The 115,343-nt window shown below is 39.8% G+C and carries 83 protein-coding genes, 1 tRNA gene and 3 pseudogenes (1 of these 87 cut by a window edge); 58 read left to right on the top strand and 29 right to left on the bottom strand.

Annotated features, from left to right (window positions below; genetic code table 11):
* Positions 1 to 9: 9 nt before the first annotated feature.
* From FSB73_RS07555 to FSB73_RS07505, 13 genes are all read left to right on the top strand, one after another.
* Positions 10 to 3,153 carry a SusC/RagA family TonB-linked outer membrane protein gene (locus tag FSB73_RS07555; RefSeq protein WP_225974585.1) on the top strand — a complete coding sequence of 1,048 codons (3,144 nt, stop codon included), beginning with the start codon at positions 10 to 12 and terminating at the stop codon, positions 3,151 to 3,153.
* Between the two features lie 68 nt (positions 3,154 to 3,221).
* Positions 3,222 to 5,138 carry a RagB/SusD family nutrient uptake outer membrane protein gene (locus FSB73_RS07550; protein WP_146780925.1) on the top strand — a complete coding sequence of 639 codons (1,917 nt, stop codon included), beginning with the start codon at positions 3,222 to 3,224 and terminating at the stop codon, positions 5,136 to 5,138.
* Positions 5,139 to 5,201: 63 nt separating this feature from the next.
* Positions 5,202 to 6,374, top strand: a complete 1,173-nt coding sequence (locus tag FSB73_RS07545; protein WP_146780924.1) for a DUF5000 domain-containing lipoprotein — start codon at positions 5,202 to 5,204, stop codon at positions 6,372 to 6,374.
* Between the two features lie 48 nt (positions 6,375 to 6,422).
* Positions 6,423 to 6,617 (top strand): DUF4998 domain-containing protein, encoded by a 195-nt coding sequence (locus FSB73_RS26475; RefSeq protein ID WP_146780923.1) that lies wholly within the window; start codon positions 6,423 to 6,425, stop codon positions 6,615 to 6,617.
* Positions 6,617 to 7,615, top strand: coding sequence for a DUF5000 domain-containing lipoprotein (locus FSB73_RS26470; RefSeq protein WP_146780922.1), 999 nt, complete (start codon positions 6,617 to 6,619; stop codon positions 7,613 to 7,615). Before FSB73_RS26475 ends, FSB73_RS26470 begins: the two co-directional genes overlap by 1 nt.
* A 108-nt stretch (positions 7,616 to 7,723) precedes the next feature.
* Positions 7,724 to 8,827 carry a DNA polymerase IV gene (gene dinB, locus FSB73_RS07530; RefSeq protein WP_225974584.1) on the top strand — a complete coding sequence of 368 codons (1,104 nt, stop codon included), beginning with the start codon at positions 7,724 to 7,726 and terminating at the stop codon, positions 8,825 to 8,827.
* Positions 8,828 to 9,007: 180 nt separating this feature from the next.
* Entirely contained in the window at positions 9,008 to 10,630 is a 1,623-nt protein-coding gene (locus FSB73_RS07525) for a DUF6377 domain-containing protein (RefSeq protein WP_146780920.1), read from the top strand.
* Between the two features lie 246 nt (positions 10,631 to 10,876).
* Complete coding sequence (locus FSB73_RS24425; protein WP_225974583.1) at positions 10,877 to 11,119, top strand: hypothetical protein; 243 nt, start codon at positions 10,877 to 10,879, stop codon at positions 11,117 to 11,119.
* Positions 11,116 to 12,183 carry a TonB-dependent receptor plug domain-containing protein gene (locus FSB73_RS24420; RefSeq protein ID WP_262712539.1) on the top strand — a complete coding sequence of 356 codons (1,068 nt, stop codon included), beginning with the start codon at positions 11,116 to 11,118 and terminating at the stop codon, positions 12,181 to 12,183. Before FSB73_RS24425 ends, FSB73_RS24420 begins: the two co-directional genes overlap by 4 nt.
* Positions 12,180 to 14,093 carry a SusC/RagA family TonB-linked outer membrane protein gene (locus FSB73_RS24415; protein ID WP_262712538.1) on the top strand — a complete coding sequence of 638 codons (1,914 nt, stop codon included), beginning with the start codon at positions 12,180 to 12,182 and terminating at the stop codon, positions 14,091 to 14,093. The genes FSB73_RS24420 and FSB73_RS24415 overlap by 4 nt, the downstream gene beginning before the upstream one ends.
* Positions 14,094 to 14,179: 86 nt before the next feature.
* Positions 14,180 to 15,961, top strand: coding sequence for a RagB/SusD family nutrient uptake outer membrane protein (locus FSB73_RS07515; RefSeq protein ID WP_146780919.1), 1,782 nt, complete (start codon positions 14,180 to 14,182; stop codon positions 15,959 to 15,961).
* 265 nt (positions 15,962 to 16,226) lie between these two features.
* Positions 16,227 to 18,344, top strand: a complete 2,118-nt coding sequence (locus FSB73_RS07510; protein WP_146780918.1) for a glycoside hydrolase family 97 protein — start codon at positions 16,227 to 16,229, stop codon at positions 18,342 to 18,344.
* Positions 18,345 to 18,416: 72 nt separating this feature from the next.
* Complete coding sequence (locus FSB73_RS07505; protein ID WP_158639456.1) at positions 18,417 to 20,141, top strand: right-handed parallel beta-helix repeat-containing protein; 1,725 nt, start codon at positions 18,417 to 18,419, stop codon at positions 20,139 to 20,141.
* A gap of 81 nt (positions 20,142 to 20,222) precedes the next feature.
* On the opposite strand, the gene FSB73_RS07500 is transcribed toward FSB73_RS07505, so the two are convergent.
* Both FSB73_RS07500 and FSB73_RS07495 read right to left on the bottom strand, forming a co-directional pair.
* The gene (locus FSB73_RS07500) at positions 20,223 to 22,064 is read right to left on the bottom strand and encodes an acyl-CoA thioesterase (RefSeq protein WP_146780916.1); all 1,842 of its coding nucleotides are present in this window, start codon (positions 22,062 to 22,064) and stop codon (positions 20,223 to 20,225) included.
* Between the two features lie 195 nt (positions 22,065 to 22,259).
* On the bottom strand, positions 22,260 to 22,763 hold the full coding sequence (locus FSB73_RS07495) for a rhodanese-like domain-containing protein (RefSeq protein WP_146780915.1): 504 nt from the start codon (positions 22,761 to 22,763) through the stop codon (positions 22,260 to 22,262).
* Positions 22,764 to 23,099: 336 nt separating this feature from the next.
* Between FSB73_RS07495 and FSB73_RS07490 the strand changes: the two genes are divergently transcribed.
* The 6 genes from FSB73_RS07490 (at position 23,100) to FSB73_RS07465 (ending at position 32,454) form a co-directional block, all read left to right on the top strand.
* Positions 23,100 to 24,170: a BT4734/BF3469 family protein gene (locus FSB73_RS07490; protein WP_146780914.1), complete on the top strand. Its 1,071-nt coding sequence runs from the start codon at positions 23,100 to 23,102 to the stop codon at positions 24,168 to 24,170.
* Positions 24,154 to 24,972, top strand: coding sequence for a PI-PLC domain-containing protein (locus tag FSB73_RS07485; RefSeq protein WP_158639455.1), 819 nt, complete (start codon positions 24,154 to 24,156; stop codon positions 24,970 to 24,972). Before FSB73_RS07490 ends, FSB73_RS07485 begins: the two co-directional genes overlap by 17 nt.
* A gap of 247 nt (positions 24,973 to 25,219) precedes the next feature.
* On the top strand, positions 25,220 to 25,768 hold the full coding sequence (locus tag FSB73_RS07480) for an RNA polymerase sigma-70 factor (RefSeq protein WP_146780912.1): 549 nt from the start codon (positions 25,220 to 25,222) through the stop codon (positions 25,766 to 25,768).
* 198 nt (positions 25,769 to 25,966) lie between these two features.
* On the top strand, positions 25,967 to 27,169 hold the full coding sequence (locus FSB73_RS07475) for a FecR family protein (RefSeq protein WP_146780911.1): 1,203 nt from the start codon (positions 25,967 to 25,969) through the stop codon (positions 27,167 to 27,169).
* Positions 27,170 to 27,418: 249 nt separating this feature from the next.
* Complete coding sequence (locus FSB73_RS07470) at positions 27,419 to 30,790, top strand: SusC/RagA family TonB-linked outer membrane protein (protein ID WP_225974582.1); 3,372 nt, start codon at positions 27,419 to 27,421, stop codon at positions 30,788 to 30,790.
* 32 nt (positions 30,791 to 30,822) lie between these two features.
* A complete protein-coding gene (locus FSB73_RS07465) occupies positions 30,823 to 32,454 on the top strand; it encodes a SusD/RagB family nutrient-binding outer membrane lipoprotein (protein ID WP_146780910.1) in 1,632 nt (543 codons plus the stop codon).
* A 155-nt stretch (positions 32,455 to 32,609) separates the two neighbouring features.
* On the opposite strand, the gene FSB73_RS07460 is transcribed toward FSB73_RS07465, so the two are convergent.
* Complete coding sequence (locus FSB73_RS07460) at positions 32,610 to 33,026, bottom strand: helix-turn-helix domain-containing protein (RefSeq protein WP_146780909.1); 417 nt, start codon at positions 33,024 to 33,026, stop codon at positions 32,610 to 32,612.
* 505 nt (positions 33,027 to 33,531) lie between these two features.
* On the opposite strand from FSB73_RS07460, the gene FSB73_RS07455 reads away from it, so the two are divergent.
* Genes FSB73_RS07455 through FSB73_RS07440 form a run of 4 tightly spaced genes read left to right on the top strand, consistent with a single transcriptional unit; the run spans position 33,532 to position 39,399 of the window.
* Entirely contained in the window at positions 33,532 to 34,785 is a 1,254-nt protein-coding gene (locus FSB73_RS07455) for a TlpA family protein disulfide reductase (RefSeq protein WP_146780908.1), read from the top strand.
* Positions 34,786 to 34,831: 46 nt separating this feature from the next.
* Positions 34,832 to 37,363 carry a SusC/RagA family TonB-linked outer membrane protein gene (locus FSB73_RS07450; RefSeq protein ID WP_146780907.1) on the top strand — a complete coding sequence of 844 codons (2,532 nt, stop codon included), beginning with the start codon at positions 34,832 to 34,834 and terminating at the stop codon, positions 37,361 to 37,363.
* Between the two features lie 59 nt (positions 37,364 to 37,422).
* A complete protein-coding gene (locus FSB73_RS07445) occupies positions 37,423 to 38,025 on the top strand; it encodes a hypothetical protein (RefSeq protein WP_146780906.1) in 603 nt (200 codons plus the stop codon).
* A gap of 48 nt (positions 38,026 to 38,073) precedes the next feature.
* Positions 38,074 to 39,399, top strand: a complete 1,326-nt coding sequence (locus FSB73_RS07440) for a RagB/SusD family nutrient uptake outer membrane protein (protein ID WP_158639454.1) — start codon at positions 38,074 to 38,076, stop codon at positions 39,397 to 39,399.
* A 49-nt stretch (positions 39,400 to 39,448) separates the two neighbouring features.
* Here FSB73_RS07440 and FSB73_RS07435 read toward each other — a convergent pair.
* From FSB73_RS07435 to FSB73_RS07425, 3 genes and pseudogenes are all read right to left on the bottom strand, one after another.
* Positions 39,449 to 39,763, bottom strand: a pseudogene (locus tag FSB73_RS07435) (hypothetical protein); the annotation flags it as partial.
* A gap of 576 nt (positions 39,764 to 40,339) precedes the next feature.
* Positions 40,340 to 40,639 (bottom strand): helix-turn-helix domain-containing protein, encoded by a 300-nt coding sequence (locus FSB73_RS07430; protein WP_146780903.1) that lies wholly within the window; start codon positions 40,637 to 40,639, stop codon positions 40,340 to 40,342.
* Positions 40,640 to 40,656: 17 nt separating this feature from the next.
* Complete coding sequence (locus FSB73_RS07425) at positions 40,657 to 41,376, bottom strand: hypothetical protein (RefSeq protein WP_146780902.1); 720 nt, start codon at positions 41,374 to 41,376, stop codon at positions 40,657 to 40,659.
* Positions 41,377 to 42,009: 633 nt separating this feature from the next.
* On the opposite strand from FSB73_RS07425, the gene FSB73_RS07420 reads away from it, so the two are divergent.
* Positions 42,010 to 42,954: a sugar phosphate isomerase/epimerase family protein gene (locus tag FSB73_RS07420; protein WP_146780901.1), complete on the top strand. Its 945-nt coding sequence runs from the start codon at positions 42,010 to 42,012 to the stop codon at positions 42,952 to 42,954.
* A 527-nt stretch (positions 42,955 to 43,481) separates the two neighbouring features.
* Positions 43,482 to 44,918 carry an AAA family ATPase gene (locus tag FSB73_RS07415; RefSeq protein ID WP_146780900.1) on the top strand — a complete coding sequence of 479 codons (1,437 nt, stop codon included), beginning with the start codon at positions 43,482 to 43,484 and terminating at the stop codon, positions 44,916 to 44,918.
* Between the two features lie 209 nt (positions 44,919 to 45,127).
* Here the strand turns inward: FSB73_RS07415 and FSB73_RS07410 are convergent.
* From FSB73_RS07410 to FSB73_RS07400, 3 genes are all read right to left on the bottom strand, one after another.
* Positions 45,128 to 45,214 (bottom strand) — tRNA-Ser (locus tag FSB73_RS07410).
* Between the two features lie 408 nt (positions 45,215 to 45,622).
* Complete coding sequence (locus tag FSB73_RS07405; protein ID WP_158639453.1) at positions 45,623 to 46,159, bottom strand: DUF4168 domain-containing protein; 537 nt, start codon at positions 46,157 to 46,159, stop codon at positions 45,623 to 45,625.
* Positions 46,160 to 46,599: 440 nt separating this feature from the next.
* Entirely contained in the window at positions 46,600 to 47,370 is a 771-nt protein-coding gene (locus FSB73_RS07400) for a TatD family hydrolase (protein WP_146780898.1), read from the bottom strand.
* Between the two features lie 62 nt (positions 47,371 to 47,432).
* On the opposite strand from FSB73_RS07400, the gene FSB73_RS24410 reads away from it, so the two are divergent.
* The 3 genes from FSB73_RS24410 to FSB73_RS07390 are packed head-to-tail and all read left to right on the top strand — an operon-like array spanning position 47,433 to position 48,617.
* The gene (locus tag FSB73_RS24410; protein ID WP_225974914.1) at positions 47,433 to 47,588 is read left to right on the top strand and encodes a hypothetical protein; all 156 of its coding nucleotides are present in this window, start codon (positions 47,433 to 47,435) and stop codon (positions 47,586 to 47,588) included.
* An 11-nt stretch (positions 47,589 to 47,599) separates the two neighbouring features.
* Positions 47,600 to 48,166, top strand: coding sequence for a tRNA (guanosine(46)-N7)-methyltransferase TrmB (trmB, locus tag FSB73_RS07395; protein ID WP_262712537.1), 567 nt, complete (start codon positions 47,600 to 47,602; stop codon positions 48,164 to 48,166).
* A gap of 55 nt (positions 48,167 to 48,221) precedes the next feature.
* A complete protein-coding gene (locus FSB73_RS07390) occupies positions 48,222 to 48,617 on the top strand; it encodes an MGMT family protein (RefSeq protein WP_146780897.1) in 396 nt (131 codons plus the stop codon).
* Between the two features lie 180 nt (positions 48,618 to 48,797).
* On the opposite strand, the gene FSB73_RS07385 is transcribed toward FSB73_RS07390, so the two are convergent.
* Positions 48,798 to 49,688: a cupin-like domain-containing protein gene (locus tag FSB73_RS07385; protein WP_146780896.1), complete on the bottom strand. Its 891-nt coding sequence runs from the start codon at positions 49,686 to 49,688 to the stop codon at positions 48,798 to 48,800.
* Between the two features lie 81 nt (positions 49,689 to 49,769).
* Between FSB73_RS07385 and FSB73_RS07380 the strand changes: the two genes are divergently transcribed.
* Together FSB73_RS07380 and FSB73_RS07375 are read left to right on the top strand one after the other, a co-directional pair.
* Positions 49,770 to 50,378, top strand: coding sequence for an L-threonylcarbamoyladenylate synthase (locus FSB73_RS07380; RefSeq protein WP_146780895.1), 609 nt, complete (start codon positions 49,770 to 49,772; stop codon positions 50,376 to 50,378).
* Positions 50,379 to 50,556: 178 nt separating this feature from the next.
* Positions 50,557 to 52,143, top strand: coding sequence for an FMN-binding glutamate synthase family protein (locus tag FSB73_RS07375; protein ID WP_146780894.1), 1,587 nt, complete (start codon positions 50,557 to 50,559; stop codon positions 52,141 to 52,143).
* A 715-nt stretch (positions 52,144 to 52,858) separates the two neighbouring features.
* On the opposite strand, the gene FSB73_RS07370 is transcribed toward FSB73_RS07375, so the two are convergent.
* From FSB73_RS07370 to FSB73_RS07350, 5 genes are all read right to left on the bottom strand, one after another.
* Positions 52,859 to 53,386 (bottom strand): hypothetical protein, encoded by a 528-nt coding sequence (locus FSB73_RS07370; protein ID WP_146780893.1) that lies wholly within the window; start codon positions 53,384 to 53,386, stop codon positions 52,859 to 52,861.
* A 278-nt stretch (positions 53,387 to 53,664) separates the two neighbouring features.
* Positions 53,665 to 54,078, bottom strand: a complete 414-nt coding sequence (locus FSB73_RS07365; RefSeq protein WP_146780892.1) for a hypothetical protein — start codon at positions 54,076 to 54,078, stop codon at positions 53,665 to 53,667.
* A gap of 162 nt (positions 54,079 to 54,240) precedes the next feature.
* Positions 54,241 to 54,660, bottom strand: a complete 420-nt coding sequence (locus FSB73_RS07360; RefSeq protein WP_146780891.1) for a hypothetical protein — start codon at positions 54,658 to 54,660, stop codon at positions 54,241 to 54,243.
* A 15-nt stretch (positions 54,661 to 54,675) separates the two neighbouring features.
* Positions 54,676 to 56,307, bottom strand: coding sequence for a hypothetical protein (locus FSB73_RS07355; RefSeq protein WP_146780890.1), 1,632 nt, complete (start codon positions 56,305 to 56,307; stop codon positions 54,676 to 54,678).
* Between the two features lie 516 nt (positions 56,308 to 56,823).
* Positions 56,824 to 57,312: a DUF983 domain-containing protein gene (locus FSB73_RS07350; protein ID WP_146780889.1), complete on the bottom strand. Its 489-nt coding sequence runs from the start codon at positions 57,310 to 57,312 to the stop codon at positions 56,824 to 56,826.
* 166 nt (positions 57,313 to 57,478) lie between these two features.
* Between FSB73_RS07350 and FSB73_RS07345 the strand changes: the two are divergent.
* The 6 genes and pseudogenes from FSB73_RS07345 (at position 57,479) to FSB73_RS07325 (ending at position 62,469) form a co-directional block, all read left to right on the top strand.
* Positions 57,479 to 58,107, top strand: a pseudogene (locus FSB73_RS07345) (deoxynucleoside kinase).
* Between the two features lie 22 nt (positions 58,108 to 58,129).
* Positions 58,130 to 58,573, top strand: coding sequence for an MFS transporter (locus tag FSB73_RS24405; RefSeq protein ID WP_225974913.1), 444 nt, complete (start codon positions 58,130 to 58,132; stop codon positions 58,571 to 58,573).
* On the top strand, positions 58,480 to 59,175 hold the full coding sequence (locus FSB73_RS07340) for an MFS transporter (RefSeq protein WP_225974793.1): 696 nt from the start codon (positions 58,480 to 58,482) through the stop codon (positions 59,173 to 59,175). Before FSB73_RS24405 ends, FSB73_RS07340 begins: the two co-directional genes overlap by 94 nt.
* Positions 59,100 to 59,453, top strand: coding sequence for an MFS transporter (locus FSB73_RS07335; RefSeq protein ID WP_146780887.1), 354 nt, complete (start codon positions 59,100 to 59,102; stop codon positions 59,451 to 59,453). The genes FSB73_RS07340 and FSB73_RS07335 overlap by 76 nt, the downstream gene beginning before the upstream one ends.
* A gap of 488 nt (positions 59,454 to 59,941) precedes the next feature.
* Entirely contained in the window at positions 59,942 to 61,741 is a 1,800-nt protein-coding gene (locus FSB73_RS07330) for a TonB-dependent receptor plug domain-containing protein (RefSeq protein WP_146780886.1), read from the top strand.
* Positions 61,708 to 62,469, top strand: coding sequence for a hypothetical protein (locus FSB73_RS07325; RefSeq protein WP_146780885.1), 762 nt, complete (start codon positions 61,708 to 61,710; stop codon positions 62,467 to 62,469). Before FSB73_RS07330 ends, FSB73_RS07325 begins: the two co-directional genes overlap by 34 nt.
* A gap of 23 nt (positions 62,470 to 62,492) precedes the next feature.
* On the opposite strand, the gene FSB73_RS07320 is transcribed toward FSB73_RS07325, so the two are convergent.
* Positions 62,493 to 63,176: a polysaccharide deacetylase family protein gene (locus FSB73_RS07320; protein WP_225974580.1), complete on the bottom strand. Its 684-nt coding sequence runs from the start codon at positions 63,174 to 63,176 to the stop codon at positions 62,493 to 62,495.
* A gap of 230 nt (positions 63,177 to 63,406) precedes the next feature.
* Positions 63,407 to 64,615, bottom strand: coding sequence for an alpha-L-fucosidase (locus FSB73_RS07315; RefSeq protein WP_225974579.1), 1,209 nt, complete (start codon positions 64,613 to 64,615; stop codon positions 63,407 to 63,409).
* A 538-nt stretch (positions 64,616 to 65,153) separates the two neighbouring features.
* Here FSB73_RS07315 and FSB73_RS07310 point away from each other — a divergent pair.
* The 4 genes from FSB73_RS07310 (at position 65,154) to FSB73_RS24390 (ending at position 69,880) form a co-directional block, all read left to right on the top strand.
* Complete coding sequence (locus tag FSB73_RS07310; protein WP_146780884.1) at positions 65,154 to 66,479, top strand: sugar porter family MFS transporter; 1,326 nt, start codon at positions 65,154 to 65,156, stop codon at positions 66,477 to 66,479.
* A 40-nt stretch (positions 66,480 to 66,519) separates the two neighbouring features.
* Entirely contained in the window at positions 66,520 to 66,837 is a 318-nt protein-coding gene (locus tag FSB73_RS24400; RefSeq protein WP_225974578.1) for a hypothetical protein, read from the top strand.
* Complete coding sequence (locus tag FSB73_RS24395) at positions 66,768 to 67,844, top strand: DUF5107 domain-containing protein (protein ID WP_262712534.1); 1,077 nt, start codon at positions 66,768 to 66,770, stop codon at positions 67,842 to 67,844. Before FSB73_RS24400 ends, FSB73_RS24395 begins: the two co-directional genes overlap by 70 nt.
* Before the next feature lie 425 nt (positions 67,845 to 68,269).
* Entirely contained in the window at positions 68,270 to 69,880 is a 1,611-nt protein-coding gene (locus FSB73_RS24390) for a tetratricopeptide repeat protein (protein WP_225974577.1), read from the top strand.
* 175 nt (positions 69,881 to 70,055) lie between these two features.
* On the opposite strand, the gene FSB73_RS07300 is transcribed toward FSB73_RS24390, so the two are convergent.
* The 8 genes from FSB73_RS07300 to FSB73_RS07265 all read right to left on the bottom strand — a co-directional run bounded on the left by FSB73_RS07300 (position 70,056) and on the right by FSB73_RS07265 (position 84,757).
* Complete coding sequence (locus FSB73_RS07300; RefSeq protein WP_146780883.1) at positions 70,056 to 72,035, bottom strand: sialate O-acetylesterase; 1,980 nt, start codon at positions 72,033 to 72,035, stop codon at positions 70,056 to 70,058.
* A gap of 141 nt (positions 72,036 to 72,176) precedes the next feature.
* The gene (locus FSB73_RS07295; protein ID WP_225974576.1) at positions 72,177 to 74,456 is read right to left on the bottom strand and encodes a GH92 family glycosyl hydrolase; all 2,280 of its coding nucleotides are present in this window, start codon (positions 74,454 to 74,456) and stop codon (positions 72,177 to 72,179) included.
* 211 nt (positions 74,457 to 74,667) lie between these two features.
* A complete protein-coding gene (locus FSB73_RS07290) occupies positions 74,668 to 76,968 on the bottom strand; it encodes a glycoside hydrolase family 95 protein (protein ID WP_394344843.1) in 2,301 nt (766 codons plus the stop codon).
* Positions 76,969 to 77,067: 99 nt separating this feature from the next.
* The gene (locus tag FSB73_RS07285) at positions 77,068 to 78,288 is read right to left on the bottom strand and encodes a DUF4998 domain-containing protein (RefSeq protein WP_146780881.1); all 1,221 of its coding nucleotides are present in this window, start codon (positions 78,286 to 78,288) and stop codon (positions 77,068 to 77,070) included.
* Between the two features lie 44 nt (positions 78,289 to 78,332).
* Positions 78,333 to 78,536, bottom strand: a complete 204-nt coding sequence (locus FSB73_RS27510; protein WP_394344842.1) for a DUF5000 domain-containing lipoprotein — start codon at positions 78,534 to 78,536, stop codon at positions 78,333 to 78,335.
* A complete protein-coding gene (locus tag FSB73_RS07275) occupies positions 78,497 to 79,660 on the bottom strand; it encodes a DUF4959 domain-containing protein (RefSeq protein ID WP_146780880.1) in 1,164 nt (387 codons plus the stop codon). The genes FSB73_RS27510 and FSB73_RS07275 overlap by 40 nt, the downstream gene beginning before the upstream one ends.
* Positions 79,633 to 81,576: a RagB/SusD family nutrient uptake outer membrane protein gene (locus tag FSB73_RS07270; protein WP_146780879.1), complete on the bottom strand. Its 1,944-nt coding sequence runs from the start codon at positions 81,574 to 81,576 to the stop codon at positions 79,633 to 79,635. The genes FSB73_RS07275 and FSB73_RS07270 overlap by 28 nt, the downstream gene beginning before the upstream one ends.
* A gap of 19 nt (positions 81,577 to 81,595) precedes the next feature.
* A complete protein-coding gene (locus tag FSB73_RS07265) occupies positions 81,596 to 84,757 on the bottom strand; it encodes a SusC/RagA family TonB-linked outer membrane protein (protein WP_146780878.1) in 3,162 nt (1,053 codons plus the stop codon).
* Between the two features lie 990 nt (positions 84,758 to 85,747).
* Between FSB73_RS07265 and FSB73_RS07260 the strand changes: the two genes are divergently transcribed.
* The 3 genes from FSB73_RS07260 to FSB73_RS07250 all read left to right on the top strand — a co-directional run bounded on the left by FSB73_RS07260 (position 85,748) and on the right by FSB73_RS07250 (position 89,740).
* Positions 85,748 to 87,349, top strand: coding sequence for a solute:sodium symporter family transporter (locus tag FSB73_RS07260; RefSeq protein ID WP_146780877.1), 1,602 nt, complete (start codon positions 85,748 to 85,750; stop codon positions 87,347 to 87,349).
* A 191-nt stretch (positions 87,350 to 87,540) separates the two neighbouring features.
* Entirely contained in the window at positions 87,541 to 88,557 is a 1,017-nt protein-coding gene (locus FSB73_RS07255; RefSeq protein WP_146780876.1) for a GntR family transcriptional regulator, read from the top strand.
* A gap of 232 nt (positions 88,558 to 88,789) precedes the next feature.
* A complete protein-coding gene (locus FSB73_RS07250; protein ID WP_158639451.1) occupies positions 88,790 to 89,740 on the top strand; it encodes an AraC family transcriptional regulator in 951 nt (316 codons plus the stop codon).
* Between the two features lie 32 nt (positions 89,741 to 89,772).
* On the opposite strand, the gene FSB73_RS07245 is transcribed toward FSB73_RS07250, so the two are convergent.
* Positions 89,773 to 90,678, bottom strand: a complete 906-nt coding sequence (locus FSB73_RS07245; protein ID WP_146780874.1) for an AraC family transcriptional regulator — start codon at positions 90,676 to 90,678, stop codon at positions 89,773 to 89,775.
* 531 nt (positions 90,679 to 91,209) lie between these two features.
* On the opposite strand from FSB73_RS07245, the gene FSB73_RS07240 reads away from it, so the two are divergent.
* The 10 genes and pseudogenes from FSB73_RS07240 to FSB73_RS07195 all read left to right on the top strand — a co-directional run bounded on the left by FSB73_RS07240 (position 91,210) and on the right by FSB73_RS07195 (position 104,638).
* Positions 91,210 to 91,833 carry a carboxypeptidase-like regulatory domain-containing protein gene (locus FSB73_RS07240; protein WP_146780873.1) on the top strand — a complete coding sequence of 208 codons (624 nt, stop codon included), beginning with the start codon at positions 91,210 to 91,212 and terminating at the stop codon, positions 91,831 to 91,833.
* 11 nt (positions 91,834 to 91,844) lie between these two features.
* Entirely contained in the window at positions 91,845 to 91,925 is an 81-nt protein-coding gene (locus FSB73_RS27505; protein ID WP_146788155.1) for a hypothetical protein, read from the top strand.
* A pseudogene (locus FSB73_RS07230) lies at positions 91,913 to 94,291 on the top strand (SusC/RagA family TonB-linked outer membrane protein); the annotation flags it as partial. The gene FSB73_RS27505 and the pseudogene FSB73_RS07230, both read left to right, overlap by 13 nt.
* Positions 94,292 to 94,316: 25 nt before the next feature.
* Entirely contained in the window at positions 94,317 to 95,873 is a 1,557-nt protein-coding gene (locus FSB73_RS07225; protein ID WP_146780871.1) for a RagB/SusD family nutrient uptake outer membrane protein, read from the top strand.
* A 5-nt stretch (positions 95,874 to 95,878) separates the two neighbouring features.
* Complete coding sequence (locus tag FSB73_RS07220) at positions 95,879 to 97,036, top strand: aldose epimerase family protein (RefSeq protein ID WP_146780870.1); 1,158 nt, start codon at positions 95,879 to 95,881, stop codon at positions 97,034 to 97,036.
* A 32-nt stretch (positions 97,037 to 97,068) separates the two neighbouring features.
* Positions 97,069 to 99,174 (top strand): glycoside hydrolase family 97 protein, encoded by a 2,106-nt coding sequence (locus FSB73_RS07215; protein WP_146780869.1) that lies wholly within the window; start codon positions 97,069 to 97,071, stop codon positions 99,172 to 99,174.
* Between the two features lie 65 nt (positions 99,175 to 99,239).
* On the top strand, positions 99,240 to 101,483 hold the full coding sequence (locus FSB73_RS07210; RefSeq protein ID WP_225974574.1) for an alpha-galactosidase: 2,244 nt from the start codon (positions 99,240 to 99,242) through the stop codon (positions 101,481 to 101,483).
* Between the two features lie 60 nt (positions 101,484 to 101,543).
* Positions 101,544 to 102,440, top strand: coding sequence for an AraC family transcriptional regulator (locus FSB73_RS07205; RefSeq protein ID WP_146780868.1), 897 nt, complete (start codon positions 101,544 to 101,546; stop codon positions 102,438 to 102,440).
* Between the two features lie 186 nt (positions 102,441 to 102,626).
* The gene (locus FSB73_RS07200) at positions 102,627 to 103,613 is read left to right on the top strand and encodes a hypothetical protein (RefSeq protein WP_146780867.1); all 987 of its coding nucleotides are present in this window, start codon (positions 102,627 to 102,629) and stop codon (positions 103,611 to 103,613) included.
* Positions 103,577 to 104,638 carry an alpha-amylase family protein gene (locus FSB73_RS07195; RefSeq protein ID WP_146780866.1) on the top strand — a complete coding sequence of 354 codons (1,062 nt, stop codon included), beginning with the start codon at positions 103,577 to 103,579 and terminating at the stop codon, positions 104,636 to 104,638. The genes FSB73_RS07200 and FSB73_RS07195 overlap by 37 nt, the downstream gene beginning before the upstream one ends.
* 81 nt (positions 104,639 to 104,719) lie before the next feature.
* On the opposite strand, the gene FSB73_RS07190 is transcribed toward FSB73_RS07195, so the two are convergent.
* The 3 genes from FSB73_RS07190 to FSB73_RS07180 all read right to left on the bottom strand — a co-directional run bounded on the left by FSB73_RS07190 (position 104,720) and on the right by FSB73_RS07180 (position 109,209).
* A complete protein-coding gene (locus FSB73_RS07190; RefSeq protein ID WP_158639449.1) occupies positions 104,720 to 105,319 on the bottom strand; it encodes a response regulator transcription factor in 600 nt (199 codons plus the stop codon).
* On the bottom strand, positions 105,309 to 108,368 hold the full coding sequence (locus tag FSB73_RS07185) for a ligand-binding sensor domain-containing protein (RefSeq protein ID WP_158639448.1): 3,060 nt from the start codon (positions 108,366 to 108,368) through the stop codon (positions 105,309 to 105,311). The genes FSB73_RS07190 and FSB73_RS07185 overlap by 11 nt, the downstream gene beginning before the upstream one ends.
* 334 nt (positions 108,369 to 108,702) lie before the next feature.
* Positions 108,703 to 109,209: a DUF4399 domain-containing protein gene (locus FSB73_RS07180; protein ID WP_146780863.1), complete on the bottom strand. Its 507-nt coding sequence runs from the start codon at positions 109,207 to 109,209 to the stop codon at positions 108,703 to 108,705.
* A gap of 124 nt (positions 109,210 to 109,333) precedes the next feature.
* Between FSB73_RS07180 and FSB73_RS07175 the strand changes: the two genes are divergently transcribed.
* The 5 genes from FSB73_RS07175 to FSB73_RS07155 form a co-directional block, all read left to right on the top strand.
* Complete coding sequence (locus FSB73_RS07175; RefSeq protein ID WP_146780862.1) at positions 109,334 to 110,719, top strand: methyltransferase RsmF C-terminal domain-like protein; 1,386 nt, start codon at positions 109,334 to 109,336, stop codon at positions 110,717 to 110,719.
* Positions 110,720 to 110,920: 201 nt separating this feature from the next.
* The gene (locus FSB73_RS07170; protein ID WP_146780861.1) at positions 110,921 to 111,904 is read left to right on the top strand and encodes a LysM peptidoglycan-binding domain-containing protein; all 984 of its coding nucleotides are present in this window, start codon (positions 110,921 to 110,923) and stop codon (positions 111,902 to 111,904) included.
* Positions 111,905 to 112,048: 144 nt separating this feature from the next.
* A complete protein-coding gene (locus FSB73_RS07165) occupies positions 112,049 to 112,462 on the top strand; it encodes a hypothetical protein (protein WP_146780860.1) in 414 nt (137 codons plus the stop codon).
* 207 nt (positions 112,463 to 112,669) lie between these two features.
* Positions 112,670 to 114,586, top strand: a complete 1,917-nt coding sequence (gene acs, locus FSB73_RS07160; protein WP_146780859.1) for an acetate--CoA ligase — start codon at positions 112,670 to 112,672, stop codon at positions 114,584 to 114,586.
* Between the two features lie 169 nt (positions 114,587 to 114,755).
* A protein-coding gene (locus FSB73_RS07155) for a PIG-L family deacetylase (RefSeq protein WP_146780858.1) crosses the window boundary here: on the top strand, positions 114,756 to 115,343 show its 5' end (the start). 798 nt of this gene lie beyond the right edge of the window; only the first 588 of its 1,386 coding nucleotides appear in the window; it begins with the start codon at positions 114,756 to 114,758; its stop codon lies beyond the right edge, outside the window.

Raw genomic sequence — 115,343 nt, 5'->3', positions numbered from 1 at the left:
AAAGGATTTATGATTAAACCAATCGCTGCAGTACTGGCACTGATGGTGGTATTTTTGTGTTGTGCACAGCAGACGAGTGCTCAGACCAAGGATATCATTGTCAAAGGGAAAGTAATGAGTGCTGATTCCACTCCGATTGCCGGTGCAACTATTTCTTTGAAAGGTGTCACTAAAATTGGGAAAGGACATGCGCTGGCCGATGAGGCTGGCCGCTTTGAATTGATTGCGCCTCCAGATGGTATCCTCACCATCAGTTTTGTGGGTTATAAGGAACAAACAGTCCCCATTAGTAACCGTACAAATCTTGACATATATATGGTTTTGGACAGTGCTGGCCTGGATGAGGTAGCCGTAGTCGCTTATGGCACCCAGAAAAAGTCCAGTATGGTCAGTTCCATTACAACAGTCAATCCAAAGGAGATCAAGGGCCCCACCAGTAATCTAACGACCATGTTGGCCGGGCGCGTAGCAGGTATGATTGCTTTTCAGCGAAGCGGAGAGCCGGGTCAAGATAATGCGCAGTTTTTCATCAGGGGCATTACCACTTTTGGGAGCGGGAAAGTAAACCCACTTATACTAATTGATGGAATGGAATCCACCGCAACGGATCTTGCTCGGTTGCAACCCGATGATATTGCCGGATTTTCAGTTTTAAAAGATGCTTCTGCTGCCTCTCTTTATGGCGCCAGGGGCGCCAATGGGGTCGTTTTGGTGACGACTAAAAACGGCGTAGGTGGTAAAACAAAATTCAATGTAAGAATGGAGAATTCTATTTCCTCTAATACACAGAATTTTAAAATGGCCGATAATATAACCTATATGCAGCTGGCCAATGAGGCAGTACTTACCAGAAATCCGATTGGCGTATTACCCTATTCCCAAACCAAGATAGATCATACCATTGCAGGGGATAATCCATTGCTTTATCCGAATAATGACTGGATGAAGCTATTGATTCGGGACTATACCGTCAATCAGCGATTTAATGGTAATGCCTCTGGTGGTGGACAGGCGGCGCAATATTATATCTCTGCCACTTATAACCAGGATAATGGCGTACTAAAAACAGATGACAGAAATAATTTCAATAATAACATCAAACTCAGAACCATTGGCGTCAGAACCAATGTTACCGTACGATTGACGCCCACAACCAAAGCCATTGTTAGAACTTCCGGGTTGTTTGATGATTATAATGGCCCAATTGGCGGAGGAGCCAAAATATTTAATGAAGCATTAACCTCAAACCCCGTATTGTTTCCGGCGATATTTCCATCTTCAGATCTGCCCTTGGTCAAACATCCTTTATTTGGGAATGCTGTACTGAGCGGTAAAGATGTGTTTTATAACAATCCATATGCCGCAATGGTGTCAGGGTTCCAGCAATACAATACTTCCACCCTCAATGTACAATTGGAAGTGAATCAAGATCTTAATTTTTTGATCAAGGGTTTGACTGCCCGGGCAATGGCCTATACTCAGCGGTATTCTTACTTTACCTTAAACAGACATTACAACCCTTTTTATTACCAGGCTTTCCCAACTAATACCGATCCGAAAGGATATACCCTGAGCCTGCTTAATGAAGGGTCGGCAACAGAATATTTAAATTACAATGAAGGCGGTAAGACAGTTAATACAACAACCTATGCAGAGGCTGCTTTGAACTATAACCAGACTTTTAATAAAAAGCATGAGGTAAGCGGCATGCTCATTACTATTTTGCGCAATTATCTCAATGGTAATGCAGGTGATTTACAGACATCACTTCCTTTCAGAAATCTGGGGGTTTCCGGTAGATTCACCTATGGATATGATAAACGATATTTGGTGGAGGCCAATTTTGGCTACAACGGATCGGAAAGATTTGCGGCCAAACAACGTTACGGCTTTTTTCCTTCCATAGGTGTTGCCTGGAATGTAAGCAATGAAAATTTCTTTAGCCCCTTACTGGATGTGATCTCTAAACTTAAGTTTAGGGCGACATTTGGACTAGTGGGTAATGATCAGATCGGAGATGATAATGACCGCTTTTTCTATTTGTCTAATGTAAATCTAAACGACGGCGGCAGGGGTGCTTATTTCGGGGATAATTACGGTTATAACCGTCCCGGTGTATCTATTTCCAGGTACGCAAATACAGACATCACCTGGGAAAAAGCTAAAACGACCAACATTGGGATGGATCTGACTCTTTTTAAGAATTTAAATATCGTCGTAGATGCTTATAAGCAACACAGAAGCAATATCCTGATGACAAGGGCTTATATACCAACGACCATGGGGCTGACGGCAAACGTAGATGCTAATGTGGGTGTTGCAGAGGGCAAAGGGATAGATATTTCTATGGATTATAATAAGACCTTTCACCATTCCTGGTTACAGTTGCGTTCCACATTCACTTATGCAGCCAGTAAACTCCTGGTCAATGAAGAACCGGAATATCCGGCCAATATGTGGTATTTATCCAGAGTGGGCCATCCTCTGTCAGAAATTTACGGCCTTATTGCTGAAAGACTCTTTGTGGATGATGAAGAGGTCGCCAATTCTCCTAAGCAAAACTATGGGGAGGTCGCAGGCGGTGACATTAAATACAGAGACCTGAATGGTGATGGGGAGATTACCGATAATGACAGAATTAATGGCCTGGGTTATCCGACCACCCCTGAAATCAATTATGGGTTTGGTGGTTCCTTTGGCTATCATGCCTTTGATTTTAGCGTATTCTTTCAAGGCTCAGCCAGATCTTCTTTTATGATTGATGCTAAGGCGATCACGCCTTTTGTGCTGGATGGTAACGATCAGCATGGCCTCTTAAAAGTGATTGCCGATGATCATTGGTCTGAGGATAACCGCAACGTTTATGCCTTTTGGCCCAGACTCAGTCCTGCGGTTAGTAACAACAATACTCGTGCCTCTTCCTGGTGGCTTAGAAACGGTGCATTTCTACGCCTGAAAACTGCAGAGATTGGCTATACGTTACCAGCAAAGACCTTAAAGCGTTGGGGACTCGATGGACTCCGCGTATATGCCAATGGCAGCAATCTGTTTCTTATCAGTGGATTTAAGCTCTGGGATCCGGAACAGGGTGGAAATGGATTGGGCTATCCTATACAGCGTGTCTATAATATCGGTTTTAATATTTCGCTGTAAGTCCTTTAATAATATTCATTCACTATCAACTCGTAAAAATGAAGTCGATTTTAAATATAAAGCATCAGATGCAAAATTGTAAACGCTGGTCTTTGAGCATAGTGGTATGCCTGCTAATCAGCCTATTATTAACCAGGTGTACGAAAGATTATTTGGATGTCGTTCCGGATAACGTGGCCACTATTGATCATGCTTTTGCCAATAGAAATGAGGCGGAGAAATTTTTATTCACTTGTTACTCTTATTTACCCGAAGAGGGTCATCCCGATATGAACCCGGCGATCAGTGGGGGAGACGAAGCATGGACTTACTGGCCAATGACACAGGACTATTTTTCACTAGACCCATATAATATTGCCAGAAATGAGCAAAATAAGAACAGCCCTTATATGAATTACTGGGATGGGTTTGATGGTCGTTCCATGTGGCAGGGTATTCGCACCTGTAATATTTTCCTGGAAAATGTGGATCGTGTACCTGATTTAGAGCCTTATCAGAAAATCAGATGGGTGGACGAGGTAAAATTCTTGAAGGCATATTTCCATTGGTATCTTTTCAGGATGTATGGCCCCATTCCTATTATGGATAAGAACTTGCCCATTACGGCTAGCCCTGCAGAAGTAAAAGTTTATAGACAACCGGTAGATTCTGTTGTCAATTATATCGTTTCCTTAATTGATTCCTCTGTTAAAGAGGAGCAAGGTGGTGGATTACCCCTTAAGATCAATAGTGGTGTAACAGAGCTTGGGCGCATAACCAAAGTAGCTGCCCTGTCGATAAAAGCGCGTGTATTGGTTACTGCGGCTAGTCCCTTATTTAATGGCAATAAAGATTTTGCCTCATTGAAAAACAATGACGGAACGGTGCTATTCAATCAGAATTATGAACAGGCTAAGTGGGTTAGGGCAGAGGCTGCCTGCAAAGAGGCGCTTGACGCGGCTGATGAGGCGGGCGTCGTACTCTATCATTTTGATAATAGCCTGACAAGTGCAGATTCACTGCTGCAAATTGAAATGAGTATTCGCAATTCTATTTGTGAGAAGTGGAATAGTGAACTCATTTGGGGAAGTACCTCTGGTGGCAATCCAACTAAATGGATGCAACTTTATGCCTGTCCGCAGTTTGATCCCAATAATATTACACTGGATTTAAAAGGTAAATTAGCACCGCCTTTAAAGATGGCCGAGCTTTTCTATACTAAAAATGGCGTGCCGATTGATGAGGATAAAGACTGGGATTATGCGGGTCGTTATAAACTTAAATCGACCAGTGCCGGTAGTGATTATCTGCAACCCAATTACGAGACTGTATCCTTGCATTTTGATAGAGAGCCTCGCTTCTATGCAGATATAGCTTTTGATGGCTCACGCTGGTATATGAAAAACGGCATGTTTAACATACAAAGTAAGATTGGCCAATACTCCGGGAAAAAACAAAGTCGGTTGTATTCTATTACCGGTTATTATAATAAAAAAGTGGTTAATTGGAATATGGTGGTCAGTGCGACTTCAGGCGCTTCCTATGAGTCCTACCCTTGGCCAATCATGCGTTTGTCGGACTTGTATTTACTCTATGCAGAATCGCTATGTGAGAATAATAAGTTGACAGAGGCGCTGCCCTACTTAAACGCGATTCGCGCTAGAGCCGGACTGCCTACTGTTGAAGATTCCTGGACGAACCACTCCAAATTCCCGGATAAGTATAAAAATCAAACAGGGTTAAGAGATATAATTCATCATGAAAGAGGAATTGAGATGGCCTTTGAAGGAAGCCGTTTCTGGGATCTGCGACGTTGGAAAACGGCTTCCAAAGAACTCAACAGTGCCATTTATGGTTGGGACATTGTCCAGGAAAGTTATGAGGACTATAATAACCGGGTGTTGTTATTTAATCAAAAGTTTATCGCACCCAGGGATTATTTCTGGCCTATCAAGGAATATGATATCCAGATAAATCCGAACCTGGTTCAAAATCTTGGCTGGTAGCCGGACTGGCGATGAATGAATTTTTAAATAATGAATATTAATTACTTGTAAAATATTTTAGGTATGAAAAAATTGATTTTCCTTTTCACCGTCATATTGCTGGTGCAAATAGGATGTAAAAAGGATACCATAGACAGATCCATGCAAAAAGACGGTCAGCCACCTGCCGCTGTGCAGGTAGAAAAGGTTGTTCCTCTAAGTGGTGCGGTTGAAATTCATTTTAAAGAGCCCACTGACGATGATTTGCTGTGTGTGAAGGCTTCATACACAACCAAAGATGGCAAACTGCGCGAAACAAAGGTCAGTCGGTTTATTAACACAATAAAGGTGGAAGGTTTTGGAGATACCAGTACTTATAAAGTACAGTTACAGGCTGAGGATAAGGGTGGCAATCTTTCTGATCCCACAGAAATAACAGTCAGGCCCGGTCAGCCGGCCATTACCACTGTTATGAAAGATTTAGTGATCCAACCAGATTTTGGTGGTGTAAATATACAATTCAATAATACGGATAAAGATAATCTGGCCATTGTACTACTCGCACATGATACATTAGGTGACTTTGTGCCGATCAATACTTATTATACTGACCTGAAAATGGGCGATTTTAGTACGCATGGCATGAAAGCGGAAAAAACCCAGATTGGCGTATATGTTCGCGACCGGTGGGGGAATATTTCTGATACATTGATTACAGATGTCTTACCTCTTTATGAAGTGCAGCTGGACAGAACCAAGATGAAAGGAGTGGTATTGCCAAATGATGCGCCTTTGGGTTATGGCGGAGATATTAAGTATTTGTTTGATGGCAGCGCGGCCAATAACGGGAAAAGTTATTACCATTCAGGGGACGCGGCAACCATGCCCCAATGGTTTACTTTTGATATGGGCGTAACCGCCAAACTCAGCAGGTTGGTTTGGTTTATGCGGCAGGACTTTTTCTACACACTGCATAATCCAAGGAATGTAGAGATTTGGGGTAGCAACAACCCTTCATCAGATGGCAGTTTTGATAGCTGGATTCTTTTAGCCAAACATGAGCAGATAAAACCGTCTGGATTACCTGCCGGTGAACTTTCGCAGGCGGATATGGATGCTGCGGCAGCAGGGGAAACGATTAATTTTCCACTCGATGCGCCCAAAGTTCGTTATATCCGTTTTAAGACTACCAGAAACTGGTCGGATGGAACCTATGTTAATTTCAATGAAATTCAACTTTTTGGGGATCCAAATTAATGGTGTACGCTGCTAAAACCAATCTATTAAATAGTCAAAATTAGAAAAATGAAAAGCTTTGCTGTTTTATTAACGATATGTACTTTGGGGCTTATCTGCCTTTATAGCTCTTGTCAAAAGGATGATTACCGTGATTTTACGAAAGGAGGGGAAATTACCTACTCCTCCAGATTGGATACGGTGATGGTGGCTCCGGGCAAAGAGCGCTTGCAATTAACCCTGGTCAAAAAGACGATCCTTTAATGGATTTTGTCCGGATCTATTGGCATAGTGGCAATGATTCTATGGATGTCAGTGTCGATCAATTTAAAGGGGATACCCTGGTTGTGCATATCAGTCCTTTGGAGGATGGTAATTATAATTTTAAAGTATACACCTACGATACAAAAGGACATGGCTCTGTTGCCTTTGATGCTTATGGCGAGGTGTATGGAGAAGGGTATGCCAATTCACTCACGGCCAGAACAATAAAATCTTCTGAAGTTCAGGATGATCCTAAGGGCCTTAAAATTTACTTTGGTCACGCATCCGTTGGGGAAATTTCCACGCAATTCAAGTTCTTAAATAAGTTGGGGGATTCTGTAATGGTAAATGTCAGTCCGGACTCTAATAATGTTTTACTGACTGATTATAAACCCAACACCAGTTATGTATATCAATCTTTATTTAAACCTGAAAGTAATTTTATCGATACTTTTTATACCGCAGTCGTAAAGGTAGATTTTCCATTGGCAGAAGTTCAGGTGGATGATTCAAGATTGAGTATTTTGGAGTTACCTACGGATAAAAAAGATGCACATAATTGGAAAATGGCTTATTTGTGGGACGGAAATTATGGAACACCAGGCATGGCAACCGCAGATGGTACCGACCAGTGGTTTACCATTGATCTTGGCGCCCAGACCGACCTTACCCGTATGAAAATGTGGCAAGCATCTGATAGGCTGTACAATAAGGAAAATGTTAAAAGCTTTGAGGTCTATGGTAGTAATGATCCTAATCCAGACGGCTCCTGGGATAGTTGGCACCTGATATTGGAAGCAGAAAGCTATAAACCTTCCGGCCTGCCGGTAGGGCAGAACACGGATGAGGATGTTACCTATGCCAAAAGTGGTGAAAATTTCAACTTCCCTAAAGGAACAGCGCCTTATCGGTATTTGAGGATCAAAATGCTGGAAAGCTGGGGACATTCTACTTTTATGACCATCGGAGAACTGGCATTTTGGGAAAAGGCGCAGTAATAAAGCATGGATAAATTGAGGTAAGTTTTTACATATTCTGGATAATCCCGTACTTTGAAGCAGCAATTTGTCTGTGATTAGCATACAAGCAACAATTTAATGGCTTCAATGGTACCCATACAGCGCAAAATTATCCATATAGACATGGATGCCTTTTATGCATCGGTGGAACAACGGGATTTTCCAGAACTCAGGGGAAAGCCACTGGTGGTGGGCGGATCCCCTGAAGGTAGAGGCGGTGTGGTAGCCACCGCCTCTTATGAGGCCAGAAAATTTGGGATTCATTCGGCTATGCCTTCAAAAACTGCCTTAAAATTGTGCCCGGATGTAATCTTTGTCTACCCTCGATTTGACGTATATAAGGCCGTTTCCAGAAAACTGCATGAGATCTTCCATCGTTACACGGATATTATTGAACCGTTGTCCCTGGATGAAGCCTATTTGGATGTTACAAAAGATAAGCGTGGGATTGGATTTGCGATAGATATTGCCCGGGAAATCAAAAAGGCCGTCCGGGAGGAATTACAATTGACGGCCTCTGCTGGAGTTTCTATCAGCAAGTTTGTCGCCAAAATTGCCTCAGATCTGGAAAAACCAGATGGACTGACTTTTATTGGCCCCTCCAGAATTGAAGCCTTTATGGAAGGGCTTAAAGTTGAGAAATTTTATGGCGTGGGCAAGGTGACAGCGGCCAAAATGAAGTCCATGGGGATATTTACCGGTGCTGATCTGAAAAAATATGAAGAGGCTGAACTCGTCAGGCTTTTTGGCAAAGTCGGCCGGTTCTATTATCATATTGTCAGGGGTATTGATAACCGCCCGGTGCAACCTTACAGAGAAACCAAGTCTATAAGTGTGGAGGATACCTATCAACAGGATCTTACCACAAAAGAGGCCATGCTGGAGGAGCTGATGATATTGGCAGCAAGATTGATCAGTCGCCTTGAAAATCATGGGTTAAAAGGCCGGACCCTTACTTTAAAATTTAAATTTCATGATTTTACCCTTATTACCCGCAGTAGATCAGTAGCTGGCTTGATAGAGAATGAACAGGCTTTGATACAACTGGCAAGACAAATTCTAGACAATACAGAGCTGACAGATAAAAAAGTCCGCCTTTTAGGGATCGGGGTCTCAAATTTTAATGTGCCGCAATCTCCTGAAGATGGGCCGGGGGAAAATACAGGTCCAAGGCAACTGAGGTTGTTTTAGAGGGCTACAACCTATTTTGATTAATTGAAACGGAAATTTTCAGTTTGGGAATAGGTTGCTTTTTCTTGATATGGGTTTGTTACTCAATGTATTTACTTTTCCAGTGTACTTGGGATTTAAAAGTGTAGCGAAATAGAAATTCTGCTTACATTTGTTAAATTGTTTTAATAAAGTTCCATAATGCGCTTTTACCGAAATTTTATTTGCTGTTCCATTGCCCTTTGCTTTATTGCGCTGTTGTGTGTTCCAAAAAGTGCGCGGGCCCAAAGTCATCTCAGGCCACTTTTTGACAGCCTGAATCAAACAATAGCAGCCGCTGCCAATTATGACTCTATCAAAGTCAGAGAAATTGATTCTATAAGAATAAGTACGGGCAGTCAAAGCGCGCTTTTTGATAAATACCTTAAATTGTACAGTGCTTTTAGGACTTACAATTATGATTCTGCATATAGCTATGCACAATTGCTGCTGAAGGAAGCCCGGGCGGAAAATAATGACTCTCTTTATGTTTTGGCACAATTAAAACAAGGGTTTATTTTGGTTTCTTCCGGGATGTTTAAAGAGGCCTTTGATTCCTTAAGTGTGTTGCAAGGCGCCAATTTATTGCCTGCTTTCAGGGCAGAGTATTATACGTTGCTTGCCAGGTGTTATTATGATATTGCAGATTTTGACAATGATAAGTATCATTCTCCTGCCTATAATGCCCTTGGCGGTAGGTACCTGGATTCAGCCATGGTTTATTATGACAAGGCCCGTTTTGAATATAAATATTACGGCGGACTGAAGGCCATCAGAAGGGGCCAAAAACAAAAGGCACTTAAATTTTTTAATGGGCTGATGGCTCAAAAAGACTTAACACCCCACCAGTTAGCACTTACGGCCTCTACCCTCTGTGATCTTTATATCCATGGAAAAGATAAGGAAGAGGCAATTTATCTGCTATTGCGCGCAGCCATTGCTGATATTGTGTCCTCTACCAAGGAAACGACTGCCCTTTTTAACCTTTCTACCTTATTATATAAAAGAAATGATATTGCTCATGCGTCCCTTTATATTAAAAAAGCGATGAATGATGCGGTGTTCTATGGTGCCAAACAACGGAAGGTTCAACTCAGTTCTATTCTCTCTCTGATTGAAAGTCAACGCGTGGCCAATGTGGAAAATCAAAAAAGGAATGCGATCTTATATGGGGTAATAGCCACCTTACTCTTGCTTTTGTTTGCCGGATTGATCCTTATAATACTCAGGCAAATGCGCAAATTGAAAAAAGCTGAAAAGACCATCAGTAAAGCGCATTTACATTTACAGGACAGCAATGCCAGGCTGGAGGAAGCCAATAAGATCAAAGAGGGATACTTAGGTTATTTCTTTAATGGGAATTCTGAGGTTTACGCCAAGGTGGAAAAATTTAAAAAGAGTATAGAAAGACGGGTACGTGATGGCAAATTCTCAGAAATTGCCATTTTGATCAATCAATTTAATCTAAAGGAAGATAAACACGAACTGCTGGATAATTTTGACCGGATTTTCTTAAAACTGTTCCCACATTTTCTGGAGCAGTACAACGCTTTATTTACACCAGACTGTCAGATAAACCTGGGGGAGAAGGCATCACTTCCTACCGAAGTTCGGATTTTTGCGCTGATCCGATTAGGGATCCATGACAACGAAAAGATTGCTTCCATTCTGGGATATTCCGTCCATACCATTAACACTTACAAGACAAAAGTAAAAAACAAATCTGTGGTCTCCAACGAACAATTTGAGCAAAAAATCATGGCAATAAAATCTGTTCAGCGTTAAAACAGTTAAATATTTTTAGATTTCTTTATCAAATTGTATTATATATAGATAAATAATATACGTTTTTAAATATTTATATATCAGGTGGTTATATTTTTTAAAACAACCGTATGTTAATATAATTGTTATAGTTCGATTATAATATTTGCCGACGCTCAGTTAGTATTGTTTCTTTGGTTCATCAAAATTCACTAGGAATTCGAGGTAGTATTATCTATTATTTACCCTTTTAAATTGATGAAACAAATGAGAGAGATTTTAACAAATTCGTCTTTTGCGGCGCTTGCTCCCGAATTAAAAAAAGAAGAATTTCTCCAACGAACCCGCTTTTGGAAAATAAGCGGGTCGGTGTGGATCATGGCCCTATTGATGTTATTTTCGACGGGCAGTTATGGTCAAAACGGCTCCATTAAAGGTAAAGTCACCGACGGTGAGGGCCTCCCCTTGGTGGCGCTTCCATTGCCTGGCAAAATGCAGCCAGTGGCGTGAGTACGGATAAAGACGGAACTTTTACACTTCAAAGAGTGTCAGGGAGCGATACCTTAGTCGTGTCTTATATCGGATATGCCTCCCAGTTAGTAGCCACCAATGGACAGGGCTTTATTATTATTCGCCTAAAACCAGTAGAGGATGTGCAGAGCGATATCGTAGTCGTGGGTTATGGTACCCAAAGAAGAAAGGACCTTACAGGGTCTGTTTCTTCTGTCAACGGCAAGGATTTGAAAGACCTGCCTACTACTAGTATTACTTCCGCCATCCAGGGGCGCGCTCCTGGTGTTGAAGTAATCAACAGCTCTGGAGAGCCCGGTGCTACGCCAACGATTATTATCAGGGGGTTGTCTTCTTTGCATCAGCCAAACCCGCTTTATATTGTAGACGGGGTCAGGCAATCACCGGAGAACATCAATGTACAGGACATTGCTACCATTGATGTATTGAAAGATGCCAGTGCGGCAGCCATTTATGGCGCCGCCGCCGCAGGCGGGGTAATCGTCATTACGACCAAAAAAGGGAGTGGATTAAATAAAAAGCCGGATATTAATTTCAGTACACGCTATGGGGTGACCAGACCTAAAGCTATTCATCTGCTGGATAGGGAAGGCTATATTAAAATGCAAAATATCATCAATCCCAATATTTTTGCCGGAGCCGACCAAACAGATACCTTACCTAATACCGACTGGACAGATGTGATTTATAGAAATGGTATTGAGCAAAATTATAATTTATCTATTTCTGGTGCATCCCCCGTGGTTAATTATTTATTTTCCGGTTTCTACAATAATCAAAAAGGCATTTTTATCCGCAATTATTCAAATATTGGCGGCGCCAGGGTAAATACGGACTATAAATTGGGACGGTTTATTAAAATTGGGGAACAAATGGCTGTTTCTCAAAGAAAAGGTATGCCAGTCAATCCACTGATGCCGCAGCTTTTTAATGCACCTTTCAGAACGTTGCCCATTATTGCAAAATATAATGCAGACGGCCAATATGGATCCGTACCCCAGGATATGGTATCAGTTTTGGAGGGCCGAACCCCTATGGAATGATCCAGTCCTCCAATATCCAGAATACACAAAATAATTTTCAGGGGAATGTCTATGCAGAGGTTAAATTGCCACTGAACCTTAGTTTTAGGACGACCTGGGGCTATACCTACTACAGTGAAACCCAAAATTATTTTCAGGATAACCAGTATTTTGGTCCCAGCTCTCCTGCCACTAACTCCTTGAATAAATATAATATTCAATCCACGCAGACCCTTGACAACTTTGTGTTGACTTATGATAAGACACTCGGAAAGCACCACATTAATGCAATGGCAGGTTTTGAACAGATAAACTCGTCGTTTAATAATATCAATGCTGGCGAAAGCTCCATTGGACTTCCTGGTTTTTCTTTTGTCAAAACTTCCGCTTCTGTGGAGTCCGTCTCCGGATCTTACGATCCACAGGGGTTAATCAAGTCATATTTTGGCCGCATCAATTATAATTTTGATGACCGGTATTATCTATCTGGTTCGATTCGTCAGGATGCTAACTTTACTGTATTTGGCCCGGAAAAACAAAAGGGCGTATTTGGTTCGGTTTCCGCTGGTTGGAATATCAGCGATGAAGCCTTTTTCAAGCCTTTATTACCCGTGATTAATCAACTGAAATTAAGGGGTAGTTATGGCTCTCTGGGCAATAGTAATATCCCTCCCTATCTGTTTTTGGCTACTTATAGTCAGTTTCAGGGGACAAGTGGTGCAGCCAATGGTGGGCAGAACTTTACGCCAGATGGACCGCTTTTTGTGGCCAACTCCATTAATATGTTACCCAATCCCAGCCTGCACTGGGAAAGCATCTATGAAACCAATATCGGCTTAGACGCCAGCGCATTAAATGACCATCTTTATTTTACGGCAGAATGGTATAACCGTAAAACCAAAGATATGCTGTATGCATTGCCGCTGCCATTTAGTTCAGGATTTGTTACTTACTTCACCAATATCGGTGAAGTGCAGAGTAAAGGTTTTGATCTCCTTTTGGGCTATAAGGATCAGGCAGGTAAATTGGGTTATGATATCAGCTTAAACGCAGGTTTCAATAACAATAAGGTCTTGAATTTGGGGGGCATCACCAATGATGCGATTTATGATGGGCGCAATTACTACAATAACCTGGATCCAAGTGGCTTTAACATGATGGGGACCAATAATATTACCATTACCAAAAAAGGCTTACCCTTTGGTTCCTTCTATGGATTTAAATCCGAGGGGCTCTTTAAGACAGATCAGGACGCTGCCGGTCAAAAGGTAAACGGTGTTCAATCGCACGCAGGCGATCTGATATTCCAGGATCTGGATGGCGATGGCAATATTACAGCAGCTGATAGACAGGTCATCGGCAATCCTAATCCAAAACTCGTCTATGGTATCAATATTCGCCTGAATTATCAGGGTTTTGATGTGGCCATGCTTTTTAATGGTGTTCAGGGCGTAGATCTGTTTAATGGGGTGAAAGCCTATGAACAGTTCCCGTTTGCCGACGGAAATACCACCAGTCAGATATTTGGCAGTTCCTTTTTTGGGGATAATGGCCTGACCAGCCAGCCAAGGGTTTTGGACCCAGATGGCACGCTCAATGCCAGCAACCCCAATTACAATACGGTCAACAGTTATTTTGTGGAAAACGGCAGTTATCTCAAACTAAAAAACCTGCAAATTGGCTACACTTTTTCCAATAGACTGCTGCAGCAAATCTCCATTAAGAGCGCCAGGTTATTTGTGATGGGCAATAACCTGTTTACCATTACGAACTATTCAGGGCTGGATCCTGAACTGGGTAGTTCTTATTCTACCAATACGGCTTCTGGCATTGTCGGAACCAATGTAGGGGTGACCACGCGTGGCGTGGACGCGGTCGAACAGTACCCGCAAACCCGGATTTATACGGTTGGCCTGGATATCAATTTCTAATCATTAAACTTACTCAATATGAACAAAATATTTTTTCAATCCTTTTGGCAGCATGTCTGATAAGCGGGTGTAAAAAGGATCCTGCCATGGTTGGGCCAACAGATAAGTATTCTACAGCCAGCTATCCAAAAAGCTTTGATGATTTAAATAGTGCGGTCACTGCCTGTTATTCCAATCTCAGGGATCAGTATTTATATGGATTTGATTTTTTGCCTAAAGTCATGGCCAATGCGACGCACGTATCGGATGCCGCCTATACGGATCCCGATTGGGTGGGATTTAGCAATCCCATGGCGATTAATCCTTCCAATGGATTTGTCACTGGCGCCTGGCAGGCACTTTTTGCCGGTGTTAAAAACTGTAATGTCGCCCTTTCTGCTGCAGATTTTTATGAATCCAATTACGCCGCTCCAGCAGAGAAAACGCAAATTGACTATGTCAGAGGACAGGCCTATTTTCTCAGGGCCTATTATTACTTTATGCTGGAAAATCTATTTGGGGAAGATTATGTGCCCAGCCCTACTGCCACCGATACACTTGGCGTGCCTATTTTCTCCGGTATTCCTGCGACTTACCAGGATGCACAGCAACCCCGTAGTTCCATTACGGCCGTCTGGAATCTTATAGAAAGTGACCTGCAAAAGGCCGCAGATTTACTTAAAGGTCAGGTATGGCCTGCCAGTGATCAGGCCCGGGCAACCGAGTGGGCCGCTAAGGCATTATTAGGCAAGGCCTATGTATTTAGAAAAGAATATGCAAAGGCCGCGCCTGTTTTGAAAGATGTGATCGATAACAGTGGTAAATCACTGATGCCTTATAAAAACTATCGGAATTCTTTTATAGGAATTGATATCAATGGCAATTCTGTAGATGAATTTAATTCAGAATCATTATTTGAACTCAATGTAGATCAGAATGCCATGGGTGGATACGGCGTATTCAGTGGGGTGGCCAATGCCACCACCATTAATGGCCTGATATGGCCGCCCTATGCACTAGGTGAAGACGGTACAGAAGCGACTTCTCAGCCACTTGGCTATGGCGGCAATGATGGATTCCATGATAAAAATGTATTGCGCTTTGGGTTTAATCTGGGCACATATAATTTGGTTAATAATCTAGATTTTGACGCGTCAAAGCCTGCCAGTTATAGCAATCCCAAAATGGTGATGGATCCTGTCTATAAACAAAAATCGCTGGCAGCACGGACCAATCACACGGTGGATCCAAGGCTATATGTCGTGGCCATGCAACCCTGGTTGGATTCTGTCCGCCTGAAAGATAAAAATGGAGTACTCGCCTGGCATCCCGTGGCAAGACCTGGTTATCTGCAAGGAGATCCTAATTTTGCTGAAGAATATGGCTGGAGCTTCCGCAAATATGCCCCTATCTACAATACAATGGATGCGGTAGGAGATGCAGATGCTTGTAATATTTATCTGCTGCGGCTGGCAGACGTTTATCTGTTATTTGCAGAGGCTAGTATGCATAATGGGGATAATGCAACCGCCTTGAACTACCTGAATAAAATCAGACGCAGAGCCTACGGACTAGATCCGAATATGACCTCGGCACTGGATTACAAGAGTCTGACAGATGCGACGCCTGCAGCGGTTTCAAACGATCCTGTTTTGGGGCACAATCCTTTGTATTATGAGAGATGGGCAGAGTTATTTAATGAAGGACAGTGGTGGTTTGATATGTGCCGCTGGCATCTGGGCGCTTCTGAAGCGGCTTATTATGGCAAAGTCCGCACCGTCAAAGGTGATTTGCAGTGGGACGATAAATCCTATGCATGGCCGATACCGCTGGCAGAGATTAACTCAAATCCAAAAATTACCACAGCCGATCAAAATCCAGGATATTAAGGTGTCTTTTTATAATAGGCCTTTTGTCGGGCCTTTCGTTAGACCTTTATTCGACGCTTTAAACCAATCAACATGAATATAAATAAGCGCTTCTTATAAAAAAGGAGCGCTTATTAAAACCGTTGGTTGGAATATTTGATGTCATAACCGGTGGCCTGGCTGGTGGTGTAACAGGCGTGGCAATCATCACCTTTTAATCTGTCTTTTGTTCTTAATCCGCTATAATGACAGGCACAGGAGTTTTATTAACGTACAAAATGTAATTATGGATTTTACAATACAACGAAGACTTGTTCTTTTGCTTTTTATGATAGGTAGTCTTTCCATTACTCAGGCACAAAAAGTAGATTCAATTGCCATGGGGCATATGGCTTTATTTTTTAGCCTGTCTGATTCAGCCAGACCACAATATCAGGTGTTCTATAAAGGGAAGGAGGCCATACGCAACGCTGGACTTGGATTTCAACTGGAAGACGACCCTGCTTTTTATAAAGACTTTGAGGTAACGGGCATAGAGAAGACGTCTTTTGATAGCATTTGGCATCCAGTCTGGGGGCAGGAAAGCGCCATCAGGGATCATTACAGACAGATGACGGTGCATCTTAGAGAACTTAAGTCTCCCAGCCGGTTGTTGGACGTTATTTTCCGGGTCTTTCCAGACGGCGTCGCCTTCCGGTACTATTTTCCTAAACAGCCCGGGCTACGGTATTTTGTGGTCCGGCGCGAGTTAACGGAGTTTCATATGACGGGCGATGACATGGCTTTTTGGATTCCTGGAGATTATGATACCAATGAATATTTATATACCCAGTCCAGGTTGAGTCAGGTAGATAATAAAAAAATGGTGGACAGCTCCACGGCCATTGCCGTCAGGGTGGCTCCGGACCGATATGCGGTGCAAACGCCCCTTATGTTAAAAACGGATCAGGGCTTATATATTAATATACACGAGGCAAGCCTGGTGAATTATCCGGCCATGCAGCTGCATGTTGATCGCAAAGATTTTGTGTTGTCTTCCAGGCTGGTGCCGGACGCGGTGGGCAATAAGGCCTATTTGCAGGCGCCGGAAAAAACGCCCTGGCGCACCATTATTATCAGTGATCAGGCGACAGATATTCTGGCCTCCAGGATGATTCTGAACCTGAATGAACCAAATGTTATAAAAAACACCTCCTGGATTCATCCAATGAAGTTCGTTGGTGTATGGTGGGCCATGCAGACAGGCAAGAAAACCTGGAGCTTTTCTGATTATCCGGACAGTACCGATGGTAAGGGACAGCTGATTCCCAATTATCGCCACGGTGCCAATACGAAAAACGTTGAAAAATATATTGATTTTGCAGCTAAGTATGGAATAGACGGCGTATTGGTAGAAGGTTGGAACCAGGGCTGGGAGGACTGGTTTGGTCACTGGAAGGAAAATGTCTTTGATTTTGTGACGCCCTATCCCGATTTTGACATTAAGGAAATAACAGATTATGCAAATTCAAAAGGCGTTAAAATGATTATGCATAACGAAACTTCAGGGTCTGCCACCAATTATGAAAGGCAAATGGATACGGCTTTCCAGTTGATGCGCAGATTTGGTTACAAAGCAGTCAAAACAGGATATGTGGGGAAAATTATTCCAAGAGGAGAGCACCATGACGGCCAGTGGATGGTGAATCATTATGCGAGGGTGGCACGTATGGCCGCTAAATATCATATCATGGTAGATGCCCATGAGCCGGTGCGCCCTACCGGGCAACAGCGGACTTATCCAAACTGGCTGGCCAGTGAGGCCGCCAGAGGCAATGAATACAACGCTTTCAGCAAAGGCAATCCGCCTGCCCATGAAACGATTTTACCCTTTACAAGACTTATGGGCGGCCCTATGGATTATACACCCGGTATTTTTAAAATCAAATACTATAGCAGTGACAGTACAAAACAGGTGCATACGACCCTGGCCAAACAATTGGCGCTTTATATAACCATCTATAGCCCCCTGCAAATGGCAGCTGATCTTCCCGAAAACTATGAAGCGCATTTGGATGCTTTTCAATTTATCCGGGATGTACCGGTTGACTGGTCGGCTACCCGGGTTCTGCAGGCAGAACCTGGACAGTATATTACCATTGCCCGCAAGGATAAACACAGCAGTGATTGGTATTTGGGGGCGATTACCAATGAAAATGCCCGGCAAACATCGATCAATTTATCTTTTTTAGATCCGGACAAAACATATCAGGCAGCTATCTATGAGGACGGCAAAGCGGCAGATTGGAAAATGAACCCCGAGTCCTATAGAATCCGCCATATAAACGTGAATCAACACAGCTTACTGCAATTAAAAATGGCAAAAGGTGGGGGCGTGGCCATACGATTTAAACAACTTGATTAATTTAACATGGCACTATTCATTAAAATTCTTTCTTTGAGACACCGTTATTTTTGGGTTGTTTTAATTAGTATAATGAGCTGTCTGCTGCCGTGGGTAAAGGCAATCGGACAAAAAAGCTTAGGGGCAAAGGCACCATGGCCAGTAACTACCTACGAGGCAGAAAATATGACAACCAGTGGCAAATTGTTAGGGCCCGTTTACGGGCCTTATCAGGTTCAGACTGCTTCTTCAGATCAAATGTGCGTGGCCTTAAAAGGGGCAAATGCATTTGTTGCCTTTACTGCGCAGCAAAGAGCGAACGCCATGGTTATTCGCTATAGCCTCACTGACGGGGCAAGTGGTGAAAGCAGGCAAGCGGGCTTACTGATCCTGATTAATGGCAAAGCTGCAGCTCACGCTGCTATCTGTTCAAAATATAGCTGGCTTTACGGGGATTATCCTTTTACCAATCGGCCCCAGGCGGGCAAACCCAGAAATTTTTATGATGCGTGCCGTATCAAAGCTTTAAGCATTGAACCGGGTGATCAAATAACCATAAAACTGGAGGGGACTCCTAAAGACGCTTCTTCTTGCATGATCGATCTGGTGGACCTGGAAAATGTCCCGCCACCGCTGAAGGCGCCTCAAGGCGCCATCTGGCTGACTGATGCTCGTTTGGTCAGTGAACAGACCAGCGCAGGAGATTATACGGTGGCATTAAGAAAAGCAATCAACCTGGCTTTAAAATCATCCAAAAAGGTCTGGATCCCAGCAGGCGTTTATCAGATCTCTGGGGACATTTTATTGCCTTCTGATATCTGTATTCAAGGTGCTGGTATGTGGTATACCAACTTTGTGGGTGATAGTGCCAATTATCCGAACCCCCAAAGGCGGGTTCGGTTTAAAGGAGCGGGTGATCATATTTATTTATCAGATTTTTCAATTACCGGTAAGCTGGATTACAGATCTGACGAAGAGGAAAACGACGGTATTGTAGGATCATTCGGTACTAATTCAACGATTAGTCGGCTTTGGATTGAACACACTAAAGTGGGTATGTGGCTAGACAATAGCAGTCATCTAACTATTGAGGGTTGCCGGTTGCGTAATACGATTGCGGACGGCATCAATCTTTGGGTGGGTGTAACTAGTACGGTGATTGAAAACTGTAGTGCCCGTGGCACAGGTGATGATTGTTTTGCCATCTGGCCCATGGCCAGTGCTGCGCAAAAATACCAACCAGGGCATAATTTAATTAAGGACTGTACGGCTCAGTTGCCTTTCCTGGCAAATGGGATAGCGATATATGGCGGAAATTCAAATCAGGTTCGGGATTGTCTTTTGGAAGACATATCAGCGGGGTCTGCTATTTTATTGAGTACGACTTTCCCGACTAAAAAGGGAGCGATGGATAATAATTTCAGTGGCAAAACAAGGATAGAAAATTGCCGCATATCTAAAAGCGGAGGTTTTGATCACAGTTGGGATTGGCGTGGCGCCGTGGAATTCTGTCTGGATAAAAAAAATATAACTGGAATTGTGCTCAAAGAATTAAGTATTGACAGCAGTCTGTCCAGTGGGATCCATATTATTGGGCATACAGACAATGGAACTATAACAACAAATACAGATACCTTATTGAATTTTCAGGGCCGCATGGACAATATACGTATTGGGAAATTTGGCCTTGGCACATCAGTCAACACGACTGACGGCTTATCTGTCACCGGGCCGGTAGGTGGCGTATTGGAGTGCCAAAATACGCAGCTGAATAAAACGGAGCATAAGGCCTCCAGATTATTGATAAAAGGGGATTGAATGGAGCGGCTGCGTTAGTTTAAACCAGTGCTTTAATAACAGTGGCTTTCGCAGGCCGTTATTAAGTACCGTTAAGTAGTCTTAAGTTGTAAAGGGTGTAAAGGCTGCTAGTACTTCGCCTGGAATATCGATTTGCTCATAAGTATCTGTCTTTACAAATAGTAGCGACTGTGTGCCTTTGCCCAACAATCTTTCTTTGTGATCTACAATGAGGTGTTCCAGAGTGGCAAATTTGCGGTTAAAGTTTTTTACCCTGATCTTTACTTTAATAATATCAAATTCCCTGGCCTCCAAGGCAAATTTGTGTTCAAAAGACCTGGTCAGGATTAAAAAAGCTGTTTTCTTTAAATCAAAATCAGGGAGGCAGTAATTAAAGAACAGCTCTCTGGTTTTACCCACCCACATGGCATACATACCAAAATAGACATTCCCGACTGAGTTTGTATCGCCATAGGTGGCCCTGAATGCATGTACATACCATTTATCCTGCACATACTCACTGGCAATATTATCCGCACCAGGGACGGAGGAGGTGGCAGCTGTGATAGAGGGCATTTCCAGCGTGTCGATTGCGGCCGAAGGGTGGCTTGACGCATCAGCAGGCTGCTCCTTGTTTACCTGTGCAGGGATTACTGTTTTTCTTGTTGCCAGCCAACCGCTGGTCAATACAGGGATCAGGGTGCCAGCGATTAAAAGGGCTGGTTCCATATGAATGTAACCAAGTCCTGCAAGGACAAGTGAGAGGCAACTGATGGCAAATATTTTTGTTTTGGGTAGCTGCGTAGTAAGAGTTCTTTCTCCTAAGGTGCTGATTATAAGCATTATGGCATAGGTTACAAAATAGGTTGCATAGAAAACCATAAAGTATTCCAGTTCCAGATTGACTTCAATGGCGATAAGGGCCGTTACAGCGCAAGCCACAAATAATGGTATCGGAGAAGTCAACAGGCTTTTAGGTAAAATGGAATACAACATATTTTTACCTTCCTTTACATGTTGTTGTAAATGCCATTTGACCGCAATATATCCACTGTCAAGGGTGGTGATGATACAAATAACCAGAAACGCAAAATACGCCAGCGGCAGCCAGCCTGTGGCATGGGTGCCATTTTGTGAAAATAACCTGGTGATCATGTCCTGCGCATAATAGATGCCGTCTATCCCTTTTCTGGCATAACTGCCCGCCCCATGCTCCATGGCCCAAAGTGTCAGATTGCCATGGAATAACAGGATCGCGAAGAATAAAATTGCCCCGACTAAGTAGCTGCCAGTAATGGAGGTCTTTTCCTTATGCATCTCAATGGCTCTTTGCCACTGCTGCAAATCCAACCAGGGCCCGGTAAAGAATCCCACACAAACAGGGATTAAATATCCCCAGAAATTGAGGTCGTTTTTAGGGGCGGCTGTATTTAAATCCAGCGGGGATATGCTGTTTTTTGTCGTCCAGATATAAATTCCCAGTATAATTAGAATAAGATAGAAAAATGCGTGACTGTATTTGATTTTTTTGATACCAAACTGTTCTCCCAGTAAAAAAGCTATGGCCAAAAGAGCAATAACGACAAATAATAATAATAAGATCGGATTAGACAAATCCAACGCCTGGAAAAGATAACGAGTGAGCGCAAATATGGTCAGTGATAAGGCAATAAACTGGTAGAACAGAAAAACGGAGGAGATGCTGGAAGACCATTTTTGAAAAATACTTTCTAAGGATTGCCCGGGTTTTGCCTTTTTGGCAATATAAGCGGTTCCCGCGCCAAAAAGAAATAGCCCGATGGCATTGGGGATGGCAAAGGAAAGCAGACCAGTTAAGCCAAACTGGAAGGTAAATTGAACAGCGAAGAAGAGCCCGAGTCCCCAGGTCCAGGATAATGCTACAGAGGTTCCCCAAAATAGAGATTTAGAAGCAGATGATTTCATAGTGAACTAGGACATTACATATGCCCTTATGATAATTTTAATTGATATGTTGATGATCTGGACTGATAAGTATTTTGTATCACATTGTTATCAGGGGACGCCCGTCCTTTTTGATCGGTAATTTGGCCGATCTAAGTGGGCACCAGTGCAAAAGTACGCAATTTTAATGGGAGGTTGTGTGCATGATTTCCCGAATTACTGGTTGGTTGGATAGCCTTTGTCCATCCAGTCTGTACGAATATTGTGCGACAGATTTAATAGTTTGGCTTTGGTAAAATGCATTTCTTTTAGCAATTTAAAGGCTGGCCGGACATTTGGACAATGTGCAAAGGGGCAACAGCCACAATAAATGACGATCTGTTTGTCTCTGGGCAGATTTTGTAATTGTTGTTTTAACTTTTCCAGATGTTCTTTTTCAGAGGCCGGCCCAATATCGACTGATCCTTTGATCAGGGCAGCCGGGCCGATACTCAAAATAAGCGGCAGCTCATTTTGGGCACCGGTTTCTAAAGTACGCGCCAAATCAGCCGGGGCCAGCAAATCAGCTGTTGTCCAGCTTTCCTGCTGCAGTTGTTCAGCTGCCTGGCGCTCTTGTTGCGCCAAGGCGCCTGCCTGACTACTGAAAGCCGGCAAAAGAAATATTAGCAGAAAACCCCAGGCTGCATTTAAAAGAATTTTTTTAAGTGGAATATAGGTCATGTTGTGTTTGCTTTACCGCTCTTTATCTTATCTGTCTGTTTTTTTAATGTTTTTGTGGAAAACAGGCATAATACCCGCAAACCGTAAAATTACCGATTTGCCGGTAGATCGTGTCCATAAATAGCTAATTTTAACAGCAAAAGTCCGTTTTAAGGTTTAAATGTAAGCAGCGATTTTGGCTGTCCCTTCAAATTGCAATACCTTTCCTCATGTAATCTGGTAACGAATCTGGTATGATTTGACAATAAAAATATATTTAAAGGCTGCCGGCTGTTAAAAGTGGCGGTTCTGAACTTGCAAATCGTAATATTTAATATATAGTTTCATTAATAATATATGGACACGAAACACCTTTTGTCACTGCCCGTAAGTCTACAAAATAAAATCTGGCTCCCCATTGAAACAGAAATCAGCATTAATGAGGCATTAAGTATTATTCAGGAGGGAACATTGGAAACCGAAGTAGCGGATATCCGGCGTTTTCTTATAAATGGAGATATGGAATCCTTTTCTATGTATAAACGCAGTCTGCCGGCTGTTACTTTTTGTGGCTGTTTTGATCATCAGCGTAAAACAGAGACCCTGAAAAACTATAATTATGTTTTAGTGCTGGATATCGACAAGCTGGATGTAGATATGCTGGATACAACGGCTGCAATACTGCAAGAAGATCCCTATGTATTCTCCTATTGGCGCTCACCCTCTGGGAAAGGTTTTAAAGGGTTGGTTGCACTGGAATATAGCTTTTTGGTGAAAAAGAACACCATTGCGGCTACCCATAAAAAGGCTTTTCAGAAAATAGCCCAATATTTTTATGATCAGTATGCACTGGAACTTGATGAAAGTGGATGTGATATTACCCGGCTTTGTTTTCTTTCCAGTGATCCAGATCTGGTCATTAAGCAGAAGATCAGCCCATTTGTAATAGCTGCAATGGATCTTAGTGTCCAATCTAATATAGCAAGCAGACCAGCAGCCAGAAATCATGGGCCGCATGAATCATTTGGACAAGAAATGCGGGAGGATAAAAGGCTGTTACAATTTAAAAACCAGCCGGAAGAGAAAAGAGAACTGGAAGCGGTGATTGATTATTTGAGAAAAAATAAGGGGAGTATCACGGCTACTTATGAACAGTGGTACCGGGTGGCCTATGCATTAGCAGAGGCCTTTACCTATAAAATTGGCCTGGATTATTACCTGGCTCTTTGTGCCATGGACGGCAGTCACTATGATGAACAGGCATCCAGAGCCATGTTTTATTATTGTTATAAGAACGGCGATGGTCGGATCAAATTAAATTCTTTGCTATACTATGCAATTAAACAAGGGTTCGTACCACAGGGACGGTCAAAAGACGCCCAGAGGAGTCAGCCTACAGCCAAAAAGAGCAATGATGAACTTTCTTAAATGGACCAAAAGGCAATTGTTTTTATTTTTTGGAGGACTACTACTGGCGGGATGTGGCAGCAGCCATAACAGCCAAACCCATAAGGTGGATGCCAAGCCGGGATATACTGTCCAAAACGCGCATTCGCATAATGATTACGCACAAAAGCATTTTTTTAGTGAGGCCTATAATGCGGGGTTTGGTTCTATGGAGGCAGATATTTATTTGGTGGATGGGCAGCTACTGGTTGCGCATAACAAAAAAGATATTGACAAGACCAGAACCTTAGCGGCTATGTATTTGGCGCCGCTAGCCCAGAAAGTCAGGCAAAATAAGGGTTATCCCTATAAAAATCATCAAGACCAATTGGAGCTTCTAATTGATTTAAAGGACGCTAAGGATAGCCCGGCCTACAGCAAGGCGGTGCAACTTATTGAATCTTATAAGTCTTTGGCCAGTAGTAGACATCTTCGTTTTACATTTACGGGCAATATCCCAAGCGACCAGAAAGTGGCAGGCGCCACAGGCGCTTTTTATTTTGATGGGGTTCCGGGCAGAAGCTATAGCGCTTCGGCCCTGAAAAGAATTTATATGCTAAGTGATAATTTTGCGCATTATTCAAGCTGGAATGGAACAGGTTCTATGAATACTAAGGATTATCAAAAATTGTTAAAGACGGTAGAGACGGCCCATAAAGCGGGGAAAAAGATCCGGTTTTGGAATGCACCGGATAATCCGGCTGCCTGGAAATTAATGGAAAAGCTGGGTGTAGATTATATTAATACGGACCAAATCCAGCAATTATCCAATTATTTACATTAAAATATAGGTGAATTATAACTTGTTTATAATCAGCTGAATATTTTATATTTTGGAAGGCCAGGTAAAGATTGGATGCTGTCTATTATTTTTTATAAGTAATACTTATTGAAAAGGTGGAATTTTTGATAATGCGGCGTTGTGTATCATTTGGTTCGACAGATTTGGAATTGCATTTTTCCTAAAGAACAATTGTTTGTACTTTGCCCATGATTTTAGGCAATCTTCCTGCAATGATTGAAAAAAGAGGTTGGATCAACATCAAGCGGCATTAGACGGTCCGGATGGTCTGGGAGCCTATGAAGCTATCTTTCATATGGTATTTGGAGATCTGCTGCGCTTTGCTGTGTCTATTGTTCATAGTATTGTTCTGGCTGAAGAGGTCGTGGCAGACGTCTTGATTCAGATCTGGCAAAAAAGGTATGAATTAAGCAGTGTACATGATTTGCGTTTATATCTATTTACCAGTACTCGTAACAGGGCTATTAATTATCTTAAAAGTAAAAAATTAGGGGTCACCCAGCTTTCCGAGTTGGGGGAAGACTTTTGGGATAGTGCCAGTCCCCAGCTAAAATCAGCGGAGCTGGATCCTGAAGCTTTAATTGAATATGCCGAATTAAGTCAAAAGATCACCGCAGCAATTGGGCAACTGCCAGCCAAATGCAAGTTGATTTACCAACTTGTCAAAGAAGATGGATTGAAATATAAGGAAGTGGCTGATTTATTAAGCATTTCTGTTAAAACAGTGGAATCACAGATGGCGATTGCCTTTAAAAAACTCCATCAAGCCTTGGACTAAACCAGGCTTTTTTATTTTATAATTCTCTGGAAATTAAAATCTTATTCTTTTCTAAAGCGAAATCCTTAAAATATTTTTGCATTTTTAGGGGTTTTGTTAATTCTCCTTGTCATTATGTTATAGTGAAGGCCAGCGCTATCAGATACATGCTGGTCCTGCGATGAAGATATAAATAGGATATAACTAGCGACAAAGAAAATGATGGATAACGATAAGACAGTCAGACTTTGGACCTTACTCAGTAAGCAGGAGCATGGGGAACTTTCAAATGAGGAGGCACCCGAGCTGGAAAGCTTACAGGCAGATCCACTCAATCAGGAGGCACTGGCAACATATGCCATGTTAAAAGATTATTGGAAAAAACTTGCCCTGGAAAAAGGACCAGACAGTGCTGCTTATTGGCAAAATCAACTCATCCGACTACAGGCTGTGGGTGAGCAGGCAAAAGAACAATCAATGCCCAACCAGACGACAGAAAGTCTTTATGATCCTGAAATAGCTATCCGTCCCAAATGGTATCTACGTAAGGGCGCCTGGCTAAGTGCAGCAGCGGTCGCGCTGCTGGCCATTTGTCTGAGTCTCTTTTTTAAGCACCAAAATAATCCCGGTAACGACAATGAACAGATTGTGGTGATTGTTCATAATGGAGATCAAAAACAAATTAGTCTGCCGGATGGAAGTAAGGTATGGCTCAATAGCGGTAGCCAACTCACTTATAATAAATATTTTACGAATGCGCCAGTTAAGGAAATAACCTTAAAGGGAGAAGCCTTCTTTGATATCCGACATGATCCGAACCGTACTTTTATTATTCATACCGAATATCTTGATATCAAGGATCTGGGTACTCAGTTTAATGTGAAGGCCTATGAGGATGAAGATAAAATGGAAACCAGTTTGCTCAATGGCTCAGTTGAGGTTTATCTTAAAAACCATCCTGAAAAAATGATCCGGTTAAAACCCAATGAAAAAGTTGTTTTTGATACAAAGATCTTGAAACAGGGGAAGTTTAGCACTAGTGCCGATGCTGGTGACCTGAAGCAAAAAGGACTGCGGTTGGATTCTATTGAGAATCGAATAGGTGGGCCAGGAGCACTTGCTGCTACCGGCTTTTATATTGCGCCATTAAAGCCAAAAATTAAATCAAAAGGGGACTCCATTGTACTGGAAACCGCCTGGATGCAACATCAATTGGCCTTTAGCGCAGAGACTTTTAATGAACTGGCCAAAAATATGGACCGGTGGTATGATGTCCAAATAAATATTACAAACCCAGAAGTAGGCAACTATATATTTTCCGGAATCTTTAAGGAAGAGAATATTCAGGAAGCGCTCAGTGAATTACAAATGATCCAGCCTTTCCAATTTGAGATTCGGGGGCGGCAAGTACGTATTTATTAATGACAAGGAAAACCTAAAAGAAGAACCCTTAAGTATTATTTAATCTGTAAACTGTTTGAAAAAATGAAAAAATTACTGTGGCTACAGGACCCTGTACCTTTCTGAACCAACGAAACTTAAACCGGTAAAAAAAGTACGAGGAATGTTTGGACCCATTCCCCGTACACAGGTAGCTGCAAACTACCTGCTTGTGGACGCCCTTGACAGGCGCACACCATTTTCAATTAACATTAAAAACTTATCGAAAGTATGAAAAAATGTTCGTTTCATAGGGGGTATCCTGCCGGGAAATCCCATCTAAAAGTAATTCTCTACATGAAGCTCAGCGTGTTTTTATTATTGGTGACCTGTTTACAAGTGTCGGCCAAAACATATTCCCAGAAATTGTCGGTGAAATTTAAAAATGCCACCATAAAGGAGGCATTGTCTGATATTGAGCATAAGGCTAATTGTCGTTTCTTTTATAGTGACAATCAATTGCCTGAAAACACCTTGGTCAATTTAAAGGAGAAAAATATCCCATTGGACGATCTTCTAAGTAATTTATTTGCCGGCACAAGGCTTAATTACAAAATGCTGGATAACAGGGTGATTATTATCTCCAGGTCCATGGCAGAGGCACAGATTAAAAAAGTGTCGGGTACGATTAAAAATGAAACCGGACAACCACTTTCTGGTGTCAGTGTTCAGATAAAGGGTTCTAACAAGGGCGCTATCACAAACGATAACGGTCAGTTTTCACTTGAAGTGCCAGATGATGCCATATTAGTTATCAGTTATGTCGGGTATCAGTCTCAGGAGGTGTCCGTGGCCGGTAAAACAACGCTGGATATTGCGATGCAACCGCTGGCCGGATCAGGTCTGCAGGATTTGGTAGTAACGGCCCTCGGTGTAAAGCAAACGCAGAAGTCATTGTCTTACAATGTACAAAGTGTGAGCAGTGAACAGCTCAATACGGTGAAGACAGATAATATGATGAATTCCCTGAACGGCAAAGTGGCTGGCCTTACGATCTCTCCCAGCGCCTCCGGCGTGGGTGGTTCAGCAAAGGTAATCTTAAGGGGTAGTCGTTCGGCTAATGGGAATAACCAACCATTATATGTAATTGATGGTGTGCCTATTACCAACTCGGCAAATGCCAATGGTCAGCAAAATGGTACTTTTGGCGGCGGTCCTGATGGCGGGGATGGTATCTCCAACCTGAATCCAGAAGATATTGAGAGCATTTCTGTATTGGAAGGAGCCTCCGCAGCTGCCCTATATGGTAGCCAGGCGCAAAACGGTGTTATTTTGATTACCACCAAAAAAGGGAAAGCAGGCCATGCTGTCGTACAGATCAATAGTAGTTTTTCTGTCGACCATATTGCTTATCAGCCTAAATTTCAGAATCATTACGGCCCGACAGATGGAGATGGTTTTCAGAGCTGGGGCGCAAAAATTTCAGGGGCTGCTTCAAATAACCTGGATCAGTTTTATCAAAATGGCACAAATGCGACCAATTCAATCAGCTTTTCTGCCGGATCAGATAAGGCGCAAACCTATATTTCTTATGCCAATGTCACTGCCAGAGGCACTGAACCTGGTAATAAACTCTCCCGTAATAACTTTAACCTGAGAGAAACCGGACATTTTCTAAATGACAAATTAACCGTCGATGGTAATATGATGTTTGTCAGTCAGAAAATAAATAATAGCCCGGCGCTGGGTTTATACCTGAATCCACTGACCGGTTTATATCTTTTCCCCAGAGGAGTAGATATTTCTCCATTTAAAAACGGGTATCTGAATCCTGATTCTATTGGCGAAGCCAGGCAAAACTGGCCAGAAATCGCAGATATTGAACAGAATCCCTGGTGGGTCCTGAATAAGGATATCAGTGTAGCTAACAGAAACCGCATTATCCTGAGTGGAAATGTTAAGTACGATTTTACCAAATGGCTCAATATCCAGTTAAGGGGTAATGTAGACCGCACTTCTGACCGTTTTGAAAATGATCGTTATTCAGGTACCAGTAAGGTATTTGATGCCAATGGTAACGGGTATATGAATCTAAGTAATCAGACCTATACCCAGAAGTATGGGGATGTTATTGTAACCATTAATGATCCAAATGATGCTGCCAGATTTAAAGTCGGCGGTATTGTAGGGGCCAGCATCACTGACCAGAAACTAGAGGGTACCGGAGTGGCAGGAGAATTATCCACCCGAGATTTTTTCTCTACCGCTAATATCATTGTGAGTCAACCGGGCACAACGACAAAGTCACTGAGCGATGCCATGCCAGTGACTCCTAATCACAGTCAGTTACAGTCTATTTTTGCCAATGCCAATTTATCCTATGATAACTGGGTATTTTTAACCCTGACTGGCAGAAATGACTGGTCATCCAATCTGTCCTATACACCTAATTTTTCTTATTTCTATCCTTCTGCAGGGTTATCTCTGGTCATTTCTCAGGTATTGAAAATGCCAGCATATGTGGATTATGGAAAGATCAGAGGTACTTATGCACAGGTCGGTAATACCGTACCTCCTTATCTGACCAAAGTCCAGAATACACAAAACAGTTCTGGTCAATTGCAGTTTAATACGGCAGCAGCCTTTACGGATCTGAAACCCGAGAAGACCAATTCCTTTGAGTTTGGTACTGATTGGCGTTTTTTCAAAGACCGCCTAAACCTGAGTGTAACATATTATAAGACCAATACCAAAAATCAATATATCCCCATTCAGCCCGCAATTTCTTCTTTAATCTCAACAGCGTATGTCAATGCCGGCAATATCCAGAATACAGGTATTGAATTTACAATAAGCGGAGATGTTATTAGAAATAAAGACTTTACCTGGAATACTGGTTTTAATGGTGCCAGCAATAAAAATGAGATTATTGATCTGGATGGAAAAGACGGTATTAATCAATTTATCCTGACAGGTAATGGAAATAATTCTTATCAATCTATTTTAGAGACAGGTGGTTCCTATGGAGATATCTCCGGTATTGTCTTTAAAAGGGATGATCAGGGTCGGATTATCTTCAATGGAAGTGGTACCGATGCTGATCCTTACCGTCCGGAAAGCAATGGATTTGGTTTTATAGGGAATCCCAATCCGACCTTCCAGCTTGGTTGGAACAACAGCCTTACTTATAAAGACTTTACACTGAGCTTTTTGGTAGATGGTCGTTTTGGTGGTCAGGTGTTGTCCATGACGCAGATGATTTTGGATCAGTATGGGGTATCCAAAGAAACCGGAGATGCCAGAGACCGGGGATATGTCGCTGTAAATGGTGTGGACGGATCAGGAAACGCGGTTTCCAAAGTCGATCCGCAGACCTGGTATGGTGCCATTGGCGGTCGTTCAGGCATTTCTGAACCTTATATTTATAGCGCTACTGTAGTCCGGTTGCGTGAAGCTTCCTTAGGCTACAGTTTACCTATTAAAAACAGTTTTTTCCATAGCATAAAGGCGTCTTTAATTGGTCGCAACCTGATTTATTTCTACAAAAAAGCGCCATTTGATCCTGAGCTGACGATGTCTACCGGTAATGGATTGTCCGGCGTTGATGTTTTCAATCAACCGGCCACCCGTTATATGGGACTCAGTCTTAATCTAACCTTTTAATGCAAATGCTAAATACGAAAAAATTAAAGATCATGAATACACATACGAGTATATATAAAATGAAACGTCCAGGGAAAGCTTTAGTACTGCTCTCTGGTCTCCTATTGACCTTTGCTTCCTGTACGAAAGATTTTGAAAAATATAATACCAATCCATATGCCCTAAGTGATGAGCAGACCTTATCCATATTGCCTTCTGCATTTGGGCCAATTGAACAGGCAATTTATAGCAACTATCAGACTGCCCAGAATCTGAGTGCAGATGCCTATAGTGGTTATATGATGAGCCCGACACCATTTGCAGCTGATTATAATCTGAACTATGCAATGTCGGATAACTGGAATGTCAATGGTTTTAAAGATCCATTTACCCTTGTAATGGCACCCGTTAAAAAGATTGCCGAAGCAGGTGCCAGGGAAAAATTACCCGAACTATGGGGTGTTGCGCTGCTGATCCAGGTAGAGGCGATGGATCGGGTAACTGACCGGTTCGGCCCTATTCCGTATACGCTGGCGGGAACTTCCTTGAAATCCGTTGCTTATGATGATCAAAAGACTGTATATGAGGCTTTCTTTAAGCAAATTGATACAGCTGTTGCTAACCTGACAGCCTATGTGGCGGCAAACCCAGGTAAGTCTTCCCTGGGAGATGGGGATGTCATTTATGGTGGTGATTTTACTAAATGGATCAAGTTCGCGAATTCCCTAAGATTAAGACTGGCCATGCGCGTATCCAAAGTAGATCCGCAGATGGCCAAGGAGCAGGGAGAAAAAGCGCTGGCTCAATCCGCTGGACTCCTCTCGACTCCTGCTGATGACGCTGCGATCCACCAAAGTGGCGGCAGAAACAATGACCTATGGCAGATTACGGAATCCTGGGGCGACAACCGTCTGGGTGCAGCTATGGGTACTTACCTGACAGGTTACAAGGATCCTCGGGCGGCAGCCTATGCGTTGCCAGCGACCGATCCGAAGGTAGCAGGAACCTATACCGGAATCAGAGTCGGTATTGCCATTAGCGGCAAGGCGGTGTATGAAGACTACGCTTCTTTGAATACCAAGGTTAATTTTACACAAACCGCACCGCAACTGATCATGACGGCCGCTGAATGCTGGTTCCTGAAAGCGGAAGCCGCCCTTAGAGGCTGGGCTGGTGCCGGCGATATTAAGGAGGACTATGAAACTGGGGTCAAAACTTCCATGGATCAATGGGGTGTCACTATTGGTAGCTACCTAAGTGATAATAAATCCACCCAGGCAGCCTATACAGATCCCAAAAATGCTGAAAATAATAGTCCGGCACTCAGTACCATAACCATTAAATGGGATGACGCAGCTTCTAAAGAGGTGCAGTTGGAAAGGATTATTACGCAAAAATGGCTGGCAATGTTCCCTGAAGGTCAGGAAGCATGGGCTGATTATCGCAGAACGGGTTATCCAAAACTGTTCCCTGTCGTCCATAATAATAGTGGTGGTAAGATCAGCACAGAGGAACAAATTCGTCGTATCCCATATCCTTCCATCGAGTACGCTACTGATGATGGAACTGCTGTAAAAGATGCCGTCCAGAATTTGCTGGGTGGAGAAGATAATGGTGGTACCAGACTCTGGTGGGATGTGAAAGGCCCTAATTTTAATAACACCCTGCGCTACATAAAGAGGTAATTGAATAATAACCTACCTCTGCTATTATCGGCGGCGATTGCCGCCGGTAATTTTAAGCCCCTAGGTAAATTATATAAATATAATTCCGGGGGCTTATTTATTATGCAAAAAATAAGCAACAATTGGATGGCAATTAAAATAAGACAACTTTGTACCTAAGATCCTTTATTGCGTTCTTTTTGCTCCTTAAGATACTGTTCTTGCTTTTCTACCGTCATCGACAGGATATCAGTTAATTTCTTCTGATGGGTAATGGTCTCCTGAGCCTCGGTCAGCGCTTTTTGCAACTCAGTTACCTGCTGTTGAAGCCTTTCGTTTTCCTTGCGTACCTCTTCGCAGGCCTGATGGCCATATTTTGCCAAAGGGCTGCCGGGCCTGGTGAAAAACTCAAAAAAGTTGAATTTTAAATAAATACAGAGTCGTTCCAATCTATCCGTTTGCATGAACGTCGCATTTAAAATGTTTGTCACTGTTCGGCTATCAATGTTTAGCTCTTTTGCCAGATCCTTTTGCTTTATTCCAAGGATTTCCAGCCTTTCTCTGATTAAATCTCCTAATTTATTTACTTGCATATAACAAAGTAATGGCTATTTTGTTATTTGAAATAGTACAAGAATCTGCAATAAAAGAAAATAAATCTGAAATAAATGGTTATAAATAGAAATAATATTCCTATCTTTGAGTGAGTGAAAATAGTTCTCGCATTGTTTGGCTTATAAGTTGCTTACAATACATTAAATTATATATTGCTTTTATTGCTAATTGAGTAAATTCATAAAAGATTTCTTAATTAGATTGAATAAGTTATTAAAAAAAGATTTTGCGTATGAAAGAAATCTTCAGGATTTTTTTATTCTAAATACATATAGTAAGTGCATTGAAGCGGCTAGTACTTGCAGGATTGTACGTTATCTATACGAAGACAGGCCAATTATTGCTAGATTACTATATTCTAAAATGCCTTGTGGACCTACTTGATGCTTGATAATAATGCTGTTGATCCATTTGCCGGATCATCCGCATCAACCAAAATGAGTGATTGCTTAATAGTTATTAAACTTTAATTTGAATTATCACATGAAAATGTTTGTCATGGTTATGGCCATCCTATGCCTGGCCCTAACTCAAAATTGCATTGCCCAACAGATTAAACCGCTGAAAGTGGGGGATTTATTTCCTGATATGACTTTTACCAAGGTGATAAATGCACCTTATACTTCCATACCATATAGTAAGGTGAAGGATAAAGTGGTAGTCCTGGACTTTTTTGCCACCTGGTGTAGTTCGTGCATTAATTTATTTCCGCATATGGATTCTTTAAAAAGAAAGTTTGGGGATAAGCTGGAAATTTTTATTGTTTCCAGAGAGCCCAGAGCTAAGGTTGAAAAGATGCTTGCAACCAAACCTATTGCCCAAGGATTTAAATTGCCTTTTATAGTGGAGGATAGTTGTTTATGTAAACTCTTCCCTAATAAATACCTTCCACATGAAGTAATAATAAAGGATTCAAGGGTAATAGCTGTTACCTATCCAGAGTTTATTAGTTATGAGGCTATTGGTAGCATATTAAATGGTGAAAAATTAAATCTGCCAATTAAAAATGATTGGATTAATTATGACTACGATCAATCTTTGATTAAGAATCTTTGCGAAAATTCTGTTAGTATTGGATTAGGTGAGTTCTTTCTTTCTAAATCCATTGATGGTATTCCCGAAATGGCATATACGAGGAAAAATGTCAGCGGTACATTTGAACGTTTTACAAAAGTTAATCATACACTACTTAAATTATTTGAACGCGCCGCTGGATTTTGGAATGCTAATAACAGAATTATAATTATGGTAAAGGATCCAACCAAATTAGTGGCAAATGACCCTACCACTTTTGAATGGAGCAAAGAAAACAGATATTGCGTAGAATACCAGTATCCAAATAAATGGAGCAAAAAGAAGGCTAGTGATTGGCTACTTAGACAATACTCAACTTTTACCGGTTATACTTTATCGGTTGAAAATCGTTTAGTGGATTGTTGGATATTAACAAAGGAAGGGGTAAGCGATCCTGTGTCAATAAGGAATTACAAATTAAAGAATCCTGCAAACTATAAAACGGTTGAGGCTATGGTTCAAAGCATGAATAATCAAATGTTTGGGAGCCCAATTGTGCCCATAGTTATCAATGAAACAAATGATACTTCCATGGTTAATATCAAAATTAATAGAGAGGATATTCATAATCCCAGTGACGTTTCCGGAGTTTTAAAACTATATGGTTACCGATTAACACCTGCTAAGAGGAAATTGAAAATGTTAGTTATAAAGGACAAGTAAGCCTAAGAATAATACCAACAAACTTCTATTGAAAATAAATCATTATATGAAAAAAATTATTTTACTGGTTATGGCGGTAGCCTGTTTATCGGCTAATGCTCAGCAAAAAAAGATTCGGATTAATGGACGTGTGACATCTGAAAAGGACAACCGATTAATTACAGGCGTAAGTATAAGGTCTTCATCTGCAAGATCTTCAGGAATTACTGATAAGGATGGTGCTTATTTATTAATGGTACCTGTTAAAGACACCTTGATTGTGAGTCATGTAGGATTTGGAACTCAGCGCATTCTTGTAGGAACTAGAGATTCCATAATAAATATTGTTTTGGTACCTGAATTAAATACCCTGGATGTGGTAGAGGTGAATACAGGATATCAAACGATACCTAAAGAACGGTCGACGGGTTCATTTGATTTGATTGACAAGAAGCTTTATAATGAACAGGTAAGAGTAAATGTATTAGATGGTCTTCAATATATTGCCAATGGTGTTTCTGTAAATTATAAGTCAAACACACAGGGGCAGATGTCGGTACGCGGATTAAGTACTATAAAGGGAGTAAAAGACCCTTTAATTATCATTGATAACTTTCCATATGATGGTGATATTAGTAATATTAATCCAAATGATGTAGAAAGTATTACAGTTTTGAAAGATGCTGCAGCAGCTTCAATTTGGGGCGCACGGGCAGGGAACGGAGTGATCGTAATAACTACTAAAAGAGGAAGATTTAATACAAGGAACCGAATAAACTTTACCTCGAATGTAATGATGACTGGGCGACCTAATTTAAATTATTTGCCTACTATGTCCTCGAAGGATATGGTCGAGTTTGAGGAGTTTTTGTTCGATCAGGAATATCGTTTTTATGATACAGCGACATATGATCATCCGCCTTTTACGCCTGTTTATGAAGTTTTATTTAAACGTAGGAATGGCTGGATAAGTGACGAACAAGCCAATAAAGTGTTAGAGACCTTTAAGAATCACAATGTTAAGGATGATTATCGAAATCTGGTTTACCAAAATGCTTTGCATCAACAATATAATTTAAATATAAATGGAGGTGGGGAAAAAGTAGCTTATTCGTTTACAGCTGCTTATGATAATGATCTGAGTGATTTGGATGGTAAAAATAATAAGGTTAGGGTGCATTCTTCTAATTCTTTTAAGGTTACAAAGGATTTATCAATGAATGCTGGCCTCACATATACATATAATCACAGTAATGAAGGTAAGACTGGATATGGGATTTTAAGATATAAAAATACGGTAATGCCACCTTATTTTTCTCTTTTAAATCAAGAAGGAGAGCCGAATGCGATGTATTTAGACTATCGTCAAAGTTATGTTGATACAATAGGAGGTGGTCTATTAAATGATTGGCATTTTTATCCTGCAACAGATTATCAATACAATCATATCACTTCAAGTACAAATGACTTACTTGGTAATTTGGGTTTAACCTATCACCTGCCATTTGGGTTTACATTTAACGCTAAATATCAGTTTGAGCGCCAAGAAATCGACAATAGGAATTTGTATGATAAGGAAAGCTATTATGCCAGAGATATGGTTAATCAGTATGCTCAGATTGATTGGGCTGATAATAGTGTTACTTATGTGATACCTCAAGGTGGAATATTAGCAGAGGCAAGTAATGTTATCATTTCTCATCATGGAAGAATGCAATTGAATTATGATTTGAACAAGGAAGAACATCAGTTAAATGTATTGGCTGGTTGGGAAATAAGCAATACCAAGACCTCCTCTTCTATGTATACATTATATGGCTATAATGACGAAATGGCTAGCAGTGTTGATGTAGATTATATTAATTATTATCCTTTATTGTCTTCTGGAATAACTTCATTTATTCCAGGGGCGCCGAATGTAAGTGAAACTTTGCATCGATTTATTTCCGTTTTTGCAAATGGCTCCTATACTTATAAAGGGAAATATACTTTGTCTGCAAGTGGAAGAAGAGATGCTTCTAATGCATTTGGTGTCACCACTAATAATAGATGGACGCCACTTTGGTCTGCTGGTGCAGCATGGAAAATTTCCAATGAAAAGTTTTATAAATCTGATTTATTTCCCTATTTAAATTTCAGGGTAACTTATGGTTTTAGCGGGAATGTTGATTTGAGTTTAGCAGCAGTAACGACGATTCGACTTTATAGTGTCTCTAGATATACAAAAGAATACATGGCCAGATATACAAATTTTAGTAATCCTGATCTGAAATGGGAGGAGGATGGAATGTTTAATCTTGGATTTGATTTTTCCTCAAAAGACAATGTGCTAACGGGGTCTGTTGAATATTATAAGAAAAATGGGAGAAATTTATATGGGCCATATTATGTGGATAGAACAGTTGGCTTAAAAGTGTCCAATATTACTAAAAATGTTGCTTCAATGATTGCCAGTGGCTGGGATATTAAGATTAATACTAAAAATATTGACAGGGTATTTAAATGGCAAACTCAATTCAATTTAAACTTTTACAAAGACAAAATAACCAAATTTTATTTAGATGATGATTTAGCTGATGATTTATTACAGGAGGCATAGGTTATAATGGTCTTGTGGGTTATCCTATTTACTCGGTATTGGGTTATAGATGGGCCGGTTTGGATCCCGAAACGGGTGATCCATTGGGTTATTTAAATGGTGAAATTAGTAGAGATTATAATAGCATTACAAGTACAGGGACGAAAATTAAAGATTTGAAGTATGCCGGTCCTGCTATGCCGCAAATTTTTGGCACTTTAGGAAATTCATTTTATTGGAAAGGCTTCTCTTTGAGTGCTAGAATTAAATATGAATTTGGATTTTATTTTATGAAATCCTCCATTGATTATAGCCAATTAATTTATAATTTATCTGGGCATTCCGATTATGGTGATCGTTGGCAAAATCCTGGTGATGAATTAAAAACTGATGTGCCATCTTTTGTTTATCCAAATGTTGGCGGTAGGGACAGATTTTATAACGCTTCAGAAGCTTTATTTGAAAAGGGAGATAATATTAGATTTCAATATATAAATATTGGCTATGAATTTAAGTTGAATTCCTCGAAGAAAAGGAATGGATTGAGTGCTAAAATCTATTTTGTTGTTAATAATTTGGGGTTAATTTGGCGAGCTAACAAATGGGGAATTGATCCGGATTATAATGATACGCAGATTCCGCCATCACGTAATTATTCTATTGGTTTAAATATTCAATTTTAATTATTTTATTATGAAAATACATATTTTTTGAAATGCTGCTATATTATTGTGTTGTGTAGTATATGGATTACTTTACTGCAAGGTTGTCAAAAGTATTTAGGTGCCAAAAGTAGTAAAAGCTTGACTGTCCCAAGTACCCTCATTGACTTACAAGCGTTACTAGATGAATATCTTCCGGTTAATACAGGGGTTGGGGCTGGAATGTTAGGTGGAGATGAATATTATTTAACAGAAAGCCGGTTTAACAGCCTTTATACTGATATTTGGCGTAATATGTATGTATGGGCGGATACCAATGTATTTGTTGGAAATGCTAATACGTGGAATGGGTCGTATGATAATGTTTATAAAGCAAACACAATTATTGAAGTTTTGCCTAAAATTAAACAGGATGCTTCAAATGAGATTGAATGGGACAATGTAAAGGGGCAGGCCCTTTTTTTAAGGGGCAGGTGTTTTTTTGAAGTTGCAATGGTTTGGGCGGAGGCTTATGATGCTAAAAACGCAAAAGAGAAATTGGGAATACCGTTGCGATTGGGAACTGATTTTAATGTGCCTTCTGTTAGAAGTAATTTGGTGGATACCTATAATCAAATTATTTCTGATTTGCGCGCATCAATTGATTTACTTCCGGTTAAGCCAGTCCATGTTTTTCGTGCGTCCAAGCCAGCCGCTTGTGGTGAGCTAGCCAGAGTGTATTTATCCATGAGAATGTATGATAGTGCTTATTTGTATGCCAATAAGGCATTGGAGTTATTTAACTACTTAATTGATTATAATACATTGGATACCAATGCAACTTATCCATTTACAAGGTTTGGCCCGGAAGTTATTTATGAAACTGACATATATGGGGCTTACGGACCTTATAATATGGTTGATACCTCTATTTATAGGATGTTTGATAATAATGATTTGAGAAAAGCTTTATATTTTGAACCCAATGGTGATGGCTCTCATAAATTTTGTGGGAATTATAATAAGAATTTTGATATGTTTGGTGGAATTGCGACTGATGAACTATATTTAATACGAGCAGAATGCCTGGCTAGAAATGGTGAACCGCAATTGGCATTGAATGATCTAAACTTATTGCTTAAAAATCGTTATTTAGTTGGGACGTATAAAAATAAGCAATCATCAAATGCGGAAACGGTTCTTAAATGGATTCTTGATGAACGTTTAAAAGAATTACTGTTTAGGGGTTTAAGATGGATTGATATTAAAAGATATAATAAGGAAGGGGCCAATATTACGCTTAAAAGAATTATTGGAAGTAAAGAGTATATACTTCCCCCAAATGATTTAAGATATGCTATGGCAATACCACAATACATTATAGAACATTCCAATATAAAACAAAATCCAAGATAAAATAAAGAGGATGGCATTGCCATCCTCTCATTTTTATTCCATTTTGTTTTTAAAGGGTTCTTGTACTGATTTCGTTACCTTCTACATCGTTTGTTGTTTGAATTGAAGAAACGAAGGCTTGAACACTACTTTGAGGTGAAGTTACAACACAAGGTAGATCTCCAGTGGTTCCACAACCAGGTTCATCAGGATCTGTAATTTTTTCCCAATTGCCTTGTATTTTATAATCTGCTAATGCTGCATTGTCACCTGAATAATGGTAATAGTATTCAGTTTGGATCCTATTTTGGCTCATGCGGTTAGTATTGCGCATAGCCCATACACCTGCCACAGTGATTATAACTGCTAATAAAGGCAGGATGAATTTTAATACTTTTTCATGTCATTTTTTTTGACATTTAATGAAATTTGATTCCTCGCTTCTTTTAAGCGCGAGCCGTTCTTAGAAAGACCTAGAATCGTTAATGATCTGCTGTTTGTTGGCCTTTACCCGGAATTTAATAATTGGTGGGTAAAGACCTTTCTACAGATGAATCCCGATTTGCCAGTAAAATCTCTTATATTTGTTCTTGGTTCTGTTTTGCGATTGTCATTTGGTGCAATTCCTGGAACTTGAATGCTATCTCCTATGCTAGATGGCACTTTCCAGAAAGGGAGGGCTATGATGCCAAGAATATTTGTTAATTTCTGGTAAAGCCTATTTTGTAATATGTCAGAAATATGAAATTGCATTTTAGATCCATAATTTTACTGTACACTTTTGTTTTTCTGAGGAGCTTTAAAGATTCTATCATGAATACTTTCTGTAATTCCTCTTGCAATACAAAGGTGGGATCTAAAGAATAAAGCATATGACCAAAAAGGATACTCTATTTAACCAATTAATACCCTTTTTAGTAACCAATTTTCACTTTCTAATTCGTAATTTATTGTAATATAATTATTTAGGAATATTTTTCTTCAATTGGGCTTTATACTCCTTCAAAGAAATTTTAAAATATAGTTTGAAATCACGCACAAAATGAGTCAAATGGCCATATCCAACCAAGTTGGCTACTTCACTTTCTGACTTACCGTGGTCTAATAGTCTTTTTGCTTCCAGCATTTTACAATCTTTGATATACTTGGCAGCGGTCTTTCCAAAGATTAATTGAATACCCCTATTTATGTCGTTTTGTGTAAGCTGGTGGATTTTTGCACTTTCCGATATTAGATCGGTAATCTTAAAATTAGTGTCCATATATTCATTTATATGGTCTAACAGATGTGCAATTGATCCAATTTTTCGTGCGTGAATTTGCTTGCTGCCATAGTAATCCCTGTAGGATTTAATAGGCTTTTAAACCACTGCTCAAATAGTTTTTTCTTTTCTGCTATTATTGGATTTTTTTTGTCCACGGCGTTAATGAACTGATATGCAAGAACGGCTGAATGTAAGGTCATTTGGCCATTATCTTCATGTAAAGTTGCCCTATTGCCACTATTGTTGGCTTCTATAATTTTCCTTAAAACAGGATTGGTTGGGCAAAGTGAATCTAGATAACTTGGGTCAATGTGTGTATCTAGGGTTCGTATTTTTCCAGCAGGTACCGTAGCTCTGTTGGAAATGGCAGGCGCAGCGATTAAATTGAAATAACCACTATGGGCTGCTCTAGTTTTATCGTGTTCCACATGAAAGTAGATGGAGCCATATAGTGTTGTAAATAGTTCCAAAACTTTAGATTGTATATTGCAATATAGTTCCATTGGTTGGTGAAAGATATAGTCACTAATGACGCTGCAGCCGATACCTAGATCAATTATTTGGAAAATAATGACGTTCTTGCTATTTAGCCGAATATAATATGGAATTGTATTGTTGACCCTATTGGATTTATACTGTTCCTGTTTTGGAAATCCCGCTTCGACCTTGAATAGGTTACCTTTTAAGTCCCCAATTTCCAATTGTTGTAATTCTGATAAGAAGTTTTCTTCCATTTTCTTTTGGTTTTAATTGTTATTGAATTGGTTTTCTTTTTCATTTAATTGATCATATAGTGCTATGATTAGTATTTTGTATGATCTAAAACATTGATATTCAGCTGTATTAGATTTTTTAAATTAATAATGTTTTATTTGGTGGATTATATAATGATATAAGTATTTGGATGTCCTTACTTCTTCAATTAAACTGGACATGCACTGAAGAAATTATACTACTTATAAAGTAACAGGAAGTTGAGTGGTATTGAATTTTATCGCATTTTTTTCTAATTGAATGTATATTTTATATGGTTTACAAGGGGAAGGTAGTAATTAGTTAAATTCCAAAAATTTCATGGAGAATTAAATGGAGATTTAATTAATTCTGTTTAAAGTAAAAACCCATTTTTCTGAAATGATTTGAATTTTAAATTTAATATAGGCTTACCGGATTATTAGGTATAAACTACCCGTTTCTTGGTTGTTTTGACTGGTTTTTTTTAAATATTGCCAAATCTTCGCAGGGGTGTATTAAATGATTTTGTCGGACTTATTACCAGGATCTGGGTTGTAAATTTAGAGATGAATTGCATTTTTTGATTATATTTGTTATGCTATTATTATCTCATTGTCAAAATCTTAAAACTGATGTCTATTCAAAATGATGGGCCGGATACATTGCTCCGCCGGGAATTCTTAAAGAAAAGTCTTTTTGCTTCTATGGCAGTTATTGCTGCAGGTAAATATGGTTTTGCCAGATCTCTTACACTACCACATCGCCCTAATTCCAAATTTCATGGAGTTCAAATAGGGGTAATAACGTATTCCTATCGCGATATGCCGGGTGACATAAAGCAAATTCTGCAATACGTAGTTGAAAGTGGTATTAATGCGATTGAATTAATGGGGGACGCTGTAGAAGATTATGCAGGGAAGCCTGCTGATCGTTCCAAGGTGGCAGAGTGGCGTGCTACTGTAAGTATGGATAAGTTTAAGGAGGTTCGTAAAATGTTTAACCGCGCTGGAGTAACAATTTATGCTTTTAAACCAGATGCGCTCAATAAGCATAATACAGATGCGGAGATTGATTATGCTATGAATGCAACTAGAGCGCTTGGGTCGGATGTCGTAACAGTTGAATTACCAGGCGATGCTGCGCAGTCAGCCAGACTGGGTAAATTCGGGGAGAAGCATAAGCTGTATATCGGTTATCATGCACATACGCAGGCAACCGATACTGCTTGGGATACCGCATTAAGCCAATCTCAGTATAATACTATGAATCTTGATTGTGGGCATTATATTGCCTCAGGCAATGGAAATACACCTGAAAGCTTATTAGCATTGATTAAAAATAAGCACGATCGCATTACATCGCTTCATATCAAAGACCGTAAAACTAAGGCAGATGGTGGACAAAATGTGCCTTGGGGGCAAGGTGATACCCCTATTAAAGAAATTCTTAATTTGATTAGGCAAAATAAATATAAATTCCCAGCTACAATTGAATTGGAATATAATATCCCTGCTGGTTCAAGTCCGGTTCAAGAGGTGAAAAAATGCCTAGCGTATGCAGAAAACGCATTGAAGTGATTTTGTTGTCCTAAACGGGCAGATATATCATGAAATTTTTTTGACAATTTAGAGTCGTTTACTGAGGTGTGGAATTCAAAATGCCATTCGTCTGGTAAATGATTGTGGTGGGTTGTAACTTGTTATGGCATCTTTGTAATGGATTAATTTGAGGTTGCGTTTAGGCAGAATCACCATAGAGAAGCTAAAATAATGTTGTTGGCCATGGATCTGATGACCATTGAATCGTTTGAATATTAACAATATATTAGTTTGTTGTAACTTGCTATTAGATTTTTAAGTTATGAACGCTTATCGAGGCATATTTGTCCATAAATGATATTTTTTTGTAGTTATGGACGTTTATAGAGTTGTATATTTGTCCATAAGTGGTAAATATTTGTAGTTATGGACAATTATAAGTAATTATAATTGTCCATAAGTCTGTATTTTTTCTAGTTATGGACGAATATAGGTGTTTATAATTGTCCATAACTTTTTACGAGGTAAATTCGGGGACAGTTTTGGCAATTTAAATGCATCTTTTGATGTCTGAAACTATTATAGGCCGAGAGGCAGAGAAGAAAATCCTTAGAGAGGTGCTAGAATCAAAAGAGGCTGAATTAGTCGCAATTGTTGGGCGTCCCAGAATTGGTAAGACATTTTTGATACGTAATTATTTTGAAAAGGAACTTTTATTTCAATTTGCAGGCGCTTCTGGCAAGAATTTAAAGACTCAGTTGTCAAATTTTAGTGCTGCATTGCAAATGGCGATGAAACTATCGGTACCCATTGCACCACCTAATAGCTGGCATGACGCATTTATAATACTGAGTCGGTTTCTTGAAGAGAATTTAAATGGCGAGCCGAAGGTTATTCTGTTTGATGAATTTCCCTGGATTCATACACCAAAATCTGGGTTTTTGTCGGCTTTTGCGCACTGGTGGAACACGTGGGCTTCTCGTAAATCTACTTTGAAAGTTATAATATGTGGATCAGCTGCATCCTGGATGATTAGAAATGTTCTTTATGATAGAGGTGGCCTGCATAATAGAGTAAGCCAAACGATTAGATTGTATCCTTTTAATTTAAAAGAAACACAGCAATACCTTATAAGTCGAGGAATCATTCTTGACCCAATGCAGTTATTAAAAATATATATGGCTTTAGGTGGAATCCCTCATTATTTAAAAAAAATAGAAATTGGGCAAAGTTCAAATCAGATTATTGATCATTTGTTTTTTGAGAAGGACGGCGCACTTAGAAAGGAATTTGAAGTTTTATATCAGTCTTTGTTTAATAATGCTGGCAAACATGAAGCTATTGTAAAGGAGTTGTCAAAAAAACAAATAGGAATGAGCAGGTCGGAACTTATTTCAAAGTTAAATTTTACAACGGGTGGTACAACAACACAAATATTTGATGAACTTGAAGAGTCTGGATTTATAACTTACTACCTTCCTTTTGGGAAGGCAAATAGAGTTGGTATTTATAAATTAACGGATGAATATAGCATCTTCTATTTGCGATTCGTTCAGGGACGAAGAGCGACAGGTAGGGAAACGTGGCATAAAATTGCTGAAAGTCAATCCTACGTTAGTTGGTGTGGCTTTGTTTTCGAGGCGATTTGTCAAAAGCATGTAGCACAAATTAAACAGGCCTTGGGTATTTCTGGAATTTATACGGAAGAGTCTACTTGGAGATATGTTGCGAAGCAAGGTGAAACAGGTGCGCAGATTGATTTATTACTGGATCGTAAGGATCACAGTATCAATGTTTGTGAAATCAAGTTTTCCAAAAATGAATTTACAATAGATAAGGACTATGCTGGTGAGATAGATAGGGAAATTCAAATATTTAAGGACCAAACTGGAACCAAGAAGACGATTTTCCCTACAATGATTACTACTTTTGGGACTAAGCTGAACATAAATTATACAGGGCGCATTACTTCAGAGGTTGTAATGGAGGATCTTTTTAAATAGTGCCACAAATTTTATATGCTCAGAATAATTGCTTTTTCAAAGCCGGTCAGCATCGATGCTCTATTGTTGGCTTATTCAACAAGTTCAACCATAATTGCATTTAGCCAGCGTGAAAAGCAATTGTACTTTCTTGTGGGAGCTGGGGATTAGACTCGTCTGGTTGCTGGTGGTTGAAAAAAAGCGGGTCTTCTTAATGAAGACCCGCTCAGCGGAGACGGAGAGATTCGAACTCTCGATACAGTTTCCCGTATACACACTTTCCAGGCGTGCTCCTTCAACCACTCGGACACGTCTCCTTTTTCCTTTGGGAGTGCAAATATAAGGGCTTCTGGATAAATTACTAACATTTTTGCTTTAAATATCTTCCCTTACCTATCTGTAGTCATTCTGGCTGACTATGGTGAATACTTTTGTTTTTGCAACTATCTAGGCAGTATTTGCCGATAGTCGGCCTCTTTTCAATTTTTCCCGAGAAGTAAATAAATTCCAATTAAGGGAGTTTATGCATAAGTGATTGTAAATCAATTTTGTAGTTATTATTGGTAGCTTATTGTCATTTTTGGCTTGGCTAAGAAAAATTAAAGACCAGCATTCCGGTTAACTTTATTCACGGAATACTGGTCTTTGTCTTTTTAGATTAGCCGGCTTTTAATAAAACGACTTTTTCAGCTAATACCTATTTTATGGGCTTGTAGATTTATTTATTATTTAGTGGGTGAGGCTGGTTGCTCAGCGGTGGAATCCACATTTTGTTGTTTTGCGCTAATCATTTTATTTAATTTTTCTTGGATTTCAGGGCTTTGTTGATAAGCCATGGCGATTCCCTGAAATGTTTGAAGATCCATTCCTTCCTTTTGGATAATGTTGGCCATCTGAGAATCTACTGCTTCTTTTTCCTTCATTACCTGTTCCGCTGCTTTATTGAAGGCTGTACTGTCTTTTGCCGATAAGGTTTGTTGTTTACCTTCTTGCTGCGCTTGTGCAATTTCCCTAAAGCGGTCAATAGTAATGCCAGAGGATTCGATTGATTTTACAATATGTTGCTGTGCTGTTTGCTGTAGGGGCTGAAGTTTTATGTTTACATCCAGAAAGGCTTTAAGCATACTATCCGAATAGTCTGTTTTGACCGGCTGCTGTTGGGGTTGTTGTGGAACTGTATTTTGAGCCGTTGCAGTGGTTGTACCACCGAACGCGTACAAAAAAAATCCCAGTGCAGAAGCGACCGCACATTTTTTCATCATTAATTTTAAATTCATAGTGTATTTCATAAAGGTTTTTATTTGATTATTCAATTGAGTAATAATCGTTTCTAATATCAAACCTACCAATAAATGCGCCTAACATGGCATTATACTGTTAGAGCTTCTGTAAGAAAGAACAAATTCGTTGTTAATAGCAATTATTAGCTGATTTAATCAGCTAATAATTGCCTGATTAATGCAGTCAGAAGGGTATTGCTATTATCAATTGGTTTAATTTAAATGGAGCGATTGATTATATTTTAATTGGGCGCATTCGATCTATCATCACAGTGAATTTAGTGCTTGCCATCTTAACTGCCTACTTAAAATCAATACTATAGATTAGCACCGGCCATTGCCGCAATTAATGGGGCCGATGCTGTCGAATCTATTTTTTAAGAAAAGGGTTTTTAAGAAATGGCTAATCTGTAAAGCATTTATTACTGGGCTTTAAAGATCTTTTTAGCATTGCCAGTGGTAATGTTGGCCAGTTCTTCCAGCGAAATTTCTTTTGAATTTGCCAGCGCCTCGGCAACATAGAGCAAATAGGCGGATTCATTTCTTTTTCCTCGGTAAGGTACAGGGGCTAAATAAGGCGCATCAGTCTCTAAAACAATATGATTCAGGGAGATATCTTTTAATACTTCTGGCATATTGGCCTTTTTAAAGGTGAAAACCCCACCTATTCCCAGGTAAAAATTCAGATCTATGATCGCCTTTGCTTGCTCAGTAGTACCACCAAAACAGTGAAAAATGCCTTTAAGCCCTCTCTTAGAAAAGGGTTTGACGGTGGCGATACATTCATCCAGGGACTCCCTGGCATGGATGGCAATTGGTAAATCTCTTTCCAGCGCCCACTCCATCTGAATCTTAAAGGCTTCGTATTGCTGCTCGATATGGGTTTTATCCCAATAAAAGTCCAGTCCGATTTCACCAATAGCTACAAATGGTCTTTTGTCCAGCCAGTCTTTGATGATATTGAGTTCTTTTTGAAAGTCCTCTTTCACACTGCAAGGGTGCAGTCCCATCATCGCGTGGCAACTGTCAGGGTAAGCTACTTCCAAGGCTATCATCGCTTCATGAGTGCTGCTATCTATTGCGGGGAGGTAAAATTGTTTAATGCTGGCTTTGTCAGCCCGTTGCATAACTTCTGGAAGGTCGTTTTTAAACTCTTCAGAATAAAGGTGCGTGTGTGTATCTATTAATTGCATAATGCAAAATTAAGCCGAAACAATTTAATGGGATTATTGGCGGCTTTTTTACCTTTGCACCCATGGGAAAACATAAATTAGAGCGTTTTGAGGCTATCAAGGCATTTTCCAATGTATTGCAGTATCCGCCCAATATGCCGGGTAAATGGAATGCATTTTTTGGGAATCAGCACCCTATTACCCTGGAACTAGGCTGCGGAAGGGGGAATATACAGTAGGACTGGCCAGAATGTATCCTGAAGGGAACTTTATTGGTATGGATATTAAGGGTAACCGCATCTGGAAAGGGGCAAAAACAGCCCTGGAAGAAGGGCTCAAAAACGTTGCTTTTATTCGTTCCCAGATTGAGCAAGTGGCCAATTATTTTGCTCCAGATGAAATCAGTGATATCTGGATCACTTTCCCCGATCCACAACTGAGGAGCTCCAAAATGAAAAAAAGGCTGACCCATCCAAGATTTCTAAGATTATATCAGCAATTTTTAGCTCAAAAGGGTCGGGTACACCTTAAAACGGATAGTCCGGATTTGTACAATTTTACAAAAGCGGTGATTGAATTATATGAACTGATGCTTATCACTGATTATGATGATATTTATGGGCTTGGTAAAGCAAATGAGATCCTGTCCATTAAAACCCATTATGAGGGCCTGGATATAGCCGGAGTGCAAAAAGTACATTATCTCTGCTTTCAATTGGATAAACCGCTACCTTTAGATAAGGATAAGGTACTTAGAGCGCTGTTTGATGCAGTAGAAAAGCAGGCGGATGAGAAGGCCGATAAACTCAGGCAGTAAATGGTGAAACGTGATGTAAAATGCTAAAAGGGCAAGAAGGTCAAATTCTCTGGCTATGAAAAAGAAAAACAAGACACAGTTACCTATTTCTGGCGCTACTGCTGGGTCTGAGGGTAAACAACACAATTTTTTTGAAGATGTCTGGGATGTCGCGAGACAAATTCCAAAGGGACGTGTCACCTCTTTTGGGGCAATAGCAGCCTATCTGGGGGCAAAATCCTCAGCCAGGATGGTAGGGTGGGCTATGAGCGGTGCCCATACTCAGTCTGGGCAGCCAGTACCTGCGCACCGGGTAGTGAACCGTAATGGACTCCTTTCGGGCAGGGCACATTTCTCTCCTCCGGAAAGGATGCAATTACTTTTGGAAAAGGAAGGTGTTAAAGTCGAAGATCATCAGGTGTGTAATTTCAAGCAAGTATTCTGGGATCCGGCCATAGAACTTGCGCTTTGATTAATACGTACAAACAAAATCGTGGCATTATTTAAAATAGACCAGGGTAGTCGGGATTTCCTGACTACCCTGGTCTATTTTAAAATTGGGGAATTAGTGTAATCCCGGCTTCGTTTTGTGCTTTTAGGTGCTACCAAGTGCCGGATTTAACGAGGAGGGTATTGGCGCTACTTATCCACATTAACTTACTTTGGTCAGGATTTCCTTTTCTGATTGTTCAAAAATTTGTTTTTGTTTCCAGTCATACCACTGGTGGGGACGAATTTTTTTCATCAGGGTGTCAATATTACGCATACCCACAATATTCCAGACGCCTTTTAGCTTCCCAGAGAAGGCATTGTTTAGGGCTCGAAGGCTCATGGCAAATCCACTATCCAGGTATTCCATATGATGCCAGTAACCTGCGGGCATAAATAAAGTATCGCCATGCTCTAAGGTCAGATCATAGCCCTCCGCATATTGCAAGGCGGGGAATTTCTGAAAATCCAATTTGCTTTTTTCGGGATCGTAATAGTGGGAGTAATCAGCCAGACTTAATACTTCAAAGGGTTTCCGATAAAGCAGGTGCTGCTGCTCATAAGGAAATAAAAGCACTCTTTTTCTGCCGATAAACTGTGTGTGTACAATATGACTTAGGTCAATGTCAAAATGCATATGGGTAACAGCTCCTTGTCCGCCTGTAAATAACATAGGCGCCCTTTTCACAAACCCTTTCATTAGATGGGTAGGCCAGTTAAAATCCCTGGCCAGTTCAGGGGCATGGCTGAAGATATTAAATAAAAAAATACGCCATTCAGCCGGCCCCTTACGGATCATGTCAATATATTCGCCAAATTTGACATAGTCATCCGCCTTATTAATCGGGGTATAGGCGTCACTTTTTATATTATTATATATGCCTACTTCCTTTTGGCCTACTTTTTCTTTAAAATAATCCCAGTTCCACTTCTGATAGGCAGGCCAGGATTTAGCCAGGTCTTTAATGACGAGGGGCGTTCTGGTATTATAGAAATACTTTTTAAAATCTTCCGGGCTGATACTGGCCACGGTGTCTATGCTTTTTAACCGCATTTCGTATCTTTTTAATGGTCAAAAATAATCCTATTCTCAAATATCTGGCCGCTAAAATTAAAAAATGATGTATTTTTAGATATGTTTTTAGAATTACATCCAGATAATCCGAATCCAAGAAATGTTAAAATCGTCACTGAGTGTCTGCGTGATGGGGGCGTTGTCATATACCCGACGGACACAATCTACGGTCTGGGCTGTGATATTTATCAACATAAGGCCGTAGAGCGGATTGCGCGCATCAAACAAACAAAGGTCAATAAAAATCAGATGAGTTTTATCTGCAAAGACCTGAGTGACTTAAGTAAATTCACAAAATCAATATCTACGCCACTTTACAGGATACTCAAAAGTCATCTGCCTGGTCCTTTTACTTTTATATTGCCGGCCAGTAAGGAAGTTCCTAAAATCCTTCAGACCAAAAAAAATACAATTGGTTTACGTGTGCCGGATAATATCGTCTGCCAAACCCTACTGGCTGAACTGGGAGGTCCAATTTTGTCAACCTCCCTACCGGGAGATATGGTGGAAGAATATACCGATCCAGAAGAAATGAATGAAAATTTTAAAGATTTGGTTGATATTATTATAGATGGTGGAATTGGCAGTATGGTTCCATCTACTGTAGTGGATTGTACGGTGGAACCCTATGAAGTCCTGCGCCAGGGTGCGGGTCAGTTGGAGGAATAAAAATCGCTTCAAATGTTTCGAGGCCACGTATTATCAGCCGAACTTTTGTCTGTAGCCCAAAGGGTTTAAAATCAATTTAAGAATACTAAGGCTTGGTTAAAAACTAACGATCTTTTGTTTTTATAGGCCAGATGCTATAAAAAGGTGTAATTTAGCGCTTTAAATTATCAAAATCGACATGCGTAAAATATTTGTGATAGGTTCTGTCATTGCGCTGATCATTGCTTTGGCACTTTCTTTATTTGTGAATCACTGGTGGTGGGTTTTATTTGGAATCTTTGTTTTACTGACGATTCAAGGCTATTATGATATGACGCAAAAGCGTCATTCCATTATGCGAACCTTTCCCTTGGTGGGTCGGTTACGTTATTGGATGGAGGATATCCGTCCAAAAATCTATCAATACTTTGTGGAATCTGATACTGATGGCAAACCCATCAACCGTATTGACCGGTCCAGTATTTATCAAAGGGCTAAACTGGAAACAGATACGATGCCATTTGGTACACAGTTGGATGTCTATGCAGAAGGTTATGAGTGGATCATGCATTCTATCTCCCCCAAAGACTTTAATAAATTGGATACGAGCCCCAGAGTAACCTTCGGCAATAAAGATTGCCTGCAACCTTATAATGGCAGTATCTTTAATGTTTCTGCCATGAGTTATGGCTCACTTAGCTCCAATGCAATTGAGGCGCTCAACGGTGGTGCTAAAATCGGAGGGTTTGCCCATAATACTGGTGAAGGCGGCATCAGTCCTTTCCATCTTAAACATGGCGGAGATCTGATCTGGCAAATCGGAACAGGCTATTTTGGCTGTCGTAATGATGATGGCACTTTTTCCAGAGAATTGTATGCAGAGAAATCTAAATACGAGACGGTTAAAATGATCGAACTTAAGGTATCCCAAGGAGCAAAACCTGGACATGGAGGTATATTACCCGCCTCTAAAAATACGCCGGAGATTGCGAAAATCAGGCATATTACTCCTGGAACGGTCGTTGCTTCCCCACCTTTTCACTCTGCTTTTAATACACCTCGGGAAATGGTTCTTTTCTTAAAGGAACTCAGAGACCTGTCCGGTGGGAAACCTGTAGGCTTTAAGTTATGTATCGGTCGTAAAAGTGAATTTATAGCTGTATGCAAGGCAATGATTGAGCTGGATATATATCCGGACTTTATTACGGTGGATGGAGCCGAAGGCGGAACCGGTGCGGCGCCTCAGGAATTCTCCAATTATGTCGGTGTACCTTTACTAGACGGACTGGCTTTTGTAGATAATATACTGACCGGTCTGGATATCAGGCACCACATTAAGCTGATCGCTTCTGGCAAAGTTCTTTCAGGGTTTCATATTGTTAGGGCAATCGCCCTGGGAGCAGATGCTTGTAATTCTGCCCGTGCAATGATGATGGCCCTTGGTTGTATTCAGGCGCTACTTTGCAATACCAATAAATGCCCGACAGGTGTGGCGACGCAGGATCCGGCACTCGTGGTCGGTCTGGATGTAAATGATAAGAAATACAGGGTCGCCAACTACCACAAAAGCATGTTGAAGACTTTTGTAGAATTAATTGGAGCTTGTGGTATTGATCATTACAAGCAATTAACCCGCTCACATATATACAGACGAGTCTTCTTAAATGAAATGCGCTCTTTTGCAGAAATTTACCCGCTGGTGCCCAAAGGGTCTATGCTGAGAGGAGAAATCCCGGAAAAATATGTGGCTGATTTTAAAAATGCCCATATGGATAGTTGGGCATAGAAGCTGTGTGGCTGAAATTATAGGGAATTAGAATAAACGGGTTTTTATGCATACTGGTATTTAAAAGTGTATCTTACCAAAAGAGCTGAGACATTAAAATTTATGCGCCTAGTATAATTTCCAGAAGGTGGTCGTTTTACCAAACCGCCATATTTCTTTTCCGCTTGGCATTAATCCGAGTGCCACCGCTTTCATTTTCCGCTGGGCGGTGGCTTTTAATTAGGATCAGAGTGACATTGGTCATCAGAGAAAAAGTTTGGCACGGTTTGCCTGCTCTATTTTGGCACTTGTCTTTCCTGGATGCTACCTCAACCGTCCAGCATAAATTATTTTAAAACCCCAGCGTAGCTTCTGTTATGGACATTAAACAGTTCTATGCTGGTTTTTTTCTACTACTACTATAATATGCTATAATAGCGCTGGAATGGTGTCTTCCTTAGCTGTTTTCTTATCCACCCGCTAGTTGAGAACCATGATGATGCAATATTTTGTTGGATAATCTTTACAATAACAATACCAGACCAAATCACGGATCACTTAGGTCGTTAAGTGCCTGGGGCATCCATGAATGAATTCAACTTTTGGGTAATAATTATCATCTACCATAGTAATTGAATTTATTGGGTCGACAAATAATTTGTTTATATTGTTTAATTTAAAAAGGAAAATTTTCCATAAAGATTAAATTGCATTAAGATCCTTTAATCTTGATTGCTTATTTTTCACCCTTAAAGACTCTTATGCCATGTACAATATAGCTGCCGTATTTTCTCGCCATTTCCGGTGTCCATTCTAATCCATTCCAATTAAATTCAAACTCCTCCTCTTTGATTGTGACTCTAATATAGGATGGTGGTTGTTTATGGGTTTTTTCATACTGTTTAAATTTATCAACTTGAATGAAAAAAAATGTAATTGTGCTTCTATTAGAAGCCGAACCCTTTGGCACAAACTTAGCCATCTTTATCTCAGGCTTAATTTCGCTTAGCAAATGCTTGATACTTTTACCAATAAAGTAAGATTTATTGCTGTCCAGTTTATCAATTTCGTCTACAGACTTAACCATTTGTGCCCGTCCTGTACATGAAACTAATAGAGTCAATAAAATGGTTAAAGCTTGAATTGAACTTTTCATTTGATTTATTTTACTGGCATTTGTTTTTAACAAAAGTTGAATTAAGTCCTTCCTTCCTGTCTTTTTTATATTAATTATAATTTTTGAGAAAGTGCCATCGTCGTTCATCGGGTGCAACCATAACTTAATTCGACTTTTGATTTATATTAATCATCTCCCGGTGTAGTTGAATTTGCCATGTCGACAAGTAGATAGTTTATAATGTTTTAGCCAAAACGGGCAATTTCCCATAAAGATTAAATTACATTAAGATCCTATATTCTTGATTGCTTATTTTTCTCCCTTAAAGACTCTTACGCCGTGTACGATATAACTGCCATATTTTTTCGCCATCTCCGGTGTCCATTCTAATCCATTCCAATTAAACTCAAAATCATTCTCTTTGACTATGACTCTAATATAAGATGGTTCTTGTTTATGTTCTTTTGCATACTGTTTATATTTGTTAACTGGTATAAAAAAAGTGTAATTGAACTTGTAGAAATGCCTGGTGTTCCTGGCACAAACTTAGCCATCTTTATCTCAGGGTTAATTTCGCTTAGCAAATACTTAATACTTTTACCAATAAAGTAGGATTTATTGCTGTCCAGTTTATCAATTTCATCTAATGACTTAACCATTTGTGCCCGTCCTGTGCATGAAACTAATAGAATCAATAAAATGGTTAATGTTTGAATTGAACTTTTCATTTGATTTATTTTATTGGCGGCATTTGTTTTTAACAAAAGTTGAATTATGTCCTTCCTTCCTGTCTTTTTTGTATTAATTTTAATTTTTGAGAAAGTGTCATCGTCGTTCATTGGGTGCAACCATAACTTAATTCGACTTTTGACTTATATTCTTCATCTCTCAGTGTAGTTGAATTTGCTATGTCGACAAGTAAATAGTTTATAATGTTTTAGCCAAAACGGAAAATTTCCCATAAAGGTTAATTTGCTTTAAGATCCTATTATCTTGATTGCTTATTTTCTACCCTTAGCGACGAATATGCCTTGTACAATATAGCAGCCGAATTTTTTCTCCATTTCTGGTGTCCATTCCAGCCCTTTCCAATTATACTCAAAATCATTCTCTTTGACCGTGACCCTAAAGTAGGACGGTTCATGTTTATGGTCTTTTGCATACTGTTTATATTTGTTAACTGGAATGAAAAAAAGTGTAATTGAGCTTCTATTAATGCCTGGTGTTCCTGGAACAAACTTTGCCATTTTTATTTCAGGCTTTATTTCGCTTAGCAAATGCTTGATACTTTTGCCAATAAAGTAGGATTTATTGCTGTCCAGTTTATCAATTTCGTCTACAGACTTAACCATTTGTGCCCGTCCTGTACATGAAACTAATAGAATCAATAAAACAGTTAATGCTTGAATTGAGTTTTTCATTTGATTTATTTTATATTATTGACATTTATTTTTAACAAAAGTGGAATTAGGTCCTTCACCACCTGTCTTTTTTGTATTAATTTTTGAGAAAGAGCCATCATCGTTCATCTTTAATAGGGCTATACCTGCATTAAAAGAATCCAGAATATAGGCGAGAGCTCCTTCATTTGCTTCAGTGTTTGTGAAATCTTCTCCTCTAAAAAATTCGCGACTAAATTGATATTCATCAAACAGACGGACCCCGTCAATTTCAACTTCAGTAAATTCAGGGGGTGATCCTGGTAATATGGATTTAGGATATTTGGCTGAAAAGTCTTGAGCTGCTAATTGATTGGTGATTATCAAGGCGTATATTGATCCGTCTTGGGTGACCACAAATTTGGTTGTATAATTTGGAAGCATACTATTGTTTTGAATGAAGGAATATACATCACCTGCAGATGGTGGTGATGTATTCGGATGATTATGAAGGTTAGCGATTGATTTGCTACCCAAATTTGAGTTTACGGAGAAATCTGCCCCTTGGCTAACTGGTGTTACCGTAATCGTTCCATCTGTATTTTGATTAATAGCAATGCTGTGCTCTTTTCCGTCAATTGCTGCTGCTTCTTTAACTGCTTTTAGGCCATCAATAAATGCTTTTAATTTTGTTCGCTTTTCTGCAATTTGTGCTTTTGCGGTTGCACATGGATCAGGTTTGGGAGGTTCCTCTGGTAGAAATAACTCACATGGGGTCGGCGACTCATATGGCGGTGCCGTCGTGCCGTCTGGATTTACTGACGGCGGTGGTGGCGGCGGTGGTGGCGCTTCATCATTGCAATCATCAGGACTTTCATTGTTATCACCATTCGATCCTCCGCTTGTTCCTGAACCACCAGTGCTTGGTCCACCACCACCACCTGTGTTACCTGGCGTTTCACCCACACAGACAATTGTATGTGTTACAAATGGACAAACAGCTACGACGACCGGATCAGCGTATTCACCTTCACCTGCCGAGCCCGGATTTCCGTTTCCAGAACAATCGTAATAGGTCGTTGTTTCTGTAATAGTACAATTGGCTGAATCATATGTGTTACTCCCACTACCTGCTTCAGACTGTATATTCATATTAGCATCAACTGATCCTGCGAATGAATTTGTTCTAGAATTACCTGGTACTTTTGAAGAGAGGAGTCTATGACTCATTTTTCGCTTTATTAATTGATATTCCTCCTTGGAGATATTAATTTGTGTGGCACTAACGATTTTCTGCCTTCTTGCATCCTTATACCATATATTCATTGGCCTGCCATCTAGCATTTCGTAGAATTGGACAACTTTGGTACTGGTTTCGTAAGAAAGGCCGTCATAACTGGTTGTTCTAATGGCAGCACGGTAATCTCCATTCTTATACAAATGAATGACCAAATTAAATGATGCGGTCCCATTCCCATCCGCTCCTGGAACATACCTTTGTCCATTATCTAAGTAATAGGGTACATCTAGAAATGATTTATTATGCCAGGACACATTTTCAGCTTTTGACCAATCCAACTTAACCATAAAAACTCCTTTGGGCCCCCTGAATAAGCATTGCGCCATCCTTGTATTTTCCGCCGTTTTTTTTAAACCACTGTTTTGCTGAAATTCTTTCAGATGGATCATTTTTTAAGTAGCTAACATCCTTATTGAGACATGCATAAAAAACAAAAATAACATCAGCAGCAGTAGTCCGTTTTTTAGTTTCATGGTCTTGGTTGAATGTTGATTAACAAATAAGGGTAATTGTATTACTGTAAATCATTTATTTATAGCTATTACGAAGTTAATAAAAATTTTCTTGTTAACAAGATAGTTAGCGTCGTAAATTTTTACCCATTTAAAAATTTGGGCTTCGATATAGATTACACTTTTGCCAACACCGAATATTCTGCGCAAAAAAAGCAACTAATCAAGTAAAAATATTAATTGTAATAGTAATGTTGATTGGCACGCTCATGGGCGTGTAAAATTATACCACATAAAAAAGCGAATGCGGTACCTCGCATTCGCTTTTTTACAGCAATGAAATATAAAATACATAAACAGAACAATACATATGGGTAAAAATAACAATATTTTCTACCCTAAATCACCTAAGTGGATAACTGGCCACTTATTTTTACAGCCTCAGCCCTGAGCTTACCAGCCATTGGAGAAATCTTTATTTAACCGCTCATATTCTTCAGGTTTTTCCGTACGCCAGTTTTTATTGTATTTGACATAGAAACTTAACCAGAAACTTCTTGCTGTGCGCATAAAGAAGGGTTGAAAAAGGATCAATAAGACGGCATTGACACCAAACCACCAAAATATATTATTATCATTAATATCAAAGGAAATTCCGAAAAATACCTTCCAGGCTATAAAGGTAGCTACGGAAAAGGCTACCGTTAAAGCATAGGCTACATAGCTGGTGCCATAATAAAATCCTACTTCTAATTCCGTTGCCTGGCCACATACCGGGCACTTTTCATTCATGCGCATGAATTTACTGTTTTTCAGGGCATAATGGTTTTTAGTCACGAAAAGATCACCTCGGCGGCATCTTGGGCATTTACACTGTATTGCACTGACGAAGTAATTGGGCGCTTTTTCTTCTTCGTTTGGTTGTTGATGATCCGCTTCCATAGTACTTTTAGATTTTATTTTGCAAAATTACCAAAATAATATGCTTCCTGCGTGTTTTAGAAAAAATAAAAAGACATTTTTGTCTTTTTTAAGAAACGGCTACTTGTTCACTTTACAACAATTGCCGACAATTTCCTGATAAACATTTACTTTTGCCTACTGATCCATGAAGTATAGATTAATCACGATAGAAGGCAATATAGGTGCCGGGAAAACCACCTTATCCACGCTACTAGCCAAACAATTAAATGCGCGTCTGGTTCTGGAGGAATTTTCAGATAATCCCTTTTTGCCTAAATTCTATGCTGATCCTGACAGGTATGGATTTCCTTTAGAACTGTTTTTATGGCTGAACGTTTCAAGCAGCTAAGTGCCATGCTGGAACCGGATATGTTCCATCAGACAACTGTCTCAGATTATCTGTTTATCAAATGCCTGTTGTTTGCGAAAGTTACACTGGCTGATCAGGAATATCAGCTCTATAAAAGGCTTTTTGATATTATTCACCAACAATTGGTCTTTCCTGATATTCTGATCTACTTGCAGGCGCCAGTAGCAAAGCTGCAGCAAAATATTCAAAAAAGAAACCGGTCCTATGAACAGGCAATACCGGATAGTTATCTGCAATCTATACAGCAGTCTTATCTGAGTTATATTCAGCAAAGAAAGGGCATAACTTTGATGGTGGATGCCTCTAATGCCGATTTTTTAGAAGATGCAAGGCATTTACAAGTGATTTTAGATGCCTTGGATAAGGATTATTCTGAGGGCGTACATCGGCTTAATCTTCCTTAATTTCACTCGCAATACGTAATATATGGCAAAAAACATGGGCTCCGGCGGATTTTATGAGAAAAACCCAGTGCTAAAAAACAAAGAATTTATTTGTTTTCTGCTCTTTCGGTTTGGGATTTATTTTGCACTTAATTTACAGTCCACAGCTATATACTATTGGGTCTACCATTTAACAGGCAGTAACCTTAAAATGGGACTAATCGGTCTGGCGGAGGTCATTCCTGCTATTGTATTTTCTATGTTCTCTGGCCATTTTGTAGATCTGCATGAGAAAAGAAAAATGCTGCTGATATGTTTGATAGGCTATATCTGTTTAGGTGGTGGATTATTCTATCTATCGACTGCTTTTTCCTTACAGCATTTAGGCCTGGACTGGACACTGAATTTTATCTTCGCACTGATTTTTTTGGAGGCGTACTTAGGGCGTTTATCAGTCCTTCTGCCTTTGCGCTGCTCGGACAGTTAACCCCAAGAGAGCATTACCCCAATGCCACCAGCTGGAGTTCAATGGCTTTCAAGATTGGTTCAGTGGTCGGGCCGCTGTCATTTGGGGCAATTAACGCAGTAATGGGTATATTATCGGGAAGTCCCATAGATATGGTTCGTGCATCCGGCAGTGTAACAGCAATACCAGGAGTAACGGGTTCCATGTTTCTGATTTTTCTGGTAGAAGCCCTGTTATTGATTCCTGTTTGTATAATAAAAGCCAAACCAATCCTAAAAAAAGCGAAAGAGCCTATATTACAAAGCTTGTCTCTAGGCGTAAAGTTTATTTTGAAAACGCCGGCACTTTTGGGCGCCCAGGCGTTGGATATGTTTACGGTGTTGTTTGGAGGCGCGGTGGCTTTGCTACCGGCCTTTGTAGAAATTCACCGGATGACAGAAACAGAATATGGTTTTTTAAGGGCTGCACCGGGTATTGGCTCCATCCTGACACTCATTTTACTGGCTTATCTGCCCCTAAATACCAAACCAGGCAAAAAATTACTTTGGTGTTGTGCAGGATTCGGCCTGTCTATTATTGTTTTGGACTCTCCAGGGATATCTACCTGGCATCCATTGCCCTAGTGGCCTCAGGGATGTTTGATGCAGTCAGTGTGGTCGTTCGAGGGACAATTTTGCAATTGGTAACCCCAGATGAAATGCGGGGCCGAGTTGCGGCGGTCAATACGATGTTCGTCAGCTCTTCCAATGAATTGGGCGATTTTGAAAGTGGTGTTATGGCTCACTGGCTGGGAACGATCAGGGCAATTATTGTTGGCGGGTGCCTTACGCTGGGCGTCGTCAGCCTGACGGCTGCCAAAGCCAAAGAGCTTAGATTATTTGATTATAAAAAATATGCATAATAGGATATTAGAAATTATTGTAACCTATTTAGCCTATTTAGCATATGTTTATTATTAAAAGGTAAATCAGGTTCAGTAAATATGTTAGATAAGGGTATCCGGGATAAGAATTTAAGTAAAATGAACAGTTGCTATTATTTAGATGGAGGTAAATAGATTTAAAAAGTGGGATGCAGAATACAAAAGGACATAAAAAACCTCACTTCATGAGTGAGGAACGTATCTTAAGGCAATACGATTGATGCAAAATACAATTGCGAAGCCAAGTCCCTTTTACCCTTTGGGCAATGACTCAGCTAAAGTAAATTAAGTTTTATAAATAACAAAATTGAGTAGCAAGATTTACTTAAAATGTTGGTAATTGCCAAGGAATTTCAAATATGCAGGTGCCCTGCAAAATACTGAGGTCCATCTGGGCGTTATTAACTACGAATCAATGTGATTCACCAATATTTATTACCTAATTTAAGCTAAATTATTCTGCTCAAGTGATAAAAACAAAAGCGCCGCTAACTTATCTATTTATATTTTCTATCACCTTGGTGCTGGGTTCTATAAATGGAACCTGCTTATATGCTCAAAAGGCCTTTACAGATTATGATGGGATTATTCTAAGTAAATCAAAAGAACCCCTGGAAAATGTGTTTGTTCACTTAGCGGATAAATCAACGGGTACAAATACGGATAGTCATGGTGTTTTCCACCTGCGGATTCCTGTTAAAATGCCGGTACGGGTGGTCTTTAAAGGGATGAATCTTGCTGGATTCCAAAAAGTGATTTTTCGGGAGGGGAAAACAGCTGGTCTGGATACGATCATATTGGTGGAACAACAAAAAGGTTTGGAAGATGTAAGGGTAACGGCAGATAAAAAAAGAGAAGAAACTGGGCTGATTGCTGTAGATGCCAGCCAGGCCAGGGTGAATCCTTCTGCTGTAGGAGGGATCGAAGGACTGCTCAAGACTTTTGTGGGAAGCAATAATGAGCTTACCTCTCAATACTCGGTTAGAGGCGGAAATTATGATGAGAATCTGGTATATGTGAATGGATTTGAGATTTATCGACCCTTTCTGGTAAGTTCAGGCCAACAAGAAGGCCTGAGTTTTATCAATGCCGATCTTACGGATAATGTTCGGTTTTATACCGGAGGATTCCAGGCGAAATATGGGGATAAACTGAGTTCCGTCCTGGATGTTCAATATCAGCAACCTGAAAAAAACGGGGGATCTGCCTATCTGAGCCTACTGGAGCAGAGTTTAAGCCTGAAGGGCGTCTCTGACAATCAGAAATTTACCTATTTGGTGGGCTTACGCAATAAGACGAACCGAAATGTGGTAAAAAGTCAGGCTACCGCTGGCAACTACATTCCTTCTTCCTCGGATCTCCAGGGATTATTTGTCTATCGGTTCAGTCCTGCCTTCAGGATGGAGTTCTTGGGGGATTATAATAAAACAAAATTCTTGTTCTATCCAGAACAGACAAAACTCACAGCAAGTGTCTTTTCTCCTTATTATGTAGCAAACTATGGTGTAAATATTGATTTTGAAGGAAGCGAGCGGGATTATTACAGTACAGGGTTTGCAGGGCTGACCGGGGTAATCACACCCAATGACCATACTGAATTAAAGGTTATGGCCAGTTATTACCAAGATAAAGAAAAGCAAAGTCAAGATATTGTGGGTGCGTATGAATTTGGTGAGCGGGACGAAAACGGCAATATATTGGACGACCCGGATAATTTGCTGGGCATGGGTGTGAATCAAAGTTATGCCAGGAACAATCTGCATATTAATGTCTTTAGCTTGCAACACCAGGGTAGCTGGAAGGGAGGGGCGCATTATTTGCAATGGGGCGCAGCACTTCAAAGGCAGATGATAGACAGTAAGATCAATCAATGGAATTATAGTGATTCGGCGGGCTATAGTCTACCGGTAGGGGGATCGGAGTTGGATTTAAGTTCTTATATGAACAGTCGGGATAAGTTTAATATACAAAGGGTCAGTGGTTATCTGCAGGATAATGTTCATTTTGGCAAGACTAGTGTATATACGCTGCAATATGGTGTTCGGGCAAATTACAATGATCTGAATGATGAATTTTTAATCTCTCCGAGGGCGGGTTTTTCCTTCAAGCCTGGTGGTTGGAAACGAGATGTAGTCTTTAAGGCTTCCGCAGGCATGTATGCCCAGCCTGCGTTTTATAGAGAAATGGTGACAATGGATGGTTCGCTCAATAAAGGGATAAAAGCGCAAAAAGCATGCAGGGTGTTTTGGGTCTGGATTATCAGATGAGATTATTTAACAGGCCCGCCAGACTTACCTCGGAACTCTATTATAAGCATTTATATGATGTTATCCCTTATGATATTGATAATGTAAGGATCCAATATTACGGTCAAAATAATGCCAAAGCGTATGTTGCCGGCCTGGAGACCAGGCTATTTACGCAATTTGTGAAGGGGGCGGATAGTTGGCTGAGCCTGGGGATCATGCAGACAAAAGAAAAGATCGATGGTCTTAGTTATGAAAACTATTATAACCAATCCGGTGAATTAATAACAGCTTCATCTGTAGACAAAGTAGCTACGGACTCAGCTAGTCACCAGGTCGGTTGGCTAAGAAGGCCAACCGACCGCTTGATTACTTTTGGTATGTTCTTCCAGGATTATTTATCTACTGATAAAAACTTTAAAGTTTATCTAAATACCATTTACGGCACTAATCTGCCTTTTAATATCCCTGGCAGTACCCGTTATCGCAATGCGCTGGAAATACCGGCTTATCTTAGAATGGATATTGGCTTTAGTGCACTGCTACTGGATGGCAGTAAACCTCGTAAAAAGCATGCGCCTTTTAAAGGGGTACAACATATTTGGGCCAGTTTTGAAATCTTTAACCTGATTAACAGGGATAATACAATCAGCTACATGCTGCTCAAGGATTTTAAAAATGATACGTATGCCTTGCCTAATAGGTTGACACCCAGGTTAGTGAATTTTAAGATCGCTGTTGATTGGTAAGCGTGAATAAATAAGGTAATTTCTTATTTTTCCATAGGTATCGGTTTAAATACGTAGCCCTGCCTGGAAAAATATTCCAAAGTGGCCGGTAAGGCAAATCGCATTCTTTCAAAAGCCTTGGTACTATCATGAAAGACAATAATGGAACCTGGACGGGTATTTTTCTGGACGTTATGCCAGCATTTTTCAGGGGTGATATTTATGTCAAAGTCTCCGCTCAATAAATCCCACATAACAATACGGGTTTCAGGAGATGTTTGTTGTAGCGCGGCTTGCTGGCTTTTACTCATCCGGCCATAGGGCGGTCTGAATAAAGGGGAGTCTATCAGGGTGCCGGCCAGCTTTATATCTGCTAGATAATCATTTGTTTTTGTTTTCCAGCCATTCAGGTGATTAAAACTGTGATTGCCTACTGTGTGCCCTTCATTTAATATTTGCTGAAAAATATCCTTATAATCTCTAACGTTCTTTCCAAGGCAAAAGAAGGTGGCTTTGGCATTAAATGCTTTCAGGGTTTCCAAGGCAAAGACAGTGGCCTCTGGATGCGGACCATCATCAAAACTGAGATAGAGGGCCTTTTTCCCATCTGGTGCAGTTGTGGGGGGTAATTTCCAGATCCTGCCAGGATATATTAGCTTAAAAAGGAAATTTGTTTTGATCAGATACAAGGTTCGGTGTTTTATTGTTGGGATATCTGGATAACTCAAATGTAAAATTAAGCAATAGGAGGCATATTGAAAAAAATAGGCATGTCTGTGTTATCAGACATGCCTATAAGGTTATTAAGCTAATTATCAGCGGCTTGCTATTTATTCTACTTCCAGAACAATCACTGCATCTGGATCAGCCTCGGAAACCTGAGGAGTGGTAAAGGTAAGGGCGCCGGATTTTAGAGAAACCTTGATGGGGGTTTTGTCCCGCAATAGATAAGACGCCTTTATTTTTTGTGAGGGAACCCTGTAAGCGTAACCGGTGTATCCTGTGGCTTTAGAATATGTAAATATACTTTTCCTGTTTTTTGAGTGATTCCGCCCCATTTTTGAAGGCCGATATAACCGCCTCTTGTGCCATAGATACTTTCACCATAGGTCTTGATCCAGGTGCCCATACTGTCCAGTGCCTTATTGAAAGGCTTCGCAAATAACCCATTGGGCATAGGTCCGATATTCATCAACAAGTTAGCGTTACTGCAGGCGGCACCAGCCAGCATGCCAACAAACTCAGGAAGTGTTTTGTAATGATCGTCTTTTAAGGTAAAACCCCATGAGTCATTTAAAGTCGCGCAGGTTTCCAGGGGAAGTTGAGAGACCTTTTGAAAGCTTAGGCCATGCGCATTCTGACCAGGGATATCTCTTTCAAACATTTGGAAGTCTTCTCCGGGGATCGGTGTCATATGATGGTTGTTGCCGATCATACAGTCTGGCTGCAATTTATGGATCAGCGTATATAGTTCCTGAATATGCCAGTCGATAAAGGTTGAATCTTTCCTATCCTTGCTTTCTTCGGGCATTTGATCCCAATAGCCGTCAAACCAGATACCACTGACTTTGCCATAATTGGTTAATAGTTCTGTGAGCTGGTTTTTCATAAACTGAATATAATCCAGCCAATTGCCTTTTTCCGTTCTGCCAGTACCCTTGCCGGTTCTGCCTGTCCAGTATGAATAATCGGTTCTTCGCCAATCTAGCAGCGAATAATAAAAAAAGATTTTTAAGCCTTGTTTGTGGCACTGGTCTGCAATTTCTTTTACGATATCCTTATGATAGGGGGTATGCATAATATTAAAATCAGAATACTTGGTATCCCACATACTAAAGCCGTCATGATGGCGGGTAACCAAGGTGATGTACTTCATGCCAGCATTTTTGGCTTTAGCGACCCAGTCATGGGCATTAAAGGAAACAGGGTTGAAAAAGCCCTCCAGTTTATTATAATCCTTGACATGGATATTCTGGATATTCATTGCCCATTCACCGTCACCCAAAATACTGTAAAGGCCCCAATGGATAAACATGCCGAATTTATTATTCTGGAACCACTCTCTGGCTTCCAAATTGGACTGAGTAGGGGTATATGATTGGAATTGTGCTTGGCTGGTTACAAAAAGGCAACACAGCAGGGATGCTATTACAAAGGCTTTTTTCATGATCTATTTTAATGTTTTGTCAATAGCTAACAAATATAAGCTGTTTTTGGCCTGGAGCTGAAAGCTATAGAAAGACTTGTGTGATGGATGGGTGTTTTTAGTATTATAAGTCTTTGATAATTAGTTATTGAAGTGGTTTAGGCAAAGAAAGAGGAGCTAAAATAACAACAAAAGTTGCTAACTTTTTATTCTTTTTAGTACAGTATTTTATAGGTAATCAGAAAAATTGCTGGTTAAAACCGTTGGTTGCTAACAGACGTGCGAGACTCTGCTTCAATAAATCGCTTTGATGGAGGATTAGGGGGTAGATTTAGTCATTTTAGTAGGATTCTATTGTTTAAGGTGATTTGCCTCCTCCAGAAGTCTCCCGAATCGTAAAATTGTCCATTGAATTATCCATTTAATCCATTTATTACATGATGAATTCAGTTTAATTTCGCTTGTACAAATGATACATATTCTATAATTGATGGGATTATACCATAAGCGAAGGTATCGTCCTAATACAAATCTGCACTATCAGTAAATAATCTATTTTATGAAGTTTCACCATAGGTTTGTTTTGCGGATCTCTTTTATTTCTGCCTTAGGCGGTTACTTATTTGGATTTGACTTCGCAGTGATTTCCGGGGCACTGCCCTTTTTACAACAGCAGTTTAATCTGGATCCGACGTGGGAGGGATTTGCAACAGGCTGTCTTGCTTTGGGGGCTATTTTAGGTTGTTTTGCTGCCGGTAAGGTCGCAGACCAGTATGGTCGGCGACCAGGAATGTTGCTGGCTGCCGAGATATTCGCCATCTCCTCTTTAGCAATGGCCTTTGCGCCGGGAAGGTTATTTTTTGTTGTGGCTCGTTTTGTAGCGGGTACTGGAGTGGGGATGGCTTCCATGCTCTCCCCAATGTATATCGCTGAAATTGCGCCCGCAAAATATAGGGGCCGAATGGTCGCTATTAATCAGCTTACAGTAGTACTTGGGATACTGATCACGAATCTTGTCAATTACTGGCTAAGAAATGAAGGGGCCGATGCCTGGCGGTGGATGTTTGGTCTGGGGGCGGTACCCTCTTGTTTATTTTGGTTGGGTGCCTATTTTCTACCAGAGAGTCCAAGATGGTTGGTTAAAAATGGACTGGAAGAAATAGCCCGCTCTGTTTTGTCAAGGATTGGCGCCGGATCCTATGCAGAGGATACGATCCGCCAAATCAAAGGAGGTCTGAGTGGGGGTTCTCAAAAAATCAACTATAATGTTTTGTTGAAAAGAGCCTTTTTGCCTGTTTTATTAATCGGTATAGGGCTTGCTGCCTTTCAACAATTTTGTGGTATTAATACTGTATTTAATTACGCACCCAAAATTTTTGAAAGTATTGGCGCATCAACGGATGATCAATTATTGCAAACCGTATTTATTGGAGGAGTGAATCTGGTCTTTACTATTGCGGCCATGTTATTCGTGGATAAACTTGGCCGTAAACCGCTCATGCTTTTTGGCGCTGGCGGTCTGGCGATACTCTATGTCTTGATTGTACAGCTCTTGGGAGCTGGTTCTGCTGAAGTTTCCTGGTTCTTGCTGGCGGCTATAGGCGTATATGCCATGTCTCTTGCGCCGGTTACCTGGGTTTTAATTTCGGAGATCTTTCCAACCAGTATCCGGGATGCAGGGATTTCAATTGCGGTTATAGGCTTATGGGTTGCGTATTTTATTTTAGTGTTTACTTTCCCCGTGTTATTTGATCATTTAGGCGATAAAACCTTTTATATCTATGCAGTTGTTTGCTTGATAGGATTCCTTTTTATACTCTTTAAAGTAAAAGAGACCAAGGGGAAGACACTGGAAGAACTAGATCAAAATTTGATTAGACATTAAATGACATTATAAGACGTTAAAAGAAATTAATAGCATATTTATGGAACAAGAAGCGGTAAAGGTGTGGAAGGAGATGGTAACAATCCCCACTTATGGCGTAGGCAAGCCTGAAAAGAATCCTATGTTCTTTGAGAAAAGAGTTTATCAGGGTAGTAGCGGTGTGGTTTATCCTAATGCAGTTATTGAGAAAATTTTAGATACAAAGCAAGATGCGCAATATATAGGGCTTTACTTGGAGAATGAATATATAAAGGTCCTGATATTACCAGAGTTGGGGGAAGAATCCAAATGGCGTATGATAAAATTGCCGACCGGCATTTTATTTATTACAATCAGGTTATTAAACCGGCGCTTGTAGGATTAACAGGCCCCTGGATATCAGGTGGCATTGAGTTTAACTGGCCGCAGCATCACCGCCCAAGCACTTTTGAAGCCGTTGATTTTGAGATAGGTGAGGGAGCTGATGGGAGCAAAATAGTGTATATCAATGAGGTAGAAAAAATGTTTCACACAAAGGCAATGGTGGCTTTTACGCTTTATCCCGGGCGTGCTTATATTGAAATTAATGCGACTTTATACAACAGATCTGCCCTTCCACAGACTTTTCTTTGGTGGGCAAATCCTGCGGTCAAGGTGAATGATTTTTATCAATCTGTTTTCCCTTCTGACGTGAACGCTGTTTTTGATCATGGAAAACGAGATGTTTCAGATTTTCCTATTGCTACTGGTACTTATTATAAAGTGAACTACGCGCCAGGAACAGATATTTCTTTTTATAAGAATATTCCGGTGCCTACTTCTTATATGGCTGTTAACTCGGCCTATGATTTTGTAGGAGGCTATGAACATGATACTGGTGCTGGCCTGTTACATGTAGCAGACCATCATGTCTCTCCAGGTAAAAAACAATGGACCTGGGGACACAGTGATTTTGGACAGGCCTGGGATCGGAATCTGACAGACGAAGATGGCCCTTACATTGAACTGATGACTGGAATGTATACAGACAACCAGCCAGATTTTTCCTGGATTATGCCCTATGAGTCTAAAACCTTTTCACAATATTTTTTGCCGTACAGAGAGCTGGGTATAGTCAAGAATGCGACCAAAGATCTTTTATTGGCCTTAGAGGCTCAAGATGATCAGCTGACGATTAAACTATTTGCGACTGCTAAGCAGTCTGGTTTACAACTAATGCTGACCTATAATGGCGAAAGTAGATTGAATACCACTGTTGACCTGGATCCGGAAAATATTTTCAATGTATCAATTCCTTTTACTGAAAACTATGAGCAAGACAAGGTAGCCGTTCATATTAAAAACGGTAACGGGCATACAGTGCTTAGCTTTTACCTGGCAAAATAAGTGAGAAGAGTAAGCCAATACCGGAAGCGGCAAAGGCGGCGCTGCTTCCAAAAGAAATTGAATCAACTGAACAGCTATTTCTGACCGGCCAGCATCTGGAACAATATCGTCACGCTACATACAACCCGGTTCCCTATTATGAAGAGGCACTACGCCGCGACTCAACGGATATTCGTAATAATACAGCACTTGGCCTTTGGTATCTTCGCCGTGGACGTTTTGCCCAAAGTCTACCTTATTTTGAAGCGGCAATTAGAACAATTACGCAGCGTAATCCCAACCCCTATGACGGTGAACCGTATTATCACTATGGTCTGGCGCTTCGTTATTTAAACCGGATAGATGAGGCTTATGATGCATTCTTTAAATCAACCTGGAATAAAGCATGGAAGGAAGCAGGCTACTTTGCTGTGGCTCAAATTGATATGATGCGGGGCCATTTTGAACTAGCGGCCATGCATGCTGGGTTGGCCATTGATAATAATGCACACCATAGTAAAGCCTATACCTTGTTAGCAATGGCCTTGAAAAAGCAAGGCTTGATTGCAGAAGCGGAAAATATACTGATAACTGCCTTTGAGCAGGATTTGTTTAATCTGGGGGCGAGCGTTGTCTATATCGCATTATTGAAACAAATGGAGCGTAAAAGTGATGCGGAGGAGGAACTTGGTCGGCTATGGCAGCTGTCCCGAGGTGATGATCGTAACTTTATGGAATATGGGCTTGATTTTATGGACGCTGGCATGTATAAAGCAGCAATCGCTTTATTCACCTTACTAGAACAGCGTTCCACGCATGTTGTTAGTCCGATGATTTATTACTATCTGGGATGCAGTTACGCCTGGTTACAACCAGGTGATGAGGTTGCCAAAGAAAAATCACGTGTTTATTTTGAAAAGGCGAATAAGGCAGATTCTTATCTATGTTTTCCTAACCGTTTACAGGATATTGTGGTATTGGAATATGCGATCCTTCAAAACCCTTCTGACGCAAAGGCCGCTTATTATCTTGGAAATCTGTTTTATGATAAAAGGCAATATGAAAAGGCAATTGATTATTGGTTACTCTCTGCCAGATTAGATCCATCTTTCCCTACAGTACAGCGAAATCTGGGTATCGCATTTTTTAATAAGCGTAATAATCCTAAGCGGGCAAAGATCTATTTTGAGCGTGCATTTAACCTGGATACCATGGATGCCAGGGTATTTATGGAACTCGACCAATTGTATAAACGATTAAATGTGCCGCTTGGTGAAAGATTGAACTTTTTATGTAAAAATGAGGAGCTGACACTGCAACGTGATGATACCTATTTAGAATACGTTACATTGTATAATTTAATGGGCAGCCATAGAAAGGCATTGGATATGTTAATGTCACGCAAGTTTCATCCTTGGGAGGGTGGCGAAGGAAAGGTCTCTGGACAATATGTTTTGGCTTTGGTTGAAGAGGCTAAACAGTGTATCCTAGCGTCCGAAATGGATCAGGCTATTGAACTTCTGAAGACTGCACAGCATTATCCTCATAACCTAGGAGAAGGTAAGTTGTTCGGCACATTGGAAAATGATATTTTTTATTGGATGGGTATTGCTTATGAAAGAAGCGGAAGCGAAGATAAAGCAAATGAATATTTTAAAGCGGCTACAAAAGGTAAGATCACACTGGCAAACGCGATGTATTATAATGATCAGCAACCCGATAAGCTATATTACCAAGGCCTGGCCTGGCAAAAACTGGGCGATAAGGTTCAGGCGAAGCAGCTGTTCAATCAATTGGTAGCTCATGGCAAAGCTCATGAAAATGACCAAATTGAAATTGAATATTTTGCGGTCTCCTTACCTAATTTGCTGATATTTGATGAAGACCTTTCTTTTAGAAACCGGTTAAATTGCTATTATCTGCAAGGACTGGGACATCTGGGATTGGAGCAGTATGAACGGGCTGAATTTTGTTTTAAAGAGGTATTGAAGGCGGATAACACCCATGTTGGGGCGATTGTCCATGCCGAATTACTGAAACAAAATGCCCTACTATAAACAATCTGAAGGTTGATTTAAGTATAATGGGAGCTAAAAAGACGATTAAGATGGATCTTAAACGACTTGCTAGCTCCCATTATTCATAGTTGATTATGCCAATTTATGGATAATGACAATTTAAGTGGTAAATGTCATGTGACCAAAAGTATAACAACTGGGCTGTTTTAATTTATCAAAGCGCTATATGGTATTTGATGTCTTTTGTGATAGCAGGCCATGTATCGGTTCGGAAAGGTACAGCAGGAAACAGATCTTTATTGTAAAGGTTGGCCGCACTCGCATCATCCGCCCATCCGTAGCGAACGGCCACAGGACTATTTACCTTATCTGAGTGGACCATTACATTTTGACCTGTTAGGGTTGCTTGCGCCGGGTAAAAATGCCGATCTTTTCCGGCTATTTCAAAGCCATTAAGTGTGCTGCCTTTAATGTATAATCCATGGCCGATATCTGAAAAGGACAGGATGATTTTATTTCCGTGAACCTGCATACTTTTATACATTGGCCCGGAGGCGGTGATATTAAAATGATAAGTATTTTTCAGTGCCAATGCGGTAAGCCGTTTACCAACATCCTGCTTGTTGGTTGGATGTATATTATTGGGGTCGCCAATATCTGTAGTTACCGCCATGCCGACATTGGGTACTTTTGATAACGTCTTCGTTTGTGATTCTCTTAATTCTGCCCAGGCGCTACCTTTATTGCTATTGCCATTGTTGGCATTATATGTAGAGATCTGAACGAAATAAAATGGAAAGTTCCCTTCTTTCCAATGATTTCGCCAGTCTTTTATTAGCAAGGGCATGGCTTTTCGATACTGATAACCTCTTATTGCATTGTTTTCTCCCTGGTACCATATAACCCCTTTAATTTTGAACTTTATGAGTGGATTTATCATGGCGTTATATAGCAAGGAAGGATAACTATTGGGGCCAAAAGAACCTCCTCCTAAATTAATAGCGGCTACCTGAAAGGTCCAAGGTCCCGACAAATTGATTGTGGTGTTATTAAAGTTTAAATTTAAATCTTTTGAAGAGCCATATACTCCGCCATTACCACCGCCATCGGTAACATGGATGATGATTGTGTTTTTCCCTGTATGAAGGATACCGGGCTTTATTTTATAGGAACGCATTACATTATAACCTTCTGTACTGCCGATCTTGACACCATTAATGTAAGTTTCGTCATTGTCATCGATCATACATAGGGATAATGTTGCAGTGTCCTTATTTGAAATTGCGTCAATCGTAATTTCCTTTCTAAACCAAACTTGTCCATCAAAATTTTTACCTAATTGCTGATCTTCCCAGACGCCAGGCAATTGCATTGTTGGCCATTGTTTATTATTGAATTGTGGATTTCTCCATTGTGCAATATCCGCTTTTTTGGGCAATCCTCCTTGAAGTTTCTTAACCGTGTTTAATAATTCTGATTGCTGAATAGCTCGCAGAGAATCGAGACTTAATTGTGGAAGAGATGATACTGCATTTTTATATTCCTTACTTGTGTCCAGACTCGAACGGCTTATCCATGTTTCAATATCGGTGCCGCCCCAGTTGGAATTGATTAGGCCTATAGGCACGTGCAATTTATTATACAAATCTCTTCCAAAAAAATAGCCAACTGCAGAAAATGGACTGATGGTTGCCGGGCTGCACTGCTCCCATTTGCCGCCCTTTATTTCTGCGGCTGGCGTGGTGCGAATGTCTTTTTCGACAGTGAATAGTCTAATATTAGGATGGTTTGCACTAGCGATTTCCTCTTTATAATTTTTTACATTTGTCCACCCGGATATTGGGAATTCCATATTTGACTGGCCACCGCAAATCCATATATCGCCCAGTAATATGTTTTTAAATTCGATGCTGTTTGTTTTTCCTTTGATTTTCATCTGAAATGGGCCTCCATAAGGCATCGCCTTGAACGTAACGGCCCATTTTCCCTCATTATTTGCGGTTGTTTTAATGCTATGGCCATGAAAGGATACCTGAACAGATTCTCCTTTACTAGCTGAACCCCAAATTTTTAACGGCTGGTCTCTTTGCAAAACCATATTGTCGTTAAAGATTTTGGGCATGACTATTTGTCCAAAAGTGCTTGCGGAATAGCCTAGCGCTATAAACAATAAGTATTTAAATTTTTTGTTCATGATTGTATAATTCTTAATTTATATTCGTTTTGTTAATCTGAGATTTATTAGTTTCAAAATTTGAAAGTAGGTATAGGGTTGACTAAATCACAAATTCTAGCGCTTTTGCCATACTATGAGCCAAGGTAGCCATTTTATCAATTAATTTTTGTTGAAAATCGAGTATGGAGGAATATCCTCTTTGTTGGTGCCCCATTTTTTGTTTGGTTTATCACCCATAATAAACACCAATTTTCCTCCGTTTTGTATATTATGAATAGTTAAATATGTATGTGTAAAAGGCCGGCCGTTTAATGTGGCTGATTGGATATATATGTTTTCATTTGAAACATTTTTTGCATTCACAGTAAATGTTTTGCCGCTTGGAAGGTTTATAGTAGCCTGTTGCAAAAGTGGAGAGCCGATAGCAAATATACCGTTGGCTGGATTTACGGGATAAAAGCCCATTGCACTGAATATATACCATGAGGCCATTTGGCCACAGTCTTCATTACCGGCATACCCAGAAAAGGAGTCATTGTACATTTCCTGTAAGATTTTATGGGTATAGAATTGTGTTTTCCAAGGAACGCCGGCATAATCGTATAAATAGGCAATATGGTGACTTGGCTCATTACCATGGGCATATTGGCCTATTAGGCCCGATGCATTATTATTTAATTTTACTGTACTATCTTTTAATGTGAAAAGAGAATCTAACCGTTTGATAAACATAGATTTCCCGCCAATTAAGGAGATCAGGGAAGGGATATCTTGAGGTACATACCAGAGATATTGCCAAGCGTTTCCTTCCGTGTATGGATTGCCACCATTTGCGCCATAATTTAAGGGTGAGAAGGGTTCTATCCACGCTTTTTTATCATTTTTAGCTCTGAAAAATCCACTATTAGCGTCATAAAGATTTTTGTAATATTTAGATCGATCCATAAAATGTTTATAATCCTCAGTCTTTCCTAGTCGCTGGGCTAGTTGGGCAACACACCAATCATCATAGCTCATTTCCAGTGTGATGGATACGGATTGTGATTGCAGGTTTTCTGGCATATAATGGTAGTTTTCCCATATATCGAAGGGCGCATTGATGTGACTTGTCAAAGAGGAATTTTTAACGGCTTCGTAAGCTGCCTTTGGATTGATTCCCGGAAGATGGTTCAACACAGCATTCACCACTACCGGGATGGCATGGTTGCCAATCATACAATAATTTTCCTGGCCCCAAAGTCCCCAAATGGGCAGCAATCCAAATTCCTTATAATGGTCAATCATGCTATTGACAAAGGCCGACGTTTTTTTAGGCTGTAATATTGTATATAATGGTGCAGCCGCCCGGTACATATCCCACAGCGAAAATGTTGAATAATAGCCATTTGGTTCATTTCTCGTGGTATAGTCTGCCGCCATATAATCTCCATTTACGTCAGATAATTTATTGGGTTGTGTGAAGGCGTGGTACATAGCTGTGTAGAATATGCGCTTTTGCTTTTCTGTTCCTTCAATTTGTATTTTGCCTAATTCCTTCTGCCAAAGATTATTTGCCTGTTCGGTGGTGTTATTTATATCCCAGTTGGGAATTTCTGCTTCTAAATTGGCCTTTGCATTCTCCGTGCTGACAGGAGAGAGTGCTAATTTGACTAATAAAGGATTGCTATTTTTTTCAAATTTCAAATAGGCTTTTAAATCCGTGCCATTGATTATAGACTGATTTTTGTATAAAGTAGAACCATTTTGGAGCTTTTGGCGAATGATCGGTTTGGAGAACTGCGCATAAAAATAGATTTTGCGTAGGGGTACCCAGCCAGTAATGATACGAAAACCTTCTATTGTATGTTTATCGATAATCTTAATCTGAGCGGCAATGATACGACATCCCCAGCTACCTTTGGGCATTGAATGATCCAAGTCTAAAAGTACAAATTCTGCGCTATCCTTATGATAGGTATACTTTTGAAATCCAGCATGTTGCGTTGCTGTAAGTTCTACCTTAATTTGATCTTCGAGTAGATTTACCTGATAATATCCAGGTTTAGCGTTTTCCTCTTCATGATCGAATCTGGAATAAATCGGGTATTTTCTTTGTCTGGAATAAGGCATTAAGCTAATATCAAAAAGGTCTCCGACTCCGGTGCCACTTAGGTGTGTGTGACTGAAACCATAAATTGATTTATCGTTGTAATTATAACCTGATGCGACAGACCAATCGGGCGCTTCTTTGGTATCTGGGCTTAATTGTACCATACCAAATGGAGTGGTAGCACCTGGAAAATTATTTCCTGAAAGGCTGGATCCGTTAACAGCACCTGTGCCGATGAATGGATTGACATATTGAGTGACCGTGGAAGATTGGGAAAGGAGCATTGTGCTCCAACTCAGTCCGCAAATAAATAAGATTTTTTTGGAGAGGAATTTCATGGTTGATTTCATTCAGATTTATTTAGATGTCTTTCGTTTTTTGGGAAGAAATCCCAATTATGATTTGGGTGTTAATTTGCTTTTGTATTTTTGAGTCTTATAACGTCTTTGGCGAGAACAATTCTTGTCCTCGCCAAAGACGTTATAAAGGTTATGTATTAATTTTTGTCAGGTTTCAATTTGTTGAAAATTGATAATTTCCGATTTTAGTTGTGTATTTATTTTAAAGTTTCCTTGATAAAACGGTTTTTACAATCCCGTTAATCTTTACCTTAACTTGCTGACGGGTAGGGGAATATATTCGGAAGGTGGTTATTTTCCCATTTTCCCATTTAAAATCAACGGTGAAATTGCCTCTTGCTTTTAATCCGCGGACTTCTCCTGCGGGCTTCCATTCGTCCGGGATTGCAGGTAATAAATTAATATAACCAGCATGGCTTTGAAGCAACATTTCAGCGACTGCTGCGCATCCCCCAAAGTTGGCATCGATCTGGAATGGGGGGCCGGCTGAAAACAAATTGGGATAAATTCCACCGCCGGCGCCATAATTGATTTCTGTAGATGTAGTTGGACGCATGAGGTTAATAAATAGTTTATATGCTCTATTACCGTCATATAAACGAGACCACATTAGCATTTTATAAGCGATGGACCATCCTGGCCCGTCGTCACCGCGAACCTCTAGTGTCTTCCTGGCAGCTTCTGCCAGATCAGGCGTACTATCTGGTGTGATTTGGTTTGCCGGATAAAGACCATACAGATGAGAAATGTGGCGGTGGTGTAGGTCGGATTCTTTGTAATCTTCCAACCATTCCATAATCCTTCCGTCTGGTGAGATTCTTCCTGCAGGAGGTAATTGTGTGAGTTGTTGTTCTAGTGTATCTCTGAAGGATTTATCGATATTAAAAATCTTTGTCGCTGTTATTACATTGTCATAAAGTTCTCTTATGATTTGGTTATCAATTGTGGGTCCCATGCAGATGCTGACGTTGTGGCCATCTGGCATGACGAAACTATTTTCCGGTGATGACGACGGAGATGTTACCAGCCATTTTGTTTTGGGATCACGAACCAACATACTTTTATAAAATAATGCTGACCCTTTTAAAATTGGATATATCTTTCTTAAATAACTCGTGTCATTGGTGAAGGCATAATGTTGCCAAAGATTATCGCAAAGCCAACCCGAACCGCATTTTGTTACACCCCATGAGGCACTCTCCCCGGGTTCAGTGAATTGCCATAAATTAGTAATAACATGTGCTACCCAACCCTCTGCATTATAATAGGCCTTTGCTGTTTTTTCGCCATTGGGGACCAATGCTTTTACCAGAGCTGTCAAAGGAAGGTCCAATTCGGATAGATTAGATACATCTGTTCCCCAGTGGTTCATTTGTACATTGACATCCAGATGATAATCACCATTCCATGGCGTGTGGATCTGATTGGCCCAGAGGCCTTGTAAGTTGGGAGGCAATAATCCTACTCTTGTACTGCTGATCGATAAATATCTGCCGAATTGATAAAATAAAACAGCCATTCCATTATCTGCTTTTGGATCTTTCTGAAATTCTATTAGTCGTTGATCTGTAGGAATATTATTCTTGTTGTTTGGGCCAAGATTCACATAAACTCTTTTATATAACTTTTGAAAAGTTTCGATGTGTTGCCTTTTTTCTTTTTTGTATGGAGTGCTGATAGCTTTAGCCATTAATTCATCGACGTCTTTTCGAAAAGTTGGATTTTTGTAATTTGTCTTTTCTGAAATGTAAATGATTAATTCATTAGCGTTTTTGACAATTAAGCGATTGCCTTTTGTGTATTGAGTTCCTCCCTTAGCTACAGCTTTTACTTTGGCCAGATATTGCATGCCTTTTCCATCAGTGCCATTATCTAATTGCCCTTCCATTTGTAATATATTATTCTTGGTAGAAACTTTGGCTCTTTCTGAACGGCTTATTTCAATACTACAATTGATCTGACGTAATTTATTTGTTGTAATTCTAATAATGTCCACATCGGTTCCAAAAGAGGTAAAATATTCTTTTTTATATTTAACGCCATCTACTTCATATGTATTGGTCGCAATGGCACTGTCTAGGGAAAGGCTTCGCTTATAGTTTTTGTAATTGACTTTGGTGGTTTTTGAACCCGGATAAGTAAAATCAATATCGATATTGCCTAGTGTTTGAAAACAACCCCATTGTGGACCACCTGAACCAGGTCCAAGGCATACAAAATGTTGATCTACCAGTTTTTGTGCTTCTTCATTTTTACCTTCAAATAGTAGTTCACGTATTTTGGGCAAATATTTATGTGCATCATAATTATTGGCATCCTGAGGTGATCCAGACCATAGACTGATGTCATTTAAAACGACGTGCTCCTTTTCCACTCCGCCATCGGGTGTCATACCCAAACGGCCATTGCCTAATGGAAGGGTGCCTTCCCATGTCATTGCTGGATGGTTATACCAGAGTTGCAATGGATTTTGAGCATAAGAATTGTAAGAAACAAAAAACAGGAAAATCAGTATTATTTTTTTTTGATAAATTCCATTAATATTTTTTTAATTGATAAATAGGGCTCAAAATTAGCAGTCTATTTTTTCAGTTGCAGATTTTTAATTTTGGTTATACCAAAAAGTTATCTGGCTAAGATTTACGCCTGAGCCCCCTCCAGCTGTTTTTGATACGCGGATCATAATATAGCGGACAGGTGGTGGGTTTTCAATAAGATTCGCAGTAATAGGGGCACTGCCATCATCACTTCTATTTACTTCGCCTAGTAAGGTCCATCCTTTTGACAATATATCATTTTTCCAATTACCATCATTCCCAGGTAATTGTGAAACGGCATTGCTCGTATCTGCAATCCCCCAAATTTCAAAATCAATCGGATTGTCACAACAATTTCTTCCAATTTCCTGTATTCTGGCAATATTGTCGTAGGTGGCACCAAGGTCGATACTAAAATGATTGGAAAGAGGTTCCTCTCCATCAGAGCAAAAGGCATCTGGATAACCTTTTATATTGGTTGATCCGTCCCAAATTGATGCAAAAGAGGTGCCGTAATAATAGTCATGAATGTCATGTGGCAAATTTAGCGCTGAAAATAACTTTTTATCACATTCGACATATTTATAAATCGTGGGGATTGTGTCTGGCCTAAGCGTTATAAAAGTGTCTATTGCACTGCGACTAGGAATGAACGACGATTGATAGGTTACATTGGTTCCAAATTTATAATCAGAGAGTAAGAAGTTATTGCTATTGGGTGCGAGACTTTGTTTTATTGTTGCACCAGAAGTATTCGTGTAAGTTATAAGTGTATTTATATTTAGTGTGTCAGGTGTTAAAAAATTGAGTAAAACAGATTTTTGGTCAGGTTGTACGATATAGGGAGTGTCCAGATTAATTGGCCTGTTTTGTAAACTTGCTTGATAAATTTTCCCGTAAACCCTGGCATTATCCACTTCGGTCACGATGGACTTGTTATTGGCATTATCGTATGAATTGATAAAGAAGGTGTAATTATATTCTTCTAAATTATTTATCAGGCATCTTATTGTATCTGTTGGATTGTGTGAGGTCGCTGGTACGGTCATAGAATCAGCGTAGTTGTTCCAGTATACTACATACTTTGTAACACTTGGATCGGGATTTGGATGCCATGTGAGCATTACGCGGTTGTTGCCTGATAATACTGCAGGATTTGAAATTACACCAGGATAAACTAATTCTTCTCCATTTAAGAATGACTCATAATCCGTTGGAGATCTTGAACAACCGAGTGTAATTATCAAAATTAAAAGCACACTATAATATATATTATTATTTTTCATTATCCTTTTTTATTTGATCAAATGGAATTCTTATTTGTTTTGTATTATAAGTTGGGATTGCCATAAATGGACATCTCATTCATATTATAATAATTGTTCGTACCGCCCATTGTATTAAAACACTCGAACCTTATATATCTTACTTTAGGAAGGTCGATCGAAAACGGGAATTCAAGTCCTGCTTTCCAAAGATCAATATCTGCATTTGTTAAAGGGTTGTGGGCTGGCCGAGGAGGTGCATGGAATATGCCGAGGTTAATCCAGCCCCTGGAGTCATTTCTCCTACGGGCGGTAATTCTGTAGTATCCGCGGGCATTAATTCATCTTGTGGCGTGTCTGCCCGTCCCCACATTACCCATGTTTCTGGGGCTCCCGAAGTCCATACGAATTCATTGTTGTCACCAATTCTGTCCCAGACGACGTATCTACTAAGTTTTGCTGTTTGTCCCATGTCAAAAGTCGCCCATGCGGGCCATATAAATGGTTTTGCGTCTGTTGCTAATATGGGTTGCTGGGTATTGTATGTGAATTCCCCAAAATTGTTGTCCCAAAGATTGGAAAGATTAAATAATCCATTTTGATAATTAGGCACATCTGTGGGTAATACATAGGCGGAGAAAAAAGTTTTGTTCATTATGGTTTCAAAAATGGGGTGGATAGTGACAGATAATGTATCTGATCTATTGCCCCATTTGTCTGTGACATATACCCCGAATTTTTTAGGGAGTGTATCATAGCCTCTTAAACTATAATCTATTGTTTCTGTATTTGTGTATTTTTGATCTATGATTTCATTTCTGTTTGTTATGGCACTGGGCAGGAGTGTTACAATTCCAATATTGGATTCTGTATTATTAGTTGCTTTAATGTTTACACCTCCAAAATCTGGTTTTAATGCAATTGTTTTGTAAGTTAATAAATAAGGAGGCGTATCAGGATGAACCTTTATTACTACTGAATCTGAAGGAACATTTGCACGAGAAACAGTTCTTAGTACAACATCGTAGTCTTTGCTCTGCGAAAACCCTTCCACTTTGATACTATCCGAATAATATGACGATTTTGACTGTTGGGTAGTGCTATCATTAATTTTATAAGTTGCCTGGACATATAGTATATTTTTGCTTTCTGGAAGACTATATGTTATATATGCCCCACCATTAAAGTTTGCCACTTTTATATTTGAGACGGTTCCCGGCTTAGTGAGGTCTTTCGAGACTATACTATTATAACCGTCCGACTTTTTGCATGAAAAGCTGATTGCAAGTGCCATCACGCAAATGGTGGATGCGATTTTATTATTTAAAGAAGTTAATGCCATGATATTTAATTTAAATAGTCCTATTAATTGTTTTGGGAATATCCCTGCCAATAGGGAGTTTGAACCAGATTTGGGTTAGTCAGCAAATCATATTTTTGAATTGGGAAAAAGTAATCTGCTATCCCAAATTGTGGTTGATAGTAATTTTGTATATTATAATAAGAGGCAGTTGTCCTTTGTTGTGAACGGGTATTCCACCCCTGGAATGGACTGGTTAGTACTGTTTGTAATTCCTTCCATCTTCTCAAATCCCAGCCAGCCTGTCCTTCAAATGCTAATTCTATTCTTCTTTCTTGATGAATGATTTGTCGTAATCCGTCCTTTGTCAATGGTTTATTTGGATTATTTGAGTATTTGGACCATGCTTCAACTACACCTGGTAATCCTGCTCTTTCTCTAACCTTATCTATCCATTTATAAACATCAGGGCCAGGACCGTTGACCTCATTTAGGCATTCCGCATATAAAAGCCAAAGTCCAGTAAGACGCATAAAAGGCCAATAGTAATTCTGGGATTGGAAAGTTGAATTGGCACCACCTGTCGCTGTAGTTTGATAAGGGGTGAGTTTTTTCGGCCAATAACCTGTTGGATTATAACTTAATGGGTCTAAAGGAGCAGCTGGGCCATTTACTGCATTAATATAATTTGGATTATTGTCATCTGTATTACCAAACCCAAACCAAACGCCTCCATCAAATGAAATGTCTGCATAGTATCTTGGCTCCCTATTTAAATTACCTTTATTGGTATTATACCCCTTTTTGACATAATACATATTTGCATCATCACCCTGGACAACTTTATGTCTGCCAGCATAATCGAAAGTTCGGTCTTCATTAATCGGAACACCATGATTTGAATAAAATAATTCTGTTTCAGCCATCGGGACACCAAAGGATGAAAAGAAATTATACACGGTTATTGCATTGTCATTGACTCTAGGACAGGCGTATATCTGATACCCAAATGTATTGTTTATTGTCCAAATTTGCTCTGTATTCCAACTGTCATTGAATGCGCCCTGTAATGTTAATATCTCTTTGGTCTGATCGGACATATGTGTAATGCCAGATTTAGGTACGAACGTATATAATTGTGCTCCATAACGTTGGGTTGCGATTATAGCTGAATCACAGGCGTCGGCTGCAGCTTTCCATTTAGTATTATCTTTTGTTTGAGAGAATAAGGGAGTTCCGTCAATATTTTTAAAGCTAGCATAATCTGGATTGCCATTATATAAAGGGCTCGCTTCCGTAGCAAGTACTTCAGCTTTGACAGCTAAGGCAATGACTTGTGTTATTCTTCCAGCTTCTGAAATGCCGTTTTGAATAGAAGGCGGCAAATCCGGGATGGCCTCATCTAACAAATTGACAACGTACTGAAAGCAAGAGTCAACAGGTTGTTGTTTTTGTCTGACTTCCTCAGAAGTAGAATTTATAGGCAAGGCTTTATCTGCGATGGGGATTGCTCCATACATGCGTATTAGCCAATAATGATAATAGGCCTTTAAAAACTTTGCTTCCGCGACCCAACGTTTTTTGTCATCTTTAGTTAGATCGAGTGGTTGATCAACGTTGTCAAGGAATGTATTACATTTTCTGATGCCTTCCCATAATCTTTGACCATAATTATAACCATCCCAATAATTATAAATTGGATTTTGTTCATTTTGTGTACCCTGCATTAATGTGAAGCCTTGTGCAGATCCTTGTAAAGCTGTTCCACTGGGTAGGTTGATTGGATAGATGACTTCTCCAGAAGTTGTAAAGCCTGGATTACCTAACACATCGCCCATTGCTTGCAAATAATGATAACAACCAAAGAGATAAGCCTGTGTTTCATTGGCATTACTAAATGAACTATTCAATGTTGCCACATTATCGGGAGTAACGTCCAAGTATTTCTTGCATGAACCTATCATTGTGAATGAGAGGGAGATGAATATCATTTTTATATATAATTTCATATCAATGTTTTTTTTAGTCTTAGAAATTCATATTGATGCCTAGATTAATAACTTTTTGTACAGGATAAGAAAATCCGTTTCCTGATAATTCAGGATCCCACATTTTAAAGCTACTTAATGTCAACAGGTTCAATCCGCTAAAATAGATGCGCAGATTTTTTATCGCTGCGTGCTTCGTCCATTTTGTGGGAAGCGTATAGCCGACTTCAGCTGATTTTAGTCTTAAAAAACTTCCGTCTCTAAGCCACCAGGTACTATTTTGGTTATTATTTGGAATTTCTACTGGAGACAGACGAGGCCATAAAGCGTAAAGGTTCTGGTTTTCTTCGGTCCAATGGTTGTTTGCATATTCCTGTAATAATTGAGAATTGTTTATAAAGGGAGCCGTGGCATTTTGATCAATAAAGAAGGACTCTCTGGCTAATCCTTGAAAAAACAAGCTTAAATCAAAGCTTTTATATCCTACTGAAAAACCAAATCCGTATATGATTTGTGGAACCGTGGGTAATCCTATCGGCACCTGATCATCAGCGTCAATGACGCCGTCGCCATTGACATCTCTATATTTTATATCACCACCCATAACCGGAATGGTTCCTCCAAAGGATTGGTCAGGTGAATTTTGCGCCTCTTTGTCATCCACAAACAGCCTTTCGGCAATATAACCACGTGGTTGATTTAAGGGTAGTCCATAGCCAAACTGATAAGCGTATCTATAATCAGGCTCTTCGTCGTATATTAATTTGTTGGAGGTGATCGTTAAATTCCCCATGGCCTGAGCCCAGAAGTCTTTTGTAAAATTCTGTTTGTAGTCCAAATTCAAGTCCAGCCCTTGAGATGATACCTTGCCAATATTGGCTAGTAAATTGGCGGCTGCCGATGTTTCGAATCCGGCGGTTACTGGAATATAGCCCCTGCTGTTTAGAATATCGTACCTATATTCATGGTAAATTTCAGCTGTTATATTTAATCGCTTAAGTAAAGTCATTTCAAGAGCCAAATTTGATTTTCTTGATTTTTCCCATGTAATATCAGGATTGGGATAAGCTGTAATAGTTGTTCCATTTAGGGAAAAACCATTTGAGGTTCCAAAGGAGGCACCAGGTCCGCCATCAGGAGAAACGTTTGAAAGATAAAAGAACCTTTGGCTACCGATATTGTCATTACCAACCATTCCATAGCTACCCCTGATTTTTAGTCTGGTGATAATATCAGCAATTCCTCCCTGCCAAAATTTTTCATTTGAAATAACCCATCCGGCTCCAATGGTAGGGAAGAAGCCGAAGCGATGTTCTTCAGCGAATCTTTCGGAGCCATTATAACCAAAATTAAATTCGACAAAATAGCGGTTATCATAGGAATATGATGCTCTACCGGAAATGCCTAAATTTCTATATGGAAGGGACCCTAATAAGTCACCTGCGTCGCCATATTGAGTTTGTTCTCTTGTTCCTATGAGGGTGGCGCCAATATTGTGTTTGTCAAATGTTCGACTGTAATCCAATGTTCCTTGTAAGTATATATAGGAGGTAACTGTTTTAGGCCCCGCAGAATAATCTAGAAACTCTCTAGCTTGGCCTGGTTCACTATTTATCCAATTAAGTACATACTCATTCGTATGTGGATTAAAACTGCTTATATCATAATAAAATGGAGCATATTGCCTTGTAATATCAAAATAGGAATATCTGTTTGTACTGAATATACCTTTGAAACTCAGTCCTTTTGTGATAAAATCTAATTTTTGATTCAACTCAAATTGAGCAGAAAGCCTGGATTCTGAAGAATTTTTGTATCCACGCATTAAATCAGCATAAGGATTATCTAATAAATTTCCATTTACGCTTGTGTTATTACCAAATAGAATATGCTTTGTTAATAGATTTGCGCTGTCTGGCAGGTAATAAGCTGGAAATGCTACTGGGCTGGTATGTAATGCTTTAGAGTAAAGGTCCGTTGCAAATCCATCCGAATTACTGGTAATTGGTCCCGTATAATCATTAAAGTTGCCCCATAGTCTAACTTCTACATTGGTTGTAGTGGTCACGGCAAAATTTACATTGGCTCTAAGTTGGTAATTCTCAAACTTTATCCCAGAATTGAAGTTATTAATCGGGTTAACTTCTAAGATACCATTATCTCGGGAATAGGAACCTGCAATGTAATATTTGGCAAATTGGCTACCCCCATTTGCACTGAAGTTTGCGCGATCAGTTGTTGTCTGGCTTTTGAATAACGTTTTCATCCAATCTACAGCTGGATAGATATATGGGCTGCTGCCAGGTGCATGGCTTAGTGTGCCTTTTGTATTTAATATTTGATTAGGCGTAAAGGCAGGTGTTTGTAAAGGGAATCTGGTGGTTACTGCTTCATTGTACTCATTCATATAAGTAATTGGGTCTGAGAGTTTAAGATTTTTTGTTGGTTTTGAAATAGAACTCTCTACACGTAAATTAATACTTGCTTTCCCTATTTTTCCCTCTTTGGTAGTAATTAAAATAACACCATTTGCCCCTCTAGCCCCATAGAGTGCAGCTGCGCTTGCGTCTTTCAAGATCGAAAAGCTGGCTATATCATCAACTTGTAACCGGGCCAAATCATTTGCACTCAACTCAATATTGTCAACCAATATCAAAGGATTTGCACTATAGCCATTTGTTGTAACACCGCGGACAAAGAAGTTGGAATTATCAAACCCCGGTTGTCCACTTCGTTGATAAGCGATGACACCTGCTACTTTACCTGCTAATGCATTGGTAAGGTTGCTGGCTGGAATCTTGAGTTCAGCTGGGTTAATGGTTGTAACAGAGCCTACTACTGCTTCTCTTCTTTCCTTTCTACCAAAGGCCGTTACGACGACATCTGAAATATTGGAGGCTACTGCCTTTAAAACAATATTCAGCACATGCATGGTGTCGGATGCAATTGTTTGTTGATCTGTGTAGCCAACATAAGAAAATGTAATTGGAGAGCCAGGGGTGACATCTAATACATATTTTCCATGAGTATCCGTAAATGTCCCACTATTCTTTTTTGCTTTGTTTATTACGCTCACTCCTTGTAACTCCCTTCCAGTAGAATCTGTTACGACTCCTGTAATTGTTATTATTTTTTGTTTGCTGGTATTTTGTGCGGAACTCTGAATTGTTAGTAGCAACATGAAAATAAACAGGGAAGACATAATTAGTCTACCTTTTTTAATAGTAAATACGTGAAGGCAATTATTTTGCTTTGTCAGAACAAGCAAGTTGTTTTGGTATCCAAAATATTTCTTGAATAATTTCAGCATTTTCAGTTTGTTTTAATAATTATACAATTTGCTCTTTTTTGATTAATTTGTTTTGTATTATAAAAATGGTGTTTTATTTGAGGTGGATCATTGAGACTTCTGTCTCAAACGCTAATTTTTAATCCTTAGCAAAAGATTTTCTGTGTATTCAATATCTCGCATTTAATATGGTTAGTTTTCTCTATAAAAAGGATTCTCATTATTCTTAATAATTGCCATTTTAGTTTTTTCTTTCGGCCGGTGATTGTATAAACTTGGTATTCAATTGATTTTACATAAAGAACTATTTCCAACTTTTTATTCTCATATTACATTTTACGCAAATTCTCAATTACCTTTAGTTGAGTGATTAAAAATGGATACATATTTTTATTAAGGTTTCTTTTACAGATCGAAGGTATCCTACAGACATTGTATTAAAAATGGCTAATTCGATTATTTTAATGGATTATTCTGTGTTTATTTTTTTTGTTCTGAAGATCGTAGCCATTCTTGTTAAATTTATGTTTTGCCTGATGAGGTGATTTTTTTCGTTTTCACTTAAGAATCTTGCTTTTAATTGTATATATTTTTTGCTTTTGTATTAAGTTATTAATATTTGTTATTATTTTGGCCTTTAATGGGAGATGCTCTAAGTGAGTTCAGAAATTGAAACACTTAATAAAAAATGTCATTTTTCAGGAGAATTGAACAGCAAAATATTAGTAGTTTGAAAAAATATGATTGTTGTAATTGCATTGAAAAATTAATGCAGGATGCATATTATAAATTTAATCCATGGCTACAATTTTTGCTGAATGAGAAATTGTGTATACTGACTTACTTTTTATTTTATTTTTATTTTAAGAATGATTTATTTTACTAAACTCATTGATAAATAATATGGATTGGCTTTCTTTTTCTGTTTTCCTGATCTTTTTATCTTTTACTGCATTATTGGCATGGCATAAGATAAAAAGGCATAAAATTAAAACTGTTAATTCGCTGTTTTTGGCTAACCGTAGCCTTAATTTTATGTTGATTGGAGGGGCGCTTTTGTTTTCCAACATCAATACAGCCACCATAATAGGGGAGAATGAGTTGGTATATACGAATAACATGTCTGTAATGGCATGGGGGCTGACCTCTGTTTTAGCCATGCTTGTTGTGTCAGAATTCTTTATGCCTATTTATTTAAAGACTGGTATAACAACTACACCTGATTATTTGGAGGCTAGATATGATAAAAGTACCAAAAGAGTTGTAACAACTATATTTCTAATAAGTTATGTAGTTAATCTTCTGCCGTCTGTATTGTATACCGGAGCGGTAGCTTTTAATGGTTTATTTAAGTTGTCTGAGGTATGGCATATGGATTATTGGGCTTCTCTGTGGATTATTATTTGGTTTATGGGGCTAGTTGGTTGTCTATATGCTGTTTTAGGTGGTATAAGGGCCATTGCTGTTTCAGATACCTTATTAGGAATCGGCATTTTCGTAGGTGGCATTGCCTTGCCCTATTTTGCGCTTAAATATTTGGGCAATGGCGATTGGCATCAGGGTATTGAATCAATATTAGCAAGTAAGACAAATCATTTAAATAGTATTGGTAGCCAAAGTGATTCCGTCCCTTTTGCTACATTATTTACTGGAATGCTTTTAATGAACCTGTACTATTGGGGCACTGAGCAATATATTGTTCAACAGGTACTTGCATCAAAGGATCTGGCCACTTGTCAAAAGGGAATTGTAGTTGCTTGTTTTGGTAAAATTTTATCTATTTTGATGTTGAATATACCTGGATTAATTGCTGTCCATCTCTTGTTTAGGTTGGATAATACGGCCTCTGTGTTCCCTGCTCTTGTCCGGCTGACTTCCCCGCCATATTTGATAGGATATCTGGCAGCCATTGTTTTTGGCGCCAGTTTGACCACTTTTAATGCGGGCTTAAATAGCGCTTCGACTTTATTTACCTTAAACATATATAAACCCTGGCTAGAAAAAAAGGGGGATCAGATAACAGAAGGACAATTGCTAAAAATGGCCAAACGATTTGAATTATTGGTTTGTTTTTGTGCGGTAAGCATTGCTCCTTTTATCTTTTTTGCCAAGAATGGTTTTTATAATTATGTTCAAACCGTTAATGGCTTTTTCAGTTTACCCATATTTACAATTATTGTAGTGGGTTTCCTTACCAAAAAAGTGCCACCAATAGCAGCAAAATTCGGGTTGTTGTTTTTTACGGTGAGTTATGGTGTATTAGAAACCATATTACCTGTCAAAATCCATTTTTTACACCTTTTGGCGATTTTGTTTGGGATAACATGCATTATTATGTTAATTATTGGTAAGATCTATCCATTGCAAGTTCCTTATAAACAGCAACTTAATAATTTTGTTTCTATTCAGCCCTGGAAAGGACGCCATGTTTTTTCGATTATACTCATTTTGCTTATGTTGGCCATCTTTGTATTGTTTTCACCGTTGGGGATTGCCTCCCAATAGTAGGGACATTAAATCCGATTGTTTCTACGTTCAGGCATTGGTAATTTTAAGTGTTTAAAAAAAATAGGCGGTCTTCAAATGTTTTTTATACTTTTGAGTAGTATAGAGTAGTATAATAGTAATGATCTAATTAAATCGTTACTGATGCAATCTTGGAATTTAATTTTAACGTAATGGAACACCTCTTATAGATGGAAGATGTATTTAAAGAATTTCGTAAACTGAGTAATGTGTTGGATATGTCTAAACATGAACAGTTTATACAAGGTATTTTAAATGCGATTCATAATAAATCGCTTGTACAAGGGGATAAGCTACCTTCAGTAAATGAGTTTATGAAGGAAACAAATTATGCTAGAGAAACGATTGCAAAAGGTTATAAAGAATTGGTTCGCAGAGGAGTTGTAGAATCTAAAAACCGGGTTGGTTTTTTTGTTTCGAATAAAAATGTACAGCAAGAACTTAGGGTTGCTTTAGTTTTGTTTGCTTTTGATACTTTTCAAGAGACCTTCTATAAAACCTTCCGTAATCGCCTGGGAGAAAACATACAGATAGACGTCTTTTTCCATCACAATAATATAATGGTTTTCGAGAATGTCATCGCGTCAATCAGAGGGAAATATGGAATGTATGTTGTAGCGCCGATTCCTAATGAGAAAACTGCAGATATCCTCATGACCTTGCCAATGGATAAGTTTTTGATGATAGATCGGTATGAAAAGCTGGATGTGGACTTTAATTATGTAACTCAAGAATTTAAAAAAGCAAGCTATCTTGCTTTTTCAGAGTTGGCAGACACCATACGGAAATTTAAAAAGATGTTTTATTATCACCGGCCGGCCTCTGATACACCTATTGAAATTTTAAAGGCATTTAATAAATTTGTTCGCGACTTTGCTATTCCTCATGAAATTTGTGCTGAATATATCCCAGGTTCTTTAAAGAAGGGTGGTGTGTATTTTACCATCAATAATACAGAGTTGTGGGCTATGTTGAAAGATTGTAAACTCCAAAACCTTGTTATCGGAAAAGACGTAGGCATTCTGTCACATAACGATGATATTGTAAAAGAGATAATTTGTGATGGAATCACCACTTATTCTACAGATTTTCCGTTAATGGCCAAAAAGGCCGCTGATTTTGTGTTAAATCGCGAACCAATCAGAGAGATCATTCCGACAGTACTCATCAGACGCACCTCCTTATAAATAGTTTTTGATAATTTTTCAATGTCTAATATCTTAGAATGAAGGGATTTTAGGCCTTAAATGGTTGATTGTTAATTTCCTAAATTTTTTTTGGCCGCTTTAACTTTTTCTGTTTACATTTGTGAGTAGGATAGGATAGGATAGGATAGAAAATGTTTAATGCGATCATGATTATCTCAGCCCAAATATGCTGAGTTTGCGGGACTCGTTTAATATTTTAAATTTAGGTTCAATGAATACAAATCAAAATGCAGCGCAACAGCCATTCGAAAGAGCCATTCAGTTTACTAATGATGTATACGTGGATTTTGTAGCTGAAAATTCTTTTGTAAGTCAATTCTTTGTCACGTATCTGGCAAATTTACCTAAAGCCTTTAATCACCACCAGATTTTTCAAAATGGCATAAGTTTTAATATTCTGCTGTATTGCACTAGTGGATGCGGATGGTTCAGCATTGGAGATCGAGTCCATTGCATCAACCCTAATCAATATGTGTTGATTCCTGCAACGGGCTTAAGGGTGGAATATGGTGCGCAAGATGATGGATTTTGGGGTGTTTACATAGCACATTTTGATGGCCAGAATATCCACTCATTCAATGATTCCTTTGGTTTGGATCCGTTTATCTCCCCAACGGATGTAGGGGGCAATCAAAAAGGAATCGATTTATGGGAAGAAATGTATCATTTGCTGAATAAGCCTCGTACTTATTCCAATTATTTACAGGCAAATTTTTGTTTATATCACTTTCTTGGATCTTTTCTATTTCCTGCTCAAGAGGATCAAAAGGATCAGAGTGAACACTGGATCAGTGAAACGGTAAACTACATGAAAAAAATGATTCACGAAAAACTTTCAGTGGAGGATCTAGCGGAACGTCATCATTTGTCCGTTTCTTATTTTTCGTCCTTATTCAGAAAAGCCATGGGTCTTGCACCTTTAGAGTACTTTATTCAATTGAAATTACAAAGTGCCTGTTCCTTACTCAAGGAAAGAGGTCTGAAAGTGAAGGAAGTCGCGGATGCGATTGGTTATGATGATCCTTTTCATTTTTCACGTCTTTTTAAAAAACATATGCGCGTATCTCCATTAGCCTATAAATCCTTGCACAGGTCTGCACAGAGAAATACGGGGGTTCCTACAATTGGCCTGGGGATTAAGCATTCACTAATGGCAGTTTAATAGAAGCAGATAATATAATTATATTTTATAGGTTAGTCCGGGTTGTGGGTTTTTCGATAATGATAAGGTGATACACCCATACATTTCTTAAATAACCTTGAAAAATAATAAGGGTCGTCAAAGCCGAGCTCCTGACATATTATTTTTATGGAGGTTTTTGTGAAATATAAATACTGACAAGACTTTTGAATTTTAAGCTGGTTGAAATAATGGATGGGAGGAAGCCCCATTTTCTTCTTAAATAATAATGCAAAATGGGAGGCTGAAAGTCCTGATTTGAATGCAAGTTCGTCGAGCGTAAGTGACTTAGACAGGTTGTCTTTCATATACTGAATGGATTGACTGATATTGTCATTATCGTAAATATTATGATTTATTTGCTCATGGTAAATGAATCTGGACAGGAAATGTAGAAAATTGAGGTTTGTGATTTCAAGTTGAGCAGTCGTATAATTATGCTCAAACATGGACATGGTCTGATCGAACAAATGGAATATTTGTTCATTAAATGCAAAATGTTTGATCTGCAATTCTTTATTGGACCCGATACTGCGCTTAACAAGAGCCTTTGCGGTTGGTCCATTAAAATGCGCCCAATAAATGGTCCAGGGAGAATCCGCACTGCTATTATACTGATGTTGAGTATTTGGTGGAAGTATAAAATAGGTGTTTGGTGTTAGCTCGTATTGTAAACCATTGATGATTATAGATCCTTCTCCTGTTGCACAATAAATAAATATAAAATCGGGGGCCCCTTCCGGCCTGTGGATTTTATGGTGTTTGGCATTAGGATAGTAACCAATTGCCGTTAGATAAAATTGTTGGATTAGTTTGTTTTGCGCCTCTTTTGTTTGTATATCTGGAGGTAATACGATTCTTTTCTGACCGATAAATCCCTCCTCCAATGACGGAAATGGGGAATGTTGATGATTAATCATATTGTCCTTGTTTATGCTTTATAAATTTACATTTATTTGTTCAAAGATGGGGTATTATTTGGTATGAAAATGAAAGTTTATGATGCATCATGTTTAAATGCTATTGCTTTTTTACCAATAATGCGCAATTTATGTTCTTAGAGACTGCAAGGCTGAATGTGAAAAGATGATTTTTCTAAATAATTGCTGCCAGTGACTTCTAAGTCAATTTGCTTGTGAATAATAGGCGCTAGTTATAACGAAGTAATATCATATTTAAATACTTAAAGAAAACCAACAATTGAGGGCTTTATGCCTAGGACAGGTTTTATAATAATTTGAAAACTCAACCGGGCCACAATTTTGATTTGGTTTGATGCGGATTTTCTAAATAAGCAAAATATCCATCCTTTTTATTGAAATATCCATTTTATTGTTTAATTGAAGGAGGTAGTTTTGTCAAACATTCCTAAAAAGCGATTAATTATATGATGCCTCTATTTGTGGATAGGGGCAGGCTGATTATTTATTCCTTCACTTATAGATTATATCATGAAATATCTAAGCAATCCTTGTAAAAACAAGATTCGGATTATTGCATTTCAGAAAGGCTTTTTTTTAATGACGCTGATTTTACTTTGCTCGTTAATAGGTTATGGACAGAATGCTATGACAGTTCAAGGAATTGTCACTAATAAAGATTCGGGACTGCCAATAGATGGCGCTTCGGTGATGATAAAAGGTACAACTAAAGGCACAATAACTGACGACCAGGGACATTATAAGATTACAGTTAATAATGATGCGACTTTGGTGTTCTCTTATGTTGGCTTTGAAACATTGGAAAAGCCAGTTACTGGACTGGAACAATTAAATGTTTCGCTGGTTAGTGTTTCTGGTACGATGGATGTTGTGGTAGTAGCTGGAGCTATTATGAAAAAAAGTGATTTGACCGGAGCGGTGGCAACTATTTCTGCTGATCAAATTGCTGCTACACCAACTACTGACATCAATCAGGCGATTCAAGGCAAATTGCCAGGCGTTTATGTCAAATCCAGTGCTCAACCAGGTAGTGGTGCAAGCATTCAGATCCGTGGTATAAATTCGATCCAATATGGGACGAGCCCGATTTTTGTCGTTGATGGTACCATTATCGATGGGGGTATAACACGCTAAATCCAGATGATATAGAAAGTGTAACTGTTTTAAAAGACGCTTCTGCGACTGCTATTTATGGCTCTAGGGGGCCAATGGTGTTGTTTTGGTGACCACAAAATCTGGGCATAGAGGTGTAGGTAAAGTCTCTTATGATAGTTGGGTCGCATGGGACTCATTTAGCAAAAAGCTGGATTTAATGAATGGGCATGATATTTTTGATTTACGTGTGGATGCTTATGCTAACGCCTACATGGACAAAAACCCGGATGCGGATCGCCAGGATTATATTAATCGTTATTTATTAAGTGATAGCTCTATTGCCTTTGGTGCTTATGAATTAGCTGCTTACAGGAATGGAGATTCTTATGACTGGCTGGACAGGGTAACAAGAACTGGTTTTAAACAAAATCACACCATCAGTTTTTCCGGTGGGACTGAAAAAGGGACTTATTTGGTTAGTTTAAATTATACGGACCAAAATGGATTGATGCAAAAGTCAGATTATCAGCGTTATAGCGGTCGAGTTAATTTAGAACAAAATGTAAAATCATGGTTAAAGATTGGCACCCATACAACTTTTTCAAAAACGACGGAAAATGTAGTAGATGGTAGTGTCTTTAGTGCTGCACTTGGCGCAAATCCACTTTTGGCTATAGATACAACAGATCTTGCCTACCTTAAATGGTCGGATATTAAAAACCAGGATCAATATAATCCCTTACTGAGTCTGAATATTTTAAATAAACAATATTTGACTCGTGTGCTTTCCAGTAACTATATTTCTGTTACGCCTGTAAAGGATTTGGTTCTAAGATCAACCTTCTCCATTGATAATATGGACCAGCAGCAATATAAATATGTTCCTGCACATACTGGTCAAGACTTACGTAACAGTTACCACGGCAGTGCTGAACATTATAAGAGTGAAACCTTGAACCTTCAGTGGGACAATACGGCTACCTATGATTTGCATATGGGTGCCCACAGGCTGAATCTGCTAGGCGGTATGTCTATTCAGAAAAACACAAGTAATTATAATGATATTCAAGCACATGGCTTCCCCAATGATGATTTTGGGTATAAATTTCTCAATGGCGCCTATTCTAAAGACCAGACAGTCTTAGCCTCTGATTTTGTTACCACTTCATTAATGTCCTTCTATGCAAGAGCTGATTATAATTATGATCAGAAATATTTTGCAACCGCCACTGTGCGTTATGATGGTTCTTCTAAATTTGGACCGGATCACAAATGGGGGACTTTCCCCTCTATTGCCGTTGCCTGGGATATGGCTAAGGAGGATTTCATGAACGATTTTAATTGGGTTAATCAATTTAAGATCAAGGCAGGTTATGGAATTGCTGGCAATCAGAATATCCACAATTATGCCATGTATAGCTTGTACAGGCCAACTACGACAAATGGTCAGTTTGTTTATGTATCTGATGGTCGTTTGGGCAACCCTGATCTGCAATGGGAACGCCAAAAACAATTAAACCTTGGGGTAGATATGAGCTATTTGAATAATAGATTGAATGCTTCTTTTGATTATTTTAAGATCAATAACAGCAATCTATTGATGAATAAAACACTTTCTACAGTAACTGGCTTTACCAATACGGTTGCAAATGTTGGAGAATTAACCAATAAGGGAGTTGAATTCTCACTGGATTATGCCATACTCAAGGGTACTGGTTTAAACTGGAATGTGAATTTCTCCATATCCTCTTCCAAGAACAAGGTTACCGCACTTTATGCAGATGTGGATGCAATTTACAATAAGGGTGGTTACACAGGCGTAGAGATTCAGCCAACTGGAAATCTGTTTTTGGGTCAGCCAGTAAATTCGATCTATTTATATAAATTTAAAAAGATCGCGCAAGCCTCTGATATGGATCAGATTAAAAACGTAGATTATGGCGGACGGACAATCCACCCCGGTGATATAATTCCAGAGGATCTGGACGGTAATAATATCATTGATGATAATGACCGCACGGTCGTAGGGACACTGGATCCTAAATATTATGGTGGATTTGGTACAACACTTAGTTATAAAGGCTGGGCGTTTAATGCATTTTTTAATTATTCTGAAGGTGGCAAACGAATCAGCTATTTGTATAACAGCCTGATTGGATCCACGGGCATGAGTGCTGCATCCGATGATTTATTAAATCGCTGGACGCCGGAAAATACCAATACCCTGATCCCAAGAGTTGCTTATGGGGAGTCCGTTTACTCTTATGGAAATGTAGACCTGGGTGTCCAGGATGCTTCATTTATCAGATTAGCCACCTGTACATTTTCCTATACCTTCAGCAGTAAGTTAAGACCCAGTTTTTTAGATAACCTTCGACTTTATATTTCAGGTACCAACCTTCTACTTTGGACAAAGGATAAAGGTTTTGATCCAGAAACAGGTGATGACTATCCTAATTCAAAGTCCATTGTGGTCGGATTAAATCTGGCGTTCTAATTCCATTCATTCTAAACACGTAATCATGAAACGGAACATAATACCATATAGTTTATTTATTGCATTGTTATTTGGGTGTATCTCCTGCAATAAGTTCTTAGACAGGGAACCAGAAACAGCATTGACTCAGCAACAGGTATATTCCAAACTGGAGAATATCGAGCCTTTGTTGTCAGGTCTATTGACTAATTGGCGGGATATTCATAAGGATAGAGGTGGGTTCGTCTTCCAATTGGGTACAGATGAGACTCAGCAGGGTGCTTATCAGGTCATGACTGATCCGGATCAGTCTGCTTTGGATAAATATGGCAGCTATCTAGCCGCAAGCAACAATGCTTTAACCGGCCAGTGGAATCCACGTTGGCCAATTGTATCGGCCGCTGCCCAGGCAGTTTTTGCCTTGGAAAACCTCAAAGACAGTTCCAATGGAGGAAAACGAAAAGAACTTCTGGGTGAGGCGAGCTTTATCAGGGCTGCAATGATGTTTGAACTGACGCAGTATTGGGGTCGCATTCCCATAATTGATGCTGCAAAATTGAATGAACTGGGTACAGGAAGGCAGCCGCTGAAGGATATTTATACTCAAATTACGACGGATCTGACTACCGCGGTAGAGGATTTACCCGAGACACAGGCGGATAAAAAGAATATTACAAAATATGCGGCCCTATCTTTATTGGGTAAGGTCTATTTGTATGCACCTGATTCTTCTGGATTTAGGGATTTCAATAAGGCTGCAGGCTATTTTAAACAGGTAATTGATTCACATAAATATCAGTTGGTGGCCAATTTTGCTGACTTATTTGATCCTTCCAAACCCAATTCGACGGAATCTATTTATGAATTTCAGTTTAATAACGTATATCCAGATAATAATCAGATCCAATGGCAGATGGGTTCAAGGGCGCTCGCAAATATTGATGGCAATTGTTATTTTGGAGGTTATGATTTATTGGTGCCGACTAAATATTGTTATAGCGATAAGAAAGACGGGGGGATTTGGGAAACTGGTGACGTCAGAAAGGATGCAAGTATACGGTATGATTTCACCTATCATGACAGTATACATCCAACCATTCCAGCAGGATTTGGCGGAGATGAATTGGATCCACACGTAAAAAAATATGAAGATCCAAGAACGCAGGGTGTATTAAGTTTCTGGTATTCAGGAAAAGATGTTTTTTACTTGAGATATGCGGATATTTTATTGAACTATGCTGAATGTCTGAATGAACTCGGCAATACGGCTGATGCTGTAGCGATTGTCAATGATCAGGTTCGCAAACGTGCCTTCGGTGGTACGCTCCCCGATGCAGACCGTTGGAGTGCATCGATGAGTCAAGAGGAATTCAGGACGCAGATATTGGATGAAAGAATGCGGGAATTGTGTTTTGAGGGTTGGAGAAGAATGGATTTGATTCGTTCTGGAAAATTTGTTGATTTGATCAAAGCAAGAAACAAGTGGGCCAAGGAAAGTGGTACCATTCAGACCTATAATGAACTATATCCTATTCCATTAACAGAAATACTTCAAAATTCAGATATTCCAGATACTGACCAAAATCCTGGCTATAACCATTAATATTTATGGAAATAATAAAAGAACGGTGGGGTACGCTGTTAGGAAATGATATTTATCTATATACGCTTAAAAATGCCGCCGGCAGCATCGTTCAATTGACCAATTATGGGGCCAGGATTGTCAGGATAAAAGTGCCTGATAAAATGGGATGTATTGAAGATGTCGTATTAGGTTTTGATACATTGACGGCTTATTTGCAGGATAAGCAATATATGGGTGCTACTATTGGAAGATTTGCCAATAGAATCGCAGATGCCAGGTTCAAGTTGGATGATCAAATTTGGACATTGGAAGCCAATGAAGGGAAAAATAGTAATCATAGTGGGGGGTCAGGTTTTGATCACCGCGTGTTCGGGGTTACAGAAATCTCAGAGAATACGCATTTAAGTGAACCAGGTTGTCAAGTGATATTTAGCCTGGAAGATAGGCATGGCAATGGTGGTTTTCCAGGAAACCTTCAATTGAAAATAACATACTGTTGGGCGGAGCAAAGTGATAAGTTGGCAATTCATTATGAGGCAAGATCGGATCAAAAAGGTATTCTTAATCTAACCAACCACAGCTATTTTAACCTTTCAGGCAGGATGATGGGAATTGATCCTTCTATGAATTGCCTGGGGCACCACTTAGAAATAAATGCACGGAAGGCATTGGAGGTCTCTGATGATTTTATCCCGACCGGCAGGAGGATCCCCGTGGAGCACGAGGAGGTGTCTGGACTTATTTTTAACCAGTGCAAGGGGAGAAAAGACGCAGTAAGACCTGCATTTATGGCTGAAAGTAGGAAGGATTCGTGGCAGGCTCATAAAGAATTTATACAACCAGAGATATTTCGACATTTTGAAGGGATTAATTGTTGTTTTGAATTAAAGGCTGAAGATAAGCCGCTGGCGTGCAGGTTAATATGTGACGAAAGTGGCAGGCAATTGGAAGTGGAGACAAGTTATCCTGGTTTACTGGTTTATACAGGTGACGGTCTTACAAGTGAATTGCCGGGTTATATTGGTCGGTGCTATAAAGGTTTTGATGGTGTAGCCCTTGAGTGCCAATATTATCCAGACAGTCCAAATCAAATGGGTTTTCCTCCAGCGATTATTGAAAAAGATAAACCATACAAGGAATTTATAATTTTTAAATTTTCTGTGGAAAGTAAATCAAATTAACACTTAAAAGGGATTATTGAGATTCGGTAATTATGAAGCATTTAATTCGTCAATTTGGCAAAAGCAGAAAGGTATTGGCTGTACTTGAGCTATCCAGTTCTTTAGGGAAAACGCTTTGCTTAATAGGGGGTGTTTTAATCTTTTCGTTTCAATCGAAGGCTAGATTAATTATGCATTCCGCTCCTCACCCCGCACAAATAATACAAGCTCCAGTTGCCAAACAATTTAAACTTCTGTCTCCTGATAAGAATTATCGTCTCTTAATTAATATTAATAAGAATGTGACTTATCAGCTTTTCTATAAAGGGACTAAGGTGCTCAGCTCTCCTGGTATTAGCTTGGCATTATCAACAGGAAGTACACAAAGCGTTTTAGGTAAGAATGCACAGGTAATTAAAAGTAATTATAAAAAGGTCGCCAATACGGTCTACCCTGTGTACGGGGATTTTGATCAAATTGCTGATCAATATAATGAATTGACCATTGATTTTACTGAAAATTACAGTCTTGTATTTCGGGCTTATAATCAAGGAGTTGCCTATCGATTTAAAACAGATTTTACTGATTCACTTAAAGTATTGGGAGAAAAAACAGACTTTCAATTGGCTGGAGATGCATCTGCGGACATTGCAATGACTGATAATCTGACAGCCTGGGAATTACCCTATCATACCTATCCTTCCATTGGAGACATTCCGGATAGCATGCGTGCAATTACACCGGCATTATTCACGCTAAAGCAACCATCTTGCAGAATAATAATTACGGAGTCAAATGTTAGGTCTTATCCAGGAATGTATTTACGCAGAAAAGGCAATCTGCTTTGTGGATATTGGGCGGCTTATCCTAAAAAGACGGTTATGGGAAGCTGGGGAGATTTTGTATCCGTCGTAAAAGAAAGGGAAAACTATATAGCGAAAACACCAGGAAAGCATGCCTTTCCGTGGCGCGTTTTGATTGCCACAAATAATGATGGCAGCCTTTTGACCAATAAACTAATTTATTTATTAGCGGATTCAGATAAATTGAAAGACACTAGGTGGATTAAACCGGGCAAAGCTACCTGGGAATGGTGGCATGATGCAATACTTCCCGGAGTAGAGCTGCCTTCAGGTATGAATAACCGCAATACAGCTTTATATAATTATTATGTTGATTTTGCGGCAAAAAATGGATTGGAGTATTTGATGATTGATGCTGGTTGGTCAAATGTTTATGATGTTAAGCGGCCAAATCCTAAAATAGATATTAAAGAAGTCATCAACAGGGCAACATCAAAGCATGTGGGTGTATTTCTTTGGTGTGTTGCCAGTTCCTTGCTTAAAGACCTTCCTGGTAATCTGGATTATTTGGCTGGTCTGGGTATTGCTGGATTAAAAGTTGATTTTTTTGACAGAGATGATCAGGTAGCCGCTAAGTGGATGGAGCAAATAGCAGCAGAGGCAGCTAAGCGCCACCTGCTGATTGATTTCCATGGTTGTACCAAACCGTCTGGACTGGAGCGTACCTATCCAAATATCGTTAATTATGAAGCTGTCCGGGGAGCTGAGTGTGATAAATGGGATACAACAGCTAACCCTAACCATCATTTGACGATACCTTTTATTAGGATGCTTGCAGGCTCAATGGACTATACACCTGGTGCATTGCGCAACAAGACTAAATCGGCTTTCAAACCCATAGGTGCAGGTCTGCCCTCCGCTATGGGTACCAGGTGTCATGAACTTGCTATGTATGTGATCTTTGACCAGCCGCTGGCCATGTTATGCGATGCGCCCAGCGCTTATGAAAAGTCGGGTGAAGTACTGAAATTTCTTGCAGCTGTACCCACAACATTTGATGATACCAAAGTATTGGCAGGGTCACTGGGCAATTTTGCAGCGCTTGCCAAGCGTTCGGGAAATCGTTGGTTTGTTGGAGCTATGACGAATTGGGATCCACGGGATTTGCTAATAGATCTTTCCTTTTTGCCTAAAGGGAAAAAATTTGTTGCGACGATTTTAAAAGATGGGCCAAATGCCAATCAGGATGCGACAGACTATGTGGTGCAAAAGATGGAAGTGAGTAGGAGCACAAAATACAAAATCCATCTGGCATCAGGCGGTGGTACTGCCATAATTATTGTTCCCTCAAACTAAAATATATTTTTAGTATTTTAATATTAATGTATAACCAGACGCTGTAATAGCTAATTAAAAAATATATGATGAATAAAAAAATCCATTTTCACTTTTTGCCTGTGTTATGCATGCTGCTTTCTGTTGTCAGCGTAAAGGTGTCTTTTGCGCAAAATGGCGATAATGGGAAAAACAGAACAGAGAGTGTTCAATTGATTCCCATCGAGACAGCACACAGTGCGACCGTATTTGAAGTAGGTAAAGACAACCGCCTGCATATGGTATATCTGGGCAGCAAATTACCTGAAAATAAAGAATATAATCAGATTATTGGTCAATATCGTCAGGGAACGGACTATTCAGAAGTATCAGATGTTGTTTACCCCGCTTCAGGAAGTCAAAATCTTTTTGAACCAGCCATTTCTGTCAGACATGCAGATGGAAATCAGTCGTTGGATTTAAAGTTTGTAAGTGTGCAAACAAAACAAATGGATAAAGACATTAAGTTGACAGAAATTATACTTAAAGATGAAGTATATCCATTTGAAGTTCATTTATTCTATAAGACTTATTTTGCAACAGATGTGGTGGAAACCTGGGCCGACATTATGCATGAGGAAAAAGGCTCTGTGAGGATGGATAAATTTGCTTCGGCAGGGCTTTATCTGAGAGGTAGTAAATTTTGGTTGACGCATTATCATGGTGATTGGGCTAAAGAAATGAGGCCGGAGCAGACCCTGATTACACATGGCATAAAAACCTTAGACTCCAAATTAGGGAGTAGAGCAGATTTGTTTCAGCCACCGGTTTTTATGATTGCACTGGGTCAGAAGGCTAGGGAAGATGCTGGCAAAGTTATCTACGGATCCCTTGAATGGAGTGGTAATTTTCGGGTGGATCTTGAACTCGATAATCTAAATAATTTAAGGGTCATTCCTGGCATCAATAACTACGCCTCTTCTTTTGACTTACCAAAGGATAGTTTATTTACGACTGCAAAATTTTTGTACACTTTCTCTGATAGAGGGCAAGGACAAGCCAGCAGGCAATTACAAAGATGGGCCAGAGATAACAAAATCCTTGATGGCAATGGGCAAAGACTTACTTTATTGAATAACTGGGAGTCGACTTATTTTGACTTTAATGAAGACAAACTGCGTTCTCTTTTAAAAGACACAAAAAGTCTTGGTGTAGACTTGTTTTTACTGGACGATGGATGGTTTGGGAATTCATATCCGCGTAATAATGACCATGCGGGGTTGGGCGATTGGCAGGCGAATCGTAAAAAGCTGCCCAATGGGATTGCAAGCCTTGTGAAGGAAGCCACCAATATGGGGGTTAAATTTGGTATTTGGTTAGAGCCAGAAATGGTGAATCCAAAAAGTGACCTATATCACCAGCATCCTGACTGGGTCCTTAAGCAAGCAAAAAGGCCGGAATATTATTTCAGAAATCAACTGGTACTGGATTTAACCAATCCTGCTGTTCAGGATTTTATATTTCGCATAGTGGACACATTGTTTACACAGAACCCTGGTCTGGCTTACATAAAGTGGGATTGTAATGCGGTAATTTATAACGCATATTCTTTGCATGAAAGTCAGCAGGGGCGACTATATATCGATTATGTGCAGGGGTTATATAATGTGCTCAAGCGGATCCGAGCTAAATATCCTAAAATACCGATGATGTTGTGCTCTGGTGGTGGTGGACGCGTAGATTATGGTGCGTTGCAATACTTTACAGAATTTTGGCCTAGTGATAATACGGATCCACTGGAACGAATTTATATGCAGTGGGAGTATTCTTATTTCTATCCAGCTATTGCTACTGCCAATCATGTAACCAACTGGGGAAAACAGCCACTGAAGTACCGGGTAGATGTTGCTATGATGGGCAAAATGGGTTTTGATATACCTGTTCATGATTTGAGTGCCCCTGATTTGAACTTTTGCCAGGCCTCAGTAGTTAATTATAATAAGATAAAGGATATCATTTGGCATGGGGATCAATATCGTTTGCAAAGCCCCTGGACAAATGATGTAGCCAGTTTAATGTATGTAGATCGTGATAAAATGCATGGGGTTATCTTTAATTACCTGGTAAATGCACGCTATGGATCAGGAAGCCATACGCCAATCAAATGGAAAGGATTGGATCCTAATCGTAAATACCGAATTCGGGAAATTAATCTTTACCCCGGAACCACCTCAACCCTCAAGGGGGATGATGTTTTAAGTGGTGATTTTTTAATGACCATTGGCTATAATCCCAAGGTGGACGCATCAAGGTCAAGTGTGATATTGGTTGCCGATGCGGTTCAATCCTGATATTTGGATAAGCAGTAAATAGAAAGTGATTCATTTAAAAGATTCTTTAAATTGATTTTTATGGAAAATTATAATAGAACAGATGGATTTGAAGGTGAAAAAATGATCGATTTACCAGAAGCCGTATGTGAAGCCTTTTGTCAAAAGACACCGGCTTTCAATCAATTCTATATTACACATATAGGGTATTTTCCAAATGCAAAAAGGCATTATATTCAAAGAGCTAATGGATGCAAGGACAATATTTTAATTTATTGCCTGCATGGAAAAGGTTATTGTTCCATCGGCAGTCATCATTTTGATATTTTGCCCAATCAGTACCTTATTTTGCCTGCGACTTCCGATATATTGACCTATGGTGCTGATAATGAAGAGCCTTGGACGATTTATTGGGTCCATTTTACCGGACCCAATATTGAATTATTCAACCAGTCTTTAGAAATTTTTGGTTATAGGGGCCCCGTTACTTTAGCGCTCAACAAAAGAGGCCTGTCTGTATGGGAAGAGATGTATAATTGCTTAACCGGTGGGTTCAGTATTGATAATCTGAGACATGCAAATTTGTGCCTCCATCATTTTTTGGCCTCATTTTTATATCCTGAGCCGATTAATAATCAAAATGAGGACCTTAATTGCATTGAAGCAATTATTGGTTATATGGAGAAAATGATTGATTCCCGGCTTACCGTAGAGGAGATGGCAGCGCGGTTGCAGTTATCTGCTTCTTATTTTTCTACTATTTTTAAAAAAGCGACGGGTATGCCTCCTATGGATTATTTTATCCAATTAAAAATGCAGAAAGCCTGTCAATTATTATATTTGGAAAATATGAAGGTGAAAGATGTTGCGGAGGCAATAGGCTATGAGGATCCTTTTTATTTTTCTAGACAATTTAAAAAACATATGAAAATATCTCCGGTTTTGTATAAAGAAGCCTCAAGGCGACATTTGGCATAATCCTTCGATATTTTTATTGTTTATAAGTTACTTAAACTATTTCTTATGGAAGCTAATATCATAAAAAGTAATCGGGGGATTTTATCTAGGTTCCCGTTTAGTTTAAATCGTAAAAGGATAAAAGGAAGCGGCAAGCAGTTAATGACATTTTTTGTCGTTTTATTTTTATTCTTATCTTACTGTGGTATGGCAAGTCCATTACCAGGTAATAGAGATACTGTACTTAATATATCTTTTGGGACTAAAAACAAGATTGTTTACCATTTTGCCACAGGGAAATATGATGCATTGTTTTCGGGCGGTATTCAAATGATGCAAGCAGGAGCAATAGTGGGAGGTATAGACACCACTGGAAAAGTGAATACTTTGTTTGAAAGTACCAATACGACCTATCGTAACTTTACCAAATCCAGGACTAAAACCGCCTATGGGCCAGCGACTGTTTACTGTATTTACAGGAAGGACAAGACTGGCGTAATATTAGAACAAGCGTTTACGACTTTTAAGGATAAGAACTATTTTCTGGCCAGAACGAAGGTGTATCAATGCGGCCGTTCAATAAATTATTGCAGTCCTCTGGTAAATGCTAAAGTGTCACTGAACTGGGGAGGTGATAATTATGGCCTTCATAGCCCATTTGATAATGATATGTGGGCGACTTATGAAACCGAGCGTTTAGACTCCCTTAAATTTACCAGTAGTGAGGTATCGGTTATATTTAATGAGAATAGAAAGGGTCTTGTGGTTGGTTCGTTGGAGCATAAAGTCTGGAAATCTGGTATTTATTTGCAGGGTAATTCGGCCAGATCTTTCCAATTGACTGCTTTTGGCGGGTATACCGATCAGAAGCTGACTCATGATCTAAGGTCGCACGGGACGGTAGAGTCCGAGCAGGGTATAATCTCTTCTCCCCTTATAATGGTAGGTTATTTTGATGACTGGCGCAGCGGTATGGAAATTTATGGCTCCAATAATAAATTGACAGAGCCACCAGTCATAGCACCATGGAAAGGCGCTACTCCAGTAGGATGGAACAGTTGGGGCGTATTGCAGGATAAAATAGATTTGCCCTCTGCCAAAGGGGTTATTGATTTTTTGCTGATTCATGTAAGCTATATAGAACAAAAGATCATAAATTGTTTATCGATCTTGATTCTTTTTGGGATCGAATGATAGAAGGTGGATTAGATGGGAATAGCGATAAATTAAAGGCTTTTGTAAGTTATTGTAACGCTAAGGGGTTTGAGCCTGGGATTTACTGGGCCCCCTTTACTGATTGGGGTAAACAGGGTGATCGTAAAGTTGAAGGGTCTGATTACAGCTATAAGGATGTATGGACTTATATTAATGGGAAGCCGCTGGATGTGGATGGTGGCCGTGCGATGGATCCCACCCATCCTGGAACGCGTGCACGGATTGTAAAATATATTGAGTTTTTTAAATCTCTGGGTTTTAAAATGATCAAAATAGATTTTCTGGGCCATGCTACTTTAGAGGCAGATCATTATTATGACAGTCGTGTTACAACAGGGATGGAGGCTTTTTGTAATGGCATGACATTTCTGGATAGTGTGTTGGATAACAAAATGCTGACCTACGCCGCAATCTCTCCGAATCTGGCAACGGCTAGATATGTTCACATGAGACGAATTGCGTGCGATGCTTTCAAATCGATCGCCGAAACAGCTTATACTTTAAACAGTGTAACCTATGGCTGGTGGCAAGGCCACATGTATGATTTTATGGATGCCGATCATGTGGTTTTTAAGGACGCGTCAATTGGTGAGAATCGTGCAAGACTTGCATCAGCTGTTGTAACAGGAAGCCTGATAACAGGAGATGATTATAGCAAACGAGGTCCTTGGCGCACTACCGCAATGAAGTTATTGCAGAACAAGGACTTGTTGGCTATTGTCGGTAAGGACGGTAAGCCTTTTAGACCGGTGGTATTAGAAAAGGGCAAAGCACCCAGCAATGTTTTTGAAAAACGAATGGGTAATAAATTGTATTTGGGCGTATTTAATTACGGAGAAAATAAGACGACAATGAAATTATCCCTTTTGAGGCTGGGGATAAAAAGTCCAAAATCCAGTAAGATGATTATGGGGCCGTCAACAGCCAAGGCTGATTTTTCAGATGGGCAGGTGTCCATACAGTTGCCTGGTAAGGATGCAGCAATTTTTTGTCTGGATTTATGACCCATTTAGTGGTGCTGATTAGTCTTGTGAATGTTTTGATTTTCTCCAAATAAATAAGGGACTTTTTTGCACTTTTTTTATTCAAATCCACCCTTTCTCAATAGCCAGGGAAACCAGCTCAATCATGCTCTTAGCACCCGTTTTTCTTAAAATGTTCTTGCGGTGTGTGGCCACGGTTTGAGGACTGATAAAGAGTTGCGCTGAAATCTCATCCGAAGTTTTGCTTTGGGCAAGCAGACGGATAATTTCTATTTCACGGATACTCATACTGATTTTGTCTATATTAATATCTTCGGGTAGTTTATGGAGGAATTTTTTCCGACAGTTAGAAATCGCCAGATTTAAAGTAATCAATAGGTGATCCTTATCAAAAGGTTTGGTTACATAGGCAAACGGGGAGGCCAGTTCTGCCTCTTTCATCGTTTGTAAATCGTTGTAAGCTGTCAGGAAAACAACGGGAATACTAGGGTCTACATATTCTTTTACAAAGGTGATTCCTGAAATTTTATCTTTAAGGTTAATGTCACATATTAGAGCCGTATAGTTTTCGGAGCGTACAAGGGTAATGGCATCTGTTGGGTTTAAAGCAATATCTGTATCATATCCATTATTATCCAAATGCATTTTGATGCCATGGGCAATAATGGTCTCGTCCTCCAGTATTAAGATTTTACTTTTCATTATTTTTAGTTTGGTTGGCGAAAGTAAGGCTGATTTCAGCCAGACAGGAATGGCTGAAATCCAGGATACCATTCAGTTCCTTTGCCAGAAATTTGACTAGATTGACACCCATTTTTTCGTTGCTATCCTCATTGGTGGCGACTTTAAAACCGGTCCCATTATCTTTATAAATAAATTGGAGTTTATCCGCTTGCCGAGTAAGGTGAATGCTAATTTCTGGCTGAGCAGTTTGCCCAAAAGCATGTTTGATTGAATTGGTAATGAGTTCATTTAGAATTAGCCCCAAATATGTCAGCTTTTCAACGGGATATTTGACAGGGCTTAAACTGGCTGTTAAAGCAATCGGTTTGCCAGAAAAGGCAATTATTTCGCTGGCCAGTTGTTGTAAGAACTGATCGATGCGGATTTCTTCCTTTTCTTCTGTATTGGTCAGAATATCATGTATCCTGGAAACCGTAAAGATTCTGCTCTGTAATAGCTTGAGTTTACTTTTTGCCTTGGGATTGGCAATGCTGAGATCCTGGATATCAATTAGGCTGGTAATGATCTGTAGGTTGTTTTTTACCCGGTGGTTAAGCTCCCGCATCAAAAAGGTGATATTCTCCTTCTGTCTTTCAGACAGGGCAAGTGATTCATTGAGCTCTTGATTGCTTTTTTGTAGTGCGGAGGTCCTATCTTCGACCATTGTCAATAGTTTTTTATTGACCAATTTTTGTCGGTAGCTTTTATACATAAAAACACCCAGAATGATTATTAATAGGGTGGCTGCTAGCAGTACCTTAAACCAGAGACTTTTGTACCAGGGTCCTTTAATAATGACTTTCAGTGAAGTAGCGGCACCCCACACGCCATCATTATTGCTGCCCCTGACTTTAAAAGTGTAATTGCCCGGATCAAGATTGGTATAGGTCGTACTTCTGAAATCGGTAACATTGCGCCAATCTTTATCAAAACCTTCCAGCATAAATTGATAGAGATTCTTATTGGCCCAGAGATAATTTAAGGCGGTATATTCAAAACTAATGACATTCTGGTCATGCGATAAAATTAACGCTTTGAGGTAAGGCAAGTTTTGGGCAATAGATTTGCCGAATACCTGTATATCTTCAATAACTGTTTTGCCCACCTGTTTATTTGTATAAATTGTGCGTGGATCGAAAAAGTTAAATCCATTCATGCCACCAAAATAGAGGTTGCCCTGATCATCCTTATAGGCTGCTTTACCATTAAATTCATTATTTTGTAATCCGTCCGTTTCAGTGTAATTCCTGAATCTGTTGGTGGCCGGGTTATATCTGGAGATGCCATAATTGGTTGAACACCAAATGTTGCCATTGTCTTCAGCTAGCACTCCGTAAATAAAGTCATTGGGCAAGCCCGAGGCTTTTGTATAGGATATGGTGGAATCCGTATGTGGGCTGATCCTGTTCAATCCCTTGGCGGTTCCTACCCAGATATTTCCCGATGGATCTTCAGTGATGTCAAAAACCCGCTCATTAGAAAGATTGTGCAAGTGCTGGATGGAATCCCCCTTGATTTTATAAATACCGTCATCACTGCCGATCCAGATGTTGCCCAAGTGATCTTTAAAACTCGTTCTGGAGCGTACCAGTGTATTTTTATTTAAAGTCAGTTTTCTGACCGCCTGAGTGTGCACGTTGAATGCGAATATGCCATTTGACCAGGTGTGCACCCAAATAAAGTCCTTGTCAATGGGTGTTACCTGTATGACATCTTTGTCTTCGATTGGGATGATAACCGGTATAAAACCGTCCTTTTCAGGATCATACCTGACAAGTCCCTGTCCAAATCCTCCTCCCCAAATCGTTCCATTGGCATCTTTTGCCAGGGTATATTCCAGTGCACTGCTGGGATAAAATTTATATAATTGGGTTTGCAGGTTATAACTTGCAAACCCAAACTCTGTTGCCATCCAAAGTCGGTTGCCTACTCTGAGAAAGTTAAAAATGCTGATAAAGTCTTGTCTGGGGGCGTCCGGGGTTTTGATGCGTAATGGTGTAAATTTCTTGTACCTAGGATGGTAGTAGAAGACACCCCGTCCATTTGTACCCAACCAGAATCCACCTTGTGGATCCTTTAATATTTTTTTGACTTCAGCAGATAAATTCTCTTTTTGAAGATTCTGGAAAACGATTTTTTTTACCTGCTTTTGCTGATTCAGGATATATCCATGATTAATAGCGGACAGAAAAACAGCTGGCTGGCCGTCCTGGGTCTCCCAAGGCTGAATGGAGGTGATTTCTGGCAGATGTAAATCCTTAAGCGCCAGGCTAATTGATTGGGTTTTGCTATTAAGCCAGTAAAGCCTGTTTTCCGTGGCTATTAAGTAAAGATCTGTAGAATAGGGATAAATACTATTAATGGTGGCATTTGTAAGGAGTTTATATGCGGATCTGGTTTGTATTGACCTTTTGGCAATATCCAGCAATAATAAACCGTGATTATTGGTGCCTATAAGCAGTTGATCTTCGTTGAGTTGGCTACAGGAGGTAATAAAGTCATTTTTGGCATTAGCAGGTAGGGGTATAATTGTAAACTTTTTGGTGTGCCTGTCGAATAACAAACAATTCCCATTGGTTCCCAGTAGTAAGTAGGTGTTGTCAATGGGGTATAACAGATTGGTGTATTTGGTATAAGGGTGTAGATTAAAGTCCAACTGGTCCAAAAAATTGATAAATTTATTTTTTTTGGGTAGGTAAGCTACAAGAGAATGTGAGTCGGTTGCCAGCCAGAGTGTATCCTTAGCATAATACATCGCGCGGATATGGTCATCAATTAAATCGCCAACTTTATCGCCAGCCATATAGGTTTTCATGGAATAGCCATTGAACCGATTCAGTCCGTTTTCGGTTCCTATCCATAGATATCCAAGACTGTCGAAGTCCATGGCCAAGGCATTTAGCTGAGATAGCCCCTGCTCCTGGCCGTAGGTAAAAACAGAAAAAGTGTCCGATTTGAGCGCCTGAGCAGGACCATTTTGGTAAAATATGAGTAGGGAAAGCAGTAATATGGTTACACGACAGCGCATCGTTATCATTTTGATAAAGATAATAAATTGTAGGGGGCCTAAAATACCCTCAGGAGGGTATTTTTTAAACCCGGACCTTGGTTAACTTGCATGCAGTTAGAAATTGATGGAGGCGTTAAAGCCATTGAGAATGCTTTTGATGAATATATTGACTGGACTTAGCGTCCGCAACCAAAACGAATTGCTTTTCAACTATTAACAGCAGTTTAGTGGAATCGCCTCATAACCTGCTGTTTTAAAAAAGACCGGCGCCTTTTTTTAAATTAAAAAGAAGCGCCGGTCCATTTATAGCAAGTTCCTTAAGAACCTATGTATTTATGTTGTTCAATGATCTTTATTTAACATCGACCGTAATTGTATTTGCCAGCGCTGCACCATAGGAACGGTGGATCGCATCACCAAATTGTAAGGTCAGCGTGTGTTTACCTGGAGTCAGGTTAACAGTTGCTTCCGTCTGTCCGCCACCATAATGTATATGCGTGCTGTCATCAGGAATAATAGTTCCACTTGGAATTGAGTCACCTGCATCGATTAATAGATGGTGATGACCTACTCCTTCTTCTATTTTCCCGTCTGGCGCTTTTTTGGTCACCGTCATATTATCGACACCAAACTCGAGTTTTAATGGAGAGGAAACGCTCTGACCGTCTTTTACGTTTTTAAAATACACTTTTGCCCCATCAGGAATAGCAGGTAATGGAGCCACATTTTCGCCGGCGGTCATATCCATTTGATGCTCTGTGGTGGCAGTAGAGTCTGTATTTGCATTTTGCTCCGTACCAGAATTACAGGCTACCATAGCAACCAGTAAAAAGGCAGGGATGACAAATAACTTTCGCATAATTATTTATGTTTTAAGATTAAAAAAATGTCACTGAAGGTTAAAGATAAGCCAGGTCGCAAAGATTTCAAAATGAAATGCTACGTTAGTTTCTTATTTTTGAGGCCATTAATCGATAATTAACGTGTCCTTATCAATACCAGAAGGCCTGATAGCATCCCTGGAAGGGAAGGCAGGGTTCCATAAGCGTTCCTTTATAGATGCCCATAAGAATCATCCTGCCAATACTTCTATCCGGTATAATCCGCAGAAACTGGCCGGATATAAGGGGCCAATGCCTGCTCAGCATGGCAGAATCAGCTGGAGCCCTTACGGATATTATCTGGCTGAACGTCCCTTTTTTACGCATGACCCTTTATTTCATGGGGGGTTATATTATGTGCAGGAGCCTGGAAGTCAGTTTCTTTGGGAAACCTTGCACCAAACCACTGACCCCAATCAAAGGCTGAAAGTCCTGGATCTATGTGCTGCACCAGGCGGTAAGTCAACACTGCTGGCGTCCTTTTTTAAAAATGGTTTGATTGTTTCCAACGAGATCATGAAAAACCGGGCAGCGGTTTTGACGGAAAATGCCACAAAATGGGGGACCGGCAATATTGTCGTCAGTTGCAATGAGCCCAGTCATTTTGCACGGTTAAAAGGTTATTTTGATGTAATGATCGTTGATGCTCCTTGCAGTGGCAGCGGCCTTTTCAGAAAAGATCCGGTGGCCGTGGCGCAATGGACCCCAGCGTTGGTGGATCTATGTAGTAAAAGGCAGCAGCGAATCTTGCAGGAGGCCCTTGTTTCACTTAAAGAAGGTGGTTTGTTGATTTATTCGACCTGTTCATATTCCATTGGTGAGGATGAGGATATAATGGATTTTCTGGTTGGCCATGTAGCCATGGAGACTGTCGCCCTGAATAATACGCCAATGGGGGTTACCACAGTGGCGGGAACCGTTAAGGACCGTGCTGGCAACCAGCCAGTGGGATATAAGTTTTTTCCTGATCAGGTACGCAGTGAAGGATTTTTTATCAGTATCTTTAAAAAGACAAAAGGAGAACTTCCTGCCTATCATACAGGGGAGGCTGCGCCCGCAATAGCAAAAGAGGAACAAGTGCTGACAGGACCCTGGCTCAAACCTCATCTTGATCTGAAGTTTATAAAACAAGGCGCTGATATTCTGGCCCTGGAAAATAAATGGGTAGCCGATCTAACCATATTGCAAAAAAATCTATTTTTGAAAAAGGCAGGTGTAACCATCGGCCAGATAAAGGGGAAGCAACTCGTGCCAGCCCATGATCTGGCACTCAGCACTTGGGTAGGAAGTGGCGTGGCTAATTTTCCACTGGATAGGGCACAAAGTTTGCAATACCTGAAATGCCAACAACCGGAAATAGAACTGGACGGCCTGTCACCCGGTTGGCATTTAGCCAGCTATGAAGGGATCGGCCTGGGATGGATGAAAGTTTTGCCCAACCGGATCAATAATTATTATCCAAGAAACTGGCGGATTCTTAAACATTGACGGATGCGGATAATCGGGACTAAAAGATTAACATTTATTCTCGTAGAAATTAAGCAATTTTATTGCTTTAAAGGCAAATGAAGAGCGACTGGACCGGCAATAAAGTTTTTTCAATTGCGGTGATATTTTTTCGCATCAAATTGATGCACAGGCATAAAATATAAAAATAAATAAAGACAGAAATAGCATAGACATTAGAATATGAAGAAAATAGGAATTATCATAATTGCAGCAGGTATTTTTTTCACTGTTGGCACCCTACAAGTCAGCGCACAATCCGTTCAGACGGTTCATGTGATTAAAGAAGGAGAAACGCTGTCACAGTTGGCCAAAAACTATGGCACAACGGTAGGGGATATCATGCGTTTAAATGGTATGAATACAGACAGCAAACTCTTTGTTGGGGAAAAAGTGAAGATTCCCAAGGCGGGAGAAACGATTACAGCATCAAATCTAGCGAAAACCCATACGGTGGAAAAGGGGGAGACCTTATATCAATTAAGTAAAAAATACGGTGTTACAGTAAATCAACTCAGAGACTGGAATAATATTACGGGTAATAATATACAGGTCGGGCAGACGCTGAAAGTTTCATCGGGTGAAGTAGGCAGTGACGCTGGTTTACCCGTTGTGGCTAATAATGATGGGACAACTCCCGGGGATGTTGCCCCAGTTCAGCAGCAAACGGCTGATCAGGTAACTACTACGGGTAATAATACAGCAGATAATGCCATAGATACGGGAAATACTACAACGGATGCGGATGGCATCAACCCAGCCAAAAAGCGAGATCAGGGCGTCTTTACCGATAACAATGAAACGGTCAATAGTGCTACCCCCGCTACATCGAGTAATGCCTCCAGTGCAGAAGGAGCCTTCGCCTTAGCTTATAAAAGCCAGGCAGGTGGAACAGAACTGATTACCAAGGGACTTGCCGGTACTTTTCAGTCCGCCAGTGGATGGAAGGATGGTAAATACTTTATTTTGATGAATGAAGTGGCACCGGGTACCTTAGTTAAAGTCCAGACCAAAGGGAAGACTATTTATGCGAAAGTGCTCTGGAATCTGGGCAATGTCAAAGAAAATGCTGGCCTGAGCTATAGAATCAGTGACGCCGCGGCCGCAGCCTTAGGCGTAGGCAGTGCTCCGACGGATATTATTGTTTCCTATTTCAAATCTGAGTAAAAGTTATTTATAATATCATGGGTGTTTGGGATTAATTAAAAATATTAAGCCGCTTCAATAGACAGAAGTGGCTTTTTTCATGGAAGGTCTTTCGGAGGTGGCATAAATATTGACTATGCTTACCATGAATAAACAACCTAACCCATGAAAAACACTTTTTTAAAATGCGTAGCGGCCGTAGCTGTATTACTATGTATGTCCGCAATTTTTTGCTCATGTTCCAAAGATGAGATCAGCCAAACTGGCAATAAAGCACTCCTAACAGCTGGCAAATGGGAACTGATCAGTGCCACCAGAACTATTGAAGGCGGTGGTGGGGTAACCATTGATGATGCGCCAGCCGTGATTTCTTTTACTTCGGCGGGGCATTACAGAATCTATGATGATAATGGTTCTGTTATCCATGATGTTACTTATACCTTTGATGACAAAAATACCATTAGTTTCGATGGGGTAACCTTTGATATGACTACCATCAATTCAACCAATCTGACCTTGGTGCATACGGATGCGACTACAAATATTATTGACACTTACAATTATAAGCGGAAATTGTAAAGTTGATGGATCTTTTAGATGAAATAAAAAGCATTTGTCTGACATATTAGTTCGGGCAAATGCTTTTTTATTCTCATTTATCGTTAACTGCCTAGGGGTTAAGCAAACGTTTTACTATAAGAAAGTGATCAATTAACTTTCCAGTTCTGGAAAAAAATTGTAATATTATCCTCTTAAAAATCAGAATCTTTCTTAAAAAATGTGATTATGTCTTACCCGTATCAAATCAATTCATTTGAGCAATACAAGGAAATGTATGCGCGCAGTGTTCAACAGCCACAGAATTTTTGGGCTGATATCGCCAGCAATTTTAAGTGGCGAAGAAAATGGGATAAAGTACTGGAATGGGATTTCAACAATTACAATGTAGCGTGGTTTAAGGGCGCCAAATTAAATATTACGGAAAACTGCCTGGACCGACATCTGGAAAAGCTGGGCAATAAACCGGCTATTATCTGGGAACCCAACAGCCCGGATGAGCATCACCGTATTTTGACCTACAATGATCTTTATCAAAAGGTTACGCAGTTTGCCAATGTGTTGAAAAATAATGGTGTGAAAAAAGGCGATACGATTTGCCTGTATATGGGGATGATCCCTGAACTGGCCATAGCAGTGCTGGCCTGTGCCAGAATTGGCGCCATTCATTCTGTTATATTTGGTGGCTTCTCGGCAAAGAGTATTGCTGACAGATTGGTCAATGCCAATGCAAAATTTATTATTACCTGTGACGGGGCATTTAGAGGAGGCAAAGACATACCGCTAAAATCTTTAATTGATGATGCGCTGGAAAGCGTAGACTTTATTGAAAAAGTCATCGTATGCACCCGGACCCGTACCCCGGTTTCCATGCTGAAAGGTCGCGATGTTTGGTGGGAAGATGAAATTAAAAAGGTTGAAACGCTGGGAATGGCCCCTGCCGTTGCTGAAGAAATGGATGCAGAGGATCCGCTATTTATCCTGTATACCTCCGGCTCTACAGGCAAGCCTAAAGGTGTCGTCCATACCTGTGCGGGTTATATGGTATACACCAATTATACTTTTGTCAATGTATTTAATTATAAACAAGGGGATGTGTATTTCTGTACTGCAGATATTGGCTGGATCACCGGTCATAGCTATATTGTCTATGGCCCATTGAGTGCGGGTGCCACAACAGTCATGTTTGAAGGTATACCCACCTATCCTGATGCCGGCCGTTTCTGGGACCTGGTAGATAAACATCGTGTAAATATTCTCTATACGGCACCTACTGCCATCAGAAGCCTGATGAGCTATGGAGAAGAACCTTTAAAAGGTAAAGACCTGTCAACCTTAAAGGTATTAGGTTCCGTAGGAGAACCCATTAATGAAGAGGCTTGGAACTGGTACCATGAGAAAATCGGCAAAGGTAAGTGTCCCATTGTAGATACCTGGTGGCAGACAGAAAACGGGGGCATTCTGATTTCTAATCTGGCTGGTGTGACACCAGATAAACCCAGTTGGGCGACCCTGCCTTTACCTGGTGTACAGCCTTGTATTATGGATGAAAAGGGAAATGAGATTGAAGGTCCCGGACAGGGAAATCTCTGTATGAAATTTCCGTGGCCATCAATAATCCGCACTACCTGGGGCGACCATGAGCGTTGCAAACAAACCTATTTCGCCGCCTACCCCGGACATTATTTTACAGGGGACGGGGCCATGAGAGACGAAAATGGTAACTATAAAATTACCGGCAGGGTGGATGATGTGCTCAATGTCAGTGGTCACCGTATTGGTACTGCAGAAGTTGAGAATGCCATTAATTTGCATGCGGGGGTTGTTGAAAGTGCTGTTGTTGGTTACCCCCATGAAATCAAAGGCCAGGGAATCTATGCCTTTGTGATCTATAATGGCACGCATAACGCGGATGATGAGAATCTGATCAGAAAAGATATCACCGCTACCGTTACCAGAATCATCGGGCCAATATCTAAACCCGATAAGATCCAATTTGTTACGGGATTGCCCAAGACCAGAAGCGGCAAGATCATGCGACGCATCTTAAGAAAGATTGCAGAAAATGATGTGGATAATCTGGGAGATACTTCTGCCTTGCTGAACAGCGAGGTGGTGGAAGACATCAAAAAAGGCAAGCTTTAAAACTCTACTATATCGAGGGCTGTTTAAAGCGCCCTTGCATTAAAACTAATAGCCGACCGGATCCGAAAATCAAATGTTGATTTTGGACCTGGTCGGCTATTGTATTTATAATTTTAGGTATATAACTAAATATTTAGTACTTTGCTGCTAAAACGCTTCTTTACAAACCATGAAAAAACGTAAATGTAATTGGGCATTGACAGTAATCCTGTTGGGGGTGCTGTTGATCGCCACAAAAAGTAATGCGCAAAATGGATCTTACCAGCAGCGCACAAATACACTCAACAGGCTGGAGACTTTGCTAACGGGCAGAAAGTTACTCTATGTGAGCTTTCTGCCCAGCCAGGAAAACACCCAATTATTAATTACTGCCCAAAAAAAAGATCATTATACAACGGGCGTATTTTGGATGAGTCGGGGAGAGGGTATGCATAACTATAACGGCCCTGAAAAAGGTATTGACCTTGGTGTCATTCATGTAGCGGAAATGGAAAATGCTGCCCGTCTGGGAGGTTTTATTCCTTTTGTCAGCTCGATTCAGGATCTGGGGGCAATGGATACAGCCAACATTAATCTAACGATTTCAACAGACCGGCTGACGCTGGATCTGGCAGCAGTGATTAGAAAATTCAGACCAGATGTATTGGTGGTGGGGCATATGCAGGATACCACATTAACTACGATAAATAATCTTTCAGGCGTTAATTATTGGATGGACAGTGTATGTATAAAGGCATGTGCACTTGCCAGTGGCCGA

The sequence above is a fragment of the Arachidicoccus ginsenosidivorans genome (assembly GCF_007971385.1).
Taxonomy (GTDB): Bacteria; Bacteroidota; Bacteroidia; order Chitinophagales; family Chitinophagaceae; genus Arachidicoccus; species Arachidicoccus ginsenosidivorans.
This window is presented reverse-complemented; position numbering and strand designations above follow the sequence as displayed.

Excerpts from the sequence above, each read along its gene's own strand:
- FSB73_RS07460 (WP_146780909.1), bottom strand. The coding sequence starts at position 33,026 with ATGCAAGTAAATAAATTAGGAGATTTAATCAGAGAAAGGCTGGAAATC.
- FSB73_RS07405 (WP_158639453.1), bottom strand. The coding sequence starts at position 46,159 with ATGATGAAAAAATGTGCGGTCGCTTCTGCACTGGGATTTTTTTTGTAC.
- FSB73_RS07315 (WP_225974579.1), bottom strand. The coding sequence starts at position 64,615 with ATGAAAAAAGCCTTTGTAATAGCATCCCTGCTGTGTTGCCTTTTTGTA.
- FSB73_RS24405 (WP_225974913.1), top strand. The coding sequence starts at position 58,130 with ATGGCAAAAAACATGGGCTCCGGCGGATTTTATGAGAAAAACCCAGTG.
- FSB73_RS07415 (WP_146780900.1), top strand. The coding sequence starts at position 43,482 with ATGTCTGAAACTATTATAGGCCGAGAGGCAGAGAAGAAAATCCTTAGA.
- FSB73_RS24410 (WP_225974914.1), top strand. The coding sequence starts at position 47,433 with ATGGGAAAACATAAATTAGAGCGTTTTGAGGCTATCAAGGCATTTTCC.
- FSB73_RS07470 (WP_225974582.1), top strand. The coding sequence starts at position 27,419 with ATGAAAAAATGTTCGTTTCATAGGGGGTATCCTGCCGGGAAATCCCAT.
- FSB73_RS07285 (WP_146780881.1), bottom strand. The coding sequence starts at position 78,288 with ATGAAAAATAATAATATATATTATAGTGTGCTTTTAATTTTGATAATT.
- FSB73_RS07465 (WP_146780910.1), top strand. The coding sequence starts at position 30,823 with ATGAATACACATACGAGTATATATAAAATGAAACGTCCAGGGAAAGCT.
- FSB73_RS07430 (WP_146780903.1), bottom strand. The coding sequence starts at position 40,639 with ATGGACACTAATTTTAAGATTACCGATCTAATATCGGAAAGTGCAAAA.
- FSB73_RS07380 (WP_146780895.1), top strand. The coding sequence starts at position 49,770 with ATGTTTTTAGAATTACATCCAGATAATCCGAATCCAAGAAATGTTAAA.
- FSB73_RS07270 (WP_146780879.1), bottom strand. The coding sequence starts at position 81,576 with ATGAAATTATATATAAAAATGATATTCATCTCCCTCTCATTCACAATG.
- FSB73_RS07495 (WP_146780915.1), bottom strand. The coding sequence starts at position 22,763 with ATGACCTATATTCCACTTAAAAAAATTCTTTTAAATGCAGCCTGGGGT.
- FSB73_RS07170 (WP_146780861.1), top strand. The coding sequence starts at position 110,921 with ATGAAGAAAATAGGAATTATCATAATTGCAGCAGGTATTTTTTTCACT.
- FSB73_RS07485 (WP_158639455.1), top strand. The coding sequence starts at position 24,154 with ATGATGAACTTTCTTAAATGGACCAAAAGGCAATTGTTTTTATTTTTT.
- FSB73_RS07255 (WP_146780876.1), top strand. The coding sequence starts at position 87,541 with ATGGAAGATGTATTTAAAGAATTTCGTAAACTGAGTAATGTGTTGGAT.
- FSB73_RS07550 (WP_146780925.1), top strand. The coding sequence starts at position 3,222 with ATGCAAAATTGTAAACGCTGGTCTTTGAGCATAGTGGTATGCCTGCTA.
- acs (WP_146780859.1), top strand. The coding sequence starts at position 112,670 with ATGTCTTACCCGTATCAAATCAATTCATTTGAGCAATACAAGGAAATG.
- FSB73_RS26470 (WP_146780922.1), top strand. The coding sequence starts at position 6,617 with ATGGATTTTGTCCGGATCTATTGGCATAGTGGCAATGATTCTATGGAT.
- dinB (WP_225974584.1), top strand. The coding sequence starts at position 7,724 with ATGGTACCCATACAGCGCAAAATTATCCATATAGACATGGATGCCTTT.
- FSB73_RS07245 (WP_146780874.1), bottom strand. The coding sequence starts at position 90,678 with ATGATTAATCATCAACATTCCCCATTTCCGTCATTGGAGGAGGGATTT.
- FSB73_RS24400 (WP_225974578.1), top strand. The coding sequence starts at position 66,520 with ATGGAACAAGAAGCGGTAAAGGTGTGGAAGGAGATGGTAACAATCCCC.
- FSB73_RS07400 (WP_146780898.1), bottom strand. The coding sequence starts at position 47,370 with ATGCAATTAATAGATACACACACGCACCTTTATTCTGAAGAGTTTAAA.
- FSB73_RS07370 (WP_146780893.1), bottom strand. The coding sequence starts at position 53,386 with ATGAACGACGATGGCACTTTCTCAAAAATTATAATTAATATAAAAAAG.
- FSB73_RS07525 (WP_146780920.1), top strand. The coding sequence starts at position 9,008 with ATGCGCTTTTACCGAAATTTTATTTGCTGTTCCATTGCCCTTTGCTTT.
- FSB73_RS07375 (WP_146780894.1), top strand. The coding sequence starts at position 50,557 with ATGCGTAAAATATTTGTGATAGGTTCTGTCATTGCGCTGATCATTGCT.
- FSB73_RS07505 (WP_158639456.1), top strand. The coding sequence starts at position 18,417 with ATGAGCTGTCTGCTGCCGTGGGTAAAGGCAATCGGACAAAAAAGCTTA.
- FSB73_RS07365 (WP_146780892.1), bottom strand. The coding sequence starts at position 54,078 with ATGAACGACGATGACACTTTCTCAAAAATTAAAATTAATACAAAAAAG.
- FSB73_RS07420 (WP_146780901.1), top strand. The coding sequence starts at position 42,010 with ATGTCTATTCAAAATGATGGGCCGGATACATTGCTCCGCCGGGAATTC.
- FSB73_RS07515 (WP_146780919.1), top strand. The coding sequence starts at position 14,180 with ATGGTTGGGCCAACAGATAAGTATTCTACAGCCAGCTATCCAAAAAGC.
- FSB73_RS07450 (WP_146780907.1), top strand. The coding sequence starts at position 34,832 with ATGAAAAAAATTATTTTACTGGTTATGGCGGTAGCCTGTTTATCGGCT.
- FSB73_RS07350 (WP_146780889.1), bottom strand. The coding sequence starts at position 57,312 with ATGGAAGCGGATCATCAACAACCAAACGAAGAAGAAAAAGCGCCCAAT.
- FSB73_RS07185 (WP_158639448.1), bottom strand. The coding sequence starts at position 108,368 with ATGCGCTGTCGTGTAACCATATTACTGCTTTCCCTACTCATATTTTAC.
- FSB73_RS07355 (WP_146780890.1), bottom strand. The coding sequence starts at position 56,307 with ATGATCCATCTGAAAGAATTTCAGCAAAACAGTGGTTTAAAAAAAACG.
- trmB (WP_262712537.1), top strand. The coding sequence starts at position 47,600 with ATGTATCCTGAAGGGAACTTTATTGGTATGGATATTAAGGGTAACCGC.
- FSB73_RS07385 (WP_146780896.1), bottom strand. The coding sequence starts at position 49,688 with ATGCGGTTAAAAAGCATAGACACCGTGGCCAGTATCAGCCCGGAAGAT.
- FSB73_RS07265 (WP_146780878.1), bottom strand. The coding sequence starts at position 84,757 with ATGTCTTCCCTGTTTATTTTCATGTTGCTACTAACAATTCAGAGTTCC.
- FSB73_RS07545 (WP_146780924.1), top strand. The coding sequence starts at position 5,202 with ATGAAAAAATTGATTTTCCTTTTCACCGTCATATTGCTGGTGCAAATA.
- FSB73_RS07325 (WP_146780885.1), top strand. The coding sequence starts at position 61,708 with ATGCAGGGTGTTTTGGGTCTGGATTATCAGATGAGATTATTTAACAGG.
- FSB73_RS07455 (WP_146780908.1), top strand. The coding sequence starts at position 33,532 with ATGAAAATGTTTGTCATGGTTATGGCCATCCTATGCCTGGCCCTAACT.
- FSB73_RS07300 (WP_146780883.1), bottom strand. The coding sequence starts at position 72,035 with ATGAACAAAAAATTTAAATACTTATTGTTTATAGCGCTAGGCTATTCC.
- FSB73_RS07390 (WP_146780897.1), top strand. The coding sequence starts at position 48,222 with ATGAAAAAGAAAAACAAGACACAGTTACCTATTTCTGGCGCTACTGCT.
- FSB73_RS07215 (WP_146780869.1), top strand. The coding sequence starts at position 97,069 with ATGAAGCATTTAATTCGTCAATTTGGCAAAAGCAGAAAGGTATTGGCT.
- FSB73_RS07165 (WP_146780860.1), top strand. The coding sequence starts at position 112,049 with ATGAAAAACACTTTTTTAAAATGCGTAGCGGCCGTAGCTGTATTACTA.
- FSB73_RS07205 (WP_146780868.1), top strand. The coding sequence starts at position 101,544 with ATGGAAAATTATAATAGAACAGATGGATTTGAAGGTGAAAAAATGATC.
- FSB73_RS07490 (WP_146780914.1), top strand. The coding sequence starts at position 23,100 with ATGGACACGAAACACCTTTTGTCACTGCCCGTAAGTCTACAAAATAAA.
- FSB73_RS07210 (WP_225974574.1), top strand. The coding sequence starts at position 99,240 with ATGATGAATAAAAAAATCCATTTTCACTTTTTGCCTGTGTTATGCATG.
- FSB73_RS07555 (WP_225974585.1), top strand. The coding sequence starts at position 10 with ATGATTAAACCAATCGCTGCAGTACTGGCACTGATGGTGGTATTTTTG.
- FSB73_RS07180 (WP_146780863.1), bottom strand. The coding sequence starts at position 109,209 with ATGCGAAAGTTATTTGTCATCCCTGCCTTTTTACTGGTTGCTATGGTA.
- FSB73_RS07260 (WP_146780877.1), top strand. The coding sequence starts at position 85,748 with ATGGATTGGCTTTCTTTTTCTGTTTTCCTGATCTTTTTATCTTTTACT.
- FSB73_RS07360 (WP_146780891.1), bottom strand. The coding sequence starts at position 54,660 with ATGAAAAACTCAATTCAAGCATTAACTGTTTTATTGATTCTATTAGTT.
- FSB73_RS24390 (WP_225974577.1), top strand. The coding sequence starts at position 68,270 with ATGATGCGGGGCCATTTTGAACTAGCGGCCATGCATGCTGGGTTGGCC.
- FSB73_RS24425 (WP_225974583.1), top strand. The coding sequence starts at position 10,877 with ATGAGAGAGATTTTAACAAATTCGTCTTTTGCGGCGCTTGCTCCCGAA.
- FSB73_RS24415 (WP_262712538.1), top strand. The coding sequence starts at position 12,180 with ATGATCCAGTCCTCCAATATCCAGAATACACAAAATAATTTTCAGGGG.
- FSB73_RS07240 (WP_146780873.1), top strand. The coding sequence starts at position 91,210 with ATGAAATATCTAAGCAATCCTTGTAAAAACAAGATTCGGATTATTGCA.
- FSB73_RS07190 (WP_158639449.1), bottom strand. The coding sequence starts at position 105,319 with ATGAAAAGTAAAATCTTAATACTGGAGGACGAGACCATTATTGCCCAT.
- FSB73_RS24395 (WP_262712534.1), top strand. The coding sequence starts at position 66,768 with ATGGCGTATGATAAAATTGCCGACCGGCATTTTATTTATTACAATCAG.
- FSB73_RS07500 (WP_146780916.1), bottom strand. The coding sequence starts at position 22,064 with ATGAAATCATCTGCTTCTAAATCTCTATTTTGGGGAACCTCTGTAGCA.
- FSB73_RS26475 (WP_146780923.1), top strand. The coding sequence starts at position 6,423 with ATGAAAAGCTTTGCTGTTTTATTAACGATATGTACTTTGGGGCTTATC.
- FSB73_RS07425 (WP_146780902.1), bottom strand. The coding sequence starts at position 41,376 with ATGGAAGAAAACTTCTTATCAGAATTACAACAATTGGAAATTGGGGAC.
- FSB73_RS07295 (WP_225974576.1), bottom strand. The coding sequence starts at position 74,456 with ATGAAATCAACCATGAAATTCCTCTCCAAAAAAATCTTATTTATTTGC.
- FSB73_RS07310 (WP_146780884.1), top strand. The coding sequence starts at position 65,154 with ATGAAGTTTCACCATAGGTTTGTTTTGCGGATCTCTTTTATTTCTGCC.
- FSB73_RS07200 (WP_146780867.1), top strand. The coding sequence starts at position 102,627 with ATGGCAAGTCCATTACCAGGTAATAGAGATACTGTACTTAATATATCT.
- FSB73_RS07225 (WP_146780871.1), top strand. The coding sequence starts at position 94,317 with ATGAAACGGAACATAATACCATATAGTTTATTTATTGCATTGTTATTT.
- FSB73_RS07250 (WP_158639451.1), top strand. The coding sequence starts at position 88,790 with ATGAATACAAATCAAAATGCAGCGCAACAGCCATTCGAAAGAGCCATT.
- FSB73_RS07475 (WP_146780911.1), top strand. The coding sequence starts at position 25,967 with ATGATGGATAACGATAAGACAGTCAGACTTTGGACCTTACTCAGTAAG.
- FSB73_RS07510 (WP_146780918.1), top strand. The coding sequence starts at position 16,227 with ATGGATTTTACAATACAACGAAGACTTGTTCTTTTGCTTTTTATGATA.
- FSB73_RS07220 (WP_146780870.1), top strand. The coding sequence starts at position 95,879 with ATGGAAATAATAAAAGAACGGTGGGGTACGCTGTTAGGAAATGATATT.